Raw genomic sequence first — 101143 nt, 5'->3', positions numbered from 1 at the left:
CCATCTCCTACGTCGCCAAACGCACCCAAGAAGGCAAGACCCCCGAGAAGATCCTGCGCTGCCTCAAGCGCTACATCGCACGCTCACTCTTCAGGAAACTCAACGCGAACGCCCCTTGACACGACCCATAGAAGCGTCGACAGGCTCGACCACCGGGAGGGGTGTCCGCCGTGCGTGACCGGTGGTCGAGCTTGTCGAGACCGCGCGAGTCGGCCTCTGAAGCCGGGTCGCGTCTGAAGATCGGCTCGCTTGATCTCGACAGGCTCGATCACCGAGACCGCCGAGGTGCTTGAGACGGCCAGTGCAGGCGGCCTCCTCAGCCAACGCGATGGCGTTGCTCGTACGCTGAACGAGGGCGCCGCCGCGGCTGATAGGCTGAGCGCGTCGCAACTGGCGTAGCACGAAGATGGGTCACCATCGGGGAGCGACTGACACGGTTAGTGGCCGCGCGCCTGGGCCACGACATCCATTTTCGAATGTCTAAGGAGACCTCCGTGTCCACGCAACCACTCAACACCTTCAACGAGCCCCTCGAGGTCGTCGACCCCGAGATTGCCGCGGTTCTCGAGCAGGAGCTCGGCCGTCAGCGCGACTACCTCGAGATGATCGCGAGCGAGAACTTCGTGCCGCGCGCCGTGCTGCAGTCGCAGGGCTCCGTGCTCACGAACAAATATGCAGAGGGATACCCCGGACGCCGCTACTACGGCGGCTGCGAGTACGTCGACGTGGCGGAGCAGCTCGCCATCGACCGTGCCAAGGCACTGTTCGGCGCCGAGTACGCCAACGTTCAGCCGCACTCCGGAGCCACCGCCAACGCCGCAGTGCTGTCGGCGATCGCGACGCCGGGCGACACCATCCTGGGCCTTGAACTCGCCCACGGCGGTCACCTCACCCACGGCATGAAGCTCAACTTCTCGGGCAAGCTCTACAACCCGGTCGCCTACGGCGTCGACCCAGAGACCTTCCGCGTCGACATGGATGTCGTGCGCGATAAGGCCCTCGAGCACAAGCCGCAGGTCATCATCGCCGGTTGGTCGGCCTACCCGCGTCACCTCGACTTCGCCGCGTTCCGCGCGATCGCCGACGAGGTCGGCGCCAAGCTCTGGGTGGACATGGCTCACTTCGCCGGTCTCGTCGCCGCCGGCCTGCACCCGTCGCCGGTTCCCTACGCGGATGTCGTCTCCAGCACCGTGCACAAGACCCTCGCCGGTCCCCGGTCGGGATTCATCCTCTCCCGCGACATGGAGCTGGCTAAGAAGCTCAACTCCAACGTCTTCCCCGGCCAGCAGGGCGGACCGCTCATGCACGTCATCGCCGCCAAGGCGACGGCGTTCAAGTTGGCCGGCACCGCTGAATTCAAGGACCGCCAGGAGCGCACGCTGCGCGGCGCCAGCATCCTGGCCGACCGCCTGACCGCCGACGACTCGAAGGCCGGCGGCGTCGACGTGCTCACCGGTGGCACCGATGTGCACCTGGTTCTCGCCGACCTGCGCAACTCGCCGATCAACGGCCAGCAGGCCGAAGACGCACTGCACGCGGTCGGCATCACGGTCAACCGCAACTCGGTTCCGTTCGACCCGCGCCCGCCGATGGTCACCTCCGGCCTCCGCATCGGCACCCCGGCCCTCGCCACCCGTGGATTCGGCGACGTCGAGTTCACCGAGGTTTCCGACGTCATCGCCGAGGCGCTCAAGCCCGAGGCCGACATCCAGGGCCTGCGTGCGCGCGTCAAGGTTCTGACCGACGCGTTCCCGCTCTACAGCGGCCTGCACCAGTAGTAGTCGGGGCCGGCCGGGGTCATTCGGCCGGCCCTTCTTCTTTTCTTTGACTTCCTCCTTCGTCTTTCCCTCCCTGTCCCACTCGCGTCTCGTTTCTCGCTTCACGCTTCGGAGGAGAATCTGCGACACGCCGCGGTAATCGGGCGTTCGCTGTCGGTGTGGCGCCGAATCTCCTCCTTTACGTGGCGGCCTTAACGTGGCGGCGCTGTGCTCAGCTGCGGAGATTTTACCCATCGTGGTAAACCGGAGCAGGCGGGCAGGGGCCGAAGCCACGACGAATCACAGAATTTCCGCAGTTCGGCACAGGATGCTCGGACTCGGGCCCCGCACGTGACGCGCAGCGAGCGCACAGCGGGCAACTAGAACGGAACATGCAATGACGGCAATCATCCTCGACGGCGTCGCCACCGCGACCGCGGTCAAATCCGAGCTGGCCGCGCGCATCACCGCGCTCAAGGCCCACGGCATCACCCCCGGACTCGGCACCCTGCTCGTCGGCGACGACCCGGGCTCCCGCTCCTACGTTGCGGGCAAGCACCGCGACTGTGCCGAGGTCGGCATCGAGTCGATCCGCGTCGACCTGCCCGCCACGGCGACCGACGCCGATGTGCGTGCGGCGATCGACGAGCTGAACGCGAACCCGGCCGTCACCGGCTACATCGTTCAGCTGCCGCTGCCGAAGGGCCTCGACGAGCACGCCGCGCTCGAGGCGATCGACCCGGCGAAGGATGCCGACGGTCTGCACCCGACGAACCTCGGCCGGTTGGTGCTCGGCATCGAAGGCGAACTGCACTCCCCGCTGCCCTGCACCCCGGCCGGCATCGTCGAAATGCTGCGGCGCTACAACGTGCCGATCAGCGGCAAGCACGTCACCGTCGTCGGCCGTGGCCTGACCGTCGGGCGCCCGCTCGGCCTGCTGTTCACCCGCAAGGGCCTCGACGCCACGGTCACCCTGACGCACTCCCGCACGATCGACCTGGCCGCCGAGGTGCGCCGCGCCGATATCGTTGTGGCCGCGGTCGGGGTCGCCCACCTGATCAAGCCCGAGTGGATCAAGCCCGGCGCCGCCGTGCTCGATGTCGGAATCACGCGCGTGCAAGACGAAGAGACCGGCAAGGGAAAGCTGACCGGCGATGTGGACCCGGCCGTCGCATCCGTTGCCGGCTACCTCTCACCGAACCCGGGCGGAGTCGGCCCGATGACGCGGGCGATGCTGCTGAGCAATGTGGTCGATGCGGCGGAGCGCGCCCTCGCTCGTTAGCCTGCTCGGCCACACCCGACCTGCGTGGATCAATCGCCAAGCTGACAGGTGCGGTCGACTTTCCCCGGCGCACCGGGACATCTCGACCGGAACGTTCAAGCTCGGCGAGGTGGGGCGGGGTGGGACATCTCGACGGCGGTGACCGCCGCGTACAGCGCGGCCGTCTCCGGCGCGATCACGCGGGAGGCGTATCGTCGTTGCGGTCGGCCGGTCTGGCCGTAGCGCAAGGTGACGGAGGCCTGCCCGGTGAGCACGAAGTACTCCAGGTACTTGCGGGCGACGACCCGGGAGAGGCCGAGCGCCTCGGCGCACTCGGATGCTGCAACATCCGGCGCGCTCTCGACGAGCGAGCGCGCGACCAGCAACGAGGTCTCTTTGCTCAGACCTTTGGGAAGCGCGGGCGGGGCCGACGCCGACGCCGACGTTCCGAGTGCGAGGTCGAGGTCACTCTGGCTGAGGTCACCGGGGCGCCCGAGTAACCGCCGACGTTCGGCGTAGCCGGTTAATCGTGAACGCAGCTCCTCGAGCTTGAACGGTTTGAGGAGGTAACTCGCGATCCCACCCTGCAGGGCTGCGCTGATGGTTTCGGCCTCCCGTGCGGCGCTCAACACAATGAAGTCGAGATCGTGGCCACGTGATCTGGCCTGACGGATGACGTCGATACCGGTCATGTCCGGCAAATAGATATCGAGTAGTACGAGGCGAGGGCGGAGCGCGGTGAGGAGCGCAAGCGCTTCAGCACCGGTGTGGGCAACTCCGACCACCCGATAGCCGGCAACCTGCTCGACGACACGTTCGTGTGCGCGGGCAACCATGAAATCGTCGTCGACAATGAGTACGTCAAGCATGATGTGCCCCGTTCAAAGCGAGAGTTCTGGCGGGTTCGGCCGGCACCGCCGTGTCGGGATGCACCGGCAACACGGCTTCGAACACTGTGCCGTGGTTGTGCCTGTAGTCGACAGTGCCGCCGCGCCGGGTCGCGACCAGCCTGACGATCGCGAGGCCGTAGCCGTGGTGGGCGCTGTGGTTGTTGGCACCGTCGCGGTGAGCGTCGTCGGAGCCCGCATCGCTGACCACTGTCGTCTTGGATGTGACCCCGGCCTCGAACATGTGGCCGAGTAGCTCGGGTTGGATGCCGGGTCCGCTGTCAGCGACAGTGATTCGCACCTCGGCGCGGTGAGTGGCTTCAGGCTCTGTCCCGCTGCGATGGGCGTCGACGTTGATCACACGGATGTCCAGCGAGACCACGCGGACCGTTGCACCGGTCACTGCGTCGACCGCGTTGTCGACCAGGTTGCCGATGACCGTGACAAGGTCCGCGCCGAGCAGGCCATCAACGCGAGGTAACGCAGAGTCCTGACTCAATGAAAGCTCGGCGCCCCGCTCCCGAGCGAGGGATGCCTTCGCAATCACGAGCGCAGCGACCGACGGCTCCTGGAGCCGCGTCAGAACGTCGCGATCAAGCTCGGAACGATCGCGAGTCACCGCGTCAATATAGTCGACGGCCGCGTCGGCATCGCCGAGCTGGATCAGCATCGAGATCGTATGCAGACGGTTGGCGAACTCGTGGGTCTGGGCGCGGAGGGTGTCGGTGGCTTGCTGACTACTGCCCAGATCGCGCTGCAGGGTGACCAGCTCGGTGCGGTCGCGCAGAGTCGTGACGACTTCTGGGATTGAGTTGGGTGGCCGAATCGTTGTCTGGTTGAGCACCAGCAGTACCCCATTGTTGACCAGGGGGCTGTCGCTGGCCAGAGTTCGATGAGAACGCAAGGCGAGTACTGCCTCCGCGTCGAGCCCGACGTCGTCGATCGAACGGCCCTCTGCGTCGTCGGGGAGGCTCAGCAAGGTGTGAGCACTATCGTTGGCGAGGGTGATGACGCCGTCGGCATCGACGGCGATCACCCCTTCACGGATGCCATGAAGCATCGCCTCTCGATGCTCGGCAAGGCGCGCAATTTGTTCTGGCTCGAGGCCGAGTGTCTGACGCTTCACCCTCGCGGCCAGCCACCAGGAGCCTGCAGCGCCGAGTATTCCCGCGACGCCCAGGTAGGTGAGCAGATTCGGTGCGGCGGCGGCGAGCAAGCCGGACAGCGGAGGCATTCGGCGCCCGGCGATGATCATTCCGACAAGGCGACCCGCGTTGTCGAGAACGGGAACCCGGGCAACGACATGGTCGACTTCGCCGATCGGAGCCACGCCGGCCCAGGCGCCGTCAGAATTGGGGCTGTCGGAGGGGTGCTCGATCCTACCCAGAAGGCGCGGGTCGGCGGGTGAGGCGAGCACCCGACCGGCGGCATCCGTTACCAGCAGCTCATCGACTCCGGTCGTGGTGCGCAACGACTCGACCGGGCCGGTCAATCGCTGGTTGGCAGCTTCGACACCGTCGAGGCCGTCGGAGGGGCCGATGGTGCGTGGCACCGCGAGTCCGGTGGTAGCGGAGAGGATGCTGCGCAGGAGGGGGTTGGCGGCTGAGTATTCGGCGACCGCGAGCATCCGTCGTTGCTGCACCGAGTTGAAATTCGTGGTGGTCTGCTCGAGGGAGATAGCGGTGACTGCGACGAGCACGATCGCCAGGAGACTGAGCTGAAAGATAAGGAGTTGGCGGGTGAGGCTGAGCCTGGTCCGAACGCGGCCCGATGATGGTGAGGGAGACGGTGAGGGCGGGCGAAGCAGTTGCGAATGCACATGCCCTCCAGGTTGGTCGTCGTTGGCCCCCTGAAATAGTCCCTCACAATGGGGTAGAAGCAAAACCGGTCACAAGCTACACAACGTTCGCTATGACCATAAGTTGTGCCTCTGGTGAGCCCCTGCGCACCATTACCTGGGTCGGCAACGAGGCAGACCATGAAATCAGAGGATCACAATGAGAAAACCTGCAACGGCGCGGCGCCTCATCGGCACGACAATCCTGGCTTCGGGCTTGGTGCTCGCCCTGAGCGCATGCGGTGTCACCAGTGCTGCCGCACCCGTCGCCGAGAGCGGCCCGATCAAGAACCTTCAGGTCATGGTTCCTAACGCTCCCGGCAGCGGCTATGACGTCACCGGCCGGGCCGCGGTGCGGGTCATGGACGAAATCGGAATCACCTCCGGTACAGAGGTCACCAACCTCGCAGGGGCCGGCGGCACAGTCGGACTCGCCCGTACACTGACCGAAAAGGGCAACGCAAACTTTCTGCTCGTGATGGGACTCGGTGTCGTCGGCGCCGCGTACACCAACGAAGGCGACGCCACGATTGCTGCGGCAACGCCCATCGCCCGCCTGATCGAAGAGGCGGGCGCCATCTTCGTGCCGGCAAACTCTCCGTACAAAACCCTCGACGACCTGATCGTCGCCTGGAAAGCCGACCCTGCCGCGTTCCCGGTCGGCGGAGGGTCATCACCCGGCGGTCCGGACCACCTGTTGCCGATGCAACTGGCGGATGCCGTCGGCATCGACGCGTCCAAGGTCAACTATGTCGCGTATGACGGCGGCGGCGAACTGTTGCCGGCCGTACTCGGCGGCAAGCTCCAGTTCGCGGCATCCGGCTACGGCGAGTTCCTCGAACAAGTCAAGTCTGGCGATCTGCGCGTCCTCGCTGTGACCAGTGAAGAGCGCGTTCCGGTGATCGACGCCCCGACCCTGACCGAGGAGGGTGTCGACCTCGTCTTCACCAACTGGCGCGGGCTTCTTGCTGCGCCAGGTCTCAGCAAGACCGAGCAGGCCAGGCTCGTCACGGCAGTCACCGAGATGCACGACAGCAAGGAGTGGGCGAAGGTTCTGAAGGACAATGGCTGGACCGACGCCTTCCTCACCGGCGATGCGTTCGAATCCTTCCTCACCGAGCAGGACTCGCGGGTCTCGACAGTTCTGACAAATCTGGGATTGGTGTGACCTCCCTTCGCACCCTGATGCGCGGCCGCTCCGAGCTCGGCGTCGCCGCCGGGCTCGGGGTGACCGCACTCGTCGTCGCAGTCGATGCTGCGAACATCCGTCACACCGCCATCAGCTCAGGAATGATGGGCCCGCAGGTCGTGCCGGCCATCATCGCCCTCGGGTTGGCGCTGAGCGCGATCGCGCTCACCGTCACGGTGCTGCGTGGCGGGCACGGTGAGCAGGAAGACGGCGAGGACATCGACCTGTCACAGGGCGCACACTGGCCGACTCTGCTCGGACTCGGCGGGCTCATCCTGCTCACGGCGCTGTTGATGAACATCCTCGGCTTCGTCATTTCGAGCGCTCTGCTCTTCGTCGGGGCGTCGATCCTGCTCGGGTCGCGCCGCTACCTTCTGAGCCTGCTCATCGGTGCCGCGCTTGCCGCGGCGACCTTCTACGGTTTTGTGCTCGGCCTCGGCATTCCATTGCCGGCCGGACTGCTGACAGGAATTCTCTAATGGACAATCTCGCCCTGCTGATGCAGGGATTCACCAACGCGCTCACGCTCGACAACCTGCTGTTCGCACTGATCGGTGTGCTGCTCGGCACCGCGGTCGGTGTGCTGCCCGGCATCGGGCCGGCAATGACCGTTGCGCTGCTCCTGCCGCTCACCTACGCGCTCGACGTGACCGGCTCGCTCATCATGTTCGCTGGGATTTACTACGGCGGCATGTACGGCGGGTCGACGACGTCGATCCTGCTCAATACGCCCGGGGAGTCCTCCTCTGTCGTCACCGCTCTCGAGGGCAACAAAATGGCGAAGGCCGGTCGAGGGGCCCAGGCGCTTGCGACCGCCGCGATCGGCTCCTTTGTGGCAGGCACGATCGCCACCGCTGCGCTTGTGTTCGTTGCGCCGTTCATCGTCTCGATCGCGATCAGCCTCGGAGCTCCCTCCTATTTCGCCATGATGGTGTTCGCGTTCATCGCGGTCAGCACCGTGCTCGGTTCCTCCCGCATTCGCGGCATCGCCTCCCTGTTCATCGGGCTGACGATCGGCCTGGTCGGCATGGATGGAACCAGCGGGCAACCGAGAATGACGTTTGGTCAGCCTCTGTTGGCCGGCGGGATCGACGTCGTTGTCATCGCCGTCGCCCTGTTCGCCGTGGGGGAGGCGCTCTGGATCGCCGCTCATCTGCGTCAGAGCAAGCCGGCGACGATTCCGGTCGGTGTTCCCTGGATGGACAAGGATGACTGGAAGCGAAGCTGGAAACCGTGGCTGCGCGGCACAGTGATCGGATTCCCATTCGGTGCGATTCCGGCGGGAGGAGCAGAGATTCCCACCTTCCTGTCGTACGCCGCCGAGAAGAAGCTGTCGAAGCATCCTGAAGAGTTCGGGCACGGCGCCATCGAGGGCGTGGCCGGCCCGGAGGCCGCGAACAACGCCTCGGCGGCGGGAACGCTCGTGCCGCTGTTGACGTTGGGTCTGCCCACGACGGCAACGGCTGCAGTGATGATCGCCGCGTTCAACCAGTACGGGATTCACCCGGGACCGCTTCTCTTCACGACCGAGCCGGTTCTCGTGTGGACGCTGATCGCGAGCCTGTTCATCGGCAACACCCTGTTGCTCGTTCTGAACCTGCCGCTCGCACCGTTCTGGGCCAAGTTGCTACGCATCCCGCGGCCGTACCTCTACGCGGGCATCCTGTTCTTTGCCACACTCGGCGCGTACGCGTCGGGGCTGCAGTCAATGAACATTGTGATTCTGCTGCTCGTCGGATCCCTCGGCTATATCGCACGGCGCTATGGGTTCCCCGTGCTTCCGATCATCGTCGGCGCCATCCTCGGCCCGGAGATGGAGCGTCAGTTGCGCCGGGCGTTGCAGATCAGCTCCGGTGACCCCGCAGCGCTGGTCAGCGAACCCCTCGCGGTCGTGCTCTATTCGGTCATTGCGGTGTTCCTTTTCGTGCCGCCGCTCGTGCGGATGCTCCGTAACAAGCTGGGCGATCGCCTGAACGGTGCGGGGCCAGCTGCCGGGCCTCCCGTCGGGACCCTGACCGGGCCATCAACGGGGCCTGCCGCCGGGACGTCCACTGTGGGCGATTCAGCGGATGGCGCTGCGGAGGCCCCCGCAGATCGGCCGGACTCGCTCGTTCACTGACGCCGTCGGTTCCGGCCTCAATTCAGCGCCGAGTTTGACACGTGCGGTCGACTTTCCCCGGCACGCCGGGGTAGCTCGACCGGGGCGGTCAAGCTCGGCGCGTTCAGGAGTTACGCGGGGGTGGCGTGCGCGTGCAGCGCCGCGTGGGCGAGGTAGTGCTCGGCATTCACACGGATGCCCGCGATCTCGTCGTCGGTCAGCTCGCGGCGCACCTTGGCCGGGACGCCGGCGACGAGTGATCCGGGCGGAACGACCGTGCCTTCGAGCACGAGCGCACCGGCCGCGACGAGGGACCCGGCGCCGATGACGGCACCATTCATGATCGTCGCGGACATGCCGACGAGCACCGAGTCTTCGATCGTGCAGCCGTGAAGCACCGCGCCGTGCCCGACCGAGACATCCGCACCGATCGTGAGCGGGTAGCCACGGTCGACGTGGCACGAGACGTTGTCTTGCAGGTTCGAGCCGGCACCAAGCGAGATCGGCTCCTGTTCGGCACGGAGTACGGCGTTGTACCAGACGCTGGACCGCTCACCGAGGGTGACTTGGCCGACGAGCACGGCGCCGGGAGCGACAAACGCCGACTCGGCGACGACGGGCGCCGGCAGGTTCGGCAGGGACAGAACGCGAGCGGAAGGATCGACAGCCATGTCGGCCAGCCTAGCGCCGGGTCCGGTGCTCTCGTCCCGTGAGGGGCCGGCTTGTGCTCCTGCGCGACGCGCTCAACGAGCACAAGTTGGCAAGTTGACACCTCACGGACGATTCAGGTGACGCGCGCCTTAGGCTTCTCGCATGGTGAACACATCACATCCCGCCGTCACTCGGGTGCGCGAGGCGCTGAACGCGTTCGGCCTCGCCCCCGACATCCGTTGGTTCGATGACGCCACTCCGACGGCGCAGGCCGCCGCCGCGGCGCTCGGAATCGAGGTGGGCGCGATCGCCAACTCGCTCATCTTCACGCTCGACGGCGCACCGCTGCTGGTTCTCACCTCTGGCGCACACCGGGTCGACACGGTCTGGCTCGGCGAACAGCTGGGCGGCACGATCAAGCGGGCGTCGGCCGACACGGTGAAGGATGCGACCGGCCAGGTGATCGGCGGGGTCGCCCCGCTCGGGCATCCGGCACCCATCCGCACGCTCGTCGATGTGGCGCTGGCCGACTATCCCACGGTCTGGGCCGCTGCCGGGCATGCGCACACCGTCTTCCCGACCACGTTTGACGAGCTGGTGCGGATCACGGGCGGCGAAGCCGTCACCGTCGCCCCTGACTGAACCTCACGCCCTGCGGCAGAGTCAGACCCTTGGCAGGTTCTCACAAGCAGACCCGGCCCACTTCATCCGTTTGTCTATAGAGCGTGACGGAACGCGAATCTAGGCTCACCGTACTTGCACCGGTTCAGAGCTTCACAGATGAATAACTGACAAAGGATGACCAATGCGCGCTCGACATGTACTCCCCGTATTCGCAGCCCTCGGCGCACTGCTGCTGACCGGCTGCGTCGACAATTCGGCGCCGACCGCTGCGGAGACGAAGCCGCCCGTCGCCAACGGCGTCAACGCCGAGGCCGCAGCGCTGCTGCCGAAAAACGTCGCCGACGCCGGCACACTGGTGATCGGCACCAGCCCGAACTATGCGCCCAACGAGTTCAAGAACGACGCCGGCGAACCGGTCGGCTGGGCGATGGAGATGAGCACTAAACTCGCCGAGACGCTCGGCCTGAAGCCGAGTTTCAGTATCGCCCGGTTCGAGACCATCATTCCCGGCATCGTCGCCGGCAGCATCAACGCCGGGGTGTCCTCCTTCACCGACAACGCCGAGCGCCAGAAGCAGGTCGACTTCGTCAACTACTACGTGGCCGGCATCCAGTGGGCATCGCCGACGGGCAAGGATGTCGACCCCGACAACGCGTGTGGGCTCACCGTAGCCGTCCAGGCCACCACCTACCAGGACACCGATGAGATCCCTGCGAAGAGTGATGCCTGCATAGCGGCCGGCAAGCCGGCGATCAACAAGCTGCCGTTCGACACGCAGGATGCCGCGGCCACCGCGGTCGTTCTCGGCCAGGCCGATGCGTTCACCGCCGACTCACCTGTCACCCTCTACGCCATCTCGAAGCTTGACGGCAAGCTGCAGACCGCGGGGAAGACCTTCGACGCCGCACCGTACGGCATCGCCGTGACGAAGGATTCCGGCATGGCCGAAGCCGTACAGGCGGCGATGCAGTCAATGGTCGACGACGGCTCCTACGGCAAGATTCTGGACGCCTGGGGTGTCGCCGACGGCGGCCTGGACACCATCACCATCAACGCGGGCGGAAAGAGCTAGCGCTCGGCGCCTCCACCTGAAAGCGCCGGTCGCAGCTCTCGCTGCGCTCGGCGCTTTCAGGTGGATGGCGCGGGCGTTCGGCCGGCCCCGAGCCTAGGCGGTGCGGCCGGCTCCAGCTGCGGCGCGCACCACGAAGAGCTCCGGCGTTCCATACCCCGCGGCGGCAAAAGCATCGAGCACCGCCGCCTCGACGGTCGGGATCAGCGCGGTCGGGGTGAGCGCGATCGCCGCCCCGCCGAACCCGCCACCGGTCATCCGGGCGCCGATCGCACCGGCCGCACGACTTGTCTCAACGGCGAGGTCGAGCTCGGCCACCGAGATCTCGAAGTCGTCGCGCATTGACACGTGCGAGGCATCCAGCAGCTCACCGATCGCGGTCGGGCCTTGCTCGCGCAACGTGCGCACGGTGTCGAGCACGCGCTGGTTCTCGGTGATGACGTGGCGCACGCGGCGGAATGTCTCGTCGTCGAGCAGCTCGGCGGCCCGGCCGAGGTCGTCGACCGAGACGTCGCGCAACGAGTCAGTGCCGAGCGCCGCAGCGCCCTTTTCGCACGACGCGCGACGCGAGGCGTAGCCGCCGGTGGCGTGAGAGTGGCTGACCCGGGTGTCGATGATCAGCAGCTCGAGGCCCGCCTCGTCGAAGCCGAGCGGAATGACCTCCGAGTCGAGGCTGCGGCAATCGAGGAACACCGCGGCATCCGTCTCGCCGAGCAGCGACGCCGACTGGTCCATGATCCCGGTGGGGGCGCCGACCGCGCGGTTCTCGGCGAGCTGGCCGACTGTGGCGAGGGTGCGGCGGTCAAGGCCGAGATCCCAGATGTCGTTGAGCGCCACGGCGACCGCGCTTTCGATGGCGGCCGACGACGACAGGCCGGCTCCGATCGGCACATCCGAGTCGATGTAGATCTCGAAACCGGTCTGGGTGTCAAGGTCGGCGCCGAACTGGCCGAGCGCCCAGGCCACGCCGAGCGGGTAGGCCGACCAGCCGTGCAGGTTCTCGGGGAACAACTCGTCGAGCGAGATCTCGATCGCGTCGTCGGCGAACGAACTGGCGACACGGATCAGCCGGTCGCCGCGCTCAGCAAGAGCAACGACCGTGCGCCGGTCGATGGCGAACGGAAAGACGAAGCCGTCGTTGTAGTCGGTGTGCTCACCGATCAGGTTGACGCGACCGGGCGCCGACCAGAGCCCGACCGGCTCGTGCGCGAAGTGGCTGTCGAAGCCGACGCGTGCGGCCTGTTCGAGGGTCTGGGTGTTCATTCTGTGTCCTTCCCGATGGCTGTCGCCACGGCATCCCGAATCACCGCGGCGGCTTGCTCCGGCGCGATGTCGCCGATCCAGGCGCCCATGGCGGCCTCGGATCCGGCTAGAAACTTGAGCTTGTCGGCGGCCCGACGCGGACTCGTCACCTGCAGCATGAGACGGATGTCGTCACGGTGCGTCGCAACCGGGGCCTGGTGCCAGGCGGCGATGTAGGGCGTCGGCGTCTCATAGATCTCGTCGATGCCGCGCAGCAGCCGGCGGTAGAGCACGGCCAGCTCATCGCGCTCGGCCAGGGAGGTCTCGGAGAAGTCGGCGACGTGGCGGTGCGGCAACATGTGCACCTCGATTGGCCAGCGGGCGGCGAACGGAACGAACGCCGTCCAGTGTTCGCCGGTCAGGATGACGCGGTCGCCGGCCCGCTCCGATTCCAAAATGTCGGCGAACAGCGTGGGTCCGTATCGCTCGATCGAGTCGATCACCCGCTGGGTGCGCGGCGTCACGTACGGGTAGCTGTAGATCTGGCCGTGCGGGTGGTGCAGCGTCACGCCGATGGCTTCGCCACGATTCTCGAACGGAAAGACCTGCTGGATGCCCGGAAGCTGGGAAAGCGCGTGCGTGCGCTCGGCCCAGGCCTCGATCACGGTGCGCGCCCGCACGGTGGAGAGACTCGCGAACGATCCCTCGTGCTCGGGGCTGAACGCCACCACTTCGCAGCGACCCACCGAGGTGCGCGTGCGACCCAGGCCGATCGTCGACAGGTCGTCGAGATCGGCGGGGGCGTCGGCATCCGTCAGAAGAGGGCCGAACGACGGCGACTTGTTCTCGAACACCGCAACGTCGTAGTTGCTCGGAATCTCCGACGGGTTGCCGGGCGTCGTCGGCGCGAGCGGATCGAGGTGCGCCGGGGGCAGGAACACCCGGTTCTGCCTCGCCGCCGCGATCGATACCCATTCGCCGGTCAGGGGATCCTGACGCATCGATGCCGTGCCCGGTCGAGGAGCTAGCTCCCGCAGATCGGGGGCCCGGTCGGGGGCGAGCGTGGTGTTCGGGTCGTCGAAGTAGATCAGCTCGCGGCCGTCGGCCAGGGTGTGCTGCTGCCTGGCGATGCGTTCGTCGCGCACGAAGGCGCGAACCGTGGTGCCCGCGGCTGTGCCGGCGGGGCTGTCGATAGTGGTGTCCATCACAGTCACCAGAATAACCGATTTGCGCAATCGAAACACAGGGTTGCGTATTGAAAAGTAAACGACGATAAGTGAAGATGGAAGCATGGTTGATGACAGCGCACATCCCGACGCGGATGCTCCCCGTGAGCGGGAGATCATTCCGGCCGCCGTGCGGCGCGAGCGCATCGAACGTCTCGTCGACGAACGGGGATTCGTGCGGGTCAGCGAGTTGCGCACGACGTTCGGCATCTCGGGAGTCACGGCACGCGCCGATCTCGACGCGCTCGAAGCGGCCGGAGCGCTCACCCGGGTACACGGCGGCGCGATGCCGGTGCCGCGTGGGCGTGCGCAGGGTGCCGTGCGTGAGCAGTCCTTCGAAGAGTCGCTGGAATCGTCGGTCATACCCAAGCAGCAGATCGGTGCCCTGGCCGCAGCACTCGTGCAGAGCGGCCAGAGCATCATCCTCGACGTCGGCACCACCACGCTTGCCATTGCCCGAGCCCTGGCCGAGCGCACCGAGCTCACCGACGTCGTGATCATCACCAACGGCCTGAGCATCGCCCTCGAACTCGAACCGACGATTCCCCGTTTCACCGTCATCGTCACCGGCGGATCGCTGCGCCCGCTGCAGCATTCGCTCGTCGAGCCATTGGCGGCCACCATCCTCGGCAGCGTGCACGCCGACATTGCCTTCATCGGCTGCAACGGCGTCGATGCCGCCCGAGGCGTCACCAACATCAACCTGCCGGAAGCCGGCGTGAAAACGCTCATGCTCGCCGCGGCCCAGCGCGCGATCGTCGTCGCCGAAGGGTCGAAGCTGGGCCAGGCCCACCTCGGCACCGTCGGACCGCTCGACGCCTTCGACACTCTGGTGACGGATGCTGCCGCTCCCGCTTCCCAACTCGATCTTCTGCGTGAAGCCGGGTTGAGAGTGATCCAGCCGGAATAGGCTGGGCGCATGAGTGCACCCACCGGTTTCCAGCATCGCCTCTCCGTCGACTCGGCAGCCGGGCGATCCACCGCGGTGATCACCGAAGTGGCGGCCGGGCTGCGGTCGTATGCAGTAAACGGCATAGACCTCGTCGAGACGTTTGCCGAGAGCGTGACGCCGCCGATGGCGGCCGGAATCATGCTCGTTCCCTGGCCCAATCGCGTCCGTGACGGCCAGTGGACGCAGGGCGGAGTGACCCACCAACTGGCGATCACCGAGCCGGCCAAGCACAACGCCAGCCACGGCTTGCTGCGGTTCATGCCCTACCGGCGAATCGGCGGTAGCGAGAGATCTGTCGCGCTGGCCGCCACGATCTTTCCGCAGTCCGGCTACCCGTTTCACCTCGACACGACCGTCGAGTACACGCTGACGCCCCAGGGCCTCACCGTGACGCACGGTGTGCACAATGTGGGTTCGGATGCCGCCCCGTACGCCGTGGGAGCGCATCCCTATCTGCAGATCGGCGGGGTGCCGACGAGTGAGTTGACCGTGCAGGTGAGCGCGGCGACGCGCATCCTCGTTGACGAACGCCAGAATCCTGTCGGGCAGCAGGCCGTTGACGGAACTGCGTTCGACCTGCGTCAGGGCCGGGTGGTCGGTGATCTCGACCTTGATAGCGGCTACGCCGACGTCACGATGGAGGCGGGTCGGGTCGAACACCGGTTAACCGCGCCCGACGGTCGCGCGCTCACCCTGTGGGGCGACGCGAACATGCGCTACGTGCAGGTGTTCACACCGCGCAGCTTTCCGTCGCCGGCCGGGCCGGACGGTGCGGGGCCGGACGGTGCGGGGCCGGAGGGCGTGGGACCGGCCACGCACCAGGCGATCGCGATCGAACCGATGACCGCGCCGGCCAACGCGTTCAACAGCGGGGCGGGCCTGCGTTGGCTGCAACCGGGGGAGCGGTGGAGCGTGAATTGGGGGATCAGCCACGACGGGTTCGACCTCGACCAGTCCGCAGCACCGGGTGCCGCGTCGCTCGCTGGGCCGCTCGCTGGGCCGACTGCTGGGGCTGACTCTTGATGACATCGCCGCGCGTGGCCCTGCTCAGCCCGGCCGACGCCGAACGGCTGCATGCCCTCACCGGCATGAAGCGGTTGGCCACCGGACTGCTTCTTGTGATGGCTGTGATTTTCGCCGTTGCCTTCGCCCTGCAAGACCAATACCCCTGGCTCGCCTACGTGCGTGCCGCCGCGGAGGGCGGCATGGTCGGCGCCCTCGCCGACTGGTTCGCCGTGACGGCACTGTTTCGCTACCCGCTCGGGCTCCGCATCCCGCACACCAACATCATCGCGAACCGCAAAGACGAGATCGGTGCGACCCTCGGCGAGTTCGTCGAGACCAACTTTTTGTCCGAAGCCGTGGTGCGCGGCAAGCTCGAGTCGATGGGCATTTCGGCGCGCGTCGGCACCTGGTTGAGTGAGCCCACGAACGCCAATCGGCTCACCCAGGAGCTGGCGGTGGCCGGAACAGGGATCCTCGACCTGCTTTCCGACGATGACATCAGAGACCTGATCGAAACCACCGCGCGCGAACATCTGATCGAACCCCAGTGGGGTCCCAGCATTGGTCGGGTCGGCGAGCGGCTGGTTGCCTCCGGCCAACAGCATGCGGCAATCGATCTGCTCCTCGACAAGGCAGAGGTCTGGTTGCGCATGCATCCGGAGGCTTTCGGTCAGGCCGTGTCCGAACGTCTGCCCGGTTGGGTTCCCGGCTTCCTCGACAAGATGGTCGACGACCGGGCATTCAAGGAGGTGCTCGGGTTCATCCACGCGGTGCGGCGCGATCCGCGGCATCCGATGCGCATCGCGCTCGACGCGTACCTGGCCGACCTGATGCGGGATCTGCAGAAAGACCCGGTTACGATCCTGCGGGCCGAGGCGCTCAAGATCGACCTGCTCGACAGCCCACGACTGCGGGAGTTCGCCGGTGAGACGTGGGAGGCCGTGAAAGCCTCGCTCACGGAGGGGCTGGCCGACCCTGCGAGCGGCCTGCGCCGCGGCATTCGGTCGACACTGCTGGATGTCGGCGCCCGGCTGGTCGGCGACCGCTCGCTCGGCGGGCGTATCGACCGGTGGATCGCCGATTCGGTGAGCTACGCCGTGCAGCAGTACCGGCATGAAATCGCTGGAGTGATCACCGAAACCGTTGAACGCTGGGACGCCGGCGAGACGGCCGACAAGATCGAGTTGCAAGTCGGCAAGGACCTGCAGTTCATCCGCATCAACGGCACCGTCGTCGGTGCGCTGGCCGGGCTCGCGATCTTCACGACTGCGCAGGCGATCTCCGCCCTCTGGGGGTGATCTGCCGGAGTCTGTTTGTCGGAGTTGGGGCGTCGCGCGGGTCGGGCGCCGCTGCGCGGGTCGGAGCCAACCCGCGCCGCGGCGCCGAACCCGCGTCGCTCAGTTCTCGTTCGCCCAGAGCTGCAGCCAAACGAGCAGCCGGGACTCGGGATCGTCGAGCCGCACCCCGAAGAGCGGTTCGAGCCGGGAGAGGCGATACCGCACCGTGTTCGGGTGCAGCTTCAGCCGGGACGCCGTCTCGATCGCGTTCGAACCGCAATCCAGATAGGTGAGCACCGTCGGGGCGAACGCGGTGCCCTTCATCGCATCATGGGCGGCAATGGACGTCGCCACCTCGCCCGGCAACTGACCTGCCGCACGCAGGGCGGCAACGATCTGGCGCAGCCGGAGCCGGGGCCCGAGCGTGATCGCATCCGCGACGATGTCGTCGCTGCCCGGGAGCACCCGGCCGTCTTCGCTGTCGCGCAGCAACACCGCCAGCACGCTCTCGGCGTCGAGTCGCGAGTCGATGACCGCTTCGAGCGGCATCGCGACGCCGATCGCGGCGAGAACCGGGCGATCGAGCAGCCGCCGGGTGTGGTGGGCGATGCGCAGAATCGCCTCGCGTTGGAACGCCTGCGACGAGGTTTTCGTTTGGGGCAGCACCACGTAGACGAGATTGTCGGCCAGTCCACAGACCGCGGTCGGCAGCCAGACCGCGCACGCCGCCCGCACGGTATCGAAAAGACGCAGGCTCGATTGCACCGCGTCGGGGGTCGTGCCCGCGGTGTTCCAGGTGCCGATCGCGACGACCCGAACGCGGTCGGCGGCGATGCCGAGCTGCACGGCAGCGAGTTCGGCCCGGCCCGGCTCGAACAACAGCGGGCGCACCAACTCGAGGTGCCGTGCGCGCACGGAATCCCGGTGCGTGCGCCCATGCAGCAGGTGCAGGGCCGCGACGTTCGCCGCTTCGAGCAGGATGCGATCGGTCTCGGATTTCGACCGATCCGGCGGGTCGATCAGCCAGAGCGACCCAAGCACCACGCTGCCGGCACGGATGGCGACGGCCGAGCGGGTGAAGGAGTGCGCTTTGGGGGCCACGCTCACGACCTCCCGCGACGCGTGAACGCGGCGGTAGTCGACGTCATTCTGGTCGGTGTGCGGCACATGCATTTGCAGGATCGAGTTGCGCCGGGTCTCGTCGATCGGTTGCCCGGGCAAGGTCGAGTAGGCGAGCAGCGTCTGCTCGATATCGGCGACGGCCACCGCCCCGCCGGCCAGGGAGGCGACGTTGTTGGCCAGCTCGAACAGGTCGCCGGGCCGCACATCGACCAGGCTCCGGCCGGACTGGCCGTGTGAGGTGATGGCCGCACTCAGGATGTCCGTGAGCTGGTCCCAGGGAACGCTGTCCGCGGCCCGAAACAACACGATTCCGGCGGCTCGGGCGGCCGCATGCAACTCGGCTTCCGGGGCGCCGTGGGCCTTGTAGACCAGCGCGCGGTAGCCCGCATCCCTCATGTGCTCAAGCTGCCCGACCAGCTGGTCACCGGAGAGGGCCAGACCGTTCGCCAGGGCCACGGCCCCCGGAAACTGCGGGGCTCTGGCGAACCGGTCGTAGAGAACGGTGCCCGTCACGGTGCGGTTCACGTCGGCCGTGGTTTCGACGAGGCCGGCGATCTCCGGGCCGAGGGTGTCGGCGAGTTCGGCGATGCTCGGCAGGTGCTCGGCGTCGGGTGCAGGCGTCTCAATCGCGAGTGCGCTCGTCGGCTTGCTCTTCTGTTCGCCCGGCTGATTTTTCACGGTGGTCTCTCCGAGCTACTGGCAGGAGATCACAATCTGAACCCTGCGTCTTCGTGGGGATGTCCATAGAGAGTGGACACTCGCGATTCTAGGCTGGCGCAGGCACCCGGTCGATCGGGACCCCCTCTCGACCCGGAAAGGCATCACATGAAGCTCAACGATGTCAGGCAGCTCGTTCAAGTGAGAGTTCCGGTGTTGTCGCGGCAACGTCGCGTGCTCGCGAACGCATTCAATGTGGCCGAGTACCGTGCCGCGGCCCGGCGTGCGCTGCCGGCCGGAATCTTCGACTATCTCGACGGGGGCTCCGAAGACGAAGCCACGCTGAACCGCAACCGGGCGGTGTTCGAGCAGTGGGGGTTGATGCCGGCCTGGGGTGCCGTGGACCTGCCCGATCTGCACACCACGATTCTTGGCCGCCCGAGTGCCTTGCCGATCACGCTCACCCCGACCGGGGCGACCCGGCTGTTCCATCCCGACGGCGAGCTGGCCGTGGCGCGAGCGGCGACCGCCGCCCAGATTCCCTACGGCGTCGCAGGCCTCAGCACCGTCTCGATGGAGGACATCGCCGCGCAGTCGCCGACCCTCGACCGCTGGTTCAATGTGGGGCTCTCTCCCGACAAGGGCGCGTTGAGCGCGAAGCTCGATCGCTGCGCCGCGGCCGGCTACCGCGCGATCGTGGTCGGCATCGACACGCGCGCGCTCGGGGCCCGGGAACGCGACCGCAAGAACGGGTTCACCGCCCCGCCGGCGCTGACCCTCTCGTCGTTGATCGGCATTGCCACCCGACCGAACTGGTGGGTGAATTTTCTGCGTGCAGAGGGCATCCGTTTTCCAAACCTCGAACCGGTCGGTTCAGAAGGAGCCCTGGCCACACCCTCGATGTGGGAGCAGATTCTCGGGCACTCCGAGTCGACCCAGGGCTGGGACGACCTCGAAGCGTTGCGCGCCTCGTGGCCGGGCAAGATTGTGCTGAAGGGCACGGTCAACCCGGCCGATGTCGAACGGGCGGCGAACCTCGGCATTGACGCCGTGCAGCTGAGCAACCATGGCGGACGTCAGCTCGATCACATGTTGAGCCCGCTCGATGTGCTGCAGGAGTCACGGCAGCGCGTCGGCAGCAGCATGGAACTCTACGTCGACTCGGGCATCCGGCGGGGGAGCGACATCGCGATCGCGCTCGCGCTCGGCGCCGACGCCTGCTCGATCGGGCGTCCCTACCTCTACGGCCTCGCCGCAGCCGGGGCGGATGGCGTCGCGAGCGTCATCGACATCCTGGGCGAGGAGTTGCTGCGCACGATGACGCTCGTCGGGGTCACCTCGGTCGCCGATCTCCAGGCGCGCGGCACTGAGATCGTGCGACGCGTGGCGTCGGCCTCCGCGGAGGCGGAGGCCGAGGCCGGTGTACCGGCTCATTGATCGAGGCCGTGTTCACAACTGCGGAGAATCTTCAGAATTCCGGCGAATCGGGCCCCTGTCGTCGCGATTCGAGCAAATTCTCCGTAGTTGCGAACACCTCGTTGTTCGAGCCTGTCGAGACCGCGCGCCAGGGGGACTCTGAACGCTGCGTGCCTCAATTCGCCTCGATGACCGCCGCATGCAGGGCCAGCAGCGGCGCGGTGCGCTCGGCCGGGCCGCGCCCGAAGCCGCACTCCGTGGCCACGCCGAACTGGTTGATTCCGGCGGCGGTCAGTGGGGCAGCGGCGGCACGGATGCGACGCTCGGCGCCTTCGACGCCGTCCTCGTGATGCACGAGGCCGAGAAATAGCTCGGTCTGAGTGCCGAGGGTGAGGCCGGCCAGGGGAGCGAAGTAAGCCGCGTCATCGCGCTCAATCGGCACCGGCAGGTGCACGAAGTCGATCGGCCGGGAGACCGCGGCATGCAGCCCGTTGGCCACGGCAACGAGGTGGGCGCTGTCGGGCGGCTCGACGAAGTGAGATTCGGCGACGTCGCCGTAGCAGAGGTGGAAACCGAGCTCTACCTCGGCCGGAACCGCCGACGCGATGCGGGCCGCGAGCTCGACGCATCCGTCGATCACCGCAGCAGTGTGGGCAGCGGAATCGGCGTCGGCGTCGGCGAACCAGGCGACGAGCGGGCCGCCGCCGAGTGAAACTCCCTCGATGTACGCGAACTCGGTGGCCAGGTCGAATTGGATGGCCAGATCCTCGGCCGGGATCGCCGCGGTGATGGCGGCAAGCTCGCGCAGGATCGCGCGCTCGTAGGCGGGGTAGACCGCGGCGCGGTCGGCAGTCAAGACAAAGGCGGTCAGCGGAGCAAGCGGCGACGGCAGACAGACCTGAAAGCGCACGCCGGCGGGAATCGTTCCGGCGTCGCGCAGGGCGACGAACTGGGCGTAACTGTCGATCGCGGCACTGGCGTAGCCGAGCGGTGCGATCTCGAGTTCATCGGCCGGCACGCTTCCGTCGAGGCGGAGCGGGCGCAGGTCGAAGCCGGCCACGACGATCGGGTCGATCGGCAGGCGGGTCAGCCCCGGCGTGGCGTCGAAGGCGGCGCCCTGAAACAGGATCCAGTGAAAGCGTTCGCCGACCTCACCGTCGGGAAGACGCGTCAGGTGCGCACCGAGGTTCTCGGAGACGATGCGAAAAGTGTCAGCGGCAGTGGGCTGGTTGATGGAGCCGACAAGGTGGGCGCCACGCACGAGAGGGGTCTGAGTCACGCAGCAATCCTATTCGGGCGATCAGAGGGGAGCCCGAACGAGCCGTCATGAAGCGACACCGCAATCGGCAGGATGCCCGAAAACCAGAATGGCCCGGTCTCACGAGGAGACCGGGCCAACGAGTGGGTGGGCCCCGTCGGGCTCGAACCGACGACCCAAGGATTAAAAGTCCTTTGCTCTACCAACTGAGCTAGAGGCCCGCGGTTAATAATCTAGCGTGGATTTGCGAGCAGTTTTTCTCGCTACCGTTGAAGCTGCAGTTCAGTACCCGTCAGCTCGGATGCACACCATCGCCCGACGACCGCGAGGAGGACGCCATGGCCGAAGATTTCCACAAACCGACACAGTTCTCCGGGAGCAAGTTCGAGTCGTTCAAGGGCGGCGAAGATCCGGCCCAGATCAGCCGAATCGCCCACGAGACCGCTCACGCCGTTCTGTCCCGGGTGCGCAGCGACCCCGACCCGGCCACCGTCGAACGCCTGGTCGCCTACACGGATGAGCACGGTATCGATGCGGTCGCCGAACTCTGGTCGCGGGCGACGCCCCGCAGCCTGCCGGGCGCGTTGTGGCGCATTTACCTGATTCGGTTGCTCATTCGGCAAGACCCGCAGGGCACCTCCTACCTCTACCAACGCGGCACCGAGGTCGCCGTGACGATCGATCCTGTCGTCGCCGGCGCATCCGCCCCGACCGGACCCGACGAGATCATCGCGCTCGCTGACGAGATTCTGCGCGGCCTCTTCACCGGCGACTTTGCCGTCGCGCTTGACCGTGCCGCGGCGTTCTGCCGGGTGATCGCGACCGGGTGCACGAGTGTGGCCGACGATCTGGATGCGACGGAGCCGGCCAGGTCTCACGAGCTCACCCGCCGGGCGTTGCGGTTTTCGACCACGGCGCAGGAGTTCACCTCGTGTGCGCGGCTCTGGCGGCAGCACTCGCTGGAGTAGTTCGTTGGTCGGCGCAATGAGAAGGTCGAGCCCAGATCGACCCGACAAGTCATCGCTATTCGCCCCGGGCGAACACCCTGTCGACCTCGATTACAATAGATAACGGTCGGGCCGCAGTAACCCCGGGCTCCAATATTCGCCGCCAAGAGCGGCCGTCCGCCGAGAGGCGTTCTGCGGCCTGGCCTCATCCTTTTATGCGATGCAGCATGAGCGTGATGAACACGGATGCACACGCGATTCAGGTGCGGCCGCCCTGCAAGTACAGCGCGGCTCGCGTCATCCAGGCCTTTAACAGCCACCTCACGGCGCCCGCAACCAATCCATTGTGGGCCTCGTGCCGAACCACTCACATGGAACGGGAGCGGAACTGACATGCTTAGGGTCATGACCGCCGACTCCCCTACGAACCTGGATGAGAGCGCCGCTGTTTCAGCGGCAGAATTGCTCACCCGGGTGTCCGTGGGCGATCAAGCAGCCTTTGGCCAGTTGTACGACCAGATGGCGCCACGTGTGCTTGGTCTGGTCAAGCGCCTGCTCATTGACCACGCACAGTCGGAGGAGGTGACGCAAGAGATCTTTCTGGAAATCTGGCAGAACGCATCCCGCTACGATCCCCGTCTTGGCGGTGCATCCACTTGGATCATGACCATGACCCATCGCCGGGCCGTCGACCGCATTCGTGCCTCGCAAGCCGGCCGTGACCGTGATCTGAAGATCGGCATCCGCGATCGGGCTGTCGAATACGACCAGGTTTCTGAAACCGTTGAAGTTCGAATCGAAAATGAAAGGGTGGGGCGGGCGATGTCCAGACTGTCTGAGTTGCAGCGACAGGCCGTCAGTCTCGCCTACTACGGCGGCTACAGCCAGGCCGAGGTCGCCGAACTCTTGCAAATTCCGCTCGGCACGGTGAAAACTCGATTGCGAGACGGCATGATTCGATTGCGCGACGAAATGGGGGTGGCATCATGACCAAGCACGAGAGCGACAACTTCGGCGAAACAGCAGCCGCCCATGCCCTGAACGCGCTCAGCCCCGAAGATCGTGCCGCGTTCGAAAAGCAGCTCGGCGACTCGCAACAGGCCCATCTCGAAGCCCTCGAGTTCACCGAAACCGCCGCCGCACTCGGCCTCGCCGTCAAACCGGTTCAGCCCTCCGCGTCGCTGAAAGCGAATCTGATGGCTCAGCTCGCGTCAACCCCGCAGAATGCTCCGCTCTCAACGGATACGCCGCTGTCGGCCGTCACGAAGCCGCAGTCCGCGACACCCCACGAAGCCACGCCGCAGGTGGCGCCGCCCGTGCTCACGACGTCGGCAGCTGACGCTCCGACCACCTCGGGGGCCGTCGCGTTGCCCTCACCAGCCGCATCCGCTGGCGAAACCGCCGCAGAACGCCGGGCTGCGCGACGCTGGTCTACCCGTCCCGTCGCCATCCTGATCGCCGCGGCTGCGGCCGTCGCGCTGTTCTTCGGCGGAACCCTCGTCGGCCAAATGCTCAGCACCAACCAATTCGCCGAGCAGCAGGCGAGCGCGCTCGCTCAGATCAACGCGGCACCGGATGCCCAGCGTGCGACAACGACGACGGCCGACGGGCAGCCGGCCACGCTCGTCTGGTCGGGCGAGCTCGGTCAGTCGGCCTTGCTGGTCGAAGATCTGCCGGCGCTGCCGAAAGACGAGGCCTACCAGCTCTGGTACATCAACGACGCTGGAGCCGTCTCGGCCGGAACCTTCACCTCCTCCGGCAGCGGAACCGTCTGGCGCGTGCTCGACGGCACCATGAAGGCCGGCGACGCCGTCGGTGTCACCGTCGAACCAGCGGGTGGCTCGGAACAGCCCACCACGAAGCCGATCATCGCGATCCAGAGCTAGCTCACGCGATCTTACGCGCGATCCGGGTCTCATTCGGATGATCGTGTTCGCGCCCGTGCACCCAGGCTGGATGCCCGGTCCCGGCGCGGTCTATCCCGCTCGGCGCGGGGTCGAGCGCACGCCGGTGGGGATACACCGCGCCGAGGTGGGAGAACCTGCGCGTCACTCAACTAAAACTGCCCTGACGCGGCGACTAGGCTCGCCTCATGACATTGCCTTTCACGCTGCTGATCGATCCGGTGCCCGCCGACTCCACGCGCACCAACTTTGACGACACGTTCCACCCGATCGACTCAAGCGCGCCGGCATTGCGCGTGGCCGAGCTCAGCACTCAGCGTGGCGACGGCATCTTCGAGACTCTGACCGTGGTCAACGGGCACCCGCACGAGGTCGAGCCGCACATCAGCCGTCTGATCAACTCGGCGCGCATCTGCGATCTTCCGGAACCGCACCCCGGCCAGTGGCGCGCGGCCATCGCCCTCGCTGTGTCGCAGCTGCCCACCGAGGGCGAGCTCGCCCTCAAATTCGTGCTCAGCCGCGGGGTCGAGGCCGGGCCGGCGCCGACCGCCTGGCTGCACGCCACCCGGGCCGCCGACTTCCGTGGGGTGCGCGAGCAGGGCGTGAAGGTTGTCACCCTGGACCGCGGCTACCCGCGCGGGGTCGCCGAGCGCGCTCCGTGGCTGTTGATGGGTGCCAAGACACTCAGCTATGCCATCAACATGGCTGCGCTGCGCGAGGCGAACCGCCGCGGCGCCGACGACACGATCTTCGTGACCACCGACGGCTACGTGATGGAGGGCCCCACCTCCAGCGTGATCATCCGTTCAGGCGGCGTCTACGTGACCCCGGCGCCGAGCGGCGCCATCCTACACGGCACCACCCAGCAGAGCGTCTTCGAATACCTCGAGGCGCAGGGGGAGCGCACCGAGTACCGCGATGTGACAGTCGACGAGCTGCGTGCAGCGGATGCGGCGTGGCTGGTCTCCAGCGTGCGTCTGGCCGTGTCGGTGACCGAGCTCGACGGCGAGCCGTTCCCGGTCGACCAGGAGCTGACGCGCGCAATCAATGCGGCGCTGCTCGCGCGCACGGCGTAGCCGACAAACCGGTGGTCGAGCTTGTCGAGACCTCCGCCGGCCGATCTCTCAACGTGGGTCACGTCTGAGGCTCGGCTCGCGGGGTCTCGACAGGCTCGACCACCGAGGGAAGGGTTAGCCGAAGCGACCCGACACGTAGTCCTCGGTCGCCTGCACGCTCGGGTTCGAGAACATCGTGGTGGTGTCGTCGTACTCGATGAGCTTGCCCGGCTTGCCGGTGCCCGCGATGTTGAAGAAGGCGGTGCGGTCGGAGACGCGCGAGGCCTGCTGCATGTTGTGGGTCACGATCACGATCGTGTAATCAGCCTTCATCTCTTCGATCAGGTCCTCGATGGCGAGGGTGGAGATCGGGTCGAGGGCCGAGCAGGGCTCGTCCATCAGAATGACGTCAGGCTGCACCGCAATCGCCCGCGCGATGCAGAGGCGCTGCTGCTGGCCGCCCGAGAGGCCGGAGCCGGGGCGGTCGAGTCGATCCTTGACCTCGTTCCAGAGGTTGGCGCTGCGCAGCGACTGCTCGATCAGATCGTCGGCATCGCTTTTCGGCATCCGCCGGTTGTTGAGCTTCACGCCGGCGAGCACATTGTCACCGATCGACATCGTCGGGAACGGGTTGGGGCGCTGGAAGACCATTCCGACCTGGCGGCGCACAAGCACCGGGTCAACGCCGGGGCCGTACAGGTTGTTGCCGTCGATGAGCACCTCACCCTCGACGCGCGTTCCGGGGATCACCTCGTGCATCCGGTTGAGGGTGCGCAGGAAGGTGGACTTGCCGCACCCGCTCGGGCCGATGAACGCCGTGACCGTGCGCGGCTCAATCGTCAGCGAGACACCTTCGACGGCCAGGAAGTTTCCGTAGTAGACGTTGAGGTCGTTGACTTCAATACGCTTTGACACTGTGTTTCCTTCGAGTTCAGGGTCGAACGCGTTAGCGGCCGAGTTTGGGGGAGAAGAAGTGGGCGATCAACCGGGCGAGGCCATTCAACAGCATCACGATCAGAACCAGGGTGAGTGCGCCGGCCCAGGCGCGGTCGATGTAGGCCTGGGTGTCGGCTCCCTGGTTCATGTATTGCGTGTACACGAAGACCGGAAGGGTCATCATCCGCTCGCTGAACAGGTTGTAGTTCATGCTCGCGGTGAATCCCGAGATGATCAGCAGAGGGGCGGTCTCACCGATCACACGGGCGATCGAGATCATCACGCCGGTCACGATTCCGGCGATGGCGGTCGGAATCACGACCTTCACGATGGTCAGCCATTTCGGCACACCGAGCGCGAACGCTGCTTCGCGGAGTTCATTGGGCACGAGCTTGAGCATCTCTTCGCTGGAGCGCACGACGACAGGGATCATCAGCACCGAGAGCGCGACAGAGCCGCCGAACCCGAAGCGGATGCCGGGATCGTTGAAGATCAGAGCAAAGAGGGCGAAGGCGAACAGACCGGCCACGATAGACGGGATTCCGGTCATCACATCCACGAAGAAGGTGATGCCCCGCGCCAGGCGGCCGCGGCCGTACTCGGTGAGGTAGATCGCGGCGAGCAGGCCGATCGGAACGGAGATCAGGGTGGCGACACCCGTGATCAGCAGCGTTCCGACGATGGCGTGCAGGGCGCCGCCGCCTTCACCGACGACGTTGCGCTGAGATTCGGTGAAGAAGGTCGGAGTCAAAAAGGCCGGCAGTCCGTTGACGACGGTGGTGGTGATGAGCGAGACGAGCGGCAGCAGCGCAATCACAAAAGCGGCACTGACCAGGGCGGTCACCAAACGGTCTTTCGCTTTGCGCAGACCTTCGACGAAGAATGACAGCGCGAAGATTGAGATGCAGAACAGCACGGTTCCGGAGAACAGGGTGCCGGCCCAGTTGAAGCCGGCGGTGGTGTCCGAGACATCGATCAGCAGAAAGACAATCCCGGCCAATACCCAGCTGCCCAGCAACACCCACAACGGCGTGTTGCGCGGCAGCTTGCCGGCGGTCAGTGAGTTGGTCAGTGGCCGGCCGGCGGGAGAACTCGGGGCGGGAGTGCGCGGGGACAGGGGAGCATCCATTCGCGACTGTTCCTTCTCTGTCGTAGTCATCAGTTCGCTCCAGAGAATGCCTTGCGGCGGTTGATGATGACGCGGGCGATCATATTCACGGCCAGCGTGATGACGAAGAGGATGAGGCCGGTCGCCAGCAGGATGTTGACCCCGATGCCGTGAGCTTCAGGAAAGTTGAGGGCAATGTTCGCAGCGATGGTCGTCGGGTTCTGCGAGGTGAGCAGCTGGAAAATGACCTTCGGGTTGGGCGAGAGCACCATGGCGACGGCCATCGTCTCGCCGAGTGCGCGGCCGAGGCCGAGCATCGATGCCGAGATGATGCCGGGCCGGCCGAAGGGCAAGACCGCCATCTGGATCATTTCCCAGCGGGTCGCGCCGAGGGCGAGGGCTGCTTCTTCGTGAAGCACCGGCGTCTGCAGAAAGACTTCACGGCAGATTGCGGTGATGATCGGCAGCACCATCACGGCGAGCACGATCGCGACGGTGAGGATGGTGCGGCCGGTGCCGGAGACCGGGCCGGCGAAGAAGGGGATCCAGCCGAACCACTCGACCAAGGTCGTGTAGAACGGCTGCACCATCGGGGCCAGCACGCTGATTCCCCAGAGGCCGAACACGACCGACGGCACAGCGGCGAGCAGGTCGATGATGTAGCCGAGGCCCTGAGCCAGCTTGCGGGGCGCGTAGTGCGAGATGAAGAGCGCGATGCCGATGGCCAGGGGGATCGCGATGAGCAAGGCGAGGGCTGCTGCCCAAATTGTTCCGAAGGCAAGCGGCCAGACGTACGACCAGAAGTTGGTGAAGTCGCCCTTGAACGCGTCGGACGGCGCGAAGAACGCCGGGATGCTCTGAATGAGCAAGAAGATCGCCACTGCAGCGAGAACGGCGAGGATCAATCCGCCGGCCACGACGGTGAGCGTGCTGAAGACCCGGTCGCCGGGGCGCTGTTTGGCCTTGATGGTGCGCCCTGTCGTCGGGGCGCCCGGCTCAACTGCGGTGGTCATTCCTGGCGACTCCCTGGGGTTTCGGGTAAATGTCTGGGGGAAAGAGGTTCAGACGCGGGGCCGGAAACCTCAGTGTGCCCGACCCGGACATCGCGTGCGAAGCTGCGTTGTCCGGATCGGGCGGATGCTGATTGGTGTTACTTGATGGTGGCGATCACAGCGGCGACCTTGCTCTGCAGGTCGGCGGAGAGCGGTGCGGCACCGGCCGACTTGGCGGCTTCGGTCTGGCCGGCCTCGCTGGCCATGTAGCCGACGTACGACTTCACGAGCTCAGCCTTGGCCGTGTCGGCGTACTCGGTGCAGACGATGGCGTAGCTGACCAGAACCAGCGGGTAGTGGGTCGGGTCGGTGGTGGTGCGGTTGAGCTGGATGGCGAGGTCGTCGGCGGCGCGGCCTTCGACCAGCGGGGAGTCGTTGACGACGGCAGCAGCGGCATCCGCGGTGTATCCGACGAACTTGTCGCCGACCTTGATCTTTGCGACACCGAGGTCACCGGCACGTGAGGCGTCGGCGTAGCCGATGGTGCCCACGCCGTTGGTGACGGCGTCGACGACACCGGAGGTGCCCTGTGCGCCTTCACCCGACTGGAACGGGAAGGTGTCGGCCGGCTTCTCGGTCCAGACATCCGGTGCAACCTGGTTGAGGTAGTCGGCGAAGTTCTTGGTGGTTCCCGAGTCGTCCGAGCGGTGAACCGCGGTGATCGGCGTGGCGGGCAGCTTCTCGTCGGGGTTCAGCGCGGCGATGGCCGGGTCGTTCCAGGTCGTGATGTCGCCCTTGAAGATCTTGGCGAGGGTCTGAGCGTCGACGTTCAGGTTCTTGACGCCCTCGACGTTGAAGATCACGGCGATCGGGGAGATGTAGACCGGGAGGTCGACGGCGGTGGTGCCGGGAACGCAGCTGGCGAAGGAGCCGGCGAGCTCCTCGTCCTTGAGGAACGAGTCGGAACCGGCGAAGTCGGAACCGCCCGAGGCGAAGGTCTCACGACCGGCGCCGGAACCCGACGGGTCGTAGTTGATCGTGACGTCAGGGTTAGCGGTCTGGAACTGTGCGATCCAGGCTTCCTGGGCTGCGCCCTGTGAAGATGCGCCTGCTGCGTTGATGGTGCCGGAAAGCGTGCTGGCGGATGCGGTCTCGCTCGGTGCGGAAGCTCCGCTTTCGTTGGCGGCGCATCCGGTCAGAGCGAGTGCGGCTACAGCCAGAAAAGCGGCAGGAGCGCTGAAACGCTTGATGTTCACGGGAAATCCCTTCGAGGGGTTGAATACAGGACGAGGGCCGACCACATCTTGTGCCTCTGTGCTCGACTTGTCAGTGACGCTACGTCCTGTGGTTAACGAGACTCCCCCATGACGGTAAACGGGAGGTTAACGAAACCGGACAAACTCGTTGGTTGAGGAGCGCCCGACGGAGTCGGCCGCGTCTCGAAACCACCGCCGGCCGATCCTCAGACGCAACCGGCGCTGCCGAGATCGGCTCGCCCGGTCTCGACAAGCTCGACCACCGAGATGGCCGAGACCCCGACACGGGATGAGACGGGATCACACCCGCGGGGCGTGCGTTTCGATCGCGATGATTCCCGAGCTGGGGTTGTCAGTGGAGAGGTGCACGACCGAGAACCCGCCGGTCTCCAGATCGGCAGCCGCCGAAATGTAGGAGCCGAGCGCAGTTCCGGTAGCCAACGCCATCTCGCGCAGAATCTCGGGCAACACCGGTCCGTGGCTGCAGAGCACTGCGGTCTTGCGTGAACGCACCCTTTTGCCGATCACGCTACGCACATCGCCGGTGCCTTCTTCTTGTGCGGCCTGGCTGATCTTGTCGGTGCGCTTGATCGGGATGCCGGTGGCCGCCGACAGCGGGGCGACCGTCGTCACGCAGCGGGTCGCCGTGCTGCTCACAATGCGCCGTGGCTGCCAGGCGGTGATCGTCTCGACCACGCTGGCCGCCTGGGCGACGCCGCGTTCAGTGAGCGGGCGGGTGCTGTCGGGGCCGTCCCAGCGGGCCGGCGGCAGTGCCTTGCCGTGGCGCAGCGCGATCAGGGCGAAGGTGCTCGTCACGCCGGCGTCGACGAGCTGGGCGAAGGCGTCGATGATCACGACATCCTGCTCATAGGTGAGGTAGGTGCGTGCCTTCTTGATGGTCACCCATTCGATGGCGGCCACCTCGCCGTTCGGCACGAATGTTGAACGCTGAATCGCCTCGGGGGTGACCTCGGCCGCCCAGTAGTGCACGATCTTCTCGCGGGTGTTCGGCATCACGTAGCGCGAGATGGGCAGCGGAACACCGAGCGCGACGGCCAGCCCCGTCTCTTCCTCGATCTCCCGCACCGCCGTGCGGGGGAGTGATTCGCCCGGGTCGACTTTGCCCTTCGGGATCGTCACGTCGCCATGCACGGTGCGGTGAATCAGCAGCACGTGCATTTTGCCGTCGATCAACCGCCAGCAGACGGCTCCTGCTGCGTAGACGGCCGTGTCAGTCATCGACTTCACTGATTTCATCGACGGATGGCCAAACGCTTGCGGTGCCCGATCTGTTGCATGAGCCTATTTTGCATGTCGTCGAGGAGCTGACCCGAATCGTCACGGTCATGTCGGGTCCATTCCCCGGATTCACTCAGCCACCATGATGAGGTGCGGTCGTCCATGGCTCGTGCGAACAACGAGTCGATTTCGGCCAAGTGGTCGGGGGCGACGAGCCGCACCAGTGCCTCGACCCGACGGTCGAGGTTGCGGTGCATCATGTCGGCACTGCCGATGAAGACCTGCGGGTCGCCGTCGTTGTGAAACGAGAAGATGCGGGAGTGTTCCAGGTAGCGCCCAAGAATCGAACGCACCCGGATGTTCTCGCTCATGCCCTCGACGCCGGGTTTCAGGCTGCAGATACCCCGCACCCAGACATCGACCTTCACCCCGGCCTGGCTGGCCCGGTAGAGCGCGTCGATGATGGCTTCGTCAACCATCGAGTTGACCTTGATCCGGATGCCGGCCGGCCGGCCTTCCAGCGCCGCCGCCGTCTCATCGCCGATGCGCTTGAGCAGCGCTTTCCGCAGGTGCAGCGGGGCGACCAGCAGACGCTTGAACTTCTTCTCGATGGCATAACCCGAGAGCTCGTTGAACAGACGAGTCAGGTCTTTGCCGACCTGGGCATCCGCCGTCAGCAGTCCGAGGTCTTCGTAGATGCGACTGGTCTTCGGGTTGTAATTGCCAGTGCCGATGTGGCTGTAGTGGCGAAGCACGCCCCGCTCCTGGCGCACGACGAGTGCCAGCTTGCAGTGGGTTTTCAGGCCGACGAGGCCGTAGACCACGTGCACGCCGGCCTTCTCGAGCTTGCGCGCCCAAGAAATGTTGGCCTGCTCGTCGAACCGCGCCTTGATCTCAACGAGGGCGAGCACCTGCTTGCCCGACTCCGCCGCGTCGATGAGGGCCTCGACGATGGGGCTGTCGCCCGAGGTGCGGTACAGCGTCTGCTTGATGGCGAGCACGTGCGGGTCGGCTGCCGCCTGCTCGAGAAACGCCTGCACGCTCGTCGCAAAGGACTCGTAGGGGTGGTGCAGCAGGATGTCACCGCGCGAGATCGCCGCGAACACGTCGGGTTCAGCATTCGGCTCGGCCGGCATCAGCTGCACGGCCGTGGTCGGCACATGCTTGGCGAAATGCAGGTCGGGGCGGTCGATACGGGAGAAGTCGAACAGGCCGCCGAGGTCGAGCGGGGCCGGCAGGCGGTACACCTCCTGGTCGGTCACGTCGAGTTCGCGCACGAGGAGGCCCAGGGTGACCTCGTCCATGTCCTCGGTGATCTCGAGCCGGATCGGCGGGCCGAACCGGCGCCGCAGCAACTCCTTTTCGAGCGCCTTGATCAGGTTCTCGGTTTCGTCTTCTTCGATCTCGACGTCTTCGTTGCGGGTGACCCGAAACACGTGGTGCTCGAGAATCTCCATGCCAGGAAAGAGGTCGCCGAGGTGGTTGGCGATGAGGTCTTCAAGGGTGATGAAGCGCAGGTGTTCGACGGGCTCGGAGCGGTCGACGCGCACAAATCGCGGCAACATCGGCGGCACCTTGAGACGCGCGAACTCCTGCTTGCCGGTCTTCGAGTTGCGCACCCGGATCGCCAGGTTGATCGACAGGCCGGAGATATAGGGGAACGGATGCGCCGGGTCGACGGCCAGCGGCATCAGCACCGGGAAGATCTGGTTCGAGAAGTAGTTGCGCAGCGACTCCCGCTCGTCCAGGCTCAGGGTGTCCCAGTTGACGACCTCGATGCCCTGCTCGGCGAGGGCCGGACGCACCAGGTCGTGAAAGGCGAGCGCGTGGCGGTTCTGCAGCGCATGCGCGGCCTTCGAAATGTCGGAGAGCACGTCCTGAGGCGCACGGCCCACGTTCGTGGGAACGGCCAGACCGGTCAGGATGCGCCGTTTCAGGCCCGCGACCCGCACCATGAAGAACTCGTCGAGGTTGCTGGCGAAAATGGCCAGAAAGTTGGCGCGTTCCAGCACCGGCAAGTCGGGATCCTCGGCCAGTTCCAGCACTCGCTGGTTGAAGGCAAGCCAGCTCAGTTCGCGGTCGAGGTACCGTTCGCTCGGCAGCGCCGGGTCATTCGCACCGACCAAGGGGTCGAAGTCGTCGTCGAAGTCGCTGCCGAAATCGGAGTCTGCCTGGATGTTGTCGCCGTCCATCCGTCCATCTTTGCACCGCCCGCCAAACTTTCGGGGCCGTATTGGTGAACACGCTCCCCGTTGATCTTTCTCGGTGGTCGAGCCTGTCGAGACCCGGTGGGACGATCTCGAGACCCGGTTGTGAGATCTCGATCGGTTGTCGAGCCTGTCGAGACACGATCACCGGGTCCTCGATCACCGGCTGCGCGATCAACGACGCACGCTACCGCCGGTACTGCACGTCAATCGTGTGATCGACAAAGCCCAACGACCGATACAGATGCACGGCCCCCTCATTGTCGGCTTCGACATAGAGCGCCGCCGTGGTGCAGCCGCGCTCGCGCAGGCGTCGGAGGCCAGCCTGCATCAAGATGCGCCCGAGGCCCCGGCCGGCAGCATCCGGATGCACCCCGATCACATAGATCTCGCCGAGACGGTGTCCGTCGGCATCGGGCTCTTCAACCTTCAGCCAGTTGTAGCCGATCAGGCGGCCGGTGCCGGCGGGGGCGTCGTTCGTGTCTGCGTTGCCCGGCATCTCGCGGGCGAGCAGAAAATCGCCGGCGTCGAACCAGGGCTCTGCCATGCGGTCGGCGAGGTCGGCGAGCGTCACGGCGCCCTGCTCGGGATGACTCGCGAAGATGAGCGCGTTCAACGCCACCCACTCCGCGTCATCGACGCCGGGGCGGAATGAGCTGGTCGCGACCCCCGGGTCGGACGCCGGGGCGACCACGGAATCGCCGACGTCGCCGAGCGGCATCCGCAGCTGCAGCAGCGTGCGCACCGGAGCGAAACCGAAGCGCGGGGCGAGTGCGCGGGCAGCCGGGTGGTCGCCGTGTGCCCACGCGGTGAGCGCCGCTTCGGGGTCGATCTCGCCCAACAATGCGGCGGACGCCTCGGTTCCCAACCCGTTGCCGCGATGCGCCGGCAGAATCACCAGATCGAGCTCGCCGTCGCCGAGGATCGCGCCGCCGACGGGAGCTCCCTCGTTCACGATCAACGCCGCCCGCCGCCGACCCGCCGCCGCATCGAGCAGGCTCTGCTCGTTGAAAGGGTGGTAACCGTCGAACCGGGTTGCCGTATCGGCGACCTCTCGAAATGCAGCCGAGGAGGCGGCATCCGTCAAATCAAGAAATCTCAGTGAGAGAGACACGCGAGCCATTTTCCTCTTCATGCACAGTGAACCGGTATCCGACGTTGCGCACGGTGCCGATCAGTGACTCCTGGTCGCCCAGCTTCGCGCGCAGACGCCGCACATGCACGTCGACCGTGCGGGTGCCGCCGAAATAGTCGTAACCCCAGACCTCGCTGAGCAGCTGCTCCCGGGTGAACACCCGCGACGGATGCGCGGCCAAGAAGCGCAGAAGCTCGAACTCCTTATAAGTGAGGTCGAGTGGTTTGCCGTGCACCTTGGCCGAATAGCTCGCCTCGTCGATCACGACGCCGGCAGCCCGAATGAGGGGAGCGGGAACGTCGCGCGGGGTGCGACCTGCAGCAAGGCGGATGCGCGCATCGATTTCGGCCGGACCGGCCGAGTCGAGAATCACATCGTCAATGCCCCAGTCGGGGCTGACCGCCGTGAGGCCGCCCTCAGTGATGATGAGCAGCAGTGGAGTTTCGGCACCGCTGGACCGCAAGATCTGGCAGAGGCCTTTGGCTGCGACGAGGTTCGTGCGGGCGTCGATGAGGATCAGATCGGAATCAGGCGCTGTCAAGATCTGTCCCGGCTGGGCAGGGAGATAAGTCATGCCGTGCGAGAGCAACGCCAGGGCGGGGAGAACATCATTGTTGACCGCCGAGGTAAGGATCAACAACTGTGCCAACCGCATCCTCCAAGGATCGTGCGCCAATACTACAGTGCGCGAGATTCCGGCCGCGGCAGGGCAGAATGGGGAGCGTGAAGAGCCAGTGGAAATCCGTCGCAGTTGTGTGGCTGCTGAGCGTGGCCTGCGCGCTGCTCGTCGGGCTGCTCTCCGTTCCCGGCCAATACCTGGCCTGGATCGGCCTCTCCGTGGCCGGTTGCACCATCGTGACCCTGTGCATCCAGCTCGCCGGTGGGCGTCCGGAAGGCTACGTGGACCGGGTGACCGCCAGCATCGTCGGCTCCGTTCTCGTGCTGGGCGCAGCGACCGGGATCTTCGTTCTGGTCGGGCTGCTCTGACCGATCTCCCCGGCTGACCGTTCTCCCCGGCTGCCCGTTCTGCCCGGCTGCGCTGACGCGCTGACCGACTGAAGCAACCGCCGGTCGCAGAGCAGTAGAGTTGAAGCATGTCGCCGCTTGCATTCGAAATCCTCTTTCTGGGCCTCCTCGGACTGGCCAGCCTGTCGATCGCGTGGGTCTCAGTGGTCGTCCTCCTGAACCTCTTCCGGGGTCAGCGGTAGTTTCAATGATCGAATTGCCGGTCGGTCTACCGCCCGAACTCGTGCCGCTGTCGTGGCTGATCGGGGTCTGGGAAGGCTCCGGCGTACTCGATTACGCGGTCGGTGACGAGAGCGTCACCCGCGAATTCGGGCACCGGATGAGCTTCAGCCATGACGGACTGCCGTACCTGAACTACAGCTCATACACCTGGCTCGAACCCGAAGAGGGCTCGGACAGCGACGAGAAGACCCCCTTGGCCACCGAGACCGGCTACTGGCGGTTGCACCGGCCGCAGGGCGACGGCGATCCGGGCCCCGGACTCTTGCCTGCGTTGAGCGCGGCCCCGTTCACCGATGCCGAATCGGTCGAAACCCTCCGCAATGACGCCGGCGGGTTCGACATCGAGGTCACCCTGGTGCATCCGGGCGGCGTCGCAGAACTGTACCTTGGACAGGTCGCCGGCCCCCGCATCGATCTGGCCACCGACGCCGTGGTACACAGTGAGACGGCGAAGCCGTACACGGCGGCGACCCGGCTCTACGGCCTGGTCGAGAATCATCTGCTGTGGGCGTGGGACATCGCCGCCCTCGGCCAAGGTCTGCGCACTCATGCGTCGGGCCGCCTCGCACGAGTGGAATAGACACACCATGACCGAACCAATGGTTTCCCCCCTTCTTGAGCTCGACGGGGCGGTGCAAGCCGACGGTCTCGATGTCGGCGTCGCCGCCCACTACGGCAACCCGATGATTGAACAGCGTCACCTGCTGTCCGGCGATGCCGTGGTCGATCTCTCCCACCACGGTGTGCTCGGTGTGGCCGGGCCCGACCGGTTGAGCTGGCTCAACTCGATCTCCAGCCAGGCGCTGCTCGGGCTGGCGCCGGGGGAGTCGACTGAAACGTTGATGCTCGACCAGACCGGACGCGTCGAGTACGCAATGCAGGTGATCGACGACGGCGTTGAAACCTGGCTGCTCGTCGAGGCCGCCGAACTGCCGGGCCTGCACGCCTGGCTCGACAAGATGCGCTTCATGCTGCGTGTCGAGGTGCGCGACCACACGAGTGAGTACGCGACGATCGGCACGATGGGCGCGGATGCCGCACCCAGCCGGCTCGCCGTGCTCACGCCGGCCGCCCCGAACGGCGTGCCGCTCGTCTGGAACGACCCCTGGGAGCACGTGACACCGGGTGGCCACCAGTACGCCGAAACCGCGGAGCACCCCGCCGCATCCTGGCACTGGCATGAAACCCTGATTCCGCGTGCCGCGCTCAGTGAGCTGCGCGACGCGGTCACGGCCGGGTCGTTGCAGGTCGCCGGCATCCTCGCTTTCGAAGCGCTGCGCATCGCGGCCTGGCGCCCTCGCCGCGCCCTGGAAACCGACGAGAAGACCATCCCGCACGAGCTGGACTGGCTGCGCACCGCGGTGCACCTGAACAAGGGCTGCTACCGCGGGCAGGAAACCGTCGCCAAGGTGCACAACCTCGGGCACCCGCCGCGTCGTCTCGTGCTCTTGCACCTCGACGGCTCCGACTCAATCCTTCCGGTGCACGGCGACGAGGTCTCGGCCGACCGGGTGCTGCCCGGGAGCGAGCCCGAACGACGCCCGATCGGTGCCATCACCTCGAGTGCCCGGCACTACGAGCTCGGACCGATCGCGCTCGCCGTGGTCAAGCGGGCGGTGCCGGCCAGCGTCACCGTCTATGTCGAGTCGCAGGGCGTCTCGATCGCGGCCAGCCAAGAAGTGATCGTTCCGCAGTCGGCCGGCGCGGTGCTCGACATCCCGCGGATGCCGAGGCTCGGCGTGCGTCCGCCGCGCTAGGCAACCCTCGCTGTCGTTCACTCATCGAGCAGGATCGGTGATCGAGCCGCTTCGGTGATCGAGCTKGTCGAGATCCCGTGACCGGCTCTCGAGACTGGCCCGCCGGGTCTCGACAGGCTCGACCACCGTTTCGGTGATCGAGCCGCTTCGGTGATCGAGCTTGTCGAGATCCCGTGACCGGCTCTCGAGACYGKCCCRCCGGGTCTCGACAGGCTCGACCACCGACTAATCCCAGCGAAAACCGTTCGGCTCCACCGATGCCCACGGCAGCGTCAGCTCGCCGAGCTTCCAGCGTGCCGGCCCGCCCTGCACCGGCCAGCCCTGCGCTTTGAGCGCGGCAACGGTCGCGACCCAGCGCTGCTTCGGGCCGTAGGCGCCGAGCGGTGACTGGTGCTGCCAGTGACGGTCGAGGTCCCGCAGCAATTCGTACACCCGCTCGCCGGGCACATTGCGGTGAATCAGAATCTTCGGCAGGCGCTCGGCGACGATCGACGGCCGCTCAAGGTCATCGAGGCGCAGCGAGATGCTGAAGTGGGACGGTCCGCCCCGCGCGACATCCACCCAGGCGTGGATGCGCCCGATCTCGTCACAGGTGCCGTCGATGAGTATGCCGGTCGGCTGCAGTCGGGTCACCAGCATCTTCCAAGCCGGCAGCACCTCCGACTCGTCGTACTGGCGCAGCACATTCTGCGCCCGGATGATCGCGGCCGTGCGACCCTTCGGCAACGGCACTTCGAACCCGCCGACCGCGAAGGAGACGTGCGCGTGGGCGGCGAAACCGGTCTTGCCCTCCCGCACCTCGGCCAGCTGCTCGTTCGCACCGCGCACCCGGGCCGGGTCGATCTCGAGACCGAGCACCTGCACATCCGGTCGCTTCTTGGCCAGCCGGTGGTGCAGCTCGAGGGCGGTCACCGCGCTCGCGCCGTAACCGAGGTCGACAACGAGCGGGTCGGCGACGTGGCGCAGCACACGCTGATGGCCGATCCAACGGTCGATGCGGCGGAGCCGGTTCGTGTTCGTGGTTCCACGTGTAATTGTTCCGACCGGCATACTCCTATTGTCCCCTCTCGCTAGAGTTGAAACATGTCTGCGCCATACACACTCGTCCTCCTCCGTCACGGCAACAGCCTGTGGAACCAGCAGAACCTCTTCACCGGCTGGGTGGATGTTCGACTGAGTGAACAGGGAATCATCGAGGCCCGCCGGGCCGGCGAACTTCTCGCCGAAGCCGGAATCCTCCCCGACATCGTTCACACCTCGGTGCTCACCCGCGCCATCCAGACCGCCGATCTCGCGCTCGAGCAGGCCGACCGTCTCTGGATCGACGTCAAGCGTTCCTGGCGTCTGAACGAGCGCCACTACGGCGCTCTGCAGGGCCTCGACAAGGCGGAGACCCTCGCGAAGTACGGTCCGGAGCAGTTCCAGCTCTGGCGTCGCAGCTTCGATGTGCCGCCGCCCGTGCTGGCCGACGACGCCAAGTGGTCGCAGGTCGGCGATGCCCGCTACGCCAACCTCGGCGACGCGGTGCCCCGCACCGAATGCCTGAAAGACGTCATCGAGCGGATGCTGCCCTACTGGGAGTCCGACATCGCCGGCGACCTCAAGACCGGCAAGACCGTGCTCGTCACCGCCCACGGCAACTCGCTGCGCGCGCTCGTCAAGCACCTCGACGGTGTCTCCGATGAGGACATCGCCGAGCTCAACATCCCCACCGGCATCCCGCTCGTCTACAAGCTGGGCGAAGACCTGATGCCGCTTGGTCCGGGCGAGTACCTCGACCCCGAAGCCGCCGCTGCCGGCGCCGCGGCGGTTGCTGCGCAGGGCAAGAAGTAGCCCCTCTCCGCCAACGACGAAGCCCCGGGACGGTTCAAACGTTCCCGGGGCTTCGTCATTTCTCCTTAACCCGCGCTTAACCGCTTAGAACGCTTCTAAGCGACCACTACTGCAGTCTCGCGGGCCCGGAAGGCTACTAGGAACCGCTGTCCTGGTGCCAGTCGCCGGTTCCGAGGTACTGAACCTTCTTCGCGATCGAGACCGCGTGGTCGGCGAAACGCTCGTGGTAACGGCTCGCGAGTGTCGCATCGACGGTGTCGGCGGCCTGACCCTTCCAGGTCTCGCCGAGAACCGCATCGAACACGCTGAGGTGCAGCGCGTCGACCTTGTCGTCTTCATTGCGGATGGTCTCGGCCAGCTGCATGTCTTCGGTGGTGAGAAGCTCGGTGAGCATGTTGGCGATTGCAACGTCGACCGCGCCCATCTGCGCGAAGGTGGGGCGCAGGCTCTTCGGAATCACCTTGTCGGGGAACCGGTAGCGGGCCAGCTGCGCGATGTGGGTCGACATGTCGCCCATCCGCTCAAGCGACGCGCTGATGCGTAGGGCGCTGACGACGATGCGCAGGTCGCGGGCGACCGGCTGCTGCCGAGCGAGGATGGTGATGGCCAATTCATCGAGTTCGACGGTCAGCAGGTCGATCTTGTCGTCATCGGCGATGACCTCCTCGGCGAGCCCGACATCGGACTCGTTGAAGGCTCGTGTCGCTTTGTCGATCGAGATAGCAACGAGGCGGGAAATCTCGACGAGACGCTCCTGCACCTCGGCAAGCTCCTGTTGGAATACTTCGCGCATCGGTGTGGTCCTTCCTGGCCGCGCAACTCGCGGGCCGATGAGACCCGACTGGTCCCCGAGCTAGCATGCCCGGGTCAGGTTAACGGCAGGTGCCGCGGGCTTGAACACTTCCTAAAGTATCGTGGCCGACCTCGTTTACCGGCTTCGACCCCTGCGCGAGTCACTAACCTAGAAGAATGGAATCGACGTGGCTGGTGCTTGTCTGCCTGGCTTTGGGTTTGGCAGTCGGTGCCGGATTCGTCACTCTGCTCTATGCGGCTGAACGACACGGCCGACAGGCGGCTGAAGTGGTCAATCCCGCGGTTCCCGACGGCATCGATCAGGTGCTCGATGCGCTGGAGTCAGCCGGCGTCGTGCTCGACCCGTCGAACAATGTCATCAAGGCGTCGCCGGGCGCCCTCTCACTCGGCCTGGTCTTCAACCGTCAGCTGGTGCATCCCGAGTTGGTCGACCTCGTCGGCCAGGTGCGACGCAGCGGTGAGACGATCACCGAAGACCTCGAACTCGCCCGCGGGCCGTTCGGTGAGGCGAGCATGCACTTTCGGGTGCGCCTGGCCACACTCGGCACCCGCTACGTGCTTCTGCTTGCCGACGACCACACCGAGGCGGTCCGGCTCGACGAGGTGCGMCGGGACTTCGTTGCGAACATCAGCCATGAGCTGAAGACCCCGATTGCCGCGGTCGGCCTGCTCGCCGAGGCTCTCGATCAGGCGGCGGATGAACCGGTGCAGGTTCGCCGGTTCGCCAACCGGTTGACGTCGGAGTCGCGTCGCCTCGCCCGCCTCACCCAGGAAATCATCGAGCTGTCGCGCCTGCAGGCGCAGGAGGCGCTCGCGCTGCCCGAATTGGTCAGTGTCGATGCGATCGTCGCCGATGCCGTCGATCAGAACCGGGTTGTCGCCGATGCCGCGAAAATCACCATCGCGGTCGGCAAGAAGACCCGAGCCTACGTCTACGGCGACGAGCAGCTGCTGGTGATGGCGGTGAACAACCTGGTCGCCAATGCTGTCGCGTACTCCGCCGAGGGATCGCGGATCGGCGTCGGTGTGCGCCGCAACAGCGGCGCCGTCGAGATCACGGTCACCGACCAGGGCGTCGGTATTCCCGAGGTCGATCTTGACCGCGTGTTCGAGCGGTTCTTCCGCGTCGACCAGGCGCGAGCCCGCAACACCGGCGGTACGGGCCTCGGCCTCGCCATCGTCAAGCACGTCGTGCAGAACCACGGCGGCGACATCCGCGTCTGGTCTCAGCTCGGCCACGGCTCGACCTTCACCATCAGAATTCCGGAAGCTCCGGTGACCGGGCCGAACGCACTACCCACCACAACCGCGCTGGCGGCGACAGGAGACACCACCCCGTGACACGCATTCTTCTGGTTGAAGACGAGAGCTCACTGAGCGAACCGTTGAGCTTCTTACTTGAACGGGAAGGCTACGAGGTGGTGGTGGCCGAAGACGGGCCGAGTGCCCTCGCCGAGTTCGACCGAGCCGGCGCCGATGTGATTCTGCTCGATCTGATGCTCCCGGGCATCCCTGGCACCGAGGTGTGCCGAGAGATCCGCACCCGTTCCAACGTGCCGATCATCATGCTGACGGCAAAAGACTCTGAGATCGATGTCGTGGTCGGCCTCGAGCTCGGGGCCGACGACTACGTCACCAAGCCCTATTCGACCCGTGAGCTGCTGGCCCGCATCCGGGCGGTGATGCGGCGCCGCATCGACGAGGGTGACGACGGCGAGAACGTGCTGAGCTCCGGCACCGTGCAGATGGACATCGAACGGCACACCGTCTCGGTTTCCGGTGCCGTGGTTCCAATGCCGCTGAAGGAGTTCGAGCTGCTCGAGTTTCTGTTGCGCAACGCGGGCCGGGTGCTCACACGCGGTCAGCTGATCGACCGCGTCTGGGGAACCGACTATTTCGGCGACACCAAGACCCTGGATGTGCACATCAAGCGCATCCGTTCACGCATCGAGCAGACTCCCTCCGAGCCGACGATGCTCGTCACCGTTCGAGGGCTGGGCTACCGCTTCGAGGCGTGACCCCTGAATTCAGGCACATGAAAACGCCCGGTCTGGCGGCAGGAGCCGACGGACCGGGCGTTTCTGTAAGCGGTGCTACGGGGCAGTCGTCGGCTCGGCCGTCGGTTCTGCGGTCGGCGTCACTGCGGGAAGCTGCGTGGCGACGGGCTCCGGGGTCGGAGCGAGCGTCTTGTACTGCGGCAGCTGGTTGGTGAGAACCGGCACGAGAAGCTCAACGCCGGTCTCTTCGCCGTACTGGAAGAACATGGGAAGCAAGGCGCCCGGAATGGTATCGATCCGCTCGAGCTGCACACTCGGGTAGCCGGGGTCACCGATCGGGATCGACGAGTTGGCGGGAATTTCGACCTCCTGCGAGACCTTCTTGCCCCCCTGCGCCTCGTACTGGATCTTCAGGTCCTGCGATGTCTTTCCGGAGTTCACGACGGTGACGAGCAGGTTGCCGAGCTCGCCGTTGTCAGAAATGACGATGGCGTTACGGATGGCGAGATCACCCACGTTGCCACTGACGCCATCACTGGCGTCATAGTGAATCGTGGTCGCCTGGGGTGCAAACAAGTTGCAGGCGCTCGTTCCCAACAGAATGCCAGCCGCCAAAACGACGGATGCAGCGATACGCGCCCTCACAAGACCTCCACAACGGTTCGACGTTCAACCTGACCGGTCAGAACGCCGCAAAATTACGCTTTGAGTTTAGCTTATCGGTGTTCGGAGCCGAGAGTGATCGGGCCGAACCCTACCATTTGGCGCTGTGGTATCCTAGAGGTTGCTGAAGGGATACAAATACATGCTGTTTGAGGTTGGCGAAACTGTCGTATATCCCCACCACGGAGCCGCAACTATCACTGAAGTGAAGACGCGGATCATCAAGGGTGAAGAGAAGCTGTACCTGAAGCTCAATGTTACCCAGGGCGACCTGACCATTGAAGTCCCTGCCGAGAATGTTGATCTTGTCGGCGTGCGTGACGTGATTGGCCGAGAGGGGCTCGACAAAGTTTTCGATGTGCTCCGCGCACCGTTCACCGAAGAGCCCACCAACTGGTCGCGTCGTTACAAGGCAAACCTGGAAAAACTCGCTTCCGGCGATGTCATCAAGGTGTCAGAGGTTGTGCGCGACCTGTGGCGTCGAGACCAAGACCGCGGCCTCTCAGCAGGCGAAAAGCGGATGCTGGCCAAGGCGCGTCAGATCCTCATTTCCGAACTGGCCCTGGCCGAAAAGACCGACGAAGAGAAGGCATCAACAGTTCTCGACGAGGTACTTGCTTCCTAGTTTTTTCATCAGTATCAGGCGGCGCCGCGAGGTGCCGCCTTTCTCGTTTTCATTCACTCCCCGTTCCCCCTGATGCTCGTTTACGGCGTCGGCCCCACCAGATAGCCTCCTGACATGACTGAACTGCTTGCCCCGACCGTCGCGGTCATTGTCGTCGCCGCGGGCAGTGGCACCCGGCTCGGTCGCACCCTGCCGAAGGCATTCGTGCCGGTTGCCGGGGTGCCCATGCTCGAGCGCGCACTCGGTTCCGTCCTCGGGATGCAGGAGCCGACGCAGATCATTGTCGTCGCCCCCGAAGCCTTGCTCGGTGAGGCCCGGACGATGGGCGATCACGCAGCCCGCGGCATCCCGGGCGGCTTCGACCTGGTCGGAACCGTCGTGGCGGGTGGCGATACCCGGCAAGATTCCGTCAATCGCGGCCTGGCCGTGCTGCGGCCCGAAATTCGCACGGTGCTCGTGCACGACGCGGCCCGCGCCCTCACACCGTCAACGCTGTTCGACGCCGTTGTCGACGCTGTTCGCTCCACCGGCGCCGGCATTCTGCCCGGCCTCGCCGTCGTCGACACGATCAAACGAGTCGACGCGGCCGGGGCAGTGCAGGCCACGCTCGACCGGTCTGAGCTTGCGGCCGTGCAGACGCCGCAGGGCTTTCCGCGCGCCATGCTGATCGCCGCGGCCGAGGCAGCCACTGCCGCGGCAACGGCCGAGGCAACGGATGACGCGGCGCTCGTTGCAGCCGCCGGTCACCCCGTGCACGTCATCGACGGCTCCCCGCTCGCGTTCAAAATCACCACCGACGCCGACCTGCGCCGGGCCGAGCTGCTGCTCTCTCCGCACACCCCGGTCGCGCCGCTCATCCCGCGCATCGGCACGGGCCTCGACGTTCACGCCTTCGACGATGCCTCCCCGCTCTGGCTTGCAGGCCTGCACTGGCCGGGGGAGCGGGGCCTCTCCGGGCACAGCGACGGCGACGCCGCGGTGCACGCCATCTGCGACGCATTGCTCTCCGCCGCCGGGCTCGGCGACATCGGCGGCGTCTTCGGCACCTCGGATCCCCGCTACGCCAATGCGCACGGCGAGCTGTTTCTGCGGGAGACCCTGCGCCTCGTCACCGAGGCGGGATTCCGGGTCGGAAACGTCGCCGTGCAGATCATCGGCAACCGGCCGAAGCTCGCCCCGCGTCGGGCCGAGGCGGAGGCCTGGCTCAGCGGCATCCTCGACGCCCCGGTCAACGTGTCGGCGACGACGACCGACGCGCTCGGCTTCACCGGCCGGGGCGAGGGCATCGCCGCATCGGCCACCGCCCTTCTCCTTCCCGTCGCATCCGTTCCCGTCTCCTCGGCCCCGGCCGCGACGCCCCAGGTAACCGTGCAGAGTGCTGTCCTAAGCTGGGAGGCGTGACTGTGCGACTTTACGATTCGAAGGCTCAAACCCTTCGCGACTTCATTCCCCTCGTGCCCGGGAAAGTCGGGATCTACGTCTGCGGTCCCACCGTGCAGTCGTCGCCGCACATCGGGCACCTGCGGAGCGCGCTCGTATATGACCAGCTGCGCCGTTGGCTGGCCTACCGCGGCAACGATGTGACCTTCGTGCGCAACGTCACCGACATCGACGACAAGATTCTGGTCAACGCCCAGGGCTCGACCGAAGAGTGGTGGGCGCTGGCCTACCGTTACGAACTCGAGTTCACCGCCGGCTACCAGCGCCTCGGAATCCTCGCCCCCAGCTACGAGCCGCGGGCCACCGCCAGTGTGCAGCAGATGCAGGACATCATCGCGCGCCTGGTCGACCGCGGTCACGCCTACCCGGCCGCCGACGGCTCCGGCGACGTCTACTTCGCCACCGGAAGCTGGCCGGCCTACGGCGAGCTCACCCGGCAGAGCCTTGACAACATGGAAGCCGCGGTGGATGCCGACCCGCGCGGCAAACGCGACCCCCGCGACTTCGCACTCTGGAAGGGACACAAGGCCGATGAGCCGGCGTCCGCTTCCTGGCCGTCGCCGTGGGGAGACGGACGCCCCGGCTGGCACATCGAGTGCTCGGCCATGGCCGCCCGCTACCTTGGCAGCCAGTTCGATATTCACGGCGGTGGCCTCGACCTGCGCTTTCCGCACCACGAAAACGAACTCGCGCAGTCGGTCGCGGCCGGCGACGCCTTCGCCAACTACTGGGTGCACAACGGGCTCGTCAACGTCGGCGGTCAGAAGATGTCCAAGTCGCTCGGCAACTCGGTCTTCGCGGCCGAACTGCTGGAGCAGGCGCGACCCATCGTCGTGCGCTATTACTTGGGCGCCGCCCACTACCGCTCGACCCTCGACTTTCTGCCCGGCTCCCTCGCCGAGGCTGAAGCGGCGCTGGAGCGCATCGAAAGCTTCCTCGACCGTGCCGACCGCCGACTCGCTGACACCCGGTTCGCCGGGGCAGGCGTCGAAGTCGTGCCGGATGAGTTCGCTGCGGCAATGGACGACGATTTGGCCGTTCCGCAGGCGCTCGGTGTGCTTCACGAGACAGTGCGGGCCGGCAATGCCGCGCTCGACGCCGAAGACCTGCATGCCGCAGCATCCGCCCGCTCCCACGTTCTCGCCATGAGCGAGGTCTTGGGAATCAACCCCCTGTCGCCCGGTTGGGCCGTGGCGACAGATGAACCAGCCATGGTCGCACTGACCGCCCTCGTCGAGCGCCTGCTCGCCGACCGGGAAATCGCCAGGCAGAGCCGTGATTTTGCGGCCGCAGACCGAATCCGGAGCGAACTCGTCGACGCCGGAATCACCATCGAAGACACCCCATCGGGTGCCCATTGGAGTTTTGACTAATGAAGAACACAGAGCGCAAGGCGCGCACCGGCGCCGTACGCAAGGGAAGCCGCGGACCGCAGGTCGGTTCGGGCGGACAGGGGCGCCAGGCGCTCGAAGGCAAGAAGCCGACGCCGAAGGCCGAAGACCGTCCGTACCACCCCGCCGGCAAGCGCAAGGCTGCTCAGGATCGCTTTGCCGCGGCCGGTGGAACCCGCAAGCGACAGGGTGCCGACGGCGCCGAGTCGCGTGGCGGCTACCAGGGTGGCGCGCAGGGCGGTGGAGCCCGCGGCTCCAACCGCGGCGGAACCGGCAACACCGGCGGCGGCGGTTCGTCGACGCGCAACGTGAAGCAGATCGACGAGCACGAAATCGTGACCGGCCGCAACTCGGTACTCGAAGCTCTGCGCGCCAAGATCCCCGCGAAGGCCCTCTACATCGCGACGCGCATCGAAATGGATGACCGCACCAAGGAGATCCTGTCGATCGCCACCGGCCGCGGCATCCCGATCCTCGAAGTGATGCGTCCGGAACTCGACCGTCTCGCCGGTCGCGACGCCGTGCACCAGGGCGTCGCCCTCAAGGTTCCGGCCTACGAGTACGCGCACCCGATCGAACTGCTCGAGCTGACCATCAGCCGCGGCCACAAGCCGTTGTTCGTTGCCCTCGACGGCATCACCGACCCGCGCAACCTGGGTGCCATCATCCGTTCGACCGCCGCCTTCGGTGGTCACGGCGTGATCGTGCCGGCGCGTCGCTCGGTCGGCGTCACGGCGTCGGCGTGGAAGACCTCGGCTGGTGCGGCAGCTCGCACCCCCGTCGCCATGGCGACCAACCTGACCGCGACGCTCAAGGCGCTCAAGGAGCGCGGTGTGTTCGTGCTCGGCCTCGATGGCGACGGCGACGTGTCGCTGCCCGGCCTCAGCCTGGCCGACCGCCCGATCGTGATCGTCGTCGGCAGCGAAGGCAAGGGGCTCTCGCGCCTCGTCGCCGAAACCTGCGACGCGATCGTCTCCATCCCGATCAGCGCCGCCGCCGAATCGCTGAACGCCGGTATCGCCGCGAGCGTCACGCTCTACGAGATCTCCCGCCTGCGTGCGGAGGCCTCCACCGTGAAGGCAGCGACGAAGGCTGCCAACAAAGCAGCGAAGGCTGCAGCGGTCTAGCGTTCGCGCTCTTGTTTGACGAAAACGGTGCCGTCCCTTCGGGGCGGCACCGTTTTTCGCAACTCGGTGGTCGAGCGCAGTGAGCCCATTTCGTTGGTCGAGGAGCAGCCGACGGAGGAGGCCGCGTCTCGAGCGATGTACTGAGCTTGTCGAAGTGACCCGGCGAGCCAATCTCTGAATCTGGATCGCGTTTGAGGATCGGCTCACGAGGTCTCGAGACGCTCGCTGGCGCTCGCTCCTCGACCAACGAGGTCGCTGGTCGAACTAGACCTTCAGCCGCCAGTCGCTCTCATCGTCGGCCCCGCCGGCAACAGAGATCGGCATCGTGATCGAACCCGTCGGCGGGTCGATCACCGTGACCTCATCGCGACGGTGACGCAGGACATCCTGCACGTACGACGTGACGGCTTCGGCCAGGGGAATGTCGCGGCCCTGGTGCTGCGCCATGAACCAGCGGTGGTCGAGCAGCTGGTGGAAGACCTCGGCCGGCTCCAGCTTGCCCTTGAGCTCTCGCGGAATCGCGCGCACGACCGGTTCGAACACGCGCACAAGCCACTCGTGGGCGACCATCTCTTCGTCGGCGTCTGGGTTGCCGTAGCTGGCCGTGTACGAGTCGAGGTCGTTGAGCAGGCGGCGCGCCTGGTTCTCTTCGGCGTCGAGCCCGGTCAGGCGCAACAGGCGGCGCTGATGGTGCCCGGCGTCGACGACCTTCGGCTGGATGCGCACGGTCGTGCCGCTCTCGTCGGTCTTGATGCCGAGTTCTTCGATGTCGAAACCGAGGTGGTTGAGGCGTTCGACGCGCTCGGTGATGCGCCAGCGTTCGGAGCTGGCGAACGACTYGGAGCCGGTGAGCTCCTTCCAGAGCGAGCGGTAGGCGGCGACGATGCCGTTGCTGATCCGGATGGGGTCGAGCTCGTCGGCGACGCGGCCGCCGGCTTCGAGGTCCATCAGTTCACCGGCGATGTTCACGCGCGCGATCTCGAGGTCGTTCTCACGCTGCCCGTTGGAGAGCCCGCCGGGGTAGAGCTGGCCGGTCTCGGCATCCACCAGATACGCGGCGAAGGCACCGGCATCGCGGCGGAACAAGGTGTTCGACAGCGACACATCGCCCCAGAACAGGCCGACCATGTGCACGCGCACGAGCAGTACGGCGAGGGCATCGACAAGGCGAGTGGCGGTGTCGGGGCGCAGCGTCTGCGAATACAGCGCGCGGTAGGGCAGCGAGAACTTGAGGTGGCGGGTGACCAGCACCGACTTGAGCGGGGCGCCGTCTTCATCGGTGCGGTTGGTGATCACGGCCAGCGGTTCGACGCAGGGGAGGTCGAGCCCCTGCAACCGGCGCAGCATGTCGTACTCGCCCTTGGCCATTTCGCTCGTCGTCTCTTTGATCGCGACGACGCGACCGCTGAGGTGGGCGAACCGCACGAGGTGCCGCGAGATGCCCTTGGGCAGAGCCGCGATGTTCTGGTTCGGCCAGGCGTCGAGGGGCAGATGCCAGGGAAGATCGAGCAGTGCCGGGTCGGCCGTTGCCGAAAGAATATTGAGAGAACCGCTCATAGCTCGAGCCTACCGGCGACAGCCTGACTGAGGTTCCCTGATGCGTCGAGTGAGACTGGGCACAGCCGAGGTCAGGATTAGGCTGGCACCGTGAACCTACAGCCACGTTCGACACCCCTGACCGTCACCGTGACCGGAGCGGGAGGCCAGATCGGCTACGCGCTCCTCTTTCGCATCGCGTCAGGCCAGTTGCTCGGTCCCGACGTGCCGGTCAGATTGAACCTGCTGGAGGTCCCCGCGGGGATGGCAGCTGCCGAGGGTGCGGCGCTCGAACTGCAGGACAGCGCCTTCCCGCTGCTGCACTCGGTTGAGGTGACGGATGACGCCACGCGCGCCTTCGACGGAACCAACGTCGGGCTACTGGTCGGCGCACGCCCGCGGGGGCCCGGCATGGAACGCCGCGACCTGCTCGAAGCCAATGGCCGGATCTTCGGTCCTCAGGGGGCCGCGATCAACGCCGGTGCGGCGCGAGACATCCGGGTGGTCGTGGTGGGGAATCCCGCGAACACGAACGCGCTGATCGCCGCGGCGCACGCACCGGATGTTCCTTCCGAACGGTTCACCGCCCTCACCCGACTCGATCAGAACCGGGCGCTCGGCCTGCTGGCGGCGCATCTCGAGGCGCCGGTGCACTCCATCCGCGATGTCACGATCTGGGGAAACCACTCGGCCACGCAGTACCCCGACGTGTTTCACGCGCGCGCCGGTCGCACGCCGATCATCGATCTGGTCGACGAGCGCTGGTTGAGCGACGAGTTCATTCCGCGGGTGGCCCAGCGCGGTGCGGAGATCATTGCGGTGCGCGGCGCCTCCTCGGTGGCGTCGGCGGCTAATGCGACGATCGACCATGTTTTCGACTGGGTGAACGGCACCGGCGAGAGTTGGACGTCGGCGGCGATGGTCTCGGACGGGTCGTACGGGGTTCCGGCCGGACTCATCTCGTCGTTCCCGGTGCGCTCCGTCGACGGCGCCTGGCAGATTGTGCAGGGCCTCGCCATCAACGAGTTCTCGCGCGCACGCATCGATGCCTCGGTCGCCGATCTGCTCGACGAGCAGAACGCCGTGCGGGCACTCGGCTTGCTGCCCGAATGACTCGCGAGGCTCACGACAGGGAGGATGCCATGCAGAGGTCAACGACCAGTGTCGACGAGTTCTTGGAGGGGCTCGACGGAGCACAGGGGGAGGCGATGCGCGCGCTGGACCTGCTTATCCATCCGCTGATGAGCGGGCTCTCCCGCACCCTCTGGGAAGGGGTGTTCTGGGGCGGCACCGAACAGCAGATCATTGGTTACGGCGACCTGGTGCAGAAGCGCCCTCGCGGAGCAGAGGTCGAATGGTTTCTGATCGGTCTGGCTCAGCAGAAGAACTATCTCAGTCTCTATGTCAACGCGGTCGAGGACGGCGACTATGTGGGTCGTCGGTTCGCGGAATCGGTCGGCGCGTCGAAGGTCGGGGCCAGCAGCCTGAGCTTCAAGCGATTCGAGGACATCAACCTGGAGGCGCTCACCGACCTCATTGAAACGGCTCGCGCGTTGGCCGACTAAGCGAGTGAGCCGACGTGGCTGACTAAAAAGAGCTGACTCAAAAGAAAGGGCCCGGTCACCTCTCGGTGACCGGGCCCTTCACAGTTCAGTCTTAGTCGGTGACCGCTCCGCCGAGACGCAGGCCGTTCTCTGCATCGAAGAGGTGCACGTGGTTCGGCGTCGGGGTCAGGTAGACCTTGTCGCCGGCCGACGGGTGAACGCGGCCGTCGACGCGCGCGACGATGTCGGTGCGCTTGCCGGCGATGGTGGAGTGACCGTAGAGGTAACCGTCAGCACCGAGCTCCTCGACCAGGTCGACATCGATCTCGAGGCCTTCGCCCGGGGTCGAGGACACGTGAATGTCTTCGGGGCGAACACCGATCGTGACCTGCTTGCCGGATGCACCGGCGAGGGTCTCGCGGGCGACCGGAACCGTCGAGGTGCCGAACTTGACGCCACCGTCAACCGCGTCGGCCAGGAACAGGTTCATGGCCGGGCTGCCGATGAAGCCGGCAACGAAGACGTTGTTCGGCTTGGCGTAGAGGTCGCGCGGGGTGCCGACCTGCTGCAGCAGGCCATCCTTCAGCACGGCGATGCGGTCACCCATGGTGAGCGCCTCGGTCTGGTCGTGGGTGACGTAGACGGTGGTGACGCCGAGACGGCGAACCGTCGAAGCGATCTGGGTACGGGTCTGAACGCGCAGCTTGGCGTCGAGGTTCGACAGCGGCTCGTCCATGAGGAACACCTGCGGCTGACGCACGATGGCGCGGCCCATGGCGACGCGCTGACGCTGTCCACCGGAGAGAGCCTTGGGCTTGCGGCCGAGGTACGGCTCGAGGTCGAGCATCTTGGCGGCTTCAAGAACGCGAGCGGCACGCTCGTCCTTGTTGACGCCGGCGATCTTGAGGGCGAAGCCCATGTTCTCGGCAACCGTCATGTGCGGGTACAGAGCGTAGTTCTGGAAGACCATGGCGATGTCGCGGTCCTTCGGGGGAACATCCGTCACGTTGCGCTCACCGATGAAGATGTTGCCGTCGTTGACCTCTTCGAGGCCGGCGAGCATACGCAGGGAGGTGGACTTTCCGCAGCCGGACGGGCCGACGAGAACGAGGAATTCACCATCGGCAACGTCGAGGTCGAGCTTGTCGACGGCCGGGCGAGTGGAACCCGGGTAGAGGCGGGTTGCCTTGTCAAAAGTGACAGTAGCCATGTTTCTATATTCTCCTTCACCGGCAGGTACGTGCCGGACGATCCTTAGTGATGGGATTTATTGATCGCGGCACCCGTGAGCGCGCGTGATCGAACTCAGTATGACATGCGCGGAGCAGATTCCTTACCGCGCAGATGAGCGCAGACGTTCTGCTTACAGGCACCCCCCGTTCGGGAACCGTGTGGTCCTTTCCCAGACAAGCAACCTACTATTTGAGAGCATTTGCATAGAGTTTGCGTGCATCAAACGTACCGGAACGAGTATTAATGACAATCGGCGGACCAGGCGACGATCGCCTCTCCAAAAGCCAGCGACGCGACGCTGCACGATTCAAGGCGAAGCAGCTTCGAGAGGATCAGAAGAAGAAGGACCGTCGAAACCGGGTCTTCCTGCAGGGCGGAATCGCCCTCGCCGCTATCGCAATCGTCGGCCTCATCGCAGTTGTCATCGTTACTTCCATCCGTCCCGTCGGTCCCGGACCGGCGAACATGGCGAGCGACGGCATCCTGATCGGTGAGGGCATGAAGGTCGTTACGACCCCGGCGCTCAGCCCGGAGGCCAAGCCGATTCCGTCGAAGCCGGATGCCACAGGTACCGTCACCGACATTCGCATCTACCTCGACTACCTCTGCCCTCTCTGCGGTGACTTCGAGAAGACCAACAGCAAGCAGATCGCGAAGCTCGTCGAGTCGGGCGCCGCGACGGTCGAGATTCACCCCGTCGCCTTGTTGACCCGCAAGTCGGCCGGAACCGAGTACTCCCTGCGCGCGGCCAACGCCGCAGCTTGTGTGGCGAACTATTCGCCGGACTCCTTCTTCGAGTTCAACTCGGCGATGTTCGTCGACCAGCCCAAGGAGGGCTCGGCCGGTCGCAGCGATGCAGAGCTGGTGGCCGTCGTCAAGAAGGCCGGTGTGACGTCAGGCCTCGCGCCGATCGAGAAGTGCATCACCGATCGCACCTTCACCTCGTGGGTGGATGCTGCGACAACGCGCGCCGTCACAGGCCCGCTGCCCAACACCGACCTTAAGGCGATCAAGGGCACCCCGACCGTGCTCGTGAACGGCAAGCAGTACGTTGGCTCGCTGACCGACCCGAAGGAGTTCGCGGCATTCGTGTTGCAGGCCGCGGGGGAGACCTACTCGACCTCAACGGCCACGCCGACTCCGACGCCTGCTCCGGCTGCCGGCTAGCGCGCAGCCTTACTGGCTGCAGCACCCGTCGGCGCAGCGCCCCTCGGTCGGCCACTGTCACCGAAAACCGTCTGGATTGCGCACCTGTCGCCGAGTACCGCACACATCGTGCGGTATTCGGTGACATGTGCGGTTTTGACTGACGGATGCCCGGCCGATTTTCGCCGGAGCAGCCGGACCATTTAGGATAAAGACCGAGGTTCGCCTCATGCCGGCCTGGCGCAATTGGTAGCGCACCACTCTTGTAAAGTGGGGGTTACGGGTTCAAGTCCCGTGGCCGGCCCTGTAACGCCCTACTCCCGACTGGGATGTGGGGCGTTTCTACGTTGAACTCGACGCTCATTGCGGCGCGAAAACATCAGGTCGGCAGTAGAGCAGCACGAAGCTTGATGTTTCGGCGAAAACTTGCCAATCTGTGATGTTTTTGGCGTCGGTGAATCGGCAAGGACAAATAGGCGGTGCACCGCGCTCAGCCGCGCGCAAGCCGCCGGGCCGGAATCAGCGTCACGGTCTCCACGATGTCCTCAACGGGCTGACCTTCGAGCAGCGCGATGAGTGCACGCGCGCACTGCGCCCCCGTGTCGACGGGGTCGAGGTTCAAGAACGCGACGCGTGTCTCGGCTCCCACCGCCGTCGCGTTCCCGGTGACCGAGACCTGCAGCTGGTCGGGTACCACGATGCCGAGCTCGTCCGCTGCCTCGAGCACGGCCGCGCAATACGTCTCGTTCAAGCAATGCACGGCGGTCACCGCGTTCGACTCGCGGGTGAGCAGTTCGCGGGCGGCGTCGCGCGGCGAGTGGCCGGGGGCGAGACGCGTCACGATCTCGGCGCATCCGTTGGCCTCGCACCACTCCTGATAGGCGTGCAGCGTGTCGGCCGTGTAGGTGTCGATCCGGGGGCCGATGAACAGCGCCGGAGTGAAGACGGATGCCGACGACTCGGCCTGCAGATGGGCCAAAACCTTCGGGATCGCCTCGTCCATGTCTGACCGAACGGTGATCAGACGCGCAGAAGCATCGGTGGTTTCGTAGCCGCCGTCGATGACCACCGCGAGGCCCTGGGCGATGCACTGCTCGACAACCGGATCACCGGGAACCGGGTCGACGACGATCACGCCGTCGAGCGGCAGCCGGGTCTCAACGAGCCCGTGTTCCGTGCTCGGCGCAGCCGAAATCGAGTAACCGTGGTCGACCGCTTCGATCGCTGCGCCGGCGATGATGTTGCGGTAGTAGGGCATGTAGGTCTGTTTCCAGACGGCAGAGTCGCGGTAGCTCACCACGACACCGATCACCCGCGACCGGCCGGAGCGCAATGCTTGCCCGAGCGCATTCGGTTGGTACCCCAATTGGGAGCCGACTTCCAACACATGCTCACGCGTTGCGGCCGCGACCTCGCCCTTGTGGTTGTACACCTGCGAGACCGTGGCCGGCGAGACCCCCGCTGCCTCGGCAACGTGCTTGATGCCGACCTTCTTGCCCACTACCGCTCCCACTGCACCAACCACCGGCTCCCGCTTCCTTGCGCCCCACGCCTTGTTATCGATCCGTACCTGAACTTGACGCGGCACCCGATGATCTGAATACTACCGGTACGCCTAAAACGATTTAGGTTTTCAGAGAGGAATCATGCAATGAGGCATAAAGCGCTACTTCTCGTTCCCGCCGCACTCGCAACGACACTGCTGTTCACCGGCTGTGGCGCGACGGCGGAGAGCAAAGTCCAGGCGAACGGAAACCCCGCTTCCTATGGCGACTGCGAGGTCACCGGCACCAAAGGCGAGTACTCGCTTGAGACCCTGACGAAGAACACGCTTCTCATGAAAGCCGACCTGCCGAGCCCCGCTTGGTACAACGGCGACACCGTCGAAGACATCCGCAGCGGCTTCGACTTCTGCCTGTTGGTGAACATCGCTCACCGCGCGGGAATCGACAACGTCAAGCTGCAGATGGCGTCGTTCGACGGACTCGTCGCCGGCAAGTCCGGGGACATGGACCTCTCGCTCAACCAGATCACTATCACCGACGAGCGCAAAAAGGTCATGGACTTCTCTGACCCGTACTTCCAGTCGACGGCGGGAGTGCTCGTCAAGACCGGTGCCGACGTGACCGAAGACAACCTGGCCGACAGCACGATCGGCATCAAGCAGGGAACGGTCGGCCAGATCCTGGTCACCGACACGCTCAAGCCCACAACCGCACCGTCGGTCTTCCCCGGCGACCCTGAGCAGCAGGCGGCCGTTGCAGCCGGCACCATCGATGCCGGAATTCAGGACCTGAGCATCGTGCTGGGCGCCGCATCGAAGTCGGGCGGCAAGCTTGAGGTCGTTGGGCAGATCGAGACCGATGAGGCCTACGGGATCATGATGGCGAAGGGGTCCCCGAACCTCGACACGATCAACAAGATTCTGGCCGACCTCAAGGCCGACGGCACCCTGGACAAGCTCAGTGCCGCCTACCTCGCCGACGCCTACGGCGTCGACCCGGCCAGCATTCCTGTGTGGCACCTCAAGTGAGCACAGATGTAGTTCGGGTCGCGCAGCCTCTTCGGGCTGCGCGACCCGCGCCGGTCGGCTCGGCGCGGTCGCTCCTGCTCGTCGGATACCTGCTGTCTGCGCTCACCGTGATGTTGTCGAGCTATGCCGCCTGGCTGACGATCACCGTCGCCGAAACAGGTGTCTGGAGGATCACCCTCGGACTCGCAACGGTCCTCGTCGTCGTGCTCGCGCTCGGCACCTTCGTTCCGTTGGTCCAGGGAACCAAACAGCAGGCACGAAGCACCGGCGCGCTCGCCGAAGACAATATCGTCGAAGCGCGCACCTACCGGTCGCGCGCCGGTCAGTCGGCCTGGGTCGCAATCGGCTCATGCCTGCCGATCATTTTCATCGCCACCTTCACACTCTTCCTGCTGGCCAACGACCACGCGGTGCAGAGCACGTTCTTCGACGCGAGCTTCATGGCGAAGAGCTTCGCGGATGTGACGATCGCGTTTGGCGAGAACATCAAGATCGCGGTACTCGCTGAGATCCTGGTGCTGATCTGGGCGCTGGTCATCGCACTCGCCCGTTTGGCTCCCGGAAAGGCGGGGCGTCCGCTCCGCTGGCTGGCGACGGCCTACGTCGACGTGTTCCGCGCCGTGCCGTCGATCATCGTGATCTACCTGGTCGGGTTCGGTCTGCCGCTGGCGGGTGTTCCTCTCTTCAGCGAACTCGGACCGATGTGGTCTGCAGTGCTCGCGCTGACGCTCACCTACGGCGCCTACGTCGCCGAGGTGTACCGGTCCGGCATCGACGGAATCCACTGGTCGCAGGTCTCTGCCGCGCGTTCGCTCGGGCTCTCCTACGGAAAAACGATGCGATTCGTCGTCGTTCCGCAGGCTCTGCGGCGAGTGACGCCTCCGCTGCTGAACGACTTCATCGGGCTGCAGAAAGACACGGCGCTCGTCACGATCATCGGCACGGTCGACGCCTTCACCCAGGCAAAGATCTACTCCAGCAACTACTTCAACCTGTCGTCGGTGACGGTTGTCGCCATCCTGTTCATCATCATCACCATCCCGCAGACCCGATTCGTCGACAGGCTTCTGGAGCGCGACGCTCGCCGGCAGCGGAACAAGGGGTAATCGTGGCTTTTCTCGAACTGAACTCCATCACCAAGTCCTATGACCAGAACCAGGTGCTCCGCGGGATCGACCTGCACGTCGACCGGCACCAGGTCGTCTGCCTGATCGGCGCGTCGGGCTGCGGCAAGTCCACGCTGCTGCGCTGCGTCAACGCCCTCGAAGAGATCGACCAGGGCGACATACGCCTGGACGGCGACGTCGTCTCCGGAGAGGGAGTCGACGTCAACGCCCTCCGGCGCAAAATCGGCATCGTCTTTCAAAGCTTCAACCTGTTTCCGCACATGAGCGTGCTCGACAACGTGACGCTGTCGCCGATCCGTGTTCTGGGAATGAGCAAAGTGGATGCCGAAGCGCAGGCCCTCGCGCTGCTCGACCGGATCGGCCTGGCCAGCAAGGCCGGCGCCTATCCCGATCAGCTGTCGGGTGGTCAGCAGCAGCGTGTTGCCATCGTGCGCGCACTCGCGATGAACCCCGATGTGCTCCTGCTTGACGAGATCACCTCGGCACTCGACCCGGAGCTGGTCGCCGAGGTACTCAACATTGTGCGGGATCTGGCCTCCGACGGGCTGACCATCTTAATGGCGACCCACGAGATGTCCTTTGCCAAGGAAGTGGCCGACACTGTTGCCTATGTGCACGAGGGCGTCATTCTGGAGCAGGGGCCGCCGGAGCAGATCTTCGGCGCACCCCAAGAGGAACGCACTCGTGCGTTCTTGAAGAAGATCATTGAAGCGGGAAGGCTGTGACTATGACAAAGATCTTGGTCGTCGAGCATGAGGCGAATGCCGGAATCGGCCTGGTGGGAGAACGCATCCGGGCCGCGGGCATCGAGATGGACGTTGTCGGGCCCGAAGCCGGTCGCGACATTCCGCTGACGGCCGACGGATATGCCGGAGTCGTCGTCTTGGGCGGAACGCCCGGGCCGACCGACGACACGGATGCGGCGTGGCTGCCCCAGGTGCGCGCCCTGATCGCCGACAGCCTGGCGACATCGACCCCGTTCCTCGGTATCTGCCTCGGTGCCCAGCTGCTCGCCGTCGTGGCCGGCGGGGTCGTTGCCGGAGTGCGGAAGGGTGCGGAGATCGGGCTCAGCGAGTTGTGGCTCACCGCCAACGCCTCCGAGGACCCGCTGCTGCACGACCTGCCGACCGAGCTGCAGGCCATGCAGTGGCACTCGCTCGAAGTGCACGAGCTCCCGGCCGGGTCGACCTCGCTCTGCAGCAGCACGCGGTGCCCGAACCAGGCGTTCCGGGTGGGGGAGTCGGCGTGGGGCCTGCAGTTCCACCTGGAAGCGCTCGCCGCAACCGCCGAAGAATGGGCCCGCCAGGACAGCGAAGATCTGCACGAAGCCGGGCTCACCCCGGAGCAGGTGATTGAGCCCATGCGTCAGAGCGAGACCGAACTGCGCCAGATCTGGTCAACGGTCGCCGACCGCTGGGTCGAGATCGTGCGGGTGGCAGCACCGTCGGGCACGGCACAGCAGGTTCTCACAAACTGACGCCGACGAACTGACGCTGACGGGGCCGGTTCACCGGGAGCCCATTTCGCCCGCGCGAACACACGATAACGAAGTGAGGCGCCGACCCTGTGGGTCGGCGCCTCATGTGTTGCCGTGCTGGATCAGCCGACGCGCGGTGGTGTCACCGTGATCAGCGCCGCGGTGTTGTCGGGGAAGGCTTTCTTCACCGTGACCGTGGTGCCGTAGCCCACTCCCGACGTGGCGGGGCCGCCGTTGCCGAACGGGCCCACGCCGGCGTCGACGCCGTCGTACTCCGGCAGCAGATTGCCGGCCGAGTCGACCAGCCGGGTGCTGTATCTGGCATTGCCCATCGACGGAACGACCACCGACGCGTCGATGTCCCGGTAGAACAGGCGCCCGTCGTCGAGAAGCTCCATTCCGGGCACCCAACCCTGATCATCGGTGAAGGTGCTCACCGGGGGCTGCGCCGGAACGTCGGTGCAGTACTCCGTGAATGCCTCATCGGTGATGCATTCTGTGAACGGATACGTTTCCTGAAGCCCGAATGCGGCATTCGAGGACTGCACGCGAGACGGCATGTTGTTCAAGGTCGACGGATCGACGACCGCGGCTTCGCCGGTGCGGCGCAGCGGGTCGAAGTGGCTGTCAACGATGAGCAGTCCGCCCTTGGCCCCCTCGCTCGGCAACGACGAGACGTTGGCCGTGATCAGGTTGGCGTCACCGTAGGTGGTATCGCGATACCAGACGAGGGCACCGGGGGCGTTGTACTTGAACTTGTCGACCTTCCACGCATCCGCGCTGTACACGGTGTCATAGGCATAGTTCAGACCCTTGTCGAAGCCGTCCGCGTTGCGCCACTCGACGAGGTAGTACTGCGCTTGAATCGCTGTGCCGGTATCGATGCGCCATCCGGGACCCGTCGTCGTGGCGAAGCTTGCCACTTCATGGGTCCAGCCGGCGTCGCCGGCCTCAACGTCATCGCTCCAGAGCGTGGTTGAACCACTGGTGAGAGCGAAGTCGTCAGCGAACCAGCCGCGCTCCTGGAAGGCGGCATCGGTCGCAGTACGCAGACGCACGCTCACGTTCTGGCCGGCGAAACCCGAGAGGTCGACGTATTCGTGCTTCCAGCCATCGCTCGATCCGGTGAGGCCGTGCTTCTTGTTGCCGAACGTGGCCAGGTTGCCGTTGGGATCGGCGTAGTCGTCGGGAGTTGATACGACAGCGCCCGTCTCGTCAGAGACCTTCTGTTCGGTCCACGTCGCTCCTTGGTCGGTCGAGACCTCGACGAAGCCAAAGTCCCAGTCCTGCTCCAGCACGTAGTTGTTCCACATCCAGAACTTCGCGTCGGCCGGCACAACGCCGAGCGAGCGGGTGAGACGGATGTCGGCCCAGTTCTGGTCGGCGCCGGTGTACCACGCCTTCGCACCGGAATGCGGTGTCGCGAGGGTGATGACCTTGTCGGGGAGGTTGATCTTGACGCCGTCGGCCGATCCCTTCATCGGGCGGGAGCTTTGGCCCACCTTGATGGTCTTGGTCTTGTCACCGGGATTGAGCACCTCAGGATCTGCCCAGCCGAGCACCCATTTGTCCCAGAGGCCCATGTGAGTGGGCATCGACTGGAAGATCGGACCCGAGTGCGAGCCTGACGACATGAGATCCCAGAAGTCGACGTCGGAGTCGCCGGCGCCTGACGTGTCATAGAGGTCGGGCAGGCCAAGGTCATGGCCGTATTCGTGAGCGAACACTCCGACGCCCGAGTCCTCAGGCTGCACGATGTAGTTCGACAGCTTCAGCGTGGTTCCCGGGATAGCCGCTCCTCCGGCAACCGCAGACGAGTGCGCCCAGATCGCCGAGGTGCCCTGCGCTCCGCCGCCGCCTGACTTGTCCTCGCCCGCGTGCACGAGCACCACGTGGTCGATGACGCCGTCGGGTTCGTTGACGTTGCCGTCGCCGTCGAGGTCGCCCTGGTCTTCGATGTCGTAATCGGCCCAGGGGAAGCTCGGCTGTGCTGCTGAAAGCGCGGTGACCGCGTCAATCGGGAGTTGGCCGGCACCGAGCGGGTTGTCGGGGTGCCCCTGCATGTCTTGAATTGCGCCGGCCTCGTAGACGCCGTCGGCGTTCTTCTGGCAGAGACTTGCGCCGTAGTAGGCCTCGGAGTGGGCAACGCTCACCCAGGGCGTCGCCGATCCGGTGACGGTGTAAGCGCCGCGCGACATCTCCTCATACATCTTCTTCATGGTGTAGCCCGAGATGTCGAAACCCGGCTTGCCGTCGGGACCGGTGAGATCAGTGCGCACCCGGTCGGTAATCCCGGTGCCGCTGAACAACATCTTGTTGTAGTGCGCTGACGAGAAATCGGGCACCCACATCGAGTTGTTGTCCGCGCGCTCAAGGGTGGCCGGGTTCGGAATCGTGTTGTGCACCGGCCCATTCTGCACATCGCCCGGCATGCAGTCGGTTGCGCCGTACGCAGTCGGAACCTGTAAGCCGGTGAAGTCGTCGTTCGCGTTCTCGTTGAACTCGACCAGGATCGTCAAGAGTTTTGCCTGCTGGGTCGTCTTCGACCCCTTGTAGTTGTTCCGGAGTGACTTCGGACTCTTGCCTGTCTTCACTGACGTGGCTTCAAGCTTTGCCAATTGGCGAGCGGCGACCGGATTACCTGTGCTGAACTTGCGGTCGAGTGCATCGGCCTTGGTCATTGCCGTTTCCATGCTCCGCCGGGCGGCACTGCCGGGCGTGGCTTCGACGTCGATTCCGAATGAATCCTCGGCACGCGGCTCGACGTAGTTGATGTAGTAGTCGGACGTGGTGCTCGCCGGCGCGGCAACTGAACTCGCGACTGCTTTCGTCTCCGTCGCGTCCGCTGCCACAAGTGCTGCGGCGGCGAGTGCAAGCACGGGAATGATTGCAACAGCGCGTCGACGCGCCTGTGTGGTCTTTTCTGACATATCTCTCCCTCCCAATGCCCCGAGAGGATGGCCCGCGGGGCAAGAAATGCGCCCACCGGTAGATGGGCGTGCCTCGTATCCTGCCGCGCCGGGTAACGCGAGCGGTAGCCCCCGTGCCCACATTGGGGGCCAGTCGCAGCAATCTTGATGGAATCGTGCACGAGATGCACTGATCGTGCGTGAATAGGGCCCGCACGCAACAATTCGGAGTGGGGTGGTCATGCTGCTCGTAGGATCGACTGGTGACCCACACCAATACAGCCCTGGATGTTCCCTCGATAAGTTCAGCGCCACACCGCGGTATCCCGATGTGGGTGGCCATGGCCGTCGCCATCTGCTTCGGTGCGATGAACGCCATCCAGTCGCGCATCAACGGTGAGCTCGGCCGCGAGATCGGCGACGGATTCACCGCGGCAGTAATTTCATTCGGAAGCGGCCTGGTCATCCTCAGCGTCGTGATGCTGTTCTGGTCTCCGGGCCGGCGGGGACTCGGTCGGGTGCGTCATGCGCTGACCATGCGCTCGTTATCGTGGTGGCACGTCCTCGGCGGAACCGCCGGCGCGTTCTATGTGCTCTCGCAGAGCCTCACCGCCTCGCTGCTCGGCGTTGCGCTCTTCACTGTCTCGGTCGTCGCCGGCCAGACGGTCAGCGGTCTCGCGATGGACCGCTTCGGCGTCGGCCCCGGTGGTCACCATCCGCTCACCGCGCCCCGCGTGATCGGTGCGGCGCTCACCTTGGTCGCCGTCGCTTGGGCCGTATCCGGCCAGATCAGCGGTGGGGTGCCGTTCTGGCTGTTGTGGATGCCGCTGGTCGCCGGACTCGGTCAGGGCTGGCAGCAGGCCGTCAACGGCCGGGTGCGGGTCGCAGCCGGCAGTGCACTGACGGCGACATTTCTGAACTTCGTCTTCGGAACGATTGTGCTGCTGCTCGGTTTGCTCGTGCACGGTGTGCTGGTCGGAATGCCGACGAGTTTGCCGAGTGACCCCCGGCTCTACATCGGGGGAGCGCTCGGCTGCATTTTCATCGCGGGGAGCGCGATCATTGTGCGCACGACCGGCGTGCTCGTGCTGGGCCTCGGAATCGTCGCCGGACAACTGCTCTCTGCCCTCGCGCTCGACCTTCTCGCGCCGACAAGCGCTCAGCCGGTGGCGTTCGCCACGATCGGCGGAACCGTGCTCGCCCTCGTCGCGGTGCTCATCGTGGGCATCCGTCGTCGCTCCGCGCGGGCATCCCGAACTAACCTCGCGCGGGTCGAAAACCATCACGCGCGCTGAACTCAACCTGCGCGGCGGTTTTCAACCCGCGTGACAGCATTCTCCTGCACACACTCGCGGCGCCGATCGGCGTCGCCGACTCCGATCGCGACTTGGCTACAGCGCCGAGAGATACCTCTCGGGGTCGACCTTCAGCCGCTTGCCCGGCTTCGCATCGGCGGGCACCCCGCCGACGTAGAGCCAGCCGAGCAACTCCTCAGTGTCGGCAAGCTTGTGCATTTTGCGCACCCGGGTCGCGCGCGTAAGTGGGCCCGTGCGCCAGAAGACGCCCCAGCCGGCGTCATCGAGCAGCAGGCTCAGCATGTGGGCGACCCCGGCCGCTGTCGCATCCTGCTCCCATTTCGGTACTTTGCTGCTGCTGCGGCGGCTCGCCACCACGGCGATCAGCAATTCGGCACGGAGGGGCTTGGTCGCCTGACCTTTGTCGCGCTCGCCCTTTTTGCCGGACGCCGCAACCAATGCGTCGCCGAGGCGCTCACGCGCCGCGCCACGCAACTCGATCAGCCGCCACGGACGCAACGCACCATGGTCGGCCACCCTCGCCGCGGCCTCAACGAGCGGAAGCAGCTCGGCATGACTCGGGGCAGCCGTGCTCACCCGAGAGTATGACCGTCGCTCTGCGACCGCTGTGAGAACCTGTGACATCGGACTACTCGGATGCCTCGGGCGCCGCGGGCGCCTCGCCTGGCTCTTCCGGGGAGAAATTCAGGGAGATCGAGTTCATGCAATACCGGTCGCCGGTCGGCGTGCCGAAACCGTCGTCGAAAACGTGACCCAGGTGGGAGCCGCAGTTCGCACAGCGCACCTCGGTGCGCTTCATGCCGAGCGAGTCATCTTCAATCAGCTCGACCGCTTCCGGTCGCACCGACTCGTAGAAGCTCGGCCAGCCGCAGTGGGAATCGAACTTGGTGCCGCTCTTGAACAGCTCGGCGTTGCAGGCTCCACAGGTGTAGATTCCTGCACGGCCTTCGTCCAGCAACTCGCCGGTCCAGGCGCGCTCGGTTCCGGCCTGACGCAACACCGCAAACTTCTCGTCGTCCAGCTCTTCGCGCCATTGCTCTTCAGACTTCGTGACGTCGTAGCTCATGCTGTGTCCTTTCACTTGCAAGTCGCGACTTGAGCGACTCACTCTCCCTCAAGACTAAACTCCGGGCGCCCGCACTACATTCCGTGCAGCCCATCTCGCGGTCGCCGGCACCGGTGGCGGGTTCGGGGAACAATCAGGCCGCTCCGCATAGGATGGCGAAGGAGAGAGCCTGTCGATTTCGACGCACTGGCACCTCACATCCGCACGACAAAAGAGAGAGGGCAAACAGGTGGAGAGAGAACCCGACACCGACGCGATGCCCGCATCTACCGAACCGGGCTTGTCTGATCGCGACCTCGCAATTCTGGCTTTCGAAGGCCGATGGTCGGAGCATGTCGGCGCGAAAGAACAGGCGATTCGTGCCGAGTTCTCGCTTTCGGCCGCCCGCTACTATCAATTGTTGGGCGCACTGATCGACTCACCACTCGCTCTGGCCCACGACCCCATGCTGATCAAACGACTTCAACGGATGCGTGACGCTCGCTCGGAAGCCCGAGCGCGTCGAACTCTCCAGACCCCTGACTACTCACGATCGAATGATCTGCCGAACAAGGACCGAACAGACTGACGATGCCTCGCAATACACCGAACGATCGATTCGATTCCATTCCGCATTCCGTTGACCGTGTCGGCGCGCACCGGGGACCTGGCAAGAAGGGCCGCGGCTGGATCGTGCTGGCCTGGGCGTTCGGTGCGACGGTGCTGCTCGTCGGTGCCGGCGTCGCCGTGCTGTTCGTGCAAAACGACAAGCTCAACTTCGCCCTGCCGGGTGCAGCCTCCAGCCAGGCTCCCACGGCGTCGGCGACTCCGACGGAGACCCCGAAGCCGACGGAAAGTCCCGCTGCCGAGCCGCCGGCCGACACGCCGCCGCCGGCCCCGGTGCCCACCGTCGACCCGAATCTGAGCATCACGGTGCTGAACGGTACCCCCGGTACAGGGGTGGCCGCCGCCGTCGGTCGCACCTTGACGTCCGCCGGTTGGACCGTTGGAGACACCGGTGACGCCGACAGCGAAGATGTCGCCGTGACGACCGTCTACTACGCCGATGCGTCCCTAGAAGGCGCGGCGCTGGGAGTCGCGGCATCGATTCCTGGCGCGAAAACAAGCCTTTCTGACGCCTTTTCCGGCACCGGCGCTGACGTGACCGTCGTCGTCGGAAACGACTACGTCGCGTCCAACGGATAGCCCAGTCGGGAGTTCCCTGGGGATCGGTTGATCCCAAACGGGGGACATCCGACCCGATGAACGCTGTGTAAATTCTGCATTCCAGTCAGAAAAAATGCTTCGTCAAACCCCTTCTCTTCTGGCGTCATTTCGCTAGTATCTGGTCTTGGTCGCCCATTTCTGCCGGTGCTGACCTGTCTCACACTGAGGCAAGCCGCTCCGGCAGGGTGAACGCAGACACTGCGGCCGGCCCGGCACGGTCAAGAGGCAGGTGCTGACGGAAACACAGCAATCGGGAGTAACAGATGGCGAACGGAACCGTGAAGTGGTTCAACGCTGAAAAGGGCTTCGGCTTCATCACTGTCGACGGGGGAGGGCAGGACGTCTTCGTGCACTACTCCGCCATCGACATGAACGGATACAAGGTTCTCGAAGAGGGTCAGCAGGTCGTGTTCGATGTCGGCACCGGGGCGAAGGGGCCCCAGGCCGAATCGGTGCGACCCGCCTAAAGGATCAATTTCGGGGCGCGCCCCCGTCTAGCGCCGTCCGGTTCGCCGGGCGGCGCTAGTGTATGGCGATGCGCACCCCATCTCGCCCCCGTTCGCACCGCCTTGCCGGCTGGAGCGCGGTCGCGTTGATTCCTCTGCTGCTCCTTGTCGCGTGCGCTGCTCCCGAGCCGGTGCCGACGCGCACGCCGAAGCCCACCCCGAGTTTCACGCCGGAGCCGGTGATCGAGTTGTCGCCCCTGCGCGGAACACCGCGGCTCCCGGGCAGCGTCGCTCTACCCGCCCTGTCGGTGAAGATCGACAACCATGAGGATGCCCGGCCGCAGATCGGCCTGGAGCGCACCGACCTCGTCTTTGAGGAACTCGTCGAGGGCGGTCTCACTCGCTACGTGGCGGTCTGGCAGTCGGACATGCCCGACCTGGTCGGCCCGGTGCGGTCGATTCGGCCGATGGACCCCGACATCATCACCCCGCTCGGCGGAATCGTCGCGTACTCGGGCGGTCAAGAGAAGTTCATCGCGATGATGGAGGCCACACCGGTGGTCAACGCCAGGTTCGACGACGATGAGACCGGCCTGTTCTATCGCATCGATGAGAAGGACGCCCCGCACAACGTGGTCGTCGAAGCCGCTGCGCTCGTCGCGCTCCACCCGGAGCTTCCGCCGCCCGTTCAGCAGTTCACCTACGCGGCAACCCCGGCAGAGGCCTCAGCCGTCGTGGCCGGAGTGCCGACCACCACGATTAACAGCCGATTCTCGGATGCCCGGTGGCCGAGCTGGAGTTGGGACGCCGCGAGCGGCAGCTATCTGCGTTCGCAAGAGGGCACTCCCGACCTCGACGGCGCCGGAAATGCGCTCAAGGCGACCAACTTGCTCGTGCTCCGCGTCGGGATCGACTGGACCTATGGCGAGGTGCCGAAGACGATCATGGTGGGTTCCGGAGAAGCGTGGGTCTCCACCGGGGGGAAGACTGTGCACGCCACCTGGTCGAAGGATGCGCCCGGCTCGCTGATCCGCCTGGTCGCCGACAACGGTGCGCTGATCACTCTCGCCGCCGGAAACACCTGGATCGAGCTGGTTCCGACCGAGACCGGTTCGGTCGAGCTCGTACCGTAACCCGCCGCCCTTTACTTGCACTCTCGACCCCTGAGTGCCAGAATCGACTTGGCACTCTCTCCGTTTGAGTGCTAATCCGTCACAGTTTTGGAACGTCCGGGAGGGACGAGAAACACACATGGCAAAGATCATCGCTTTCAATGAAGAGGCCCGTCGCGGCCTGGAGCGCGGCCTGAACATCCTCGCTGACACGGTCAAGGTCACCCTCGGCCCGCGTGGACGCAACGTCGTGCTGGAGAAGAAGTGGGGCGCCCCCACGATCACCAACGATGGCGTTTCCATCGCCAAGGAGATCGAGCTCGACGACCCCTACGAAAAGATCGGTGCCGAGCTCGTCAAGGAGGTCGCTAAGAAGACCGACGACGTCGCTGGCGATGGCACCACCACCGCTACCGTTCTCGCCCAGGCCCTGGTTCGCGAAGGACTGCGCAACGTCGCAGCCGGCGCCGACCCGATCAGCCTCAAGCGCGGCATCGAGAAGGCGACTGCAGCAGTCATCGCCGAGCTCATCGCCAGCGCCAAGGAAATCGAAACCAAGGAAGAGATCGCTGCCACGGCATCCATCTCGGCCGGCGACGCCGAAATCGGCGCGATCATCGCTGAGGCGATCGACAAGGTCGGCAAGGAAGGTGTTGTCACCGTTGAGGAGTCGAACACGTTCGGCACCGAGCTTGAGCTCACCGAGGGCATGCGCTTCGACAAGGGCTTCCTGTCGGCCTACTTCGTGACCGACCCCGACCGTCAGGAAGCGGTCTTCGAAGACCCCTACATCCTGATCGTCAACTCCAAGGTCTCGAACATCAAGGACCTGCTGCCGATCGTTGACAAGGTCATCCAGAGCGGCAAGCAGCTCCTCATCATCGCCGAAGACGTCGACGGCGAGGCTCTGGCCACGCTCGTTGTGAACAAGATCCGCGGCATCTTCAAGTCGGTTGCCGTCAAGGCTCCCGGCTTCGGCGACCGTCGCAAGGCGCAGCTGCAGGACATCGCGATCCTCACCGGCGCACAGGTCATCTCCGAGGAGGTCGGCCTCAAGCTTGAGAACGTCACCCTCGACCTGCTCGGTAACGCCCGCAAGGTCGTCATCACCAAGGACGAGACCACCATCGTTGAGGGTGCCGGCGACGTCGACGCCATCGCCGGTCGCGTTGCTCAGATCCGTTCCGAGATCGAGAACACCGACAGCGACTACGACCGTGAGAAGCTGCAGGAGCGTCTCGCCAAGCTCGCCGGTGGCGTTGCTGTCATCAAGGCCGGCGCCGCGACGGAGGTTGAGCTCAAGGAGCGCAAGCACCGCATCGAGGACGCCGTTCGTAACGCGAAGGCAGCTGTCGAAGAGGGCATCGTCGCCGGTGGTGGCGTTGCACTCATCCAGGCCGGCAAGACCGCATTCGAGAGCAAGGCAATCCTTGACCTCGTCGGCGACGAGGCAACCGGCGCGAACATCGTGCGCGTTGCCATCGACGCTCCGCTCAAGCAGATCGCACTCAACGCCGGCATGGAGCCGGGCGTTGTTGCAGACAAGGTGCGCAACCTGCCCGTCGGACACGGCCTCAACGCCGCGACCGGTGAGTACGTTGACATGATCGCTGCCGGTATCAATGACCCGGTGAAGGTCACCCGCTCCGCGCTGCTCAACGCATCGTCGATCGCTGGTCTGTTCCTCACCACCGAGGCCGTTGTCGCTGACAAGCCGGAGAAGAACGCTGCTCCGATGGGCGACCCGTCCGGCGGCATGGACTTCTAAGTCCGAGCTACCTGCTTCACCTGTTTCACACGCTGGGCGTCTCCTTCGGGAGGCGCCCAGCGTCGTTGTATCCGGACGCGTGCGAATCGTTGCTGATCGGAGATGAGCCTCCGCAACGAACGGGCGTTCCTGCCGCTAGCCTGAGGCCATGAGAAAGAACGTGGGGATTCTTGTAACTCTTGCAGTGTTGGTTGTCAGCGGGGTGGTCGGATGCGCGGCGAGACCTCCTGAAGCCGAGCCGACGCCGACAGCCACGGTCGAGCCGACGCCGACATTGGAACCCATCGCCAATCCGGCTTGGCCGGTGCAACTCGTGCCGACAACCTGCGAGCAGATTGTGTCTCAATCGGCAATTGATGCGGTGTTCGACGAGCCGCTGCTGGCGGGATACCAGCCGACCGAATTCGGTCAGGGCGGGCTGGGGCGGGCCGCCGCCGAGAACTCGGGCTCACTCTTATGCATCTGGGGCGCCGGTGAGGGCGACGAGCGCAGGGTACTGATCGTCAATGTTGTTCCCCGTGCGGTCGCCATCGACGAACGGAGAAGCGTTGAACTCGGTGGCACTCCGATGGGTGCTCCGATCGGCAGCTGCGACGCCGAGATTTGCGCCGTGAGAGGCATCGTGGGCGAGTACTGGATGGAAGCCACGATCTTTGGAGCAGACACGATGGGGGCCGAGGGAGCGCCGCCTGCCGCGCAGCCGGTCTTCGATTCGGTCATTGCGGCAGTGACGGCGTTGGCGCCGAGCGTGGATCCAGTCTGGCCGGCTTCGGCTGAGTCGTGGCCGACGAGCTGCGAGGAGTTCGTGAGTCCCGAAACGGTCGGGGAGGCTCTCAATGTGCCCGGCGCGACGTTCACCACCGGGTTCTACTACTCTCCCAGCAACGTGGAGCTCGGTGAAATTGTGAGCGCACGCGGTCTGGTGTGTGGAATCGCGCCCGAAGGTGGTGGGCGGAGCGGCAGGATCCTCACTCTGCCGGAATCGGGTGACCGATTCGCTGCTGCCCGGGATCAGGCGGTTCTCTCCGACACGGTCGAGGCGGTCGAGATCGCCGGGCTGGAGTCAGGCTCAGCGTTCATGACACGCCACCCGGAGACGCCGGCCTCTGCTTCGTTGGAGATGAACCTGCGCGGAACCTGGGTGTTGCTGAGCATGTCGACCGGGACTGTCGAGCAAGGCGATTCGGCGGCGCTCCTGCTGAACTTGGCCACTGCGCTGGCCGAAGACTAGAGCGATCATTCGGTCGGAGTGTGAACGTTACGCTGTGCAGATGGGGAAAAACGCGGGGATCCTGACAGCTTTAGCCATCCTGATTGTCTGCGGGGTGGCCGGATGCTCAGCGACGCCGTCGACGCCACGGGCTTCGACCGGGGATCCGGCACCGGTCCCAACGGCCGAGCCCGTGATCGACAAGCCAGAGCCGCGCATGTCACTCACCTGCGACGACGTCATCTCTTCAGATGTTGCCGAGCAGATCTTTGCTCCGGGCGTTGTGGCGATGCCGACAATGCTCGACCCCACCCTCAGCTCACCATTGACCGCGGTCCCGCGAAATGCCGGTGCATTGTTTTGCAGCTGGGGCAACATGCCCGCGCCGGGCTGGAGAGACCCGAATCCCGAGTTCAGCGGGGCATCGCTGAAGGTCTTGCCCATCAGCGATGAAGCTTGGGATGCCTACAAGATCCCCACTTTTATTGACAATCCCGACCTCGAAGCCGACGAGCTTCTCACCCGATGCACGCCCAGCGGCGAAGGCGATTACGCGTCATGCAACTCCGAAGGCCGGGTCAACGGATACTGGGTTGAATTCTGGGGAACCCGAGTCGGGGACGGCCGATCACTCGAAGAGGTGGAGGCGCTGATCCAGCCAGTCATGGGGGCGCTCACAGCTTCCCTACTCGGTGAGAACGCGCTTCCCGCGGCCTGGGCGCCGATCTCCCCGAGCGTTCCGCTGCCCGAAGCCTGCGAATCATTCATTACGGAAGCACAGGCCCAGGAATTGACCGGGATCGCCGAGGTGGGAGTCGGATCCGCCTGGGACGGCCCGCACCGCGGAATGACAATGTTCGGGATGAAGGTGCTTGACTCGCGCAAATGTGAGTTCACCCTTCCCACTGTCGATGCGGTGGTCGGCTCTGTTCACGCGATGCCGAACGGTTCCTGGCTGGCCGCAGAGGTTGCCGAGCAAAAGATCCTGTCGGGCGAAGCGGTTGACGTCGCAGTTGTGGGGCTCGACGATTCGGAAGTCACATCGTTGAGTTGTCAGCGGGACGACCGCGAGTGCATCCTTGACCTCACGGTGCAGGGAAACTGGGTTCGGGTGACTATCGTTCGGCCGAACACCTCCGAGATCATCCCCGACAAAACGCAAGCTCGCGACCGAATTCTTGAGATCGGCGCCACAATCGTCTCGAACCTCACGACGGCAGCAGCAGCCTGAGTCATCGACGCTTAGACCGTCGCTGAGTGCGCACCGGGGGCGCGTCAGCGCCCGAAGAGCCGCGCATTCGCCTGCTCGATCTCGGCGTACTGCTGCCCGGCCACGGTCAACGCGTGGTTGATCGACTCCAAGCTCTGCTCGACGAGGCTCTGAGTCGACCGCCACTCGGCGACCACGCCCTGAAACGCCGTCGCGGCCTGGCCCGACCACGACGCCTCCAGGTTGGTGAGCTGGGCGAGCAGCCCGCTGACCTCGCCCTGAATGCGCACAATCGAACCGCGCACCGCCGTCGTCGTTCCGAGGACGGCCTCACTATCTACCTGATACCGAGTCATGATGCTCCTGTCGTCTCTCGCGGAATGCGGGATGCAGGTCAGGTTACGGCGAGGGCAAGCGGCACGGACGCCGCGGGGCGGCATCCGTGCACAGTCCCTCCAGCGATGCGTGGGGGAGGATCGTTCCGTTAGTTGCGCGGGGTGGTCATCAGCGGGCGCGGAGCGTTCGGTGAATCGGCGAGCGGGAACCAGATCCGGAAGGTGGCGCCGCCGCCCGGAGTCTCGAGCACTTCGACGGTTCCATTGTGGCCGGCCACGATGGAGGCGACGATCGCCAGGCCGAGACCGCTGCCTCCGGTCTCCCGGGCGCGGGAGGTGTCGGCACGCCAGAAGCGCTGGAAGATCTTCTCGCGAATCTGCGGCGGGATACCTTCACCGTGGTCGATCACGGCCACCGACGCGCGCTGGTTGCGACGGTCGACGGCAACCTCAAGTTCGATCGGGCTGTCGGGCGAGGTGAACCGCAAGGCATTGCCCATCAGGTTGGTGATCACCTGACGGATCTTGTTCTCCTCCGCCATGATCACCGCGGGAACAGCCGGCGGCTCGGGTTCGACGGGCGGTGAGGCCAGAGCGATCGGGCCATCGACCTTGCGCGGTTTGCGCGTGCGCAGCCGGGCGAGAGTGGCGCCGAACGAGATCGCTCCGGTTGGCGGAGCCACAGTCTGAGCGCGCGCTGCTGCGGACTGTGCTTTCCCTGATGCGGACTGGGCTTTCCCCGCTGCGGACTGCGCTCGCCCCGCTGGTGACTTCGCCGGGCTCGGTGCGACGGATGCGGCCGGCTTCACAGAGTTGAGCGGCATCACCTCGCCGGTGGAGTGCGCCAGATCGATCGCATCCATCTCGACGGTGTCGACGAATTCGGTCGGGGTCGCCGTGACAACGGTGACCACACGGCCGGGCGACTGCGCCATCGCATCGAGCGCTGCGTCGCGGGCCAATGGCATGAGATCGACAGGAGCCAATTTCAGCGGTTTCGCTTCATCGAGGCGCGCCAACTCAAGCAGGTCCTCGACGAGGCCACCCATTCGGATCGCTTCTTTTTCGATGCGTTCCATCGCCTGCGCGACCTCTTCGGGGGTCTGCAGTGCGCCCATCCGATAGAGCTCGGCATAGCCGCGCACGGAGACGAGGGGAGTGCGCAGCTCGTGGCTGGCGTCGCCGACGAATCGTCGCATCTGATCGATGGTGCGCGCTCGATCTTTGAAGGCCCGATCGATTCGACTGAGCATGGTGTTCAGGGATCTGTTGAGCCGGCCGACTTCGGTGTTCGGGGTTGCGCCACCGAGTCGTTGGCTGAAGTCACCATCGGCGATAGCCGCAGCGGTGCGCTCCACCTCCCGCAACGGCGCGAAGGTGGTCGTGACGAGCAGCCGGGTCAGCAGCGCGCCGACGATGACGACGCCGAGCCCGAAGCCGAGAAAAATGGTCAGGTACGTGGCCATCGTGTTGTCGGTCGGTTTGAGCGAGACGGCCATGAGCAGGGTTCCGTATGTTCCCTGCGGGCTGATCACAAAGGGCACGGCGACAGCGTGGAACGTGGTGTCGTGCGCCTCGTTGTGCAGGGTGAGGATGGCGCCGTCGAGTTCGTTGACCGACTGCAGGTCCATCGGAATGGTGACCTCGGGCAGTTCGGACTTCGGCCGGTCATGCCAGGTGTGGTACCGCAGCACGCCGCTCTCGTCATACAAGGCCACGTAGTAGTCCGACGCGACGCCGTCGGCGCTGTCTTGCGTGAGAGCGCCGGCCGTCGTCGAAGTGAGCGCGGTCTGCGCCTCGCTCTGCAGCTGCGCATCCACCTGCTGCGTGACATTTTGGCGCAGCATCACCATGGTGCCGATGCCGGAGACCAGAAGTCCGAGCGTCAGCATCAGCACGGTCACGCCGGTGATTTTTGAGCGGAGGGAAACGCGGTTCCACCGCTGGGTGAGTGACTCGTGCATCAGGCCCCCAGTTTAGGAGTGGATTCTGGGACTATGCCTTGGTTGCCTTGAGCATGTACCCGAAGCCACGCTTGGTCTGAATCAGCGGCTCGCTCGAGTGGGCGTCGACCTTGCGGCGCAAGTAGGAGATGTAGGACTCGACGATTCCGGCGTCGCCGTTGAAGTCGTACTCCCAGACGTGATCGAGAATCTGCGCCTTCGACAGAACCCGGTTGGGGTTCAGCATCAGGTAGCGCAACAACTTGAACTCGGTGGGGGAGAGCTCAATCGGAACGTCGCCGACGAGTACCTCGTGGGTGTCCTGATCCATGGTGAGTTCGCCGGCGCGGATGACGGCATCTTCGTCGGCCTGCATGGTGCGTCGCAGGATCGCCTTGATGCGCGCGACGATCTCGTCGAGGCTGAACGGCTTGGTGACATAGTCATCGCCACCGACGGTAAGACCGGTGATCTTGTCTTCCGTGTCGTCCTTCGCCGTGAGGAACAGGATGGGGGCCGTGTAACCGGCCGAACGCAGGCGCTTGGTCACGCCGAAACCGTTCATGTCAGGCAGCATAACGTCGAGGATGATGAGGTCGGGCTCTTCTTCCAGCACAGCGGAGATTGCCTGTGCGCCGTTGCCGACCGCACGCACGGCGAAACCGGCGAAGCGGAGGCTTGTGGTGAGAAGATCCCGGATGTTGGGCTCGTCGTCGACAATGAGAATGCGGGGGCCATCAGTCATAACCACAGTATCTGCGCGTTAGCTGAAACTTAGCTGGGAGTGCCTGGGGCACCCCACTGCGGCAGCTATGCGCCCGCTGTGCGAGGGCTGATGCGAACACAGCAGCGCCCGGCCCCTGGATCACTGAGCACGGTGTGTGCGTCGTCGCCCGCACCGGCGGCCAGTCCGGTGACGAATTCGAAGTTGAGGGCGCAGACGATGTCGGTATGATCCTGCGCCAGGCGGTGGAACGGGCAGTTGCCGAAGATCAGGTCGTCGCCGTCGGCGCACGGCTCGAAACCGTTCTGCTCAAGCGCTTCCGGCAGTGACGTCGCCGCCCGGCCGGCCTGACTGCCCTTGACCTGGGCGACACTGCGGAGGGCATCGTGAACCGGTTGGCCGGATGCGCCAGACAACTCGATCGCACTCGCGAGCACGTCGCCGACCAGGTCGTAGTGACGCTCCGGCACCGAGACGGTGAGCTCCGTTGCGGCGCGGCGGTAGAGCTTCGCCGGGCGCCCGGCGCCGGGCCCGCTGCGCCCGCTCAGGCGTTTGTACTCCACCTCGACGAGGCCGAGTTCGGCGAGGCGGTCCAGGTGAAATGCCGTGGTGCTGCGCGAAAGCCCTGTCGCTTCGGCGGCGGCGTCGCGGGTGACCGACTCGGCGCTGCGGGAGACCAGATCGAAAAGCGTACGCCGCGCCGGATCGGACAGCGCGCTGACCGCCGCCACGCGCGCAGAGAGCGCTGCCGGGCCGCCAACCGCTGAATCGACGGGTGCTGAGTGGTTCATGACTGAATACTACTCTAAAAAGCATGGATCTTGACAAAAGACTTCTGCGGATCTAGCGTCGAGATATCAGCGCGGAAAGGTCCCTCATGACACTCGCAGAACAGCCAGTGAAGCCTCCCGGTGGTGGGCGGCATCCGTCGCCACTGCACCGGGTCGAATCAACGAGCACGATCGACCGCGTGAAGGCGGCGGCGGCCGTCGCCGACTTGCTCGCCGCTCTCGGGCGCGACACCGGCAATCCGCACCTGGCCGAAACCCCCAGACGGGTGGCCGACGCCTTCATCGAGATGCTCACGCCGCAGGACTTCGCGCTGACTACCTTTCCGAACGACGAGGGGTACGACGAGCTCGTCGTGGTGCGGGACATCCCGTTCCACTCGCTCTGCGAGCACCACCTGTTGCCGTTCCAGGGGGTCGCGCACATCGGCTACCTGCCCGGGGACCGCATCCTCGGTCTGTCGAAATTCGCCCGGGTGCTGGAATTCTTCGCCCGTGACCTGCAGGTGCAGGAGCGCCTGACCAAGCAGGTGGCCGACTGGTTGCAGAGCGAGCTGGCGCCGCGCGGCGTCGGGGTCGTGATCGAGGCCGAGCATCTCTGCATGTCGCTGCGCGGCGCTCAGGTGTCGGGAAGTCGCACGACCACCAGCGCGGTGCACGGTTCCATCCGTGATGATCAGCGCACCCGGGACGAGTTCTTCGCCCTCTGCGGACTGCGCGCCTGATTGCGCGCCTGATTGCGCACCTGAACAACCCCGGTCAGAGAGAAGAGACTCCGCATGAGCACCGATCAGACATTCATCATCGTGGGCGCGGGGCTCTCCGGCGCTCGCGCCGCCGAAGGGATGCGAGGCGAAGGCTTCGACGGGCGCATCCTGCTCATCGGTTCCGAAGACTCGCTGCCCTACATCCGGCCGCCCCTGTCGAAGGAGTACCTCACCGGGGCGATGGAGGAGGACGGCCCTCTGGTGCATCCGGGCGAGTGGTACGCCGAACAGAGAGTTGAGCTGGTGCCGGGGCGCACCGCAGTGAAACTGTCGCCGGACAGCCACGAACTCAGCCTCGACGATGGCCAGACGCTTCACTACGACAAGCTGCTGCTCGCGACGGGTGCCGCCTCGCGGCGGTTTCCCGGGCCGGGCGCCGATCTGATCGGGGTGCATCACCTGCGCACGATCGGGGAGTCGACGCATCTGCGCGAATGGTTGGAGCCTGGGCTGCGGAACGTCGTTATTGTCGGGGCCGGTTGGATCGGCCTCGAAGTGGCCTCGGCCGCCCGCGGCTATGACAACACGGTGACGGTGCTCGGCCGCGAAACCGTGCCGCTGAACGTGGCGATCGGCGACGAGGCGGGAGCGGTCTTCGGCCGGCTGCACCGGGACAACGGCGTCACCGTGCGGATGGAGACCGGGGTGAGCGCCCTGCTCGGCGATTCGAACGGCGTCACCGGAGTGCAGCTCGACACCGGTGAAGTCGTGCCGGCGGAGGTGGTCGTGGTCGGGATCGGGGCGGTTCCGAACGTGGCGCTGGCGCAGGATGCCGGTCTGGCCGTCGCGAACGGAATCGTCGTCGACGCTTCCTTCCGCACTCTCGATCCCGACATTTTCGCCGTCGGCGATGTGGCCAGCGTGTTTCACCCGGTGCTCGGGCATCCGTTGCGGATCGAACACTGGGCCAACGCCGAGAACGCCGGACGTGAAGCCGGCCGGTCGATGGCCGGCGCCGTCGTCAGCTACGACGAGATTCCCTACTTCTACACCGACCAGTTCGACCTCGGCATGGAGTATTCGGGCTACGGCGAGCTGGCCCAGAACGCCCAGGTGGTGTTCCGCGGCGACACTGCCGCTCGGGAATTCATCGCCTTCTGGATCGCCGACGGGCGGGTGGTCGCCGGGATGAACGTGAACGTGTGGGACGTCAATGAGACCGTTCAACGTTTCATCAGGACCGGCGTGCAGGTCGACCCGGAACGCCTGGCGGATGAGAGCATTGCACTGGAGGACCAATTGGCCTCCCCGACCGGTTAGGAGCAGGGTTTGACCAGTGCAGTCACCACGTCGGGAATCGTGCTTCCCGACCTGATCCACCCGCAGCGCACCATCGGCGGGCGAGTCTTCGACTTCTCCCGCGAGGTGGCGGTGATGGCGATCATCAACCGCACCCCGGACTCGTTCTACGATCAGGGCGCGACGTTCGCGCTCGACGCTGCGGTCGCATCCGCTCGCCAAGCGGTTCTCGATGGTGCTGACTGGGTCGACATCGGCGGGGCGAAGTTCGCGCCGGGTCCAGCGATCCCGGTCAGTGAGGAGATCGACCGGGTAGTGCCGGTGATCGAGGGACTGCAGGACGCCGGGGCCATCATCTCGGTCGACACCTTTCACCCGGAGGTCGCCCGGGCCGGAATCGCCGCCGGGGCCCAGGTGATCAACGACACGACCGGTGTTCACGACCCGGCAATGGCCGACGTCGTCGCCGACAGCGAGGCAACACTCGTGATCACCCACAGCCTGGCCAAGCCGCGGATGCCGTACCCGGCGCCGCACTACGACGACGTCGTCACCGAGGTGGCCGCGTTTCTGCGGCAGCGAGTCGATCTCGCCGTCTCCCGCGGAGTGCCGCTCGAACGTATCGTGATCGATCCCGGCCATGACCTCAACAAAAACACGCTCCACTCGCTTGAGCTCACCCGTCGGCTCGGGGAGATCGCCGACATCGGGCTGCCCGTGCTGGCCGCGGTGTCGAACAAGGACTTCATCGGCGAGACGCTCGACCGGGAGCGCGGTGAGCGGGTCGACGGGTCGATCGCTGCTGCCGTCGTGTGCATTCTTCAAGGTGCCCGCATCGTGCGGATGCACAATGTGCGCGCCGCCGTCGACGCGGTGCGGATGACGGAGGCGATTCTCGGATTTCGCGAACCGGCTTACCTACGCCACAACCAGACCTAAAGCGCTTCCCATGCTGAACCGCGACGAACTGCTCGAGAACTACCGGATAGCCGACCGCTCGACACCGAGCGTGCGGATGAACTTCATCGCCACGCTCGACGGCGCGGCAACGCGTGACGGGTTGAGCGGCGGGCTGAACAACGCCGACGACAAGAAGGTCTTCGACACCCTGCGGATGCTGACCGACGTGATCCTGGTCGGCGCCGGCACAGTGCGTGCCGAGGGCTACGGCGGGGTGAGACTCGAAGCGGCGGATGCGGCCTGGCGGGTCTCGCAGGGATTGCCAGAGCAGCCCGCGCTCGCGATCGTCTCGGCGCGGCTCGAGATCGACCCGGGGCATCCGTTCTTCGCCGAGGCGGTGACCCGGCCACTCGTGGTCACTCACGCGGCGGCTCCGGCGGACCGGCGGGCGGCGCTCGCCGAGGTCGCCGACCTCGTGATCGCGGGAGAGCACGCGGTGGATCCACGGCAGATGCTCGCCGAGTTCACCGAACGTGGACTGCGCCAGGTGCTCTGCGAGGGCGGTCCGCACCTCTTCGGCGACCTGATCGCCGCCGATTGCGTCGATGAACTCTGCCTGAGCCTCAGCCCGGCGCTCGACGGCGGCCCGGCCGGACGCATCGCGGTGAGCGCCGCGGCGACGCCGCGACCGATGCGCCTGCTGCACTCGTTCGCGGCCGGGGACATGCTCTTTCTGCGGTATGCCCGGGCGCGCTAGCCGTCTCGTTGATCGAGGAGCCGCGTTGATCGACGAGCCGCGTTGATCGAGCTGCCCGTTGATCGAGCTTGTCGAGATCTGGTGAGGCGATCTCGGGTCGTTTGGTCGCGTTCGAGGATTGGCCGGCGGAGGTCTCGACAGGCTCGACCGCCGGCGAGGCGGGGTTAGCTTTTTTCGCTAATGAACTTCAGGGTCATATGAGCCTGAAGTTCATTAGCAAAAAAGGCACCCGACCGTCCGGTGGTCGGCAGGCGCGCTTCATTGGCCGAGCCTGCGGCGAGACGGCTCGCTAGACCTCGGCGAGACTGTGCGCGTCGAGAATCGTGTAGCTGTAGCCCTGCTCGGCCAAGAATCGCTGCCGGTTCTGGGCGAAGTCCTGATCGATGGTGTCGCGTGCGACGAGGGTGTAGAAATTGGCGGTGAGGCCCGACTCCTTCGGGCGCAGCAGGCGCCCGAGACGCTGCGCCTCCTCCTGCCGAGAACCGAATGATCCCGACACCTGGATGGCCACCGTCGCTTCGGGCAGGTCGACCGAGAAATTCGCCACCTTCGACACGACGAGCACCTCCACCTCACCGACCCGAAACGCCTGGAACAGGCGCTCGCGTTCGTCGACGGGCGTCGATCCGGTCAGCTTGGGGGCGCCCAGCGCCTCGGCCAGCTCGTCGATCTGGTCGAGGTATTGCCCGATCACCAGGATGCGCTCACCTGGGTGGTTTGCGACCAGGCGCTTGACGACATCCAACTTCGCCGGCGCTGTTGCGGCCAGACGGTAGCGCTCGTCATCGGCCGCCGCCGCGTAGCTTAGCCGTTCGGATTGCGGCAGGTCGATGCGCACCTCGTAGCAGGCGGCCGGGGAGATGAAGCCCTGGGCCTCGATCTCTTTCCACGGAGCATCGAAACGCTTCGGCCCGATCAGGCTGAACACGTCGCCCTCCCGGCCGTCTTCGCGCACGAGAGTGGCGGTGAGGCCAAGGCGACGCCGGGCCTGCAGCTCGGCGGTCAGCTTGAACACCGGCGCCGGAAGCAGGTGCACTTCGTCATAGACGACGAGCCCCCAGTCCATCGCATCGAGCAGGGCCAGGTGGGCGTATTCGCCTTTGCGCTTCGCCGTCAAGATTTGGTAGGTCGCGATGGTGACCGGCTTGACCTCCTTCACCTGACCCGAATACTCGCCGATCTCGTCGGGGGTCAGGGTGGTGCGCTTGAGCAGCTCATCGCGCCACTGCCGGGCCGAAACGGTGTTCGTCACGAGGATCAAGGTGTTGGTTTTCGCCGTCGCCATCGCGCCGGCGCCGACGAGGGTCTTTCCGGCGCCGCAGGGCAGCACGACAACGCCGGAACCTCCCTCGAAAAAGTTCGAGACGGCCTTGTTCTGGTAGTCGCGCAAGGCCCAGCCGTCTTCGACCAGGTCGATCGGATGCGGGGTGCCCGGCGTGTAACCGGCTAAGTCCTCGGCCGGCCAGCCGATCTTGACGAGCTCCTGCTTGAGCTGTCCGCGTGCCCACGCCTCGACGAGATATGAGTCGGGTGTCGGATGCCCGATCAACAGCGGGGCGATCCGCTTGGCTCCCGAAATCTCGGTGAGCACCGCCTGATCGGTGCTGCGCAGAATCAATGCGCCCTCGGGATCTCGGTCGATCACCAGCCGGCCGTACCGGCCGACGGTCTCGGTGATATCGACCGACACCGTCTGGGGAATGGCGAACTTGGAGTACTTCTCGAGCGTCGCCAGCATGTCTGCCGCGTCATGCCCGGCAGCGCGTGCGTTCCACAGGCCGAGCCGGGTGATCCGGTAGGTGTGGATGTGCTCTGGCGCGCGTTCCAACTCGGCGAAAATGGCGAGATCATGGCGTGCGTCTTCAGCGAGCGGGTGTGCAACTTCGAGCAACACGGTGCGGTCGCTTTGGACGATCAGTGGTCCGTCAGACATAGCGGTCAATCCTACGCCCGCCGCAGGCGTGACGGAGGCAGGGCGCGCGAATTGCCGCGCGGCTCGGCAAGAGGCTCGACGCGGGGCGCGGGGTTAGGGTGCCGGCGAAATGCTGACGATGCTCGAAATCGGGAGCGTGCGCTCGATGTCTGCGCGTCGATCTCTAGCCCGAAAGCGCCCGCCGCCGACGCTGGCCGGTTCGAGCAGGTAGTCGACGACCACCCCACCGGGCATCGCGATGCTCACGGTGATCGTCTGCTTCGTTCTGATTGCCGCATCGAGTTGGCGGGCCAGCCACGCCCCGGCGGCCTTGCCCTCACCACCGTCACTCGTACGCAACCGCTCGACCAAGTCGACCGCCGGGTCGGAGGCGACGACGGGGGCCTTCTGCGCGAGCGGAACCCGGCGCACATGAACAATCTCGCCCGCCTCGTTCTCGGCAGCGACCGGATAACGGGAATCGCTCAACGCCCAGAACACGACATCGACGGGAAACCTGCTGCCCAGGCGATCGGAGCTGATGCGGTGGAGCCCGAGCGGGGTCAGCGTCTGGTCGACCTCGATGGTGCCGAGCAGTGCCGGATCATCCGAGCGCACCACAGCTTGCACCGGGGCGTCGCCGGCCGAGGCCGGCAGCACCCGAACGCGACCGTACCGGGACGCCGATTCTCGAATGAGGTAGTCCAGGGGCTGGGGGATGCCGGTCAGCGAGATGGAGCGCAAAAATTCCAGCAGCGTTTCGGCGGTCTCGCCGCCGGCCAGCGCACGATTCACCGATGCGGCGGTGATGCGGTAGCTCGAGGCCAGTTCGCGGCTCTCGACATCGGCCAGCGCGCGCAAGCGGGCGTCGATCGACGGGGCCAGGGGGCCGGGCGACACGATTGAAAGATCGTGCTGCAGGTAGACGGCGCCGACCTCGGCCGGCAGCGAGCCCTCCATGATGGCGACTGCCTCATCGAAAGCACCGGCGAGCACGGCGGCGCCGGCAGCGCTGGTGGTGTGATGCGCGGTGATTCCGATGAACTCGGCCTCCGCCTGCACGGCGGTGACGCGGTCGTCGAGCCAGGTTCCGCCGGCCGGATAGAGCCAGCCGAGAAAGTCGCGCAACTCGCCGTCCCAGAAGACACCGGCCTGAGCGGGAAGGATGTCGAGCACATCGGTCGGCAATGACGCACGCCACGAGGCGGCCAGGGTCGACCAGCGGTGGGCGGTGCTGCCCATGAGCCAGGCCTCGCCGAGTTCGGTTTGACGCCAATAGCCCAGTTCTTTGGCGATGAGTTCGGCGCGCGCGGTGAGAGCGACGAGGGTCGGAACGGCTTCGACCTCGATGGCGGCCGCTGCCGCCAGACGCTTGGTATCGGGCAGTCCGAGCCCGCCGCGACTGAGTTCGTGCACAGGCTCGCGGGAGATCTCGCTGACCAGTTCGGCGAGTGACGATACCGCGGTGAACGCGCGCTCGGCGGCCAGATTCGTGGTGAACGCAGCATCGGTATCGGTGGGCGGGGCGAATGACGGCGGTGCCGCAACGGAGGCGAGCATCAGCGCGCTGGGCAACCCCTGTGCCGGCCAGCTCGCCAGGTGGGCGCTCACTGCGTCATACGGTTTCAGGCGCCCGTCGGAATAGATCGCCAACAGCAGGGCGTCGAGTTGGGTGGCGGCCGCCTCGACCTGGGAGGCCGGAATCGCTCGCTCGCCGAGAATGCTGAGTCGGGCGGCGATCTCGGCCGTGGTCGGGGCGAAGGCGGTGGCGTCGGCGTGGTCGGCGGCATCCATCACGGGGCCCGCCAGCGCAGCGCCGGCCGACTCCTCGCTCGCGCCGTCGTCGGACACGGGGGTCTCGCCGGCGATGGCGAGCACCGCGAGCGTCGAACGGTCGAGATGGGCGAGCGCGTTCTGGATGGCGACGGGATCGAGAAGCGCCTCGGCCAGGTCGAAGAAGTCTTTGATACCGGTTGGGGAGACCAGGCGGGCCTCGATGGCACGGCGCAACGCCGCGTCATCCAATGCACGAAGACGCGACGCGAGCGTGAGCATGGCCGTTAGTTTTTGTTCGCTCGAGTGTGGCGGCTGCGGCGAACAGTGCTGATCACCAGGAGGGCGATGATCAACACGAAGCCGAGGGGGAGGCCGAACAGCGGAAGCATGATGACGAACGGCCACACGCCCTGGCTGAAGCCGTCATTGGCTCCGACGCCTGCGGCGGTACCGGCGATCATGGCGAAGAAGGCGAGGATCGAGACACCGACCACACCCGCAACCATGTAGGCCATGATGCGGTCGATCCGTTGCGGACTCGGCGGGGGTTGATTGGTCACAGTCCAAGGATAACGGGCACAGAGCCGCGGAAGGCGAATAAGCTGGGTCAAGAAGACGTGCATTTCAGCGCGCCCGAATTTCAGCGAGGTTCACATGCCCACCGGCAAAGTCAAGTTTTACGACGAGGAAAAGGGTTTTGGTTTCATCAGTTCTGATGACGGCCAGGAAGTTTTCCTTCACGCATCCGCGCTTCCTGCGGGAGTGACCGTCAAAGCGGGCTCGAAACTGGAGTTCGGAATCGCCGACGGAAAGCGCGGCGCTCAGGCTCTGTCTGTGCGTGTGCTCGAAGCGCCGCCGAGCCTGGCCAAGATGAGCCGCAAGCCGGCCGACGACATGGCGATCATCGTCGAAGACCTCGTCAAGCTGCTTGACGGCATCGGCGCGAACCTGCGCCGCGGCCGCTACCCCGACAGCGCGCACAGCCGCACGATCGCAGCGATGCTGCGCAAGGTTGCCGAGGAACTCGATGCGTGATGACGAGCAGGCATCGATCGTTGCCGACGAGGCACTTCTCGCCGCCGTCGACGTCGCGCGCGCCGCGCTGACCCAGATCACGCCGGCCGACACGATCGGCGAGCCTGTCGGCCACATCGTCGAAGACGAGCATGTTCTGTCATTGCTGTTCGACTGCCTGCTGACCGGTTACCCGGGCTGGCACTGGACGGTGACGCTGTCGCGCATCGATCAGGATGCCGCTCCGACGGTGCTGGAGACCGAGCTGATGCCCGGCAACGACGCATTGCTCGCGCCGGAATGGGTGCCGTGGTCTGACCGACTGGCCGAGCACCGCACCGCGCAGGAGCTGGCCGCCGCGCAGGAGGCGCTGGAAGGCGCCGACGACGATGCCGACGACGACGCAGACGACGATGATGCTGACGACGACTCTGAGAACGAGGATTCTGACGAATCTGATGACTTCGACGACGAAAGTCACGACGATGACGATGACGCGGACGACGCCCTCGATGAGGACGCTCTCGATCACGACGACTTCGACGACGACGGTGACGACGCTCTCGACGGAATCGATTTCGAGACGGCCGCGGACGGCCTCCTCAATCCGACGGATTTCACTGATGAAGCCGAACTATCGTCGACGGAACTGAACCCAGGCCAGCCCGGCTAGTCCGAGTCCCAAACCGATCAGGGTGCACCATAGCCACCAGCCGAGCCCTGCGGCGTCGAGTTCGGCGCGCACGCTGAACACGATCACGGCGGCGACAAGCCAGGCCACCGTGCCGGCGAAGTAAGCCTTGCGCGCGTCAGTACGCGCGGGCAGGGGATCGGGACGTCTCTCGCTGTCTTTCAACCACAAGCGCATGAGACGTCCCGATCTGCCTAACGACCCAGCTGGTCGACGACGTATTCGATCGAGCCGACGAGCTTTCGCACATCTGACGGGTCGATCGCGGTGAACGTTGCGACGCGCAACTGGTTGCGGCCGAGCTTGCGGTAGGGCTCGGTGTCGACGATGCCGTTGGCGCGAAGCGTCTTCGCGATCGCTGCGGCGTCGATGCGGTCATCGAAGTCGATCGTGACGACGACCTGCGAACGGTGTGCCTTCTCGCTCACATAGGGGGTCGCGTAGTCGACGCGCTCGGCCCAGTCGTAGAGGATCGACGAGGACTCCTGCGTGCGAGCCGACGCCCAGGCGAGTCCGCCGTTGCCGTCGATCCAATCGAGCTGGTTTTCGAGCAGCAGCAGCGTGGACAGTGCCGGTGTGTTCAGCGTCTGGTTGAGGCGTGAGTTGTCGATGGCGTTCTTGAGGCTGAGGAACTCGGGAATGTACCGTCCGCTGGCCGCGATGCGCATGACCCGCTCGATGGCAGCTGGGGAGAAGAGAGCGAACCAGAGCCCGCCGTCGGAGGCGAGGTTCTTCTGCGGAGCGAAGTAATAGACATCCGCCTGTGCTGCGTCGAAGTCGATTCCGGCGGCGGCGCTCGTCGCGTCGATGACGGTCAGGGCGCCCTCGTCGCCGGCCACCCGGGTGATCGGCGCCATGACGCCCGTCGAGGTTTCGTTCTGCGGCCAGGCGTAGACATCGATGCCGGGGGTGACGACGAACTCGCTGCGCGAGCCGGCCGGGGCGTTGATGACGTCGGGGGCTTCGAGGAACGGAGTGGTGGCCGCTGCGGCGAACTTGCCGCCGAACTCGCCGAAGACGAGGTTCTGGCTGCGTCGTTCGATCAGGGAGAAGGCTGCGGCATCCCAGAACGCGGTCGACCCGCCGTTGCCGATGATGACTTCGTAGCCTTCGGGGGCGCGGAACAGGTCGGAGAGACCGGTGCGCACGCGTCCGACGAGGTCTTTGACCGGCGCCTGACGGTGTGAGGTGCCGAGGATGCTGGCACCGAATTCGGTCAGGTGGCGAAGCTGCTCGGGACGCACTTTGGACGGGCCGCAGCCAAATCGTCCGTCGATGGGCAGCAGTTCAGAGGGAATGGTCAGATCCGGCATACCGCGATTCTAGTTGCCCACACGCGGCGGCTAAGCTTGATACGTTGCGCTATCGGGTATGCGCGGACTTAACAAAGCTGGAGGTTGGGGATGACAGACCTCATTGACACGACTGAAATGTACCTGCGTACAATTCTCGATCTCGAGGAAGAGAACATCATTCCTCTGCGCGCTCGCATTTCAGAGCGCCTGGGACACTCGGGTCCGACCGTGTCACAGACCGTTGCACGTATGGAGCGCGACGGCCTCGTCGTGGTCTCCGGCGACCGCCACCTTGAGCTGACAGAGGCGGGCCGCAGCAAAGCGGTGCACGTGATGCGCAAGCACCGTCTCGCCGAGCGACTCCTCAGCGACATCATCGGCCTCGAGTGGGAGTTCGTTCACGACGAAGCTTGCCGCTGGGAGCACGTGATGAGCGAGAAGGTCGAACGCAAGATTCTTGAGATTCTCGGCCACCCGACCGAATCTCCCTATGGCAACCCGATTCCGGGTCTCGAAGAGCTCGGGCAGCCTGCTGCGTCGGCATTCATGAGCGGCGTCACCAACGTGGTCAGTGTCGTCGCGGCGGCAGATGGCCCCGTGACCGCGGTCATCCGTCGCATGGGCGAACCCGTGCAGTTCGAATCGGAACTTCTCGCCCAGCTCAAGCAGTCGGGAGTTCTCCCCGGTGCGACCGGCGTGTTCTCGGCAGCCGGCTCCTACGTGCTGGTGCAGGTTGACGGCTTCGGCGAGGGGCTGGAACTGCCCAATGAGATGGCAAGTCACATCTTCGTAACAACCCCTGAAACGGTCTAGCCAGTCGCCTTCGGCCCCCGAATTGGTGTCAATTCGTTACCATTTCGTGAGCGATTTAGCCCATGAACGTGACAAATCGGTGTAGCTCCCGTAGCCTCTTGGATGTCCCACAGACCAGAAGCCGGTCAAAGGACCCGAATCAAGACGCCTCCTCGGCCCGTCTCTTGAATCTCGGAAACACACGCGATTAGCGCATTGGACGGGGCAACTACCTAGTGTTGCAGAGGCGCCGGAGGTTACAACTTTGGCTGAATTAGGTAAAAACCTGTCCCGACGTGGAACAGCGATAACTGAAAAACCCGACACCACCCGCGCGGCAGCGACTACGACTGCTGCGCCCCAGAAGGCTCGCCCTCGCCTCTCGAGGCGACGCGGAAGCCTCGGCAATCTCGTTGTGATGACCCTGGCCGGCGGCCTCGTCGCCACCATGGCGCTCCCCGCCTACGCATTCGCGCCGGGCAGCAACGAAACCCAGTTCGGTACCACGGCGTCGACGGAGCTCAGCCAGGCTGCAGCTCAGAACGTCACTGTCGATGCGAAGGCGGCCAGTGTCACGGTCGCCCGCGACGGATTCACCGCGACCACCGAAGCCGAGCTTGCCGCAGCGTCGGCTGCCGCACAGGAAGCCGCTGCCGCCGAAGCACGCCGACAGAGCGCTGCCGCCGCGATGACCTCGTACGCAGCTTCCTACTCCGGTCCGTCGGTCTCCGACTTCCTCGCGAACCCGTCGTACCCGAACTACGATCTCGGCTCGGTCTTCAGCGTGGCCTCGCAATACCAGGGCGTGCCCTACGTCTACGGCGGTGCCACCCCGGCCGGCTTCGACTGCTCCGGCTTCGTCATGTATGTCTACGCGCAGTTCGGCATCAGCCTGCCGCACTCGTCGACGGGTCAGGGAGCAGCGGGCGTGCGCATCTCCGAGGCCGACGCTCGTCCGGGCGACTTGGTGATCATGGATGGCCACGACGGGTTCTATGCCGGCAACGGCAACATCCTGCACGCGCCCTATGAGGGTGCGTCCGTGCGCATCCAGCCGATTTGGACCAGCGACTACTACATCGTTCGCCTCGGCATATAGGCATCCGGATGTGACGACGTGAGTCTGAACATTCGGTAACAGCCCTCTTGATTGGCGCGCCACGACTTCGTGACGCGCCAATTGTGAGTTAACCTGATGCCCTGATGTTTTGCGGAAGATCGAAAGATCGGGAGAGCCAATGAGCGAGCAACGCACGATCCACACCATGGATCAGCGCGGCTGCTTCGCGCGGCGGCACAGCAGTCAAATAGACCAGAGCCACACCGTGGCCCCGGGGGCGTTGTCATTGTGACAGCGCCCTTTTTTGTTTGCCTGCTCACTTCGTATCGCATCACACCTAGAAAGCAGTTCGAATGGCTGGAAGCCGTCCAGCCGTTTTCGAAAGGGAGCGCATGCGCACACTGGTTCTCAACGCGGGGTACGAGCCCCTCGCCGTGGTGTCATTCAAGCGGGCACTGATTCTGGTCATGAACAACAAAGCGACGGTCGTCGAAAGTGATCGGGGGCATCCGGTTTTCGCCGCCTCCGGAGCCTGGGAGCGGCCGAGCGTGATTCTGCTCACGCGGTACGTGCGCCTTCCGCGCTCGCGGATCTCGCCGGTCAGCCGGCGGGGCGTGCTGCGCCGCGACGACCACCGGTGCTGCTACTGCGGCAAGTCGGCCACGACAATCGACCACGTGCTGCCGCGGTCGCGGGGCGGACGGGACACCTGGGACAACCTGGTGGCCTGCTGCCTGCGCTGCAACAACATCAAGAGCAACCTGACGCCGGCCGAGATGGGCTGGGGGATGCGATTCAACCCCGCGGCACCGCACGGCGGCAACTGGGTCGTGCGCGGCGTGGAGAGCCCGATGCCGCAGTGGGGCGAGTACTTGGCGCCGGCGGCCTGATTCTCATTCGGGGCGCGTCGCTCGGGCGGATGCTGCTGACTGACGACACGGATGAATGACATTCCGCCGGGTTGGGTCTACGTTTCTACTACGACGACGTCGGCTGATCGGAAGGGAGGCCTCCGTGAGCGCACCCGGGTCAGGTGAAAGCACCCCGTTCAACGGCAAGCTGGCGCTGCTGCTGGCAATGGCGATGTTCGTGCTCGTGGTCGACACGTCGATCATGAACGTCTCGATCTCCGCTGTCGTGAAAGATATCGATGCCACCGTCAGTGGCATCCAGTCGGCGATCGCGCTCGAAGCGCTTGTGTCGGCCGCGTTCATCCTGATCGGCAGCAAGGTCGGCGACCTGATCGGGCGCAAGCGAGCGTATGTCATCGGCCTCCTCTGCTACGCAACGGGAGCCGTGGCGATGATGCTGGCGCAGTCACTCCTGCCCATCATCATTTTCTGGGCGGTGATCGGCGGGCTCGGTGCCTCCCTGCTCCTGCCCGCCATGCAGTCCCTCATCCACGGCAATTTCGAGGGTTCGAACCAGGCGCGGGTCTACGCGATGGTTGGGGCGTCGGCGGCGATCGCGGCCGCTGTCGGCCCGTTGATCGGTGGATTCATCACGACGTTCCTGTCGTGGAGGGTCGCGTTCGGACTTGAGGCGCTGATCATCGTCGTCGTTCTGAGCGGCATCAAGCTCGTGCGTGACGTGCCGTACACCGGACCCCGTCAGGTTGACACCCTCGGCGCGCTGCTGTCCGTCTTGGGTATGGGCGGAATCGTCATCGGCATCCTGGTCTGGCAGGAAGGCGGCGAGGCCGTCGGCATCCTGCTCGCCGTCGGCATCTTCGGACTCGGCGCCTTGGCGTATTGGCTCGTGCGACGCAAGCGGCAGGACAAGCCGACCCTCATTGACCCCGACCTGTTCCAGTCCAAGATGTTCCGGCTGGGCGTCACCGGACAGATGATGCAGCAGATCGCACTGGGCGGAACCATGATTGTGCTGCCCATCTACCTGCAGATGGTGCTGGGCTACAACGCCTTGCAGGCCGGCCTGTCGATCGCGCCGCTGTCGCTGACCATGTTCGGAGTCGCGATGCTCGCCGGGAAGCGCGTCGGCCGGCGTCGCCCGGCAACGCTGATCCTCTGGGGTTTCGTGCTCCTGACGGCGGGCTTGCTGATCCTCATCCCCATCGTTCCCCGGGCCGATTCCGGCTGGTGGCTCCTCGGCCCGCTGGTCGTCTCTGGAGTGGGACTGGGGCTGCTGGTGTCGCAGTTGAACGCCTACACGTTGTCACCGATCTCCAATGAGCGCGTGAGCGAGGCCGCCGGGGTGAACTCGGCCGCCGGCTCGTTCGGTCTGTCGTTCGGTCTCGCCTTCGCCGGTGCGATCATGCTCGCGTCGCTCTCTCTCATCTTCACGAGCATGGCCATGGCCAGTGAGGTGCTCCCTGCCGACGAGCAGCAGCAGGTGGCCGGCGTGTTGGAGGAAGATGCCGAGTTCATGTCCAACACCGCCCTGGCCGAGCTCCTCGTCGGCCAGCCGGAGGCGGTTCAGGCGGAGATCATCAGGATCAATACGGATGCGCGACCCATCGCCTTGCAAATCGCCCTCCTCATCCCGATCCTCGCGGGCGGGATCGGACTGCTCAACGGATTTCGGATGCGTCGTCTTCCCGATCCGAAACCCGACGAAGCGGTGGATGGAATGCTCCTCGGGTGAGGGCACTGTCGAAGGCCGGTGCAGAGCGGAACGCAGCCGCCCCGAGGCGCAATTGACTATTGACTGGGTTGGGATCTGATCGACATACTCAGCACACGGGCGAGTTATACCCGGGGGCGGCGGCATCCACGCACAGTGTCGGTGCAGCCAAAGAGTGAGATTGGCGGTAACCCTGTGAGCGATGTCAAAGCACCAACGGGCTGGGTCGGCTGGATAGGATTCGCCGGTGTCATTCTCATCATGAACGGCGTCTTCGGCGTCATTCAGGGACTCATTGCGTTGATCGGACCGAGTTCGTACTACGTCGTCGCGAAAGGCGGCCTGTTCGCCTTCGACGTCACCGGCTGGGGCTGGTGGAACCTGATCATCGGTCTCCTGCTCGGACTCGCCGGCATCGCGTTGTTCCTCGGCGCGACCTGGGCCCGGATCGTCGCTGTGATCGTCGTCGCACTCAGCGCTATCGGTCAAATGCTTCTCGTCCCGGCCCAACCCTGGTGGTCCGTCATCGTCATCGCGATCGATGTTCTTGTCATCTACGCCATCACGGCGCACGGCCGCGAGTTCGCGACGCCGGACGCCGACTAACCGCACGCACGGCACACATCGCGAAAGGTAGGGCACCGTGAGCATTGGGGAACTCTTCGCCTCGTTCTTTTGGGCCTACATCTTCTTCACCTGCATCTGGATCTTCGTCATCGTCTTCATCAATGTGTTCCGCGACCCGGGGCTCGGCGGCGGCCGCAAGGCACTCTGGGTTCTCTTCCTGGTGGTGGTGCCCTTCCTCGGTGCCTTCGTCTACCTCATTGCCCGCGGCGGCAAGATGGGGAGGCGGGGCGCAGAGACACAAGGACACGCCGCCGGCCAAGCTGCGGACATCGGCACCGTCGGGGCCCGCGCGACCACCACATCCGACATTGAGTCGGCGAAAAAGCTCCTCGATTCCGGTGCGATCACCGAGACGGAGTTCGAGACGCTCAAGGCACAGGCCCTAGCGCGCTAAGCGCCGTGCGCGGGCTCGTGCGGCATCGCGCGGGTCGGGCGCCGCGACGCGGGTTGGGTCCAACGCGCGCGGCGGCGCCCGACCCGCGCGGCGCCATCCGCACCCCGTTTCGAGCACTGGGGTAACCCTCAAGGGGAGCTTGAGCGTCCCCGGAAGTGGGGGCGACTTTCGTGAAATTCTCACGTAGGGTGGGGGAGTTGCCCGCCCGCTAACCCAGTGTTGAGGATTGTCACGTGATCGATTCCGGCCCGTCCGGTTCCCCCGAGAACGCTGACGTCCTGCCCTCGCGGCGTGCCCTGCGTGCGCAGCGGGAAGCCGCAGAAGCGGCAGCCGAAAGCGTCGAGTCTGCGGCGATCGTGCCCGAATCGGTCGAGCCGGCGGATGTCGCCACGGCGAGCATTGCGGCGGTCACCGCGGCGAGCACGGCAGATGTCACCGCGAGCGGAACGGATATTGCCACAAGCGTTCTGGACGTCGCCACGACGCGCGTGCTCGACGTCATCGTGCCAGCCGAAGTCGTTGCACCGGTCGTGCCTGACGGTGCAGTTCCGGCCAAGTCAAGCGCTCTGAAAGCTCAACCGCGGGTCGGCAAAGCGCAGCCACACGGCCGACGCTCGGCTACCCAAGCCTCTCCTTCCCAGGCCCGCTCGCCCCAGGCCCCCGCCGCGAAGGCCTCGCCGTCCATCAGCCCGCGTCGCCGTTCCCGTTCGCGCAGTCCGATCACCGTGCTGGTCGCGATCATGGCGATCCCCGGTCTTTTCCTTACCGCCGGTCTACCGGCCTATGCCTTCGACCCGCAGGCTGCGCCCGCTGCCGGGATCTCGGCTCACGCGCAGCTCGAAGCCGACGCTCAGGATGTTGTCGTGGCAGCGACCGCGGCACACACCGTTGTCTCGCGAGACGGATTCTCGGCGAGCACCGCTGAGGAACTCGCCGAGCGTTCCGCTGAACTGCGCCGCGAGGGCGCTGCCGCTGCGGCGCGTGCGTCGGCCGCCGAGTTCGCGACCAGCGGCATCCGTGCCGAGGGTGACGATTACCCGTGGCCGTTTGAGGCCACCGACAACGAGGGCGGCGGCCTGTCGCCGCTTGGCTACTACTACCGCGAATGCGTCGACTTCGTCGCCTGGCGCCTCAACCGAGATGCCGGTTCCGGCAGCAGCCCGTGGCAGTGGACCTGGAGCAAGATGACGCCGGGCAACGGCAACGCCTCCGGCTGGGCGGATGCCTGGGCGAGCCACGGCTGGACGACGAGTGCCACGCCCGTGGTTGGCTCGGTGGCCTGGTTCACTTACAACCACGTCGCTTATGTGCAATCGGTGCCGGGTGATGGAACCGTGGTGCTCGAGGAATACAACTGGATGGGAATGCACTCGTACCACACGCGCACGGTGCCAATCGGCGACGTGGCGCTGTACCTGTACCCGCCGAGCTAGCGCTGCGTCTGACGACCCGGTGCCGGATTAGCCGCTAAACTTTCTGGGTCAGCCTCTGTAGCTCAATGGAAGAGCGACTCCGTCCTAAGGAGCAGGTTGGGGGTTCGAGTCCCTCCAGGGGCACACTTCCCACGCTGAATTTCGTCGAGTGAATCGACCATGATCAGGTGCTTCTTCCGCAACTTCGCCGCGCCCGTGGCGGGTGGGGCGCCAACCCTCGTGGCTTCGCAGCAACTTGGCACGATGTGCCTATTGTGCATAACGTGCCCGTCGTGCAGGATTGCTCCATAGCCCGCCCACGAATTGGAGCTGCGTCGACGATGACCGAGAACATGACAATTGACCTGCTGGTAGTTGGATCGGGAACCGGGCTCGCAGCAGCACTGTCCGCGCATGAGCAGGGCGCCACCGTGCTCGTGATCGAGAAGACGAAACTCGTCGGTGGTTCGACGGCGCGATCTGGTGGAGCATTCTGGATCCCCGCGAATCCGGTGCTCGCCAAGGACGGCGCGAATGACTCGCCCGAACGGGCTCACGAGTACCTGACCGCGGTCGTGGACGGCAGCGGCCCCCAGGCGCGCTGGGAGAGTTTTCTTGAGCACGGATCCGACACCGTCCGGATGCTCGAACGCACGACCCGCATGCAGTTCATGTGGGCAGAGGGCTACTCCGACTATCACCCCGAACTGCCGGGCGGCTCGGCCGCCGGCCGCAGTTGCGAGTGCCGCCCGTTCGACGTGGCACAGCTCGGCTCGGAGCGCACTCGCCTGCGGCCCGCGGTCATGGAGGCACCCCTGCCGATGCCGGTGACCGGCGCCGACTACAAGTGGTTGAATCTCATGGCCAAGAAGCCCATACGCGGCTTCGGCGTAGCGATCAAGCGCGCGATCCAGGGGATCGGCGGCAAGATCATTGGGCGGGAGTACGCAGCAGGCGGGCGTGCGCTCGCCGCGGGCCTTTTCGACGGCGTCGTGCGGGCGGGCATCCCGGTGTGGACGGAAACGAGCCTCGAACGGCTCGTCGTCGACGATTCCGGCGCGGTCACCGGTGCGGTCGTCACTCGTGGGGGCCAGGAGATCACGATCACCGCACAGCGCGGGGTTGTTCTCGCCGCCGGCGGATTCGACCACGACCTCGCATTGCGGCGCAGTGTGCAGTCGGAGTCCCTGGAGAACTGGAGCCTCGGCAGCGACGGCAACACCGGTGACGCCATCCGTGCCGCCCAGTCGGTCGGTGCCGGTGTAGCTCTGATGGAGCAGGCGTGGTGGTTCCCCGCGATCTCGCCGCTGCCAGGCGAGAAGCCGATCGTGATGCTCGCCGAGCGTTCGCTGCCGGGCTCGTTCATGGTCGATTCGACGGGCAACCGGTTTCTGAACGAAGCGGAAGATTACATGTCGTTCGGCCATCACGTGCTCGAGCGCGAGCGTGAGGGACGCCCGGTCGGCACCATGTGGCTCATCTTCGACCAGACCTACCGCAACAGCTATCTGCTGGGCGGACAGGTCTTTCCGCGGATGGCCATTCCGAAGAACTGGTACGAGAACGGCATCGCGGTACGCGCCTCGTCGTGGGCGCAACTCGCCCAGCAGATCGGGGTGGAGCGCGGCGTTCTCAGCGAGAGTGCGCGGCGGTTCAATGAGCTTGCCGCGGCCGGGGTCGATGAGGACTTCGGTCGTGGAAACAGCGCCTACAACCGCTACTACGGCGACCCGACAATCACGCCGAATCCGAATCTCCGCCCGCTCGAGTCGACCGGACTCTACGCAATCAAGATCGTGCTTTCTGACCTCGGCACCTGCGGAGGCATCACCGCCGACGCTGATGGCCGCGCGCTCGCCGACGACGGCACCCCGATTCCTGGACTCTACGCAATCGGCAACTCGGCGGCCAACGTATTCGGCGAAAGCTACCCCGGCGCGGGCGCCACGATCGGGCAGGGTCTCGTCTACGGCCACATCGCCGCCAGCCATGCGGTCGCTGCCAGTCGGGCGGTCGACGCGCAGGAGACGGACGCGCGGGCGGTGGATGCGTCGGAGCGCTAGGCTCCCTCCCGTCGGACATCGGTGGGAAGCGAAGGGCGGGGCGTGAATAGGCACGATCGTCTCGTCTTGCTTGGTCACGTGCGAGATGCGCTCACATCACGGTTTGATCGCATCTACACGCGACTGGAGGTCAATCGCTTGCCGTGGCCCGACGTCGTTCTCTTGGAAGTCATTCCGAGCAGCCTGGCGTCTGCGCATGCCACTCTCGAAGCGGACGAGGCGAATCTCTATCTAACGTATGGTGACGAGATTGACTGCTCAACGATGGAACGCCATCCGATCGACTCCGAGGCAATCCGGTGGGCGATCGAGCGGCTTACTGAGATCGGGGAGCGAGGAACCGAGCTGTGGAAAGACCGCCGCCGTCATCTATTCGGTGGCCAGAATGTGAGCCGAGTTGCGGGGAAGCCGTTCATCGACGTCGAGAGCAAGCACGTGGCGCGACTGACTCTCGTGGAGGCCCGCGAATCGTGGCGGGCAGTCACTCTGAACCAGGTGCCCGATCCTGTTGCCGACGAGTCGAACGGAGAAAGCCTGTTCCTCGTCGACAATCGGACTTCGCCTGAGCTGCAGACAGCAGCATTGGCGGTGCGCCGAGAGTTCGGCTCAGCGGTATCGGTGCTCACTCGCTACCACGAGCTGGGAAAAGGGGGCATTCTCGAGGTGATCCCGCGGGATCGTGACGCGACGCGGATGCGTTTGAGACAGGATCGAGACGGTGCTATTGAAACGAGCACTGGGGACAACCAATACTTCGAGTACGAATTCACGCGAATCCCCTCTGAGGATGCAACCGAATGGATTCTCGAGGTCGGGAGGCATGGCCTCTTGGAGACCAAGCGGACTGGATTTCTTCGCATCTATTGGTTCAGCAATGGGCCAGCCGATGCTAAGTCGCTGGCACGAGCGCAGACGGATCCCGAGGTGTCCATTGAACGCATCTGGCATTCGTGGGCAGCGGCTACATCCGACTAAGGCCATTCGCCCGCGCCGCCCGCTGGCCACGAATCTGGACATTCCACGCCGTCAAATCCTGGAGAATCTCGACCGGGTCGCTCACGACACCGCGGGGTCTGGCCGACTGGAGCGCTCGACAGCACAGCGGCTAAGGCCGCGGGTTCGCGTGAAATCAACAGTGATGTCAGCGGTGTTGTACTCTGGCATGTCATGCGTACCGTACAGCTTCGTCGCTACTCCATAATCCCCGGGGAACTCAATGCCTTCACCGAGTGGTGGGCGGCCACCATGCCTGCGCTGCGGGAGCAAGCGGGTTTCAACGTTGAGTTCGCGTTTGCAGTGGCCGAGCGTAGCGAGTTTGTCTGGGCGGTGAGCGTTGACGGCCCCCGGGATCGCTTCGAGCAGGCCGAGCGGGACTGGATCGCTTCTCCGCAACGCGCGGCCGCATTCGTCGGGCTCGTCGAGCGGGTCGAACGACAGATCATCGCGTTCGCCGAGGACGTCACCGGCGGCGCAGGGAACACGTCAACCACCACCAGCACCACCCAGAAAGGTTGATCGATGACGATCATTATCGCCGGAGCCGGAATCGGCGGGCTCGCCACCGCGCTCTCATTGCACGATGCGGGCTTCACCGACATCCGGATCCACGATGCGGTCTCTGAGATCCGGCCGTTCGGCGTTGGGATCAACCTGCTCCCGCATGCGGTGCGTGAATTGACCGAGCTCGGGCTTGCCGATCAGCTGGAAGCAATGGGCGTGGCGACGAGTTCGCTGCGCTACTACAACCGGCACGGCCAAGAAATCTGGGCCGAACCTCGTGGTCGCGCCGCCGGTTACCACTGGCCGCAGTACTCGGTGCACCGCGGCGAGCTGCAGATGATGCTGCTCGATGCCGTGACGGATCGCCTCCCGGCCGGTTCTGTGCGCCTCGGCGAGGCGATCGACGATGTACAGGACCACGCCGACGGTGCGAGTGTGCGCGTGACGACGGCCGCCGGTGAGACAAGGCGCGAGGTGGCCGATCTCGTGATCGGGGCCGACGGCATCCACAGCGAACTGCGCAAGCAGCGCTACCCCGACCAGGGCGAACCGATCTGGAACGGGCTCATCCTGTGGCGCGGCACGGCCGTCGTCGACTCGTTTCTCGACGGCCGCAGCATGATCATGGCGGGGGATGCCTACCAAAAGTTCGTCGCCTACCCGCTGTCGCTGCCGGGCGACGACGGCCGGGCGCGCATCAACTTCATCGCCGAGTATCGCTCCGACGAGCCGAACCCCGGGGTCAGCAGTTGGAACCGCGCGGCCGACCCGGCGGCGGTCGCCGCTCGCTTCGCCGACTGGACGTTCGACTGGCTCGACGTTCCGACGATCATCGACACGGCCGAGCAGATCCTCGAATACCCCATGGTCGATCGGGATCCCCTCGACCAGTGGACCTTCGGAGCGCAGACACTGATCGGAGACGCAGCCCACCCGATGTACCCGATCGGGTCGAACGGCGCCTCGCAGGCCATCATCGACGCGCGCACGCTCGCCTATGAGCTGGCCAACTCAGCAACGCTCGCTGACGGTGTCGCCGCCTACGAGGACATCCGTCGCCCCCGCACCACGGCGCTGATCCGCAGCAACCGTTCGATGGGGCCGGAGCGCGTGATGCAGCTGGCCTACGAGCGCGCACCCGACGGGTTTGCCGACATTGAAACGGTGGTGCCGAATTCTGAGCGTGAGCAGATCGCCCGTGATTACAAGGCTGCCGGCGGCTTCGTTGCTGCCGAGCTGAACGAACGAGCCAGCCTGAGCGTGAGCGGAGCGCAACGGTCGCGATGAGAACGGCTAGCCGCTGACGGGTTCCGTGTCCGTTTCGTCATCAAGCTCAGACTGATCGCCCCTGGTCACCCAGCCGTAGCAGAAGCCGACCGCTCCGAGAACGATCAGCGGTGCCACCAAGGCGAGATTGATCCATCCGCTCAACCCGGTGAGCAGCTCGAAATTGGCGAGCATGAGGTAGAGCCCGCCGCTCAGAATCAGTGCAGAGGCGGCGGGCGCGATGGCCACGCGAAACACACTGTGACCGCGACGCGACGCCCAGAAGAAACGGATGATGGCGAAGGCACAGAGGATCTGGAGGAGCACGATGCCGACGATTCCCACACCGTTCGTCCAGAGCAGCAGATGTAGGTAGGGGTCGCCGGCCAGAGCCAGGGTGGCGATCACCGCCACCGCAGAAAACGCGCTCATCACCAGGCTGCCGATGTAGGGCGACTTGTAGGTGGGGTGAGTGAGCGCGAACCGGCGGGGCAGGATGCGCTCGCGCCCCAAGGCGAACATATATCGGGTGCTCGCGTTGTGGAAGGCGATGATGGCGGCGAACACGCTCGTGACGATCAACACTTCCATGACGATTTGAGCAGTGTGGCCGAGATAGCTGTTGGCCATCATGAAGTACATGGTGCCGAAGTTATCGCCGGCCAGCACGGTGAGGATGCCGTTCGCGCCGAATCCCACGGTGGCGATCCACGTGGCGAATCCGTAGAACAACGCGAGGAAGCCGACGGAAATGTAGGTGGCACGAGGGATCGAGCGTCGCGGTTCTCGCGCTTCCTCCGAGTAGATCGCTGTGCTCTCGAAGCCGAGAAATGCGCCGAGAGCCAGCACAAACATGGCGCCTGACCCCGGGGCAAAGACGTTGGCCGGAAGGAATGGCGCCACCGACATCCCCTCTGGGCCGCCGTCGATCAGGATCGCGACGGCGAGGACGACGAGGATGAGAACCTCGGCAGCCATCAGGATGCCGAGCACCCGCGCGCCGATGTTGATCTGCCGGTATCCGATGAACCCGACGACGAGCACCCCGGCCAGCGACCAGATCGGCCACGGCACGCTGATCCCGAGCAGGTTGTTCACCGTGGATTCGGCGAAGAAACCGAGCGCACCATAGAACCCGAAACAGATCAGGCTGTACGAGGCCAGCGCCACCCACGCGGCGGCGATGCCGGTGGATGGGCTGAGGCCGCGCTTGATAAACGCGTAGAACGCACCGGTGTTCGGCAGATGCTGGGCCATCGCGGTGAATCCGAGCGCGAAGAGCACATAGGCGATTCCAGCCACGACATAGCTGCCCGGCGCGCCGATGCCCCCGATCAGAAATGCCAGCGGGGAGCCGCCCGCGACGACCATGAGCGGCGCGGCGGCGGCGACAACGAAGAAGACGATGTCGCCGGTGCTCAGCGTGCCCGTGGCCAACCGATCGGGGATGCCGACGGAGGCGGCCGGTGAAGGTGCAGCGTGCTCGGTCATCGTCGAATCGTCTTCCCTCAGGCTGATGCGGGGCAGGGCAGGACGGGGCTAGACCGTGGGCCACCAGGATGCGGTGGTCCACAGCTGCAGGGCCTCTTCGAGTGCTGCGCCGAGCGTGAAGACCGTGGCATCGTCGTAGGTGCGGCCCACGATCTGCACGCCGGTCGGCACGCCGTTCGGCGCGATGCCGGATGGCACGCTGAGTACGGGCACGCGACCGATGATGTTGAAGGGGATGGTCATTGCCGATTCGATCCAGCCCACTGTCTTGTCGCCGATCATGACGGAGGACGTGGTGCTGTCGAAGTCTGCGGCCATTCCCTGCACCGCGACGGTCGGACAGAGGAGGGCGTCGTAGCGTTCGAAAAGCTTGCCGAGCGGTTCGTACATGGCGGTTTCCGCGGCGAGACCCTCGGGGTAGGAGCCTGCGGCCGCCGCCTTCTTGGCGAAGTCGAGCGTGTAGGGCATGAGCAGGTCTTGGTGTGCACCGGCGATTTCTTCGATGAACGGCCCCATGATCGCACCGAAGTGGGCCCAGGCGATTTCGGTGAGCTCTTCGGTCTTCCAGGGCAGCGTCACCTCGTCCACCGTCACGCCCATCGAGCGGAGGGCGTCAGCCGCAGCGCGGGTGTTCGCTTCGACCACCGGGTCGACCGCGAAGTTACCGAGGTTGACGCAGAGTGCGACGCGCATGCCGATTGCTGCCGCAGCCTTCGGGGTGGGCAGAACGTAGGCGGGGCGAAGCGATGCCTGGTCGCCCCAGTGCGGGCCGGCAATCACGTTCTGCAGCAGGGCGACGTCGGCGACGCTGCGGCCCATCGGGCCGTCGGCGCAATAGGTGTCCGAGTTGAACGGCGCCATGCCGGGCACGCGGCCAAACGGCGGTTTGAAGCCGACGAGACCGTTGAACGACGCGGGGATGCGAATCGATCCACCGATGTCGGAACCGGTCGCCAAGATGGTCTCCCCGGCAGCCAGAGCGGCACCTGAGCCGCCCGACGAGCCGCCCGGTGTCAGCTCGGTGTTCCACGGGTTGCGGGTCACTCCCCACAGCTTGCTGTGGGTGTACGGCGCACAGCAGAACTCCGGTGTCGTCGTGCGGCCGTGCACGACAGCTCCCGCTGCGAAGATGCGGTCGACGATCGGGTGGGTAACGTCAGCGATGTTGCCCTTTTCGGTCAATGAGCCTTCTTCGCTCAGACGCCCCGCAATCGGCTGCTCCTCTTTGAGCAGCAGTGGGATTCCTTCGAGCGGACGAAGGTTCGCCTGATCGCCGGCGAACCGCGCTTCTGATTCACGCGCCGCTGCGTAGGCCTCGTCCAGCATTTGCTCGGTCAGCGCGTTGATTTTCGGCTCGACCAGCGCAGTTCGGCTGACAACGGCATCAAGCAGCTCGACCGGCGACAATTCGCGGCTGAGAAGGAGGGAGCGGGCGGTGCTGGCAGTGATGCTGTGAAGATCCACGTAGATTCCAATCAGGATGCCGTCTGGCGGGGGAGTCGTTGCGTCCGAGGTTCTGTGAGTGACCTCTCGGTGCGCTGAGGTCGAGACTAGGGGCAGGATTGGGCTTAAGTCAACGGCGCTGACATTGGGTGGGGTGAGCACGCGAGCGAGGCGGACTGGGTTAGCCTAAGAGCCGGTTCAGCAGCGAATCGACGGCGCAGGGAGTAGTGGATGACCGCAGTGAAGAGCACGGTCGGCGGCGGACGTGCCCGTCCCCAGCTGGATCGAAATGTCATCCTGACCGTTGCGATGCAGATTGCGGCATCCGGCGCCCCGATCACCATCCGGGCGTTGGGCGCTCAACTCGGCGCCGATCCAACGGCGCTCTATCGTCATTTCGCGACTCGCCGCGACCTGGTTCAGGCGATGTTCGATCGTCTTCTCGTCGAGGTCAACGAGCGCACCAATGCACGGGATCCCTGGCGGAAGCGATTGGGAGAGGCCGCTCAGCACTACTGGGACGCCTGTGAGCGTTATCCCTCGGTCGGTGCGGAGGGGCGCACGCTCATCACCAGAGGGCCGGGCGAGATCGAGGGAGTCGAATTCTTCCTGCAAGGTTTTCGGGATGCCGGCCTTGACCGCACCGATGCCGTGCGGTTTTATGCCGTGTTTTCGCACTACTTGACGTCGGTGGGAGCCACCCTGGCCAGTGCTCGGCTCGACGCCGCCAGCGATGGCGAAGAGCCCGACGGGGTCTGGCTGGGCGACGTCGGAATAGTCGACGAGAATCGGTTTCCCGAGGTGGCGGCGTCTCGTGAGCAACTCGCGTCGCTTCGGGACCGCGACATCTTTCAGATGGGTGTCGGTGTCATTTTGGATGCGGCGGAGGCAGCTTCCCAACGCTAGCCGCCTGTCAGAATGTGCATCACGATCGATCCGACGGGAGCGCCATGAACGAGACAGTGATCACGGTACAAGGGCACGATGCCGCCTGGTACTCGCCCGAACGCGCCACCGTGCAGCTGGGCATCGGATTCGACGGGCCCGACCGGCAATCAGTCTTCGAGGCCACGACTCGCGCCGCCGAAACCGTGCGCTCGATGGTCGTCGCACTCAGTGAAGCGCAGTCGAGCCCGATCAGTCGCTGGTCGTCTGACTCGGTCTCGGTCTGGAACGAGCGCCCCTGGAACAACGAAGGCAAACAGCTTCCGTTGGTTTTTCACGCCGCCATCACTTTCACCGTTCGGTTCAGTGACTTCGACGTGATGGCCCACTGGTTGGACGCCGTCGCGGCCGTCGACAGTGTCGCCGTGGGCGGCATCGAGTGGTCGCTGACCGCCGCGCGCAAGGCTGCAGTTCTCGCAGACGCGCAATCGCTGGCCGTGACGGATGCGCTCACTCGGGCGACGGTCTTCGCGCGCAGTCTGGGCCTGGAAACAGTGCGAGCCATCGCACTCGCCGATCCCGGGATGCTGGGCGATCACGGTTCGGCGCCCGTTCCTCTGGCGCGCGGGGCGATGATGATGGCGGACAGCGGTGCGGGTCGGTCGGGGATCGCACTGACGCCGCAGCGAATCGAGGTGTCGGCGTCGGTCGATGCGAGGTTTGTCGCGTCGTAGGGACGCCGGCGTTCGGTGGTCGGTGGTCGAGCCTGTCGAGACCCCGTGAGTTGACCTTGAAGCCGCGACCCGATCTGGGCGCGTGGTATCCCCGTCGGCGCGGTTTCTACTGCGCGCCCAGCGGGATAGCCCGCGCCGGCTTCGCGGGCACGTGCCGCGACGGTGGTCGAGCCTGTCGAGACCCCGTGAGTTGACCTTGAAGCCGCGACCCGATCTGGGCGCGTGGTGTCCCCGTCGGCGCGGTTTCTACTGCGCGCCCAGCGGGATAGCCCGCGCCGGCTTCGCGGGCACGTGCCGCGACGGTGGTCGAGCCTGTCGAGACCCCGTGACCCAGCCTTCAGACTCGGCCCTCTCGTCGGCCCGCCCTCCACAGGCGCCGGTTTTGAAAGTTGTCCACAACCCCCGGTCAATAGGCCTTTCGTGTCGGTCTATTGTCGGTGGTGCCTGGAAGACTTCAAGGTATGAACCCGCTGTTGGATCGTCTCGGCGAACAGGTCGATCTCGTCGCCGAACTGCACCGCAGGCAGGCCGTGCTGGCCGCCGAGACCGCCGTCGCCATCGACCGGGCACGGCTTATTAGCGAGAACCTGACCACCCTCCCGGTGACCGAGTCGACCCTGCGGCAGCGCTGGGCGAACCGGCGAGTACTCGTGACCGAACTCGCCTGCGCGTTGCGGGTGCCGGAACGCACGATGGAGACGCAGATCGCGAT

General features: G+C 65.5%; 95 protein-coding genes, 3 tRNA genes, 1 pseudogene and 1 riboswitch. Of the genes and pseudogenes, 63 read left to right on the top strand and 36 right to left on the bottom strand.

Annotation, left to right across the window (positions count from 1 at the left end; genetic code table 11):
• Positions 1-249 precede the first annotated feature (249 nt).
• The 3 genes from AC1DCF_RS18780 to AC1DCF_RS18770 all read left to right on the top strand — a co-directional run bounded on the left by AC1DCF_RS18780 (position 250) and on the right by AC1DCF_RS18770 (position 3039).
• Positions 250-399 (top strand): hypothetical protein, encoded by a 150-nt coding sequence (locus AC1DCF_RS18780; RefSeq protein WP_477212303.1) that lies wholly within the window; start codon positions 250-252, stop codon positions 397-399.
• Positions 377-465: riboswitch (ZMP/ZTP riboswitch) on the top strand. It overlaps the preceding gene by 23 nt.
• An 11-nt stretch (positions 466-476) precedes the next feature.
• On the top strand, positions 477-1778 hold the full coding sequence (gene glyA, locus AC1DCF_RS18775; protein WP_477212302.1) for a serine hydroxymethyltransferase: 1302 nt from the start codon (positions 477-479) through the stop codon (positions 1776-1778).
• A 376-nt stretch (positions 1779-2154) separates the two neighbouring features.
• Positions 2155-3039: a bifunctional methylenetetrahydrofolate dehydrogenase/methenyltetrahydrofolate cyclohydrolase gene (locus tag AC1DCF_RS18770; RefSeq protein ID WP_477212301.1), complete on the top strand. Its 885-nt coding sequence runs from the start codon at positions 2155-2157 to the stop codon at positions 3037-3039.
• 95 nt (positions 3040-3134) lie between these two features.
• On the opposite strand, the gene AC1DCF_RS18765 is transcribed toward AC1DCF_RS18770, so the two are convergent.
• Positions 3135-3887 (bottom strand): response regulator, encoded by a 753-nt coding sequence (locus AC1DCF_RS18765; RefSeq protein ID WP_477212300.1) that lies wholly within the window; start codon positions 3885-3887, stop codon positions 3135-3137.
• Positions 3880-5604 carry a sensor histidine kinase gene (locus AC1DCF_RS18760; RefSeq protein WP_477212299.1) on the bottom strand — a complete coding sequence of 575 codons (1725 nt, stop codon included), beginning with the start codon at positions 5602-5604 and terminating at the stop codon, positions 3880-3882. The genes AC1DCF_RS18765 and AC1DCF_RS18760 overlap by 8 nt, the downstream gene beginning before the upstream one ends.
• A gap of 298 nt (positions 5605-5902) precedes the next feature.
• On the opposite strand from AC1DCF_RS18760, the gene AC1DCF_RS18755 reads away from it, so the two are divergent.
• Genes AC1DCF_RS18755 through AC1DCF_RS18745 form a run of 3 tightly spaced genes read left to right on the top strand, consistent with a single transcriptional unit; the run spans position 5903 to position 9050 of the window.
• Entirely contained in the window at positions 5903-6910 is a 1008-nt protein-coding gene (locus AC1DCF_RS18755; protein WP_441790849.1) for a Bug family tripartite tricarboxylate transporter substrate binding protein, read from the top strand.
• On the top strand, positions 6907-7410 hold the full coding sequence (locus AC1DCF_RS18750) for a tripartite tricarboxylate transporter TctB family protein (RefSeq protein ID WP_477212298.1): 504 nt from the start codon (positions 6907-6909) through the stop codon (positions 7408-7410). The genes AC1DCF_RS18755 and AC1DCF_RS18750 overlap by 4 nt, the downstream gene beginning before the upstream one ends.
• Entirely contained in the window at positions 7410-9050 is a 1641-nt protein-coding gene (locus tag AC1DCF_RS18745; protein WP_477212297.1) for a tripartite tricarboxylate transporter permease, read from the top strand. Before AC1DCF_RS18750 ends, AC1DCF_RS18745 begins: the two co-directional genes overlap by 1 nt.
• Before the next feature lie 110 nt (positions 9051-9160).
• Here AC1DCF_RS18745 and AC1DCF_RS18740 read toward each other — a convergent pair whose 3' ends face one another.
• A complete protein-coding gene (locus tag AC1DCF_RS18740) occupies positions 9161-9700 on the bottom strand; it encodes a gamma carbonic anhydrase family protein (RefSeq protein ID WP_441790846.1) in 540 nt (179 codons plus the stop codon).
• Positions 9701-9842: 142 nt separating this feature from the next.
• Between AC1DCF_RS18740 and AC1DCF_RS18735 the strand changes: the two genes are divergently transcribed.
• Positions 9843-10322, top strand: coding sequence for a YbaK/EbsC family protein (locus tag AC1DCF_RS18735; protein ID WP_477212296.1), 480 nt, complete (start codon positions 9843-9845; stop codon positions 10320-10322).
• 163 nt (positions 10323-10485) lie between these two features.
• A complete protein-coding gene (locus AC1DCF_RS18730; RefSeq protein WP_477212295.1) occupies positions 10486-11376 on the top strand; it encodes an ABC transporter substrate-binding protein in 891 nt (296 codons plus the stop codon).
• Between the two features lie 93 nt (positions 11377-11469).
• Here the strand turns inward: AC1DCF_RS18730 and galK are convergent, their stop codons facing one another.
• Together galK and galT are read right to left on the bottom strand one after the other, a co-directional pair.
• Positions 11470-12636 carry a galactokinase gene (gene galK / locus AC1DCF_RS18725; RefSeq protein WP_477212294.1) on the bottom strand — a complete coding sequence of 389 codons (1167 nt, stop codon included), beginning with the start codon at positions 12634-12636 and terminating at the stop codon, positions 11470-11472.
• A complete protein-coding gene (galT, locus tag AC1DCF_RS18720) occupies positions 12633-13820 on the bottom strand; it encodes a galactose-1-phosphate uridylyltransferase (protein ID WP_477212305.1) in 1188 nt (395 codons plus the stop codon). The genes galK and galT overlap by 4 nt, the downstream gene beginning before the upstream one ends.
• An 85-nt stretch (positions 13821-13905) precedes the next feature.
• Between galT and AC1DCF_RS18715 the strand changes: the two genes are divergently transcribed.
• From AC1DCF_RS18715 to AC1DCF_RS18705, 3 genes are read left to right on the top strand one after another with little or no spacing between them, the layout of a single operon-like run.
• Complete coding sequence (locus AC1DCF_RS18715) at positions 13906-14751, top strand: DeoR/GlpR family DNA-binding transcription regulator (RefSeq protein ID WP_477212293.1); 846 nt, start codon at positions 13906-13908, stop codon at positions 14749-14751.
• Positions 14752-14760: 9 nt separating this feature from the next.
• Positions 14761-15816: an aldose 1-epimerase family protein gene (locus AC1DCF_RS18710; protein ID WP_477212292.1), complete on the top strand. Its 1056-nt coding sequence runs from the start codon at positions 14761-14763 to the stop codon at positions 15814-15816.
• Entirely contained in the window at positions 15816-17096 is a 1281-nt protein-coding gene (locus tag AC1DCF_RS18705; RefSeq protein WP_477212291.1) for a DUF445 domain-containing protein, read from the top strand. Before AC1DCF_RS18710 ends, AC1DCF_RS18705 begins: the two co-directional genes overlap by 1 nt.
• 99 nt (positions 17097-17195) lie before the next feature.
• Here the strand turns inward: AC1DCF_RS18705 and AC1DCF_RS18700 are convergent, their stop codons facing one another.
• Entirely contained in the window at positions 17196-18875 is a 1680-nt protein-coding gene (locus AC1DCF_RS18700) for a PucR family transcriptional regulator (protein ID WP_477212290.1), read from the bottom strand.
• A gap of 147 nt (positions 18876-19022) precedes the next feature.
• Here AC1DCF_RS18700 and AC1DCF_RS18695 point away from each other — a divergent pair, with 147 nt between their 5' ends.
• Entirely contained in the window at positions 19023-20291 is a 1269-nt protein-coding gene (locus AC1DCF_RS18695; RefSeq protein ID WP_477212289.1) for an alpha-hydroxy acid oxidase, read from the top strand.
• Positions 20292-20445: 154 nt separating this feature from the next.
• Here AC1DCF_RS18695 and AC1DCF_RS18690 read toward each other — a convergent pair whose 3' ends face one another.
• The gene (locus AC1DCF_RS18690; protein ID WP_477212288.1) at positions 20446-21549 is read right to left on the bottom strand and encodes a hypothetical protein; all 1104 of its coding nucleotides are present in this window, start codon (positions 21547-21549) and stop codon (positions 20446-20448) included.
• Positions 21550-21676: 127 nt separating this feature from the next.
• Positions 21677-21749: transfer RNA gene (locus tag AC1DCF_RS18685), tRNA-Lys, on the bottom strand.
• 117 nt (positions 21750-21866) lie between these two features.
• Here AC1DCF_RS18685 and AC1DCF_RS18680 point away from each other — a divergent pair.
• The 4 genes from AC1DCF_RS18680 (at position 21867) to AC1DCF_RS18665 (ending at position 25455) form a co-directional block, all read left to right on the top strand.
• Positions 21867-22496, top strand: a complete 630-nt coding sequence (locus AC1DCF_RS18680; RefSeq protein ID WP_477212287.1) for a DNA-directed RNA polymerase subunit beta — start codon at positions 21867-21869, stop codon at positions 22494-22496.
• A 384-nt stretch (positions 22497-22880) separates the two neighbouring features.
• A complete protein-coding gene (gene sigK / locus AC1DCF_RS18675; protein ID WP_477212286.1) occupies positions 22881-23465 on the top strand; it encodes an ECF RNA polymerase sigma factor SigK in 585 nt (194 codons plus the stop codon).
• Positions 23462-24361: an anti-sigma factor gene (locus tag AC1DCF_RS18670; RefSeq protein ID WP_477212285.1), complete on the top strand. Its 900-nt coding sequence runs from the start codon at positions 23462-23464 to the stop codon at positions 24359-24361. Before sigK ends, AC1DCF_RS18670 begins: the two co-directional genes overlap by 4 nt.
• Before the next feature lie 206 nt (positions 24362-24567).
• On the top strand, positions 24568-25455 hold the full coding sequence (locus AC1DCF_RS18665; RefSeq protein ID WP_477212284.1) for an aminodeoxychorismate lyase: 888 nt from the start codon (positions 24568-24570) through the stop codon (positions 25453-25455).
• A gap of 114 nt (positions 25456-25569) precedes the next feature.
• Here AC1DCF_RS18665 and pstB read toward each other — a convergent pair whose 3' ends face one another.
• The 8 genes from pstB to AC1DCF_RS18625 form a co-directional block, all read right to left on the bottom strand.
• Complete coding sequence (gene pstB / locus AC1DCF_RS18660; protein WP_441790835.1) at positions 25570-26349, bottom strand: phosphate ABC transporter ATP-binding protein PstB; 780 nt, start codon at positions 26347-26349, stop codon at positions 25570-25572.
• A gap of 31 nt (positions 26350-26380) precedes the next feature.
• Positions 26381-27529: a phosphate ABC transporter permease PstA gene (pstA, locus tag AC1DCF_RS18655; protein ID WP_477212283.1), complete on the bottom strand. Its 1149-nt coding sequence runs from the start codon at positions 27527-27529 to the stop codon at positions 26381-26383.
• Entirely contained in the window at positions 27529-28491 is a 963-nt protein-coding gene (gene pstC / locus AC1DCF_RS18650) for a phosphate ABC transporter permease subunit PstC (protein ID WP_477212282.1), read from the bottom strand. The genes pstA and pstC overlap by 1 nt, the downstream gene beginning before the upstream one ends.
• A 137-nt stretch (positions 28492-28628) precedes the next feature.
• On the bottom strand, positions 28629-29726 hold the full coding sequence (gene pstS, locus AC1DCF_RS18645; protein ID WP_477212281.1) for a phosphate ABC transporter substrate-binding protein PstS: 1098 nt from the start codon (positions 29724-29726) through the stop codon (positions 28629-28631).
• 300 nt (positions 29727-30026) lie between these two features.
• On the bottom strand, positions 30027-30965 hold the full coding sequence (locus AC1DCF_RS18640; protein ID WP_477212280.1) for an NUDIX hydrolase: 939 nt from the start codon (positions 30963-30965) through the stop codon (positions 30027-30029).
• A 14-nt stretch (positions 30966-30979) separates the two neighbouring features.
• Entirely contained in the window at positions 30980-33157 is a 2178-nt protein-coding gene (locus AC1DCF_RS18635; protein ID WP_477212279.1) for an RNA degradosome polyphosphate kinase, read from the bottom strand.
• Positions 33158-33359: 202 nt separating this feature from the next.
• A complete protein-coding gene (gene mshD, locus AC1DCF_RS18630; protein ID WP_477212278.1) occupies positions 33360-34286 on the bottom strand; it encodes a mycothiol synthase in 927 nt (308 codons plus the stop codon).
• On the bottom strand, positions 34261-34956 hold the full coding sequence (locus AC1DCF_RS18625) for a winged helix-turn-helix transcriptional regulator (RefSeq protein ID WP_441790828.1): 696 nt from the start codon (positions 34954-34956) through the stop codon (positions 34261-34263). Before AC1DCF_RS18625 ends, mshD begins: the two co-directional genes overlap by 26 nt.
• A 74-nt stretch (positions 34957-35030) precedes the next feature.
• On the opposite strand from AC1DCF_RS18625, the gene AC1DCF_RS18620 reads away from it, so the two are divergent.
• The 3 genes from AC1DCF_RS18620 to ygfZ all read left to right on the top strand — a co-directional run bounded on the left by AC1DCF_RS18620 (position 35031) and on the right by ygfZ (position 37312).
• The gene (locus tag AC1DCF_RS18620) at positions 35031-35294 is read left to right on the top strand and encodes a hypothetical protein (RefSeq protein ID WP_477212277.1); all 264 of its coding nucleotides are present in this window, start codon (positions 35031-35033) and stop codon (positions 35292-35294) included.
• A gap of 226 nt (positions 35295-35520) precedes the next feature.
• Positions 35521-36135, top strand: a complete 615-nt coding sequence (locus AC1DCF_RS18615) for a heme-binding beta-barrel domain-containing protein (protein ID WP_477212276.1) — start codon at positions 35521-35523, stop codon at positions 36133-36135.
• A gap of 7 nt (positions 36136-36142) precedes the next feature.
• Positions 36143-37312 carry a CAF17-like 4Fe-4S cluster assembly/insertion protein YgfZ gene (gene ygfZ, locus AC1DCF_RS18610; RefSeq protein ID WP_477212275.1) on the top strand — a complete coding sequence of 390 codons (1170 nt, stop codon included), beginning with the start codon at positions 36143-36145 and terminating at the stop codon, positions 37310-37312.
• Between the two features lie 225 nt (positions 37313-37537).
• On the opposite strand, the gene AC1DCF_RS18605 is transcribed toward ygfZ, so the two are convergent.
• Positions 37538-38362 (bottom strand): class I SAM-dependent methyltransferase, encoded by an 825-nt coding sequence (locus tag AC1DCF_RS18605; RefSeq protein ID WP_477212274.1) that lies wholly within the window; start codon positions 38360-38362, stop codon positions 37538-37540.
• A 33-nt stretch (positions 38363-38395) separates the two neighbouring features.
• On the opposite strand from AC1DCF_RS18605, the gene AC1DCF_RS18600 reads away from it, so the two are divergent.
• Positions 38396-39145: a phosphoglyceromutase gene (locus tag AC1DCF_RS18600; protein WP_441790823.1), complete on the top strand. Its 750-nt coding sequence runs from the start codon at positions 38396-38398 to the stop codon at positions 39143-39145.
• A 136-nt stretch (positions 39146-39281) separates the two neighbouring features.
• On the opposite strand, the gene phoU is transcribed toward AC1DCF_RS18600, so the two are convergent.
• Entirely contained in the window at positions 39282-39938 is a 657-nt protein-coding gene (gene phoU, locus AC1DCF_RS18595) for a phosphate signaling complex protein PhoU (protein ID WP_441790822.1), read from the bottom strand.
• Positions 39939-40114: 176 nt separating this feature from the next.
• On the opposite strand from phoU, the gene AC1DCF_RS18590 reads away from it, so the two are divergent.
• Positions 40115-41299, top strand: a complete 1185-nt coding sequence (locus tag AC1DCF_RS18590) for a sensor histidine kinase (protein ID WP_441790821.1) — start codon at positions 40115-40117, stop codon at positions 41297-41299.
• A complete protein-coding gene (locus AC1DCF_RS18585) occupies positions 41296-41976 on the top strand; it encodes a response regulator (RefSeq protein WP_441790820.1) in 681 nt (226 codons plus the stop codon). Before AC1DCF_RS18590 ends, AC1DCF_RS18585 begins: the two co-directional genes overlap by 4 nt.
• A 75-nt stretch (positions 41977-42051) precedes the next feature.
• On the opposite strand, the gene AC1DCF_RS18580 is transcribed toward AC1DCF_RS18585, so the two are convergent.
• Entirely contained in the window at positions 42052-42531 is a 480-nt protein-coding gene (locus AC1DCF_RS18580) for a hypothetical protein (protein WP_477212273.1), read from the bottom strand.
• Between the two features lie 229 nt (positions 42532-42760).
• On the opposite strand from AC1DCF_RS18580, the gene AC1DCF_RS18575 reads away from it, so the two are divergent.
• The 4 genes from AC1DCF_RS18575 to rlmB all read left to right on the top strand — a co-directional run bounded on the left by AC1DCF_RS18575 (position 42761) and on the right by rlmB (position 47201).
• Entirely contained in the window at positions 42761-43243 is a 483-nt protein-coding gene (locus tag AC1DCF_RS18575; protein WP_345068979.1) for a CarD family transcriptional regulator, read from the top strand.
• 114 nt (positions 43244-43357) lie between these two features.
• Positions 43358-44644 carry a 2-C-methyl-D-erythritol 4-phosphate cytidylyltransferase gene (ispD, locus tag AC1DCF_RS18570; RefSeq protein ID WP_477212272.1) on the top strand — a complete coding sequence of 429 codons (1287 nt, stop codon included), beginning with the start codon at positions 43358-43360 and terminating at the stop codon, positions 44642-44644.
• Complete coding sequence (gene cysS / locus AC1DCF_RS18565; RefSeq protein WP_477212271.1) at positions 44641-46056, top strand: cysteine--tRNA ligase; 1416 nt, start codon at positions 44641-44643, stop codon at positions 46054-46056. The genes ispD and cysS overlap by 4 nt, the downstream gene beginning before the upstream one ends.
• Positions 46056-47201, top strand: coding sequence for a 23S rRNA (guanosine(2251)-2'-O)-methyltransferase RlmB (rlmB, locus tag AC1DCF_RS18560; RefSeq protein WP_441790816.1), 1146 nt, complete (start codon positions 46056-46058; stop codon positions 47199-47201). Before cysS ends, rlmB begins: the two co-directional genes overlap by 1 nt.
• A 264-nt stretch (positions 47202-47465) precedes the next feature.
• Here the strand turns inward: rlmB and AC1DCF_RS18555 are convergent, their stop codons facing one another.
• Entirely contained in the window at positions 47466-48758 is a 1293-nt protein-coding gene (locus AC1DCF_RS18555; RefSeq protein WP_477212270.1) for a DUF4032 domain-containing protein, read from the bottom strand.
• A 90-nt stretch (positions 48759-48848) separates the two neighbouring features.
• Here AC1DCF_RS18555 and AC1DCF_RS18550 point away from each other — a divergent pair, with 90 nt between their 5' ends.
• Positions 48849-49850, top strand: coding sequence for a malate dehydrogenase (locus AC1DCF_RS18550; protein WP_477212269.1), 1002 nt, complete (start codon positions 48849-48851; stop codon positions 49848-49850).
• A gap of 29 nt (positions 49851-49879) precedes the next feature.
• A complete protein-coding gene (locus tag AC1DCF_RS18545) occupies positions 49880-50302 on the top strand; it encodes a hypothetical protein (protein ID WP_477212268.1) in 423 nt (140 codons plus the stop codon).
• A gap of 91 nt (positions 50303-50393) precedes the next feature.
• Here AC1DCF_RS18545 and AC1DCF_RS18540 read toward each other — a convergent pair whose 3' ends face one another.
• Positions 50394-51491, bottom strand: a complete 1098-nt coding sequence (locus tag AC1DCF_RS18540; protein ID WP_441790813.1) for an ABC transporter ATP-binding protein — start codon at positions 51489-51491, stop codon at positions 50394-50396.
• Positions 51492-51757: 266 nt separating this feature from the next.
• On the opposite strand from AC1DCF_RS18540, the gene AC1DCF_RS18535 reads away from it, so the two are divergent.
• Positions 51758-52681, top strand: coding sequence for a DsbA family protein (locus tag AC1DCF_RS18535; RefSeq protein WP_477212267.1), 924 nt, complete (start codon positions 51758-51760; stop codon positions 52679-52681).
• 210 nt (positions 52682-52891) lie between these two features.
• A tRNA-Thr gene (locus AC1DCF_RS18530) sits at positions 52892-52964 on the top strand.
• Between the two features lie 186 nt (positions 52965-53150).
• Here AC1DCF_RS18530 and AC1DCF_RS18525 read toward each other — a convergent pair.
• Complete coding sequence (locus AC1DCF_RS18525) at positions 53151-54185, bottom strand: LacI family DNA-binding transcriptional regulator (RefSeq protein ID WP_477212266.1); 1035 nt, start codon at positions 54183-54185, stop codon at positions 53151-53153.
• Between the two features lie 126 nt (positions 54186-54311).
• Here AC1DCF_RS18525 and AC1DCF_RS18520 point away from each other — a divergent pair, with 126 nt between their 5' ends.
• From AC1DCF_RS18520 to AC1DCF_RS18505, 4 genes are read left to right on the top strand one after another with little or no spacing between them, the layout of a single operon-like run.
• On the top strand, positions 54312-55193 hold the full coding sequence (locus tag AC1DCF_RS18520) for an ABC transporter substrate-binding protein (protein WP_477212265.1): 882 nt from the start codon (positions 54312-54314) through the stop codon (positions 55191-55193).
• Entirely contained in the window at positions 55190-56299 is a 1110-nt protein-coding gene (locus AC1DCF_RS18515) for an amino acid ABC transporter permease (protein WP_477212264.1), read from the top strand. Before AC1DCF_RS18520 ends, AC1DCF_RS18515 begins: the two co-directional genes overlap by 4 nt.
• Entirely contained in the window at positions 56299-57045 is a 747-nt protein-coding gene (locus AC1DCF_RS18510; protein ID WP_441790987.1) for an amino acid ABC transporter ATP-binding protein, read from the top strand. The genes AC1DCF_RS18515 and AC1DCF_RS18510 overlap by 1 nt, the downstream gene beginning before the upstream one ends.
• A gap of 2 nt (positions 57046-57047) precedes the next feature.
• Positions 57048-57797, top strand: a complete 750-nt coding sequence (locus tag AC1DCF_RS18505) for a type 1 glutamine amidotransferase (protein WP_477212263.1) — start codon at positions 57048-57050, stop codon at positions 57795-57797.
• Between the two features lie 122 nt (positions 57798-57919).
• Here the strand turns inward: AC1DCF_RS18505 and AC1DCF_RS18500 are convergent, their stop codons facing one another.
• Entirely contained in the window at positions 57920-60727 is a 2808-nt protein-coding gene (locus AC1DCF_RS18500; protein WP_477212262.1) for an immune inhibitor A domain-containing protein, read from the bottom strand.
• Between the two features lie 242 nt (positions 60728-60969).
• Here AC1DCF_RS18500 and AC1DCF_RS18495 point away from each other — a divergent pair, with 242 nt between their 5' ends.
• The gene (locus tag AC1DCF_RS18495) at positions 60970-62001 is read left to right on the top strand and encodes a DMT family transporter (protein ID WP_477212261.1); all 1032 of its coding nucleotides are present in this window, start codon (positions 60970-60972) and stop codon (positions 61999-62001) included.
• Between the two features lie 96 nt (positions 62002-62097).
• Here the strand turns inward: AC1DCF_RS18495 and AC1DCF_RS18490 are convergent, their stop codons facing one another.
• Entirely contained in the window at positions 62098-62646 is a 549-nt protein-coding gene (locus tag AC1DCF_RS18490; protein WP_477212260.1) for a nitroreductase family protein, read from the bottom strand.
• A 4-nt stretch (positions 62647-62650) separates the two neighbouring features.
• A complete protein-coding gene (gene msrB, locus AC1DCF_RS18485; protein ID WP_477212259.1) occupies positions 62651-63088 on the bottom strand; it encodes a peptide-methionine (R)-S-oxide reductase MsrB in 438 nt (145 codons plus the stop codon).
• A gap of 256 nt (positions 63089-63344) precedes the next feature.
• Between msrB and AC1DCF_RS18480 the strand changes: the two genes are divergently transcribed.
• The 7 genes from AC1DCF_RS18480 (at position 63345) to AC1DCF_RS18450 (ending at position 70061) form a co-directional block, all read left to right on the top strand.
• Complete coding sequence (locus AC1DCF_RS18480) at positions 63345-63656, top strand: DUF3263 domain-containing protein (RefSeq protein ID WP_441790802.1); 312 nt, start codon at positions 63345-63347, stop codon at positions 63654-63656.
• 2 nt (positions 63657-63658) lie between these two features.
• Positions 63659-64273, top strand: a complete 615-nt coding sequence (locus AC1DCF_RS18475; RefSeq protein WP_477212258.1) for a LytR C-terminal domain-containing protein — start codon at positions 63659-63661, stop codon at positions 64271-64273.
• Positions 64274-64557: 284 nt separating this feature from the next.
• Positions 64558-64761 carry a cold-shock protein gene (locus AC1DCF_RS18470; RefSeq protein ID WP_441790800.1) on the top strand — a complete coding sequence of 68 codons (204 nt, stop codon included), beginning with the start codon at positions 64558-64560 and terminating at the stop codon, positions 64759-64761.
• A gap of 68 nt (positions 64762-64829) precedes the next feature.
• Entirely contained in the window at positions 64830-65873 is a 1044-nt protein-coding gene (locus AC1DCF_RS18465; RefSeq protein ID WP_477212257.1) for a DUF3048 domain-containing protein, read from the top strand.
• A 118-nt stretch (positions 65874-65991) separates the two neighbouring features.
• Positions 65992-67620 (top strand): chaperonin GroEL, encoded by a 1629-nt coding sequence (gene groL / locus AC1DCF_RS18460; protein ID WP_441790798.1) that lies wholly within the window; start codon positions 65992-65994, stop codon positions 67618-67620.
• A 148-nt stretch (positions 67621-67768) separates the two neighbouring features.
• Positions 67769-68851 carry a hypothetical protein gene (locus AC1DCF_RS18455; RefSeq protein WP_477212256.1) on the top strand — a complete coding sequence of 361 codons (1083 nt, stop codon included), beginning with the start codon at positions 67769-67771 and terminating at the stop codon, positions 68849-68851.
• A 40-nt stretch (positions 68852-68891) separates the two neighbouring features.
• A complete protein-coding gene (locus tag AC1DCF_RS18450; protein WP_477212255.1) occupies positions 68892-70061 on the top strand; it encodes a hypothetical protein in 1170 nt (389 codons plus the stop codon).
• A 44-nt stretch (positions 70062-70105) separates the two neighbouring features.
• Here the strand turns inward: AC1DCF_RS18450 and AC1DCF_RS18445 are convergent, their stop codons facing one another.
• The 4 genes from AC1DCF_RS18445 to AC1DCF_RS18430 all read right to left on the bottom strand — a co-directional run bounded on the left by AC1DCF_RS18445 (position 70106) and on the right by AC1DCF_RS18430 (position 73833).
• The gene (locus AC1DCF_RS18445) at positions 70106-70396 is read right to left on the bottom strand and encodes a WXG100 family type VII secretion target (RefSeq protein WP_441790794.1); all 291 of its coding nucleotides are present in this window, start codon (positions 70394-70396) and stop codon (positions 70106-70108) included.
• 128 nt (positions 70397-70524) lie between these two features.
• Complete coding sequence (locus tag AC1DCF_RS18440) at positions 70525-72339, bottom strand: sensor histidine kinase (protein WP_477212254.1); 1815 nt, start codon at positions 72337-72339, stop codon at positions 70525-70527.
• A gap of 31 nt (positions 72340-72370) precedes the next feature.
• Positions 72371-73063: a response regulator transcription factor gene (locus AC1DCF_RS18435; RefSeq protein WP_441790792.1), complete on the bottom strand. Its 693-nt coding sequence runs from the start codon at positions 73061-73063 to the stop codon at positions 72371-72373.
• Between the two features lie 65 nt (positions 73064-73128).
• Positions 73129-73833, bottom strand: coding sequence for a helix-turn-helix transcriptional regulator (locus tag AC1DCF_RS18430; RefSeq protein ID WP_477212253.1), 705 nt, complete (start codon positions 73831-73833; stop codon positions 73129-73131).
• A gap of 86 nt (positions 73834-73919) precedes the next feature.
• Here AC1DCF_RS18430 and folE point away from each other — a divergent pair, with 86 nt between their 5' ends.
• The 4 genes from folE to AC1DCF_RS18410 are packed head-to-tail and all read left to right on the top strand — an operon-like array spanning position 73920 to position 77493.
• Positions 73920-74555 (top strand): GTP cyclohydrolase I FolE, encoded by a 636-nt coding sequence (folE, locus tag AC1DCF_RS18425; RefSeq protein WP_477212252.1) that lies wholly within the window; start codon positions 73920-73922, stop codon positions 74553-74555.
• Positions 74556-74609: 54 nt separating this feature from the next.
• On the top strand, positions 74610-75857 hold the full coding sequence (locus AC1DCF_RS18420; RefSeq protein WP_477212251.1) for an NAD(P)/FAD-dependent oxidoreductase: 1248 nt from the start codon (positions 74610-74612) through the stop codon (positions 75855-75857).
• Positions 75858-75866: 9 nt separating this feature from the next.
• Positions 75867-76775 carry a dihydropteroate synthase gene (folP, locus tag AC1DCF_RS18415; protein ID WP_477212250.1) on the top strand — a complete coding sequence of 303 codons (909 nt, stop codon included), beginning with the start codon at positions 75867-75869 and terminating at the stop codon, positions 76773-76775.
• 10 nt (positions 76776-76785) lie between these two features.
• Positions 76786-77493, top strand: coding sequence for a pyrimidine reductase family protein (locus AC1DCF_RS18410; RefSeq protein WP_477212249.1), 708 nt, complete (start codon positions 76786-76788; stop codon positions 77491-77493).
• Positions 77494-77782: 289 nt separating this feature from the next.
• Here AC1DCF_RS18410 and AC1DCF_RS18405 read toward each other — a convergent pair whose 3' ends face one another.
• The 3 genes from AC1DCF_RS18405 to AC1DCF_RS18395 form a co-directional block, all read right to left on the bottom strand.
• On the bottom strand, positions 77783-79426 hold the full coding sequence (locus AC1DCF_RS18405) for a DNA repair helicase XPB (RefSeq protein WP_477212248.1): 1644 nt from the start codon (positions 79424-79426) through the stop codon (positions 77783-77785).
• 93 nt (positions 79427-79519) lie between these two features.
• The gene (locus AC1DCF_RS18400; RefSeq protein ID WP_477212247.1) at positions 79520-81460 is read right to left on the bottom strand and encodes a helicase-associated domain-containing protein; all 1941 of its coding nucleotides are present in this window, start codon (positions 81458-81460) and stop codon (positions 79520-79522) included.
• A gap of 5 nt (positions 81461-81465) precedes the next feature.
• Positions 81466-81741, bottom strand: coding sequence for a hypothetical protein (locus AC1DCF_RS18395; protein WP_441790784.1), 276 nt, complete (start codon positions 81739-81741; stop codon positions 81466-81468).
• 94 nt (positions 81742-81835) lie between these two features.
• Between AC1DCF_RS18395 and AC1DCF_RS18390 the strand changes: the two genes are divergently transcribed.
• Both AC1DCF_RS18390 and AC1DCF_RS18385 read left to right on the top strand, forming a co-directional pair.
• Positions 81836-82216: a cold-shock protein gene (locus AC1DCF_RS18390; RefSeq protein ID WP_345068926.1), complete on the top strand. Its 381-nt coding sequence runs from the start codon at positions 81836-81838 to the stop codon at positions 82214-82216.
• Positions 82209-82868, top strand: coding sequence for a DUF3027 domain-containing protein (locus tag AC1DCF_RS18385; protein WP_477212246.1), 660 nt, complete (start codon positions 82209-82211; stop codon positions 82866-82868). Before AC1DCF_RS18390 ends, AC1DCF_RS18385 begins: the two co-directional genes overlap by 8 nt.
• Here AC1DCF_RS18385 and AC1DCF_RS18380 read toward each other — a convergent pair.
• Positions 82830-83063, bottom strand: coding sequence for a DUF2530 domain-containing protein (locus tag AC1DCF_RS18380; RefSeq protein ID WP_477212245.1), 234 nt, complete (start codon positions 83061-83063; stop codon positions 82830-82832). The genes AC1DCF_RS18385 and AC1DCF_RS18380 overlap by 39 nt on opposite strands.
• Positions 83064-83080: 17 nt before the next feature.
• Positions 83081-84199 carry a phosphoserine transaminase gene (gene serC / locus AC1DCF_RS18375; RefSeq protein ID WP_477212244.1) on the bottom strand — a complete coding sequence of 373 codons (1119 nt, stop codon included), beginning with the start codon at positions 84197-84199 and terminating at the stop codon, positions 83081-83083.
• A gap of 90 nt (positions 84200-84289) precedes the next feature.
• Between serC and AC1DCF_RS18370 the strand changes: the two genes are divergently transcribed.
• The 12 genes from AC1DCF_RS18370 (at position 84290) to AC1DCF_RS18315 (ending at position 95899) form a co-directional block, all read left to right on the top strand.
• The gene (locus AC1DCF_RS18370) at positions 84290-84994 is read left to right on the top strand and encodes an iron-dependent transcriptional repressor DtxR (protein ID WP_441790780.1); all 705 of its coding nucleotides are present in this window, start codon (positions 84290-84292) and stop codon (positions 84992-84994) included.
• Positions 84995-85391: 397 nt separating this feature from the next.
• Complete coding sequence (locus tag AC1DCF_RS18365; protein ID WP_477212243.1) at positions 85392-86072, top strand: C40 family peptidase; 681 nt, start codon at positions 85392-85394, stop codon at positions 86070-86072.
• A 353-nt stretch (positions 86073-86425) separates the two neighbouring features.
• A complete protein-coding gene (locus AC1DCF_RS18360) occupies positions 86426-86923 on the top strand; it encodes an HNH endonuclease (protein ID WP_441790778.1) in 498 nt (165 codons plus the stop codon).
• A gap of 187 nt (positions 86924-87110) precedes the next feature.
• Positions 87111-88637 (top strand): MFS transporter, encoded by a 1527-nt coding sequence (locus tag AC1DCF_RS18355; RefSeq protein ID WP_477212304.1) that lies wholly within the window; start codon positions 87111-87113, stop codon positions 88635-88637.
• 174 nt (positions 88638-88811) lie between these two features.
• Complete coding sequence (locus tag AC1DCF_RS18350) at positions 88812-89222, top strand: DUF7144 family membrane protein (protein WP_441790777.1); 411 nt, start codon at positions 88812-88814, stop codon at positions 89220-89222.
• 37 nt (positions 89223-89259) lie between these two features.
• Positions 89260-89637 (top strand): SHOCT domain-containing protein, encoded by a 378-nt coding sequence (locus AC1DCF_RS18345; RefSeq protein ID WP_477212242.1) that lies wholly within the window; start codon positions 89260-89262, stop codon positions 89635-89637.
• Between the two features lie 233 nt (positions 89638-89870).
• Positions 89871-91070 carry a CHAP domain-containing protein gene (locus tag AC1DCF_RS18340; protein ID WP_477212241.1) on the top strand — a complete coding sequence of 400 codons (1200 nt, stop codon included), beginning with the start codon at positions 89871-89873 and terminating at the stop codon, positions 91068-91070.
• Positions 91071-91121: 51 nt separating this feature from the next.
• Positions 91122-91193: transfer RNA gene (locus AC1DCF_RS18335), tRNA-Arg, on the top strand.
• Positions 91194-91390: 197 nt separating this feature from the next.
• Positions 91391-93112, top strand: a complete 1722-nt coding sequence (locus AC1DCF_RS18330) for a 3-ketosteroid-delta-1-dehydrogenase (RefSeq protein WP_477212240.1) — start codon at positions 91391-91393, stop codon at positions 93110-93112.
• 66 nt (positions 93113-93178) lie between these two features.
• A complete protein-coding gene (locus tag AC1DCF_RS18325; RefSeq protein ID WP_477212239.1) occupies positions 93179-94087 on the top strand; it encodes a hypothetical protein in 909 nt (302 codons plus the stop codon).
• 192 nt (positions 94088-94279) lie between these two features.
• Entirely contained in the window at positions 94280-94627 is a 348-nt protein-coding gene (locus AC1DCF_RS18320) for a hypothetical protein (protein WP_477212238.1), read from the top strand.
• A gap of 3 nt (positions 94628-94630) precedes the next feature.
• The gene (locus AC1DCF_RS18315; protein ID WP_477212237.1) at positions 94631-95899 is read left to right on the top strand and encodes a flavin-dependent oxidoreductase; all 1269 of its coding nucleotides are present in this window, start codon (positions 94631-94633) and stop codon (positions 95897-95899) included.
• Between the two features lie 6 nt (positions 95900-95905).
• On the opposite strand, the gene AC1DCF_RS18310 is transcribed toward AC1DCF_RS18315, so the two are convergent.
• The gene (locus AC1DCF_RS18310; RefSeq protein ID WP_477212236.1) at positions 95906-97369 is read right to left on the bottom strand and encodes an APC family permease; all 1464 of its coding nucleotides are present in this window, start codon (positions 97367-97369) and stop codon (positions 95906-95908) included.
• A 48-nt stretch (positions 97370-97417) separates the two neighbouring features.
• Entirely contained in the window at positions 97418-98833 is a 1416-nt protein-coding gene (locus tag AC1DCF_RS18305) for an amidase (RefSeq protein WP_477212235.1), read from the bottom strand.
• Between the two features lie 210 nt (positions 98834-99043).
• On the opposite strand from AC1DCF_RS18305, the gene AC1DCF_RS18300 reads away from it, so the two are divergent.
• From AC1DCF_RS18300 to AC1DCF_RS18290, 3 genes and pseudogenes are all read left to right on the top strand, one after another.
• On the top strand, positions 99044-99718 hold the full coding sequence (locus AC1DCF_RS18300) for a TetR/AcrR family transcriptional regulator (RefSeq protein WP_477212234.1): 675 nt from the start codon (positions 99044-99046) through the stop codon (positions 99716-99718).
• A 44-nt stretch (positions 99719-99762) separates the two neighbouring features.
• Positions 99763-100431: an SIMPL domain-containing protein gene (locus AC1DCF_RS18295; RefSeq protein WP_477212233.1), complete on the top strand. Its 669-nt coding sequence runs from the start codon at positions 99763-99765 to the stop codon at positions 100429-100431.
• A 461-nt stretch (positions 100432-100892) separates the two neighbouring features.
• Positions 100893-101143, top strand: a pseudogene (locus tag AC1DCF_RS18290) (hypothetical protein); the annotation flags it as partial.

This window comes from Leifsonia sp. 10L418 (assembly GCF_056395445.1).
Note: the sequence above shows the minus strand (reverse complement) of the source record. Positions and strands in the feature narration are given on the sequence as shown.

Coding starts and splice junctions, on each gene's coding strand:
- AC1DCF_RS18455 (WP_477212256.1), top strand. CDS start 67,769: ATGAGAAAGAACGTGGGGATTCTTGTAACTCTTGCAGTGTTGGTTGTC.
- AC1DCF_RS18695 (WP_477212289.1), top strand. CDS start 19,023: ATGAAGCTCAACGATGTCAGGCAGCTCGTTCAAGTGAGAGTTCCGGTG.
- AC1DCF_RS18355 (WP_477212304.1), top strand. CDS start 87,111: ATGGCGATGTTCGTGCTCGTGGTCGACACGTCGATCATGAACGTCTCG.
- groL (WP_441790798.1), top strand. CDS start 65,992: ATGGCAAAGATCATCGCTTTCAATGAAGAGGCCCGTCGCGGCCTGGAG.
- AC1DCF_RS18520 (WP_477212265.1), top strand. CDS start 54,312: ATGAGGCATAAAGCGCTACTTCTCGTTCCCGCCGCACTCGCAACGACA.
- AC1DCF_RS18505 (WP_477212263.1), top strand. CDS start 57,048: ATGACAAAGATCTTGGTCGTCGAGCATGAGGCGAATGCCGGAATCGGC.
- pstC (WP_477212282.1), bottom strand. CDS start 28,491: ATGACCACCGCAGTTGAGCCGGGCGCCCCGACGACAGGGCGCACCATC.
- AC1DCF_RS18615 (WP_477212276.1), top strand. CDS start 35,521: ATGATCGAATTGCCGGTCGGTCTACCGCCCGAACTCGTGCCGCTGTCG.
- folE (WP_477212252.1), top strand. CDS start 73,920: ATGACACTCGCAGAACAGCCAGTGAAGCCTCCCGGTGGTGGGCGGCAT.
- AC1DCF_RS18545 (WP_477212268.1), top strand. CDS start 49,880: ATGCAGAGGTCAACGACCAGTGTCGACGAGTTCTTGGAGGGGCTCGAC.
- AC1DCF_RS18770 (WP_477212301.1), top strand. CDS start 2,155: ATGACGGCAATCATCCTCGACGGCGTCGCCACCGCGACCGCGGTCAAA.
- sigK (WP_477212286.1), top strand. CDS start 22,881: ATGACCGCCGACTCCCCTACGAACCTGGATGAGAGCGCCGCTGTTTCA.
- rlmB (WP_441790816.1), top strand. CDS start 46,056: ATGAAGAACACAGAGCGCAAGGCGCGCACCGGCGCCGTACGCAAGGGA.
- AC1DCF_RS18500 (WP_477212262.1), bottom strand. CDS start 60,727: ATGTCAGAAAAGACCACACAGGCGCGTCGACGCGCTGTTGCAATCATT.
- AC1DCF_RS18365 (WP_477212243.1), top strand. CDS start 85,392: ATGACCCTGGCCGGCGGCCTCGTCGCCACCATGGCGCTCCCCGCCTAC.
- serC (WP_477212244.1), bottom strand. CDS start 84,199: ATGCCGGATCTGACCATTCCCTCTGAACTGCTGCCCATCGACGGACGA.
- ispD (WP_477212272.1), top strand. CDS start 43,358: ATGACTGAACTGCTTGCCCCGACCGTCGCGGTCATTGTCGTCGCCGCG.
- AC1DCF_RS18465 (WP_477212257.1), top strand. CDS start 64,830: ATGCGCACCCCATCTCGCCCCCGTTCGCACCGCCTTGCCGGCTGGAGC.
- AC1DCF_RS18680 (WP_477212287.1), top strand. CDS start 21,867: ATGGCCGAAGATTTCCACAAACCGACACAGTTCTCCGGGAGCAAGTTC.
- AC1DCF_RS18670 (WP_477212285.1), top strand. CDS start 23,462: ATGACCAAGCACGAGAGCGACAACTTCGGCGAAACAGCAGCCGCCCAT.
- AC1DCF_RS18575 (WP_345068979.1), top strand. CDS start 42,761: ATGCTGTTTGAGGTTGGCGAAACTGTCGTATATCCCCACCACGGAGCC.
- AC1DCF_RS18735 (WP_477212296.1), top strand. CDS start 9,843: ATGGTGAACACATCACATCCCGCCGTCACTCGGGTGCGCGAGGCGCTG.
- AC1DCF_RS18605 (WP_477212274.1), bottom strand. CDS start 38,362: ATGCCGGTCGGAACAATTACACGTGGAACCACGAACACGAACCGGCTC.
- AC1DCF_RS18320 (WP_477212238.1), top strand. CDS start 94,280: ATGCGTACCGTACAGCTTCGTCGCTACTCCATAATCCCCGGGGAACTC.
- galT (WP_477212305.1), bottom strand. CDS start 13,820: ATGGACACCACTATCGACAGCCCCGCCGGCACAGCCGCGGGCACCACG.
- AC1DCF_RS18370 (WP_441790780.1), top strand. CDS start 84,290: ATGACAGACCTCATTGACACGACTGAAATGTACCTGCGTACAATTCTC.
- AC1DCF_RS18420 (WP_477212251.1), top strand. CDS start 74,610: ATGAGCACCGATCAGACATTCATCATCGTGGGCGCGGGGCTCTCCGGC.
- msrB (WP_477212259.1), bottom strand. CDS start 63,088: ATGAGCTACGACGTCACGAAGTCTGAAGAGCAATGGCGCGAAGAGCTG.
- AC1DCF_RS18400 (WP_477212247.1), bottom strand. CDS start 81,460: ATGCTCACGCTCGCGTCGCGTCTTCGTGCATTGGATGACGCGGCGTTG.
- AC1DCF_RS18470 (WP_441790800.1), top strand. CDS start 64,558: ATGGCGAACGGAACCGTGAAGTGGTTCAACGCTGAAAAGGGCTTCGGC.
- AC1DCF_RS18705 (WP_477212291.1), top strand. CDS start 15,816: ATGACATCGCCGCGCGTGGCCCTGCTCAGCCCGGCCGACGCCGAACGG.
- AC1DCF_RS18440 (WP_477212254.1), bottom strand. CDS start 72,339: ATGCACGAGTCACTCACCCAGCGGTGGAACCGCGTTTCCCTCCGCTCA.
- AC1DCF_RS18490 (WP_477212260.1), bottom strand. CDS start 62,646: ATGTCACAGGTTCTCACAGCGGTCGCAGAGCGACGGTCATACTCTCGG.
- AC1DCF_RS18730 (WP_477212295.1), top strand. CDS start 10,486: ATGCGCGCTCGACATGTACTCCCCGTATTCGCAGCCCTCGGCGCACTG.
- AC1DCF_RS18600 (WP_441790823.1), top strand. CDS start 38,396: ATGTCTGCGCCATACACACTCGTCCTCCTCCGTCACGGCAACAGCCTG.
- AC1DCF_RS18715 (WP_477212293.1), top strand. CDS start 13,906: ATGGTTGATGACAGCGCACATCCCGACGCGGATGCTCCCCGTGAGCGG.
- AC1DCF_RS18360 (WP_441790778.1), top strand. CDS start 86,426: ATGCGCACACTGGTTCTCAACGCGGGGTACGAGCCCCTCGCCGTGGTG.
- AC1DCF_RS18315 (WP_477212237.1), top strand. CDS start 94,631: ATGACGATCATTATCGCCGGAGCCGGAATCGGCGGGCTCGCCACCGCG.
- ygfZ (WP_477212275.1), top strand. CDS start 36,143: ATGACCGAACCAATGGTTTCCCCCCTTCTTGAGCTCGACGGGGCGGTG.
- AC1DCF_RS18445 (WP_441790794.1), bottom strand. CDS start 70,396: ATGACTCGGTATCAGGTAGATAGTGAGGCCGTCCTCGGAACGACGACG.
- AC1DCF_RS18450 (WP_477212255.1), top strand. CDS start 68,892: ATGGGGAAAAACGCGGGGATCCTGACAGCTTTAGCCATCCTGATTGTC.
- AC1DCF_RS18745 (WP_477212297.1), top strand. CDS start 7,410: ATGGACAATCTCGCCCTGCTGATGCAGGGATTCACCAACGCGCTCACG.
- AC1DCF_RS18755 (WP_441790849.1), top strand. CDS start 5,903: ATGAGAAAACCTGCAACGGCGCGGCGCCTCATCGGCACGACAATCCTG.
- AC1DCF_RS18390 (WP_345068926.1), top strand. CDS start 81,836: ATGCCCACCGGCAAAGTCAAGTTTTACGACGAGGAAAAGGGTTTTGGT.
- AC1DCF_RS18540 (WP_441790813.1), bottom strand. CDS start 51,491: ATGGCTACTGTCACTTTTGACAAGGCAACCCGCCTCTACCCGGGTTCC.
- AC1DCF_RS18310 (WP_477212236.1), bottom strand. CDS start 97,369: ATGACCGAGCACGCTGCACCTTCACCGGCCGCCTCCGTCGGCATCCCC.
- AC1DCF_RS18740 (WP_441790846.1), bottom strand. CDS start 9,700: ATGGCTGTCGATCCTTCCGCTCGCGTTCTGTCCCTGCCGAACCTGCCG.
- AC1DCF_RS18405 (WP_477212248.1), bottom strand. CDS start 79,426: ATGTCTGACGGACCACTGATCGTCCAAAGCGACCGCACCGTGTTGCTC.
- AC1DCF_RS18435 (WP_441790792.1), bottom strand. CDS start 73,063: ATGACTGATGGCCCCCGCATTCTCATTGTCGACGACGAGCCCAACATC.
- AC1DCF_RS18385 (WP_477212246.1), top strand. CDS start 82,209: ATGCGTGATGACGAGCAGGCATCGATCGTTGCCGACGAGGCACTTCTC.
- phoU (WP_441790822.1), bottom strand. CDS start 39,938: ATGCGCGAAGTATTCCAACAGGAGCTTGCCGAGGTGCAGGAGCGTCTC.
- glyA (WP_477212302.1), top strand. CDS start 477: ATGTCTAAGGAGACCTCCGTGTCCACGCAACCACTCAACACCTTCAAC.
- AC1DCF_RS18380 (WP_477212245.1), bottom strand. CDS start 83,063: ATGCGCTTGTGGTTGAAAGACAGCGAGAGACGTCCCGATCCCCTGCCC.
- AC1DCF_RS18410 (WP_477212249.1), top strand. CDS start 76,786: ATGCTGAACCGCGACGAACTGCTCGAGAACTACCGGATAGCCGACCGC.
- AC1DCF_RS18295 (WP_477212233.1), top strand. CDS start 99,763: ATGAACGAGACAGTGATCACGGTACAAGGGCACGATGCCGCCTGGTAC.
- galK (WP_477212294.1), bottom strand. CDS start 12,636: ATGAACACCCAGACCCTCGAACAGGCCGCACGCGTCGGCTTCGACAGC.
- AC1DCF_RS18640 (WP_477212280.1), bottom strand. CDS start 30,965: ATGACTGACACGGCCGTCTACGCAGCAGGAGCCGTCTGCTGGCGGTTG.
- AC1DCF_RS18635 (WP_477212279.1), bottom strand. CDS start 33,157: ATGGACGGCGACAACATCCAGGCAGACTCCGATTTCGGCAGCGACTTC.
- AC1DCF_RS18475 (WP_477212258.1), top strand. CDS start 63,659: ATGCCTCGCAATACACCGAACGATCGATTCGATTCCATTCCGCATTCC.
- AC1DCF_RS18300 (WP_477212234.1), top strand. CDS start 99,044: ATGACCGCAGTGAAGAGCACGGTCGGCGGCGGACGTGCCCGTCCCCAG.
- AC1DCF_RS18710 (WP_477212292.1), top strand. CDS start 14,761: ATGAGTGCACCCACCGGTTTCCAGCATCGCCTCTCCGTCGACTCGGCA.
- pstA (WP_477212283.1), bottom strand. CDS start 27,529: ATGACTACGACAGAGAAGGAACAGTCGCGAATGGATGCTCCCCTGTCC.
- AC1DCF_RS18430 (WP_477212253.1), bottom strand. CDS start 73,833: ATGAACCACTCAGCACCCGTCGATTCAGCGGTTGGCGGCCCGGCAGCG.
- AC1DCF_RS18765 (WP_477212300.1), bottom strand. CDS start 3,887: ATGCTTGACGTACTCATTGTCGACGACGATTTCATGGTTGCCCGCGCA.
- AC1DCF_RS18330 (WP_477212240.1), top strand. CDS start 91,391: ATGACCGAGAACATGACAATTGACCTGCTGGTAGTTGGATCGGGAACC.
- AC1DCF_RS18480 (WP_441790802.1), top strand. CDS start 63,345: ATGCCCGCATCTACCGAACCGGGCTTGTCTGATCGCGACCTCGCAATT.
- AC1DCF_RS18535 (WP_477212267.1), top strand. CDS start 51,758: ATGACAATCGGCGGACCAGGCGACGATCGCCTCTCCAAAAGCCAGCGA.
- AC1DCF_RS18665 (WP_477212284.1), top strand. CDS start 24,568: ATGACATTGCCTTTCACGCTGCTGATCGATCCGGTGCCCGCCGACTCC.